Source organism: Kitasatospora sp. NPDC114501 (genome assembly GCF_055633695.1).
In genome coordinates this window covers 433882-547958 of record NZ_JBVKDS010000003.1, presented here as the reverse complement: position 1 = coordinate 547958, position 114077 = coordinate 433882, and the positions used below count along the sequence as shown (strand labels likewise).

101 protein-coding genes and 1 tRNA gene (2 of these 102 only partly in view) are annotated in these 114077 nt (G+C 74.9%); 65 read left to right on the top strand and 37 right to left on the bottom strand.

Annotation, left to right across the window (positions count from 1 at the left end; translation table 11 throughout):
* On the top strand, positions 1-118 hold the end of the coding sequence (locus tag ACZ7RU_RS08950) for an isocitrate lyase/PEP mutase family protein (protein ID WP_470340181.1). The gene continues 716 nt to the left of window position 1, outside the view; only the last 118 of its 834 coding nucleotides appear in the window; the start codon falls outside the window, past its left edge; it ends in the stop codon at positions 116-118.
* Between the two features lie 40 nt (positions 119-158).
* Here ACZ7RU_RS08950 and ACZ7RU_RS08945 read toward each other — a convergent pair whose 3' ends face one another.
* Positions 159-947, bottom strand: coding sequence for an alpha/beta fold hydrolase (locus tag ACZ7RU_RS08945; protein WP_470340180.1), 789 nt, complete (start codon positions 945-947; stop codon positions 159-161).
* 180 nt (positions 948-1127) lie between these two features.
* Here ACZ7RU_RS08945 and ACZ7RU_RS08940 point away from each other — a divergent pair, with 180 nt between their 5' ends.
* From ACZ7RU_RS08940 to ACZ7RU_RS08915, 6 genes are all read left to right on the top strand, one after another.
* Positions 1128-2750, top strand: coding sequence for an FUSC family protein (locus ACZ7RU_RS08940; RefSeq protein WP_470340179.1), 1623 nt, complete (start codon positions 1128-1130; stop codon positions 2748-2750).
* A 41-nt stretch (positions 2751-2791) separates the two neighbouring features.
* Positions 2792-3292: a MarR family winged helix-turn-helix transcriptional regulator gene (locus ACZ7RU_RS08935; RefSeq protein WP_470340178.1), complete on the top strand. Its 501-nt coding sequence runs from the start codon at positions 2792-2794 to the stop codon at positions 3290-3292.
* A gap of 347 nt (positions 3293-3639) precedes the next feature.
* Positions 3640-4518 carry an endonuclease III gene (gene nth, locus ACZ7RU_RS08930; RefSeq protein WP_470340177.1) on the top strand — a complete coding sequence of 293 codons (879 nt, stop codon included), beginning with the start codon at positions 3640-3642 and terminating at the stop codon, positions 4516-4518.
* Positions 4519-4559: 41 nt separating this feature from the next.
* Positions 4560-5288 carry an NUDIX hydrolase gene (locus ACZ7RU_RS08925; RefSeq protein WP_470340176.1) on the top strand — a complete coding sequence of 243 codons (729 nt, stop codon included), beginning with the start codon at positions 4560-4562 and terminating at the stop codon, positions 5286-5288.
* Positions 5289-5334: 46 nt separating this feature from the next.
* Entirely contained in the window at positions 5335-6522 is a 1188-nt protein-coding gene (locus ACZ7RU_RS08920) for a MarP family serine protease (RefSeq protein ID WP_470340175.1), read from the top strand.
* 187 nt (positions 6523-6709) lie between these two features.
* On the top strand, positions 6710-7411 hold the full coding sequence (locus tag ACZ7RU_RS08915; protein WP_470340174.1) for a metal-dependent hydrolase: 702 nt from the start codon (positions 6710-6712) through the stop codon (positions 7409-7411).
* A 33-nt stretch (positions 7412-7444) separates the two neighbouring features.
* Here the strand turns inward: ACZ7RU_RS08915 and ACZ7RU_RS08910 are convergent, their stop codons facing one another.
* The 7 genes from ACZ7RU_RS08910 to ACZ7RU_RS08880 form a co-directional block, all read right to left on the bottom strand.
* Complete coding sequence (locus tag ACZ7RU_RS08910) at positions 7445-7654, bottom strand: hypothetical protein (RefSeq protein WP_470340173.1); 210 nt, start codon at positions 7652-7654, stop codon at positions 7445-7447.
* A 155-nt stretch (positions 7655-7809) separates the two neighbouring features.
* A complete protein-coding gene (locus ACZ7RU_RS08905; RefSeq protein WP_470340172.1) occupies positions 7810-8904 on the bottom strand; it encodes an alpha/beta fold hydrolase in 1095 nt (364 codons plus the stop codon).
* A gap of 149 nt (positions 8905-9053) precedes the next feature.
* Positions 9054-9530, bottom strand: coding sequence for a phage holin family protein (locus ACZ7RU_RS08900; RefSeq protein WP_359902000.1), 477 nt, complete (start codon positions 9528-9530; stop codon positions 9054-9056).
* 359 nt (positions 9531-9889) lie between these two features.
* Positions 9890-11332 carry a Na+/H+ antiporter NhaA gene (gene nhaA, locus ACZ7RU_RS08895; RefSeq protein ID WP_470340171.1) on the bottom strand — a complete coding sequence of 481 codons (1443 nt, stop codon included), beginning with the start codon at positions 11330-11332 and terminating at the stop codon, positions 9890-9892.
* 413 nt (positions 11333-11745) lie between these two features.
* Positions 11746-13716, bottom strand: a complete 1971-nt coding sequence (gene acs, locus ACZ7RU_RS08890; protein ID WP_470340170.1) for an acetate--CoA ligase — start codon at positions 13714-13716, stop codon at positions 11746-11748.
* A gap of 241 nt (positions 13717-13957) precedes the next feature.
* Positions 13958-16396 carry a SulP family inorganic anion transporter gene (locus ACZ7RU_RS08885; RefSeq protein WP_470340169.1) on the bottom strand — a complete coding sequence of 813 codons (2439 nt, stop codon included), beginning with the start codon at positions 16394-16396 and terminating at the stop codon, positions 13958-13960.
* A 439-nt stretch (positions 16397-16835) separates the two neighbouring features.
* Positions 16836-17843 carry an ATP-binding protein gene (locus ACZ7RU_RS08880; protein ID WP_470340168.1) on the bottom strand — a complete coding sequence of 336 codons (1008 nt, stop codon included), beginning with the start codon at positions 17841-17843 and terminating at the stop codon, positions 16836-16838.
* A 219-nt stretch (positions 17844-18062) separates the two neighbouring features.
* Between ACZ7RU_RS08880 and ACZ7RU_RS08875 the strand changes: the two genes are divergently transcribed.
* Positions 18063-18953, top strand: coding sequence for a Fic family protein (locus ACZ7RU_RS08875; protein ID WP_470340167.1), 891 nt, complete (start codon positions 18063-18065; stop codon positions 18951-18953).
* Positions 18954-19331: 378 nt separating this feature from the next.
* On the opposite strand, the gene ACZ7RU_RS08870 is transcribed toward ACZ7RU_RS08875, so the two are convergent.
* Positions 19332-20231 (bottom strand): HAD family hydrolase, encoded by a 900-nt coding sequence (locus ACZ7RU_RS08870; RefSeq protein ID WP_470340166.1) that lies wholly within the window; start codon positions 20229-20231, stop codon positions 19332-19334.
* A 727-nt stretch (positions 20232-20958) separates the two neighbouring features.
* On the opposite strand from ACZ7RU_RS08870, the gene ssd reads away from it, so the two are divergent.
* The 7 genes from ssd to ACZ7RU_RS08835 all read left to right on the top strand — a co-directional run bounded on the left by ssd (position 20959) and on the right by ACZ7RU_RS08835 (position 26874).
* Positions 20959-22083: a septum site-determining protein Ssd gene (gene ssd, locus ACZ7RU_RS08865; RefSeq protein WP_470340165.1), complete on the top strand. Its 1125-nt coding sequence runs from the start codon at positions 20959-20961 to the stop codon at positions 22081-22083.
* Positions 22084-22193: 110 nt separating this feature from the next.
* Positions 22194-23441, top strand: a complete 1248-nt coding sequence (locus ACZ7RU_RS08860; protein ID WP_470340164.1) for a TadA family conjugal transfer-associated ATPase — start codon at positions 22194-22196, stop codon at positions 23439-23441.
* Between the two features lie 139 nt (positions 23442-23580).
* Positions 23581-24657, top strand: a complete 1077-nt coding sequence (locus ACZ7RU_RS08855) for a type II secretion system F family protein (RefSeq protein ID WP_470340163.1) — start codon at positions 23581-23583, stop codon at positions 24655-24657.
* 173 nt (positions 24658-24830) lie between these two features.
* Complete coding sequence (locus tag ACZ7RU_RS08850; protein ID WP_470340162.1) at positions 24831-25427, top strand: type II secretion system F family protein; 597 nt, start codon at positions 24831-24833, stop codon at positions 25425-25427.
* A 148-nt stretch (positions 25428-25575) separates the two neighbouring features.
* On the top strand, positions 25576-25752 hold the full coding sequence (locus ACZ7RU_RS08845; protein ID WP_470340161.1) for a DUF4244 domain-containing protein: 177 nt from the start codon (positions 25576-25578) through the stop codon (positions 25750-25752).
* Positions 25753-25987: 235 nt separating this feature from the next.
* On the top strand, positions 25988-26350 hold the full coding sequence (locus ACZ7RU_RS08840) for a TadE family type IV pilus minor pilin (RefSeq protein ID WP_470340160.1): 363 nt from the start codon (positions 25988-25990) through the stop codon (positions 26348-26350).
* A complete protein-coding gene (locus ACZ7RU_RS08835) occupies positions 26338-26874 on the top strand; it encodes an Rv3654c family TadE-like protein (protein WP_470340159.1) in 537 nt (178 codons plus the stop codon). The genes ACZ7RU_RS08840 and ACZ7RU_RS08835 overlap by 13 nt, the downstream gene beginning before the upstream one ends.
* Here the strand turns inward: ACZ7RU_RS08835 and ACZ7RU_RS08830 are convergent.
* Entirely contained in the window at positions 26869-29331 is a 2463-nt protein-coding gene (locus tag ACZ7RU_RS08830) for a DEAD/DEAH box helicase (protein ID WP_470340158.1), read from the bottom strand. The genes ACZ7RU_RS08835 and ACZ7RU_RS08830 overlap by 6 nt on opposite strands.
* Before the next feature lie 222 nt (positions 29332-29553).
* Here ACZ7RU_RS08830 and bldG point away from each other — a divergent pair, with 222 nt between their 5' ends.
* From bldG to ACZ7RU_RS08755, 15 genes are all read left to right on the top strand, one after another.
* Positions 29554-29895, top strand: a complete 342-nt coding sequence (gene bldG / locus ACZ7RU_RS08825; protein WP_030240921.1) for an anti-sigma factor antagonist BldG — start codon at positions 29554-29556, stop codon at positions 29893-29895.
* A 157-nt stretch (positions 29896-30052) separates the two neighbouring features.
* Entirely contained in the window at positions 30053-30472 is a 420-nt protein-coding gene (locus ACZ7RU_RS08820) for an ATP-binding protein (RefSeq protein WP_470340157.1), read from the top strand.
* 455 nt (positions 30473-30927) lie between these two features.
* Positions 30928-31713 (top strand): hypothetical protein, encoded by a 786-nt coding sequence (locus tag ACZ7RU_RS08815; RefSeq protein WP_470340156.1) that lies wholly within the window; start codon positions 30928-30930, stop codon positions 31711-31713.
* 347 nt (positions 31714-32060) lie between these two features.
* A complete protein-coding gene (locus ACZ7RU_RS08810; RefSeq protein WP_470340155.1) occupies positions 32061-33593 on the top strand; it encodes a DUF7059 domain-containing protein in 1533 nt (510 codons plus the stop codon).
* Positions 33594-33836: 243 nt separating this feature from the next.
* Complete coding sequence (locus ACZ7RU_RS08805) at positions 33837-34295, top strand: hypothetical protein (RefSeq protein ID WP_470340154.1); 459 nt, start codon at positions 33837-33839, stop codon at positions 34293-34295.
* A 414-nt stretch (positions 34296-34709) separates the two neighbouring features.
* Entirely contained in the window at positions 34710-37580 is a 2871-nt protein-coding gene (gene topA / locus ACZ7RU_RS08800; protein ID WP_470340153.1) for a type I DNA topoisomerase, read from the top strand.
* Positions 37581-37813: 233 nt separating this feature from the next.
* A complete protein-coding gene (gene tmk / locus ACZ7RU_RS08795; RefSeq protein ID WP_470340152.1) occupies positions 37814-41347 on the top strand; it encodes a dTMP kinase in 3534 nt (1177 codons plus the stop codon).
* Positions 41348-41596: 249 nt separating this feature from the next.
* On the top strand, positions 41597-42808 hold the full coding sequence (locus ACZ7RU_RS08790) for a DNA polymerase III subunit delta' (protein WP_470340235.1): 1212 nt from the start codon (positions 41597-41599) through the stop codon (positions 42806-42808).
* A gap of 304 nt (positions 42809-43112) precedes the next feature.
* Complete coding sequence (locus ACZ7RU_RS08785) at positions 43113-44303, top strand: alpha/beta hydrolase (RefSeq protein ID WP_470340151.1); 1191 nt, start codon at positions 43113-43115, stop codon at positions 44301-44303.
* Positions 44304-44483: 180 nt separating this feature from the next.
* On the top strand, positions 44484-46175 hold the full coding sequence (locus ACZ7RU_RS08780; protein WP_470340150.1) for an alpha/beta hydrolase: 1692 nt from the start codon (positions 44484-44486) through the stop codon (positions 46173-46175).
* Positions 46176-46284: 109 nt separating this feature from the next.
* Positions 46285-46935, top strand: coding sequence for a leucine efflux protein LeuE (gene leuE, locus ACZ7RU_RS08775; protein ID WP_470340149.1), 651 nt, complete (start codon positions 46285-46287; stop codon positions 46933-46935).
* 81 nt (positions 46936-47016) lie between these two features.
* A tRNA-Thr gene (locus ACZ7RU_RS08770) sits at positions 47017-47090 on the top strand.
* Between the two features lie 228 nt (positions 47091-47318).
* On the top strand, positions 47319-47585 hold the full coding sequence (locus tag ACZ7RU_RS08765; protein WP_470340148.1) for a hypothetical protein: 267 nt from the start codon (positions 47319-47321) through the stop codon (positions 47583-47585).
* A gap of 32 nt (positions 47586-47617) precedes the next feature.
* Positions 47618-48520, top strand: a complete 903-nt coding sequence (locus tag ACZ7RU_RS08760) for an ABC transporter ATP-binding protein (RefSeq protein WP_470340147.1) — start codon at positions 47618-47620, stop codon at positions 48518-48520.
* Entirely contained in the window at positions 48517-50103 is a 1587-nt protein-coding gene (locus tag ACZ7RU_RS08755) for a hypothetical protein (protein WP_470340146.1), read from the top strand. Before ACZ7RU_RS08760 ends, ACZ7RU_RS08755 begins: the two co-directional genes overlap by 4 nt.
* A 107-nt stretch (positions 50104-50210) precedes the next feature.
* On the opposite strand, the gene ACZ7RU_RS08750 is transcribed toward ACZ7RU_RS08755, so the two are convergent.
* From ACZ7RU_RS08750 to ACZ7RU_RS08740, 3 genes are all read right to left on the bottom strand, one after another.
* Entirely contained in the window at positions 50211-50783 is a 573-nt protein-coding gene (locus tag ACZ7RU_RS08750) for a TrmH family RNA methyltransferase (protein WP_359902085.1), read from the bottom strand.
* Complete coding sequence (locus ACZ7RU_RS08745; protein WP_470340145.1) at positions 50780-51424, bottom strand: class I SAM-dependent methyltransferase; 645 nt, start codon at positions 51422-51424, stop codon at positions 50780-50782. Before ACZ7RU_RS08745 ends, ACZ7RU_RS08750 begins: the two co-directional genes overlap by 4 nt.
* Positions 51425-51575: 151 nt before the next feature.
* Positions 51576-52097, bottom strand: coding sequence for a carboxymuconolactone decarboxylase family protein (locus ACZ7RU_RS08740; protein WP_470340144.1), 522 nt, complete (start codon positions 52095-52097; stop codon positions 51576-51578).
* Between the two features lie 224 nt (positions 52098-52321).
* Here ACZ7RU_RS08740 and ACZ7RU_RS08735 point away from each other — a divergent pair, with 224 nt between their 5' ends.
* Entirely contained in the window at positions 52322-52522 is a 201-nt protein-coding gene (locus tag ACZ7RU_RS08735; RefSeq protein WP_470340143.1) for a hypothetical protein, read from the top strand.
* An 86-nt stretch (positions 52523-52608) separates the two neighbouring features.
* On the opposite strand, the gene ACZ7RU_RS08730 is transcribed toward ACZ7RU_RS08735, so the two are convergent.
* Both ACZ7RU_RS08730 and ACZ7RU_RS08725 read right to left on the bottom strand, forming a co-directional pair.
* Positions 52609-55470, bottom strand: a complete 2862-nt coding sequence (locus ACZ7RU_RS08730) for a lysylphosphatidylglycerol synthase transmembrane domain-containing protein (protein ID WP_470340142.1) — start codon at positions 55468-55470, stop codon at positions 52609-52611.
* 75 nt (positions 55471-55545) lie between these two features.
* Positions 55546-56307, bottom strand: a complete 762-nt coding sequence (locus ACZ7RU_RS08725; RefSeq protein ID WP_470340141.1) for an SDR family oxidoreductase — start codon at positions 56305-56307, stop codon at positions 55546-55548.
* A 210-nt stretch (positions 56308-56517) separates the two neighbouring features.
* Here ACZ7RU_RS08725 and ACZ7RU_RS08720 point away from each other — a divergent pair, with 210 nt between their 5' ends.
* The 5 genes from ACZ7RU_RS08720 to ACZ7RU_RS08700 all read left to right on the top strand — a co-directional run bounded on the left by ACZ7RU_RS08720 (position 56518) and on the right by ACZ7RU_RS08700 (position 60815).
* Positions 56518-57462, top strand: coding sequence for a helix-turn-helix transcriptional regulator (locus ACZ7RU_RS08720; RefSeq protein WP_470340140.1), 945 nt, complete (start codon positions 56518-56520; stop codon positions 57460-57462).
* A 38-nt stretch (positions 57463-57500) separates the two neighbouring features.
* Complete coding sequence (locus ACZ7RU_RS08715) at positions 57501-57767, top strand: UBP-type zinc finger domain-containing protein (RefSeq protein WP_387752657.1); 267 nt, start codon at positions 57501-57503, stop codon at positions 57765-57767.
* Positions 57768-57994: 227 nt separating this feature from the next.
* Positions 57995-58267: a hypothetical protein gene (locus ACZ7RU_RS08710; protein WP_470340139.1), complete on the top strand. Its 273-nt coding sequence runs from the start codon at positions 57995-57997 to the stop codon at positions 58265-58267.
* A gap of 603 nt (positions 58268-58870) precedes the next feature.
* On the top strand, positions 58871-59938 hold the full coding sequence (locus ACZ7RU_RS08705) for a sigma-70 family RNA polymerase sigma factor (RefSeq protein WP_470340234.1): 1068 nt from the start codon (positions 58871-58873) through the stop codon (positions 59936-59938).
* Positions 59939-60305: 367 nt separating this feature from the next.
* Positions 60306-60815 carry an NUDIX domain-containing protein gene (locus ACZ7RU_RS08700; RefSeq protein ID WP_470340138.1) on the top strand — a complete coding sequence of 170 codons (510 nt, stop codon included), beginning with the start codon at positions 60306-60308 and terminating at the stop codon, positions 60813-60815.
* 88 nt (positions 60816-60903) lie between these two features.
* Here the strand turns inward: ACZ7RU_RS08700 and ACZ7RU_RS08695 are convergent, their stop codons facing one another.
* The 4 genes from ACZ7RU_RS08695 to ACZ7RU_RS08680 form a co-directional block, all read right to left on the bottom strand.
* On the bottom strand, positions 60904-61665 hold the full coding sequence (locus ACZ7RU_RS08695; protein WP_470340137.1) for a Clp protease N-terminal domain-containing protein: 762 nt from the start codon (positions 61663-61665) through the stop codon (positions 60904-60906).
* Positions 61666-61743: 78 nt separating this feature from the next.
* The gene (locus ACZ7RU_RS08690) at positions 61744-62487 is read right to left on the bottom strand and encodes a tyrosine-protein phosphatase (RefSeq protein ID WP_470340136.1); all 744 of its coding nucleotides are present in this window, start codon (positions 62485-62487) and stop codon (positions 61744-61746) included.
* A gap of 173 nt (positions 62488-62660) precedes the next feature.
* Positions 62661-63386: a VC0807 family protein gene (locus ACZ7RU_RS08685; protein ID WP_470340135.1), complete on the bottom strand. Its 726-nt coding sequence runs from the start codon at positions 63384-63386 to the stop codon at positions 62661-62663.
* A gap of 180 nt (positions 63387-63566) precedes the next feature.
* Positions 63567-64262, bottom strand: a complete 696-nt coding sequence (locus ACZ7RU_RS08680; protein WP_470340134.1) for a hypothetical protein — start codon at positions 64260-64262, stop codon at positions 63567-63569.
* Positions 64263-64819: 557 nt separating this feature from the next.
* Between ACZ7RU_RS08680 and ACZ7RU_RS08675 the strand changes: the two genes are divergently transcribed.
* From ACZ7RU_RS08675 to ACZ7RU_RS08660, 4 genes are all read left to right on the top strand, one after another.
* On the top strand, positions 64820-65578 hold the full coding sequence (locus ACZ7RU_RS08675; protein ID WP_470340233.1) for an RNA polymerase sigma factor: 759 nt from the start codon (positions 64820-64822) through the stop codon (positions 65576-65578).
* Positions 65575-66633 carry a hypothetical protein gene (locus ACZ7RU_RS08670; RefSeq protein ID WP_470340133.1) on the top strand — a complete coding sequence of 353 codons (1059 nt, stop codon included), beginning with the start codon at positions 65575-65577 and terminating at the stop codon, positions 66631-66633. The genes ACZ7RU_RS08675 and ACZ7RU_RS08670 overlap by 4 nt, the downstream gene beginning before the upstream one ends.
* A 411-nt stretch (positions 66634-67044) precedes the next feature.
* A complete protein-coding gene (locus tag ACZ7RU_RS08665) occupies positions 67045-68619 on the top strand; it encodes a protein kinase domain-containing protein (RefSeq protein ID WP_470340132.1) in 1575 nt (524 codons plus the stop codon).
* Between the two features lie 62 nt (positions 68620-68681).
* Positions 68682-69056, top strand: coding sequence for a VOC family protein (locus ACZ7RU_RS08660; protein ID WP_470340131.1), 375 nt, complete (start codon positions 68682-68684; stop codon positions 69054-69056).
* Between the two features lie 207 nt (positions 69057-69263).
* Here ACZ7RU_RS08660 and ACZ7RU_RS08655 read toward each other — a convergent pair whose 3' ends face one another.
* The 7 genes from ACZ7RU_RS08655 to ACZ7RU_RS08625 all read right to left on the bottom strand — a co-directional run bounded on the left by ACZ7RU_RS08655 (position 69264) and on the right by ACZ7RU_RS08625 (position 75862).
* The gene (locus ACZ7RU_RS08655; protein WP_470340130.1) at positions 69264-69974 is read right to left on the bottom strand and encodes a class I SAM-dependent methyltransferase; all 711 of its coding nucleotides are present in this window, start codon (positions 69972-69974) and stop codon (positions 69264-69266) included.
* A gap of 275 nt (positions 69975-70249) precedes the next feature.
* Positions 70250-70771: an ion channel gene (locus ACZ7RU_RS08650; protein WP_470340129.1), complete on the bottom strand. Its 522-nt coding sequence runs from the start codon at positions 70769-70771 to the stop codon at positions 70250-70252.
* A gap of 51 nt (positions 70772-70822) precedes the next feature.
* Positions 70823-71464: a response regulator gene (locus tag ACZ7RU_RS08645; protein ID WP_470340128.1), complete on the bottom strand. Its 642-nt coding sequence runs from the start codon at positions 71462-71464 to the stop codon at positions 70823-70825.
* Positions 71461-72594 (bottom strand): sensor histidine kinase, encoded by a 1134-nt coding sequence (locus ACZ7RU_RS08640; RefSeq protein WP_470340127.1) that lies wholly within the window; start codon positions 72592-72594, stop codon positions 71461-71463. Before ACZ7RU_RS08640 ends, ACZ7RU_RS08645 begins: the two co-directional genes overlap by 4 nt.
* Positions 72595-72882: 288 nt before the next feature.
* Positions 72883-73170, bottom strand: a complete 288-nt coding sequence (tatA, locus tag ACZ7RU_RS08635; protein ID WP_470340126.1) for a Sec-independent protein translocase subunit TatA — start codon at positions 73168-73170, stop codon at positions 72883-72885.
* A 261-nt stretch (positions 73171-73431) separates the two neighbouring features.
* Positions 73432-74067 (bottom strand): class I SAM-dependent methyltransferase, encoded by a 636-nt coding sequence (locus ACZ7RU_RS08630; protein WP_470340125.1) that lies wholly within the window; start codon positions 74065-74067, stop codon positions 73432-73434.
* Between the two features lie 211 nt (positions 74068-74278).
* A complete protein-coding gene (locus ACZ7RU_RS08625) occupies positions 74279-75862 on the bottom strand; it encodes an MFS transporter (protein ID WP_470340124.1) in 1584 nt (527 codons plus the stop codon).
* Positions 75863-75984: 122 nt separating this feature from the next.
* Here ACZ7RU_RS08625 and ACZ7RU_RS08620 point away from each other — a divergent pair, with 122 nt between their 5' ends.
* Positions 75985-76590 (top strand): TetR/AcrR family transcriptional regulator, encoded by a 606-nt coding sequence (locus tag ACZ7RU_RS08620; protein ID WP_470340123.1) that lies wholly within the window; start codon positions 75985-75987, stop codon positions 76588-76590.
* On the opposite strand, the gene ACZ7RU_RS08615 is transcribed toward ACZ7RU_RS08620, so the two are convergent.
* Positions 76580-76897, bottom strand: a complete 318-nt coding sequence (locus tag ACZ7RU_RS08615; RefSeq protein ID WP_387752703.1) for a cupin domain-containing protein — start codon at positions 76895-76897, stop codon at positions 76580-76582. The genes ACZ7RU_RS08620 and ACZ7RU_RS08615 overlap by 11 nt on opposite strands.
* A gap of 163 nt (positions 76898-77060) precedes the next feature.
* Between ACZ7RU_RS08615 and ACZ7RU_RS08610 the strand changes: the two genes are divergently transcribed.
* On the top strand, positions 77061-77327 hold the full coding sequence (locus tag ACZ7RU_RS08610) for a hypothetical protein (protein ID WP_470340122.1): 267 nt from the start codon (positions 77061-77063) through the stop codon (positions 77325-77327).
* A gap of 69 nt (positions 77328-77396) precedes the next feature.
* On the opposite strand, the gene ACZ7RU_RS08605 is transcribed toward ACZ7RU_RS08610, so the two are convergent.
* Positions 77397-78554: an acyl-CoA dehydrogenase family protein gene (locus ACZ7RU_RS08605; RefSeq protein ID WP_470340121.1), complete on the bottom strand. Its 1158-nt coding sequence runs from the start codon at positions 78552-78554 to the stop codon at positions 77397-77399.
* 273 nt (positions 78555-78827) lie between these two features.
* Between ACZ7RU_RS08605 and ACZ7RU_RS08600 the strand changes: the two genes are divergently transcribed.
* Positions 78828-79991, top strand: a complete 1164-nt coding sequence (locus tag ACZ7RU_RS08600) for a TetR/AcrR family transcriptional regulator (RefSeq protein WP_470340120.1) — start codon at positions 78828-78830, stop codon at positions 79989-79991.
* Here the strand turns inward: ACZ7RU_RS08600 and ACZ7RU_RS08595 are convergent.
* On the bottom strand, positions 79988-80326 hold the full coding sequence (locus tag ACZ7RU_RS08595; RefSeq protein WP_470340119.1) for a hypothetical protein: 339 nt from the start codon (positions 80324-80326) through the stop codon (positions 79988-79990). The genes ACZ7RU_RS08600 and ACZ7RU_RS08595 overlap by 4 nt on opposite strands.
* A 289-nt stretch (positions 80327-80615) precedes the next feature.
* Between ACZ7RU_RS08595 and ACZ7RU_RS08590 the strand changes: the two genes are divergently transcribed.
* From ACZ7RU_RS08590 to ACZ7RU_RS08565, 6 genes are all read left to right on the top strand, one after another.
* Positions 80616-82562 carry an ATP-binding protein gene (locus ACZ7RU_RS08590; RefSeq protein WP_470340118.1) on the top strand — a complete coding sequence of 649 codons (1947 nt, stop codon included), beginning with the start codon at positions 80616-80618 and terminating at the stop codon, positions 82560-82562.
* A 61-nt stretch (positions 82563-82623) separates the two neighbouring features.
* Entirely contained in the window at positions 82624-84996 is a 2373-nt protein-coding gene (locus tag ACZ7RU_RS08585) for a hypothetical protein (RefSeq protein ID WP_470340117.1), read from the top strand.
* Between the two features lie 207 nt (positions 84997-85203).
* Positions 85204-85857 carry a DedA family protein gene (locus tag ACZ7RU_RS08580; protein ID WP_470340116.1) on the top strand — a complete coding sequence of 218 codons (654 nt, stop codon included), beginning with the start codon at positions 85204-85206 and terminating at the stop codon, positions 85855-85857.
* Between the two features lie 206 nt (positions 85858-86063).
* Positions 86064-87830: a threonine/serine exporter family protein gene (locus ACZ7RU_RS08575; RefSeq protein ID WP_470340115.1), complete on the top strand. Its 1767-nt coding sequence runs from the start codon at positions 86064-86066 to the stop codon at positions 87828-87830.
* Positions 87831-87919: 89 nt separating this feature from the next.
* A complete protein-coding gene (locus ACZ7RU_RS08570) occupies positions 87920-89011 on the top strand; it encodes a hypothetical protein (protein ID WP_470340114.1) in 1092 nt (363 codons plus the stop codon).
* A 298-nt stretch (positions 89012-89309) separates the two neighbouring features.
* Entirely contained in the window at positions 89310-90593 is a 1284-nt protein-coding gene (locus tag ACZ7RU_RS08565; protein WP_470340113.1) for a C40 family peptidase, read from the top strand.
* A gap of 43 nt (positions 90594-90636) precedes the next feature.
* On the opposite strand, the gene ACZ7RU_RS08560 is transcribed toward ACZ7RU_RS08565, so the two are convergent.
* Positions 90637-90960 carry a hypothetical protein gene (locus ACZ7RU_RS08560; RefSeq protein ID WP_470340112.1) on the bottom strand — a complete coding sequence of 108 codons (324 nt, stop codon included), beginning with the start codon at positions 90958-90960 and terminating at the stop codon, positions 90637-90639.
* A 122-nt stretch (positions 90961-91082) separates the two neighbouring features.
* Between ACZ7RU_RS08560 and ACZ7RU_RS08555 the strand changes: the two genes are divergently transcribed.
* Both ACZ7RU_RS08555 and ACZ7RU_RS08550 read left to right on the top strand, forming a co-directional pair.
* Positions 91083-91604, top strand: coding sequence for a GNAT family N-acetyltransferase (locus ACZ7RU_RS08555; RefSeq protein WP_470340111.1), 522 nt, complete (start codon positions 91083-91085; stop codon positions 91602-91604).
* 41 nt (positions 91605-91645) lie between these two features.
* Positions 91646-92926, top strand: a complete 1281-nt coding sequence (locus ACZ7RU_RS08550) for a GNAT family N-acetyltransferase (protein WP_470340110.1) — start codon at positions 91646-91648, stop codon at positions 92924-92926.
* A gap of 67 nt (positions 92927-92993) precedes the next feature.
* On the opposite strand, the gene ACZ7RU_RS08545 is transcribed toward ACZ7RU_RS08550, so the two are convergent.
* Positions 92994-93812: a TetR/AcrR family transcriptional regulator gene (locus tag ACZ7RU_RS08545; RefSeq protein ID WP_470340109.1), complete on the bottom strand. Its 819-nt coding sequence runs from the start codon at positions 93810-93812 to the stop codon at positions 92994-92996.
* 182 nt (positions 93813-93994) lie between these two features.
* On the opposite strand from ACZ7RU_RS08545, the gene ACZ7RU_RS08540 reads away from it, so the two are divergent.
* A complete protein-coding gene (locus ACZ7RU_RS08540) occupies positions 93995-94567 on the top strand; it encodes a GNAT family N-acetyltransferase (protein WP_470340108.1) in 573 nt (190 codons plus the stop codon).
* Between the two features lie 91 nt (positions 94568-94658).
* Here the strand turns inward: ACZ7RU_RS08540 and ACZ7RU_RS08535 are convergent, their stop codons facing one another.
* Both ACZ7RU_RS08535 and ACZ7RU_RS08530 read right to left on the bottom strand, forming a co-directional pair.
* The gene (locus ACZ7RU_RS08535) at positions 94659-95138 is read right to left on the bottom strand and encodes a macro domain-containing protein (RefSeq protein WP_470340107.1); all 480 of its coding nucleotides are present in this window, start codon (positions 95136-95138) and stop codon (positions 94659-94661) included.
* Between the two features lie 9 nt (positions 95139-95147).
* The gene (locus tag ACZ7RU_RS08530) at positions 95148-96461 is read right to left on the bottom strand and encodes an MFS transporter (RefSeq protein WP_470340106.1); all 1314 of its coding nucleotides are present in this window, start codon (positions 96459-96461) and stop codon (positions 95148-95150) included.
* A gap of 113 nt (positions 96462-96574) precedes the next feature.
* Here ACZ7RU_RS08530 and ACZ7RU_RS08525 point away from each other — a divergent pair, with 113 nt between their 5' ends.
* Positions 96575-97549 carry a LysR family transcriptional regulator gene (locus ACZ7RU_RS08525; protein WP_470340105.1) on the top strand — a complete coding sequence of 325 codons (975 nt, stop codon included), beginning with the start codon at positions 96575-96577 and terminating at the stop codon, positions 97547-97549.
* Between the two features lie 78 nt (positions 97550-97627).
* Here the strand turns inward: ACZ7RU_RS08525 and ACZ7RU_RS08520 are convergent, their stop codons facing one another.
* Positions 97628-98242, bottom strand: coding sequence for a YceI family protein (locus ACZ7RU_RS08520; protein ID WP_470340104.1), 615 nt, complete (start codon positions 98240-98242; stop codon positions 97628-97630).
* Positions 98243-98424: 182 nt separating this feature from the next.
* Here ACZ7RU_RS08520 and ACZ7RU_RS08515 point away from each other — a divergent pair, with 182 nt between their 5' ends.
* The 8 genes from ACZ7RU_RS08515 (at position 98425) to ACZ7RU_RS08480 (ending at position 106477) form a co-directional block, all read left to right on the top strand.
* Entirely contained in the window at positions 98425-101670 is a 3246-nt protein-coding gene (locus ACZ7RU_RS08515; protein WP_470340103.1) for a DEAD/DEAH box helicase, read from the top strand.
* Positions 101667-101867 carry a hypothetical protein gene (locus tag ACZ7RU_RS08510; RefSeq protein ID WP_470340102.1) on the top strand — a complete coding sequence of 67 codons (201 nt, stop codon included), beginning with the start codon at positions 101667-101669 and terminating at the stop codon, positions 101865-101867. The genes ACZ7RU_RS08515 and ACZ7RU_RS08510 overlap by 4 nt, the downstream gene beginning before the upstream one ends.
* Before the next feature lie 153 nt (positions 101868-102020).
* Positions 102021-102908: an RNA polymerase sigma factor SigJ gene (gene sigJ, locus ACZ7RU_RS08505; RefSeq protein WP_470340232.1), complete on the top strand. Its 888-nt coding sequence runs from the start codon at positions 102021-102023 to the stop codon at positions 102906-102908.
* A gap of 34 nt (positions 102909-102942) precedes the next feature.
* A complete protein-coding gene (locus ACZ7RU_RS08500; RefSeq protein WP_470340101.1) occupies positions 102943-104040 on the top strand; it encodes a DNA polymerase III subunit beta family protein in 1098 nt (365 codons plus the stop codon).
* A 124-nt stretch (positions 104041-104164) separates the two neighbouring features.
* Complete coding sequence (locus ACZ7RU_RS08495) at positions 104165-104968, top strand: alpha/beta fold hydrolase (RefSeq protein WP_470340100.1); 804 nt, start codon at positions 104165-104167, stop codon at positions 104966-104968.
* A 112-nt stretch (positions 104969-105080) separates the two neighbouring features.
* Entirely contained in the window at positions 105081-105488 is a 408-nt protein-coding gene (locus ACZ7RU_RS08490; protein ID WP_470340099.1) for a helix-turn-helix domain-containing protein, read from the top strand.
* Positions 105489-105490: 2 nt separating this feature from the next.
* Positions 105491-106006 (top strand): hypothetical protein, encoded by a 516-nt coding sequence (locus ACZ7RU_RS08485; protein ID WP_470340098.1) that lies wholly within the window; start codon positions 105491-105493, stop codon positions 106004-106006.
* Positions 106007-106123: 117 nt separating this feature from the next.
* Complete coding sequence (locus tag ACZ7RU_RS08480) at positions 106124-106477, top strand: DUF2516 family protein (protein WP_470340097.1); 354 nt, start codon at positions 106124-106126, stop codon at positions 106475-106477.
* Positions 106478-106593: 116 nt separating this feature from the next.
* Here the strand turns inward: ACZ7RU_RS08480 and ACZ7RU_RS08475 are convergent, their stop codons facing one another.
* Entirely contained in the window at positions 106594-108090 is a 1497-nt protein-coding gene (locus ACZ7RU_RS08475) for a PP2C family protein-serine/threonine phosphatase (protein ID WP_470340096.1), read from the bottom strand.
* Between the two features lie 237 nt (positions 108091-108327).
* On the opposite strand from ACZ7RU_RS08475, the gene ACZ7RU_RS08470 reads away from it, so the two are divergent.
* The gene (locus tag ACZ7RU_RS08470) at positions 108328-108888 is read left to right on the top strand and encodes an O-acetyl-ADP-ribose deacetylase (RefSeq protein ID WP_470340231.1); all 561 of its coding nucleotides are present in this window, start codon (positions 108328-108330) and stop codon (positions 108886-108888) included.
* A 214-nt stretch (positions 108889-109102) separates the two neighbouring features.
* Here ACZ7RU_RS08470 and ACZ7RU_RS08465 read toward each other — a convergent pair whose 3' ends face one another.
* Positions 109103-109936 (bottom strand): methyltransferase domain-containing protein, encoded by an 834-nt coding sequence (locus ACZ7RU_RS08465; protein WP_470340095.1) that lies wholly within the window; start codon positions 109934-109936, stop codon positions 109103-109105.
* Between the two features lie 214 nt (positions 109937-110150).
* Here ACZ7RU_RS08465 and mshA point away from each other — a divergent pair, with 214 nt between their 5' ends.
* The gene (gene mshA, locus ACZ7RU_RS08460) at positions 110151-111521 is read left to right on the top strand and encodes a D-inositol-3-phosphate glycosyltransferase (RefSeq protein WP_470340230.1); all 1371 of its coding nucleotides are present in this window, start codon (positions 110151-110153) and stop codon (positions 111519-111521) included.
* Between the two features lie 53 nt (positions 111522-111574).
* A complete protein-coding gene (locus ACZ7RU_RS08455) occupies positions 111575-112129 on the top strand; it encodes a type III secretion system chaperone family protein (protein WP_470340094.1) in 555 nt (184 codons plus the stop codon).
* 9 nt (positions 112130-112138) lie between these two features.
* Here ACZ7RU_RS08455 and ACZ7RU_RS08450 read toward each other — a convergent pair whose 3' ends face one another.
* Complete coding sequence (locus ACZ7RU_RS08450; RefSeq protein ID WP_470340093.1) at positions 112139-113440, bottom strand: MDR family MFS transporter; 1302 nt, start codon at positions 113438-113440, stop codon at positions 112139-112141.
* 176 nt (positions 113441-113616) lie between these two features.
* Here ACZ7RU_RS08450 and ACZ7RU_RS08445 point away from each other — a divergent pair, with 176 nt between their 5' ends.
* Positions 113617-114077: the 5' portion of a phosphoglyceromutase gene (locus tag ACZ7RU_RS08445; RefSeq protein WP_470340092.1), read on the top strand. It continues 298 nt past the right edge of the window; the window shows 461 of its 759 coding nt (coding positions 1-461); the start codon lies at positions 113617-113619; its stop codon lies beyond the right edge, outside the window.

Sequence of the window (114077 nt, the reverse complement as noted above, 5' to 3'; positions counted from 1 at the left end):
CCAGCTCGCGTACACCGCGGCCCGCCGAGCGGCCGCCGAACTGCTCGGCGCCGGAACGCTGACGGAGCTCGACGGGTCGCTCGGCTTCGGGGAGCTGAACGGCCTGTACCGAGGCTGACGGGCCGTCCCGAACGGGCGCCCGCGGGGTGACGCGGGCGTCAGGCGTAGAACTTCAGCAGCTCCGGCGCCAGCACCTCGGCCGCCACCTCGTGGGTCTGGCCCTCCAGCGTCCGGTACTCGGCGCCCGGCAGGGCCGCCGCCACCGCGCGGGCCGGGGCCCGCAGCGACTCCGGGCTGTCGCCGCCGTCCAGGACCAGGACCGGCACGTCGAGCGTGGCCAGCAGGCCGACCGGGACGGCCGCGCCGGTCTCGACCGCGAGCGCCGCCGCGTCGTACGCCAGGGTCGGCGCGACCGCCTCGCACAGCGGCCACACCGGCGTGCCGCGCATGCCGTCCACCATCTCCGCCGGCATCCCGGCGTAGCCCATGAAGGCCGCGACGGCGTCTCCGCGGCGACCCTCGGCGAGCGTCGCCGTCAGTTCGGCGACGTACCGGCCGAAGCGCTCGCGCTGCTCCTCCTCGGTGCTGAACGGCGGCTCGTAGACGGCGAGTCGGGCGATGCCGATGTCCGCGGCGGCGGCCCGCAGGGCGAGCGCGGCGCCCGAGGAGAGCGCGAGGACGCGGGCCGAGCCGCCCGCCGCCGCGATGACGGCGGCCAGGTCCTCGATCTCGCGCTCCACCGCGAAGGGGGCGGTGTCCCCGCTGGCGCCGCGCCCGCGCCGGTCGTACGTCCACACGGTGTGGTGCCCCGCCAGCTGCTCGGCGATCGCGGCGCCCGGCCCGAAGTCGCGGTGGCACACCGCGCCGTCGACCAGGACGACCGCCGGGCCGGAGCCGGTGACGGAGCAGGCGAGGACGGTGCCGTCGGTGGAGACCACGGTGCTCATGGGTGTTCCTTCTGTTCTGTCGTACGGGTCGGTCATGGAGGTAGACCGGGGTGCGCCGCGGAACTCATCGGTCCGGCCGGGACTTTTTCCGGGGCCCGCGTCGGGACGTGACTCCGGGCCCGCGCCGGGCTGGGATCCGAACAGATATTTCACGGGTAAATTATCTGCTAACCTTTTCCCATGGTCACAACCGCCCAGTTCCGTCAGGCACTTCGGGTCGGTCCGGCCGGAGACGGCTGGCACAAGCCCGCGGTCAGCGCCGTGGTCACCCTCGGCGCGCTCAACCTCACCCTGCTCGGCCTCGGCCGGCTCGACCTCGCTCTCTACACCTCGGCCGGCGGCCTCGGCGCGCTGTACGGGCACGGCCTGCCGTACCGGGCCCGGGCCCGGACGCTGGTCGGCGTGCTGCTCGGCACCGTGCTCAGCACCGGCGCCGCCCTCACCGCCGCCGCGCTGACCCGCGACGCCGCCGTCCTGGTCGCGGTGGCGGCGGTGCTCGCCGCCCTGCACAAACTGCTCTGCGACGCGGCCCGGGTCGGCCCGCCCGGCAGCCTGATCATCACCTTCACCTCCGCCAGCTGCGCCTTCGTCCCGCAGCGGACGGCCGAGGTCCCCCCGCACCTGGCGCTCACCGCGCTCGGCGCCGCACTGGCCTGGCTGGTCTGCATGGCCCCGGCCCTGGTGCGCCCGTACGGGCCGGAGCGGATCGCCACCGCCCGCGCCCTGGAGGCCGCCGCCCGGCTGCTGCGGACCGGACCCGGCCGGCCGGACGCCGCGGCCCGCACTACCCTGGTCGGCGCGGTCGAGGCCGCCTGGCAGAGCCTCGCGCTCTCCACCCCGGCCCGGCGGCGCGCCCTCGGCGACGCGCCCGAGCGGCTGCTGGTGCGGGCGGAGGCCGCGCTGGCCGACTCCGCCCGGCCCGAGGACGCCGCGCGGTACCTCGGCTGGGCCCGCGACCTGCGGCGCGGCCGCCGGCTGCCGTCGCTCGACCTCACCGAGGCGGAGGCGGCCGAACCTGCCGCCCGCCGCCCCGGCCGCCGGCCACCGCTGCGGCGGGCGCTGCGGCCCGGCTCGGCGCTGCTGCCGATCGCCCTGCGGGTCGCGGTCGGCTGCGCCGCCGCCGGGTGGCTCTCGCTGGCGCTCGGCGTCGGTCGGCCGTACTGGGCGGTGGTCACCGCCGCCTCGGTGTTCCAGGCCAACAGCACGCTGTCCTGGCAGCGCGCGTTGCAGCGGGTGCTGGGCAACCTGCTCGGCCTGCTGCTGTTCACCGCCGCGCTGCCGGTCGCGCACGCGGGCCCGGTGGCACTGATCGGGCTCGGGCTGGTCTGCCAGTTCGGCGCGGAGGCGACGATCGCCCGCAGCTACTGGCTCGCGACGGTCTTCGTCACCCCGCTGGCGCTGCTGATGACGGAGTTCGCCGGCCCGCAGCCGGCCGGGGTACTGATCGGCGACCGCTGGCTGGACACCTGCGTCGGCGCGCTCACCGGCCTCGCGGCCTGCCTGCTGGTCACCAACCGCCGCACCGCCGCCCGGCTGACCCGCGCCCTGACCGGAGCCGAGGCCGCCGGCCACCGGGCACTGGCCGCCGTCTCCGCCGCGAGCGCGCCGGAGGCCCACGCCGCCCGCACCGGCCTCGCCGCCGCCCTGCTGGAGCTGCGCGAGGCCACCGACACCGCCGCCGGGGAGTGGCGCCGCCCCGCCCTCCCGCACCAGCGCGCCACCGCCACCGAGCAGCACGCCCACCAGCTGCTGGCCGCCCTGCTGGAACGCCGCACCCACGGTGCCCTGCCGGACACGTCCTAGGATTCAGACGACCGGCAGGCCGCAGAACGGGAGCAGCACACGTGGAGGACGTCGTCGCAGGTGTGCTGCGCCAGTGGGAGCGGGCCTACCCGGGGCTGGACACCGGTCCGATCGCCGTCCTCGGCCGGATCAACCGCTGCGCCGCACTGCTCCAGCAGACCCCCGACCCGCTCACCCGGGCCGGCCTCACCCGTGCCGAGTTCGACATCCTCGGCGCCCTGCGCCGCCTCGACCGCGAACTGACCCCCACCCAGCTGGCCCGGGAGAGCTTCGCCTCCGGCGCCGCCGTCACCAAGCGACTGCGGCTGCTGGAGGAGCGCGGCCTGGTCAGCCGGCGCACCGACGACCGGGACCGCCGGGTCGCCCACCTCGCGCTCACCGAGGAGGGCCGGACGCTGGTGGACGGCCTGGTCCAGGATCTCGTCGCCCACGACCGGGCCCTGCTGGCCGGCCTCACCCCCGCCGAGCAGGACCGGCTCGCCGAGTCCCTCAGCGGCCTGCTGAACAGCCTCGAGGGAACGATCGGCCGCACCCTGGGCTGAGCCGCCGGCCGGTGGCGCCGCGCCGGGAGCGCCGCTGCGGCCGGATCGGCCGGACTTCCGTTCGTCGACGAAGGATGGCCCCGGTGGGCCCCGTCACGGGCCGTCCGCGGACGGATCCGTGCGTAACGCGCGGTCCGTCAACCCGATGGCGCCGGGTCACCGGAAAGGGGCGGGGCTACGGCAGCCGGCCCAGCTCCTCGGCGATCCGGACCGCGTCGACCCGGCCGCGTCAGCCCCCGGTCAGGTGACGGCCACGGGCGGAGTCCCTCGGACAACAGCCCTTGCCAGGGCGGGTTTCCGTGCTTGATCGGCCCCAAGCGGTCCGCCGGTCGGCGTAGCCTTCGTGCATGGCAGAGAGCAAGGTCCGGAAGGCCGCGGCGCAGAGGCCGGTGGCGAAGAAGGCGGCGGCGAGGCCGAGGAAACCGGAATCGCGCCTGGCGATGGTGCGGCGGGCCCGGCGGATCAACCGCGAGCTGGCGGAGCTGTACCCGTACGCGCACCCGGAGCTGGACTTCGAGAACCCCTTCCAACTGCTGGTGGCCACCGTGCTGTCGGCGCAGACCACCGACCTGCGGGTGAACCAGACCACCCCGGCGCTGTTCGCGAAGTACCCGACGCCGGAGGACATGGCGGCGGCGAACCCGCAGGAGCTGGAGGAGATCATCCGCCCGACCGGCTTCTTCCGGAACAAGGCGAAGTCGCTCCTCGGCCTCTCGGCAGCGCTGCGCGACGAGTTCGGCGGCGAGGTCCCCGGCCGGCTGGCCGACCTGGTGACCCTGCCCGGCGTCGGCCGCAAGACCGCCAACGTCGTCCTCGGCAACGCCTTCGGGGTCCCCGGCATCACCGTGGACACCCACTTCGGGCGGCTGGCCCGGCGGTTCGGCTGGACCACCGAGGAGGACCCGGTGAAGGTCGAGGCGGCCGTCGCCGAGATCTTCCCGAAGTCGGAGTGGACGATGCTCTCGCACCGGGTGGTCTTCCACGGCCGCCGGATCTGCCACTCCCAGCGGCCCGCCTGCGGCGCCTGCCCGATCGCGCCGCTCTGCCCCTCGTACGGCGAGGGGGAGACCGACCCGGAGAAGGCGCGCAAGCTGTTGAAGTACGAGATGGGCGGCCACCCCGGGCAGCGGCTGCGGCCGCCGGCCGACTTCCCCGGTGAGGCGGCCGCCCGTGCGGACGCCGCCGTCCACCACGGCCGGGTCGCGGACCTGGCGGTGGACGCGTGAGCGGGCGGTGGGGGCACCCCGGACCGGACGCCGGGGGAGTCGTGCGGGGCATCGAGCCGGACGGGCTGCCGGCCTGGCTGGAGCCGGTCCGGGAGGCGGCCGAGCGGGTGCTGCCGGAGCAGCTGAGCCGCTTCCTGCCGCCGGTCGAGGGCGGTCGGCCGGCGGCCGTGCTGATGCTCTTCGGCGAGGGGCCGCAGGGGCCGGACCTGCTGCTGATCGAGCGGGCCCGCTCGCTGCGCTCGCACGCCGGGCAGCCGTCCTTCCCGGGCGGTGTGCTGGACCCGGAGGACGGCGATCCGAACGGCCCGGGTCCGATCGCGGCGGCGCTGCGCGAGGCCTGGGAGGAGACCGGCCTGGACCCGGCCGGGGTGCAGGTGTTCGCGGAACTGCCCCGGCTGTTCATCCCGGTGAGCAGCTTCGTGGTGACCCCGGTGCTCGGCTGGTGGCGCGAGGAGACGCCGGTGCGCCCGGTGGACACGGCCGAGACCGGCGCGGTGTTCCGGGTCACCATCGCGGAGCTGGCCGACCCGGCGAACCGGGTGCGGCTGCGCCACCCGTCCGGGCACATCGGGCCGGCCTTCGCGGTCGCCGGACGGCTGGTCTGGGGCTTCACCGCCGGGGTGATCGACCGGGTGCTGCACCACAGCGGCCTGGAGCTGCCCTGGGACCCGTCCCGGATCGTCGACCTCTCGGACGAGGCGCTGGCACTGGTCCAGGGGGACCTCGAACACTCCCGGGTGCTGCCGGGCGGCGACGCCGACGCTTCGTGACCGGTCGTCGGCGCGTCCGGCGCGCGGCCCGTGGGAGGGTGTCCGAGTGAACGTCCTGGATGTGCTGTTGATCGCCGCGGCCGTGGCATTCGCCGTGTCGGGCTACCGGCAGGGCTTCGTGGTCGGCGTGCTCTCGCTGATCGGTTTCCTCGGCGGCGGCCTGATCGCCGTCGAGCTGCTGCCGCTGCTGCTGCTCGACCACATCGGCCCCGGCACCACGGCCTCGGTGGTGGCCGTCGTGGTGGTGATCGTCCTCGCCGCGATCGGCCAGGCGATCACCGCGCACTTCGGCTGGAAGCTGCGCGGGCACATCGGTCGCCGCCCGGCCCGGGTGCTGGACGCGAGCGGCGGCGCGGTGGTGAACGTCGTCTCGATGCTGCTGGTGGCCTGGCTGATCGGTTCGGCGCTGGCCGGGGCGTCGCTCCCGACGGTCTCCAAGCAGGTCCGCTCCTCGGCGGTCCTCGGCGGGGTGCAGAACGCGCTGCCCAGCGACGCGCCGAACTGGTTCTCGGACTTCTCCAAGGTCCTCGCCCGCAACGGCTTCCCGCAGGTCTTCAACCCCTTCGAGCACGAGCCGATCACCCAGGTCGACAGCCCCGACCCCGCGCTGGCCGCCAGCCCCGCCGTGGCACGGGCCCGGCAGAGCCTGGTCAAGGTGGTCGGCACGGCGACCTCCTGCGGCAAGACCCTGGAGGGCAGCGGCTTCGTCTTCGCCCCGCACCGGGTGATGACCAACGCCCACGTCGTCGGCGGGGTCAACGAACCGACCGTGCAGATCGGCGGCGTCGGCCAGCTGTACGACGCGACGGTGGTCCGCTACGACTGGCAGCGCGACATCGCCGTCCTGGACGTGCCCAAGCTGAACGCGCCCGCGCTGACCTTCGCGGGCGAGGCGAAGACCAACGACAGCGCGATCGTGGCCGGCTTCCCGGAGAACGGCGCCTTCAACGTCCAGCCCGCCCGCATCCGCGGCCGGATCCAGGCCAACGGCCCGGACATCTACCACCGCGGCCAGGTGGTCCGGGACGTCTACTCGGTGCGCTCGGTGGTCCGCCAGGGCAACAGCGGCGGCCCGCTGCTCACCCCGGACGGCGAGGTGTACGGCGTGGTCTTCGCCAAGTCCCTGGACAGCGCGGACACCGGCTACGTGCTGACCGCGGCCGAGGTGCGCCAGGACGCCGAGCAGGGCGGCGCCGCGACCGCCCGGGTGGACACCCAGGGCTGCGCGCTCTGACCCGGGGCGGGCGGCCGGGGCGCGCCGCTCGGGGATGTCGGCCGAAGGCGGTCCGGGGCGCGCCGGGCCGGGGCGTCCGATATCCGTCGCCCCGTCAGGTGCCGCTGGTAGCGTCGGCCGCGCTCACCCGTTCGGCTCAACCGGGCGCCGTCCCGGCGTGGGCCCGACGGGAGGTCGTGGCAGTCCGATGATGGGTCACTCGCACGCGGTGAGCGGGGCGATGCTGTACGCGGCCTCGGCCCCCTTCCTGCCCCCGCTGCTGCTGCACTCCACCTTGCAGCCGGCGGACATACTGATGGGCACGGTGCTGTGCGCGGGCGCGGCGCTGCTGCCGGACCTCGACCACCACGACGGCTCGATCGCCAACTTCCTCGGCCCGGTCTCCAAGGTGCTCTGCCGCCTCGTGGCCTGGATCTCCGGCGGCCACCGGCACGCCACCCACTCGCTGCTGTTCGTCGCGCTGACGGGCGGCGGCACCTGGGCCGGGGTCACCTTCCTGGGCCGCAACTTCACCCTCGGGCTGACCTTCGTCCTGCTGGCGCTCGCGATCCGGGCCCTGCGGCTCTGCCCGCCGGGCGACGGCCCGGAGGCGTGGATCACCGTCATCGGCCTGGCCGCGCTCGGCACCTTCGGGATGAACACCTGGATGCCCGACTCGCCTGGCTGGCTGCCGTACGCGGTGGCCCTGGGCACGCTGGCGCACCTGCTCGGCGACTGCCTGACCAAGAAGGGCGCGCCGCTGCTCTGGCCGCACAAGGAGCGCTACGAGGTCGTGCTGATCAAGCGCAGCGGCAACAGCGTCGAGACCAAGGTGCTGGTGCCGATCATGTCGGTGGCGACCTTCGTCCTGCTCTGGTTCACCGCGCTGTCGCCGACGATCGTGAACTGAGCGGAGCGCCGGGAACGGGAGCGGCGCGAGGCCTCAGATCTCGCGCCGCAGCCGTGCGCCCACCCAGCGGGCGCGCCGACCGAGGATGCGGGGGATGCCGAGCTGCCGCCGCTCCGTGCGCTGACGGCCGTCCGGGCCGTCGAAACCGAGGTCGTCCGCCCGGTCGGGCCGGTGGGCGGAGCGCTGGGGGCTGTTGTGACGTCGGCCGCGCGGGGCGCCGCCGCTTTCGGGCATCCAACTCATACCGGAAGGGATGCCCCTGGGCCGGTGGAGGTAACCGCCCGGGCCTCGCCGAAATTGGCCTATGCGATTGTCATATGAGCATCAAAACAAGGGAGTTGGGCCCGAAGGCCCTTCCGGTCGACCGCACGTACGGCCGTGTCCGGCACCGCCTTCGATCACTCCTTGTGGCGGCCGATCCAGTCCAGCAGCTCGGCGGTGAACTCCTCCGGCGCCTCCTCGTGCGGGAAGTGCCCGACCCCGGGCATCAGCCGCCAGCGGTACGGCGCCGCCACGTACTCGCCGCCGCCGAGCGCTGTGTGCGACAGCAGCACCGGGTCCGCCGCGCCCTGGACGTGCAGGGTCGGCGCGGTGATCGGCTTCTTCATCCGCCGGGCGAACTGGATGCCGTCCGGCCGGGCCATCGAGCGCAGCAGCCAGCGGTACGGCTCGATCGAGCAGTGCGCCGTGCTGGGGATCTGGATCGCCTGCCGGTACGCCTGCACGGCGGCCTCGTCCAGGCCGTTCGGACCGGTCCAGGAGTTCAGGTACCGGCCGACCAGCTCGGCGTCGTCGGCCACCAGACGGCGTTCCGGTATCCACGGCCGCTGGAAGCCCAGGACGTGCTCGAAGGCGGCGAACTGCCGGCGGTCGGTCAGCAGCGCCCGGCGCAGGTCCCTCGGGTGCGCGGCGGAGACCGCCGTCAGGCTCTGGATGACGGACGGTCGCATCACGGCCGCCACCCAGGCCAGGGTGCCGCCGGAGGCGTGCCCGACCAGGTGTGCCCGGCGCTCGCCGAGCGAGCGGATCACCCCGGTGATGTCCAGGGCGAGGTTGCCCGGGTCGTACCCGCGCGGGGTGCGGTCACTGCCGCCGATGCCGCGCAGGTCGAGCGCCACCGCCCGGTAGCCGGCCTCGGCGAGCGCGGTCAGCTGGTGGCGCCAGGCCCACCAGTACTCGGGCCAGCCGTGGACCAGCAGCACCAGCGGGCCGGAGCCCAGCTCGGCGATGTGGAAGCGGGCGCCGTTGGCCGCGAGGTCGCGGTGCTTCCACGGGCCGGGCTGCCGGATGCTCCAGACCTCGTCGCCCGCCGCCCGGGCCGCGGTGGAGTCCGTTTCGCGGGGCTCCTCCTCGGGCTCCCGCGCGGGTGCCAGGCCGGTGCCCTCTGGGGCGGTGCCGGGGCCTTCGGGGCCTTCGCGGGTGAGTCCGGCGCCGGAGTCGGGGCCGGAGTCGGCGGACGGCTGCGCGGGCACGGGCTTCTGGTCAAGCGGCATACCGAGAGCGTGTCACATCCGCGCGCCGGACACGTGCCCGGCACTCGTTGTCGGCGGGTCCGGCGCCCGCCGACGCTTGTCGCGGGACGCCGGTTGCGGGGTTCCGGTTACGGGGTGCCGATCACGTGAGCCTGGTGGTGGGACGCCGGTTACGGGATGCGGCCGAAGGCCCGGTCGATCTCCTCCTGGGTGGCCGGGCGCGGCCGGGCGTTCTTCAGCACGTCGGCGGTCTTCTGGGCGCCCTCGATGGTGCGGACCGGCTTCTCGATCTTCTTGAACGAGCGCCAGGCCAGCATCCCGAGCAGCACCGCGAGCAGCAGGTAGGCGCCCGCCACGACCAGGAAGGACCAGCCCAGCGACAGGCCCAGGGCGTGGATGCCGAAGGCCGCCGCGGCGCTCAGCATCGGGATGGAGAACAGGGCCACCACGCCGGCGACGATCAGCGAGACGCCGCCGGAGACGCCGCGCTTGACGTCCGCCCGGATCTCGGCCTTGGCGAGCGCGATCTCGTCGTGGACCAGCGCGGACAGGTCGGCGGTGGCCGCCGCGAACAGCTGCCCCACCGAACGCTCGCCCTCGTAGGGCACCCGGCCGTTGCTGGACGGGTCTGCGGCTCCTGCGGGCATCAGCGGTTCTCCTCTGCGGCTGTGCGGCGTGACGCCGCCGCGGGTCTGCGGTTCCGGGGCCGGTGGGGGGTCCGGAGGCGTCAGTGGGTTGTCGACAGCTCAGAATCATGCCCCTACCGGTCAGTCGGACACCACTCCGGGGCCCCGCCGGAGGGACGTGTCCCGGTGGCCGGGGAGCTCCTGGCGCCTCCGCCGGGGCCGCCGGTCGCTGCTGCCGGGGTGTGCCGGACGTTCCTGCCGGTGCCCTCCGGGTGCCTCCCGGAGGGCCGCTCCGAGGTCTTCGGCCGAGCCACCTCGGCCGGGTCGCTCGCTTGGCCGCCTCGGGGGCCGGGCCGTGGCGGCCCGGCCGCCTCACCGCCTCAGCCGGACTGTCCGGGCCGGCCCTGGTGACCGGAGCCGGAGCCGGAGCCGTGGTCGAGGCCGAGGTCAGGGCCGTGGTCGGCGGCCCCGCCGGCCGCCGGGCGGGCCGACCCGCCGACCCTCGCCCGCCAGGCCGGGTCGTCCTCCTGGTACACGTCCGGGATGCCGTCCCCGTCCACGTCCCGCTCCTCCTCCTCGCACAGCGCGCGGTAGTGCCGGTTGCGCAGCTTCAGCAGCACCGTGGCGACCACCGCGGAGATCACCGAGCCGACCAGCACGGCCGTCTTGGCCCGGGCGGCGAGCGCCAGGTCGTCCGGGAAGGCGAGTTCGCTGATCAGCAGCGAGACGGTGAAACCTATGCCCGCGAGCACCGAGACGGCGACCATGTCGGCCCACTTGAGTCGCGGGTTCAGCTCGGCCCTGGTGAACCGGGCGGTCAGCCAGGCGCCGCCGAACACGCCCACCGACTTGCCGACCAGCAGACCGATCACGATGCCGATCGGGGCGGCCTGGGTGAACACCTCGCGCAGCTTCGGACCGGAGACGGCCACCCCGGCCGAGAACAGTGCGAACACCGGGACGGCCAGGCCAGCCGAGAGCGGACGGACCAGGTGCTCGATGTGCTCGCCGGGGGAGTGCTTTTCGTCGCCCTCCCGGTGGCAGCGCAGCATCAGGCCCATCGCGACGCCCGCCACCGTGGCGTGGACGCCGCTCTCGTGCATCAGCGCCCAGGTCACGACGGCCAGCGGTACGAAGAGGTACCAGCCGTGGACGCCGCGCCGGTGCAGGAACCAGAACAGCACCAGCCCGGCGAAGGCCAGGCCGAGCGCCCAGAACTCGATGCCGTGGCTGTAGAAGATCGCGATGATCAGGATCGCGATCAGGTCGTCGACCACCGCCAGGGTGAGCAGGAAGGCGCGCAGTGCGGACGGCAGGTGGCTGCCGACCACGGCCAGCACCCCGAGTGCGAAGGCGATGTCGGTGGCGGTCGGGATCGCCCAGCCGCCGGGGTGTCCGCCGCTGCCGGAGTTCACCAGGGCGAAGAGGATCGCGGGCAGCGCCACCCCGCAGACGGCGGCGGCCACGGGCAGCAGCGCCGCACTGGGCGTGCGCAGCTCACCCGCGACGAACTCGCGCTTGAGTTCGATCCCGGCCACGAAGAAGAAGATCGTCAGCAGGCCGTCCTTGGCCCAGGTGGCCAGGGAGAGGTCGAGGTGGAGCGGGGCGGAGGGGCCGACGGTGTAGTCGAGCACGCTCTGGTAGGAGTGTGGCCAGGCGTTGGCCCAGATCAGCGCGATGACGGCGGCGCCCAGCAGCAGCATGCCGCCGACCGTCTCGGTACGCAGGGCGTCGGCGACGAAGGTGCGCTCGGGCAGTGAGAGCCGACCGAGGAATTGCCGGCGGCGGGTCGTCGGCTCGTGGACGGGCGGCTGGTCGGTCACAGGGGACCTCCTGGGGGCTGGGAGCGGCAACGGATGCACGGGTGGTGCAGTTGCCGACCAGACTTCCCGGCGCGCCCTGTGACGCCCGCGATGCCCGTCAAGGGATCTTGATGCGTCCTTAATAGTCTAGCGGGACGTTCAGGTGACATCCGGATTGTCCTATTCAAGGACTTAAGGCCTGCGGGCCGGTTCGGCACTCCGGAGGAGCAGTGGCCCGTCCGATCAGTAGCCCGTCCGAGCGGTGCCCCGGGGCCCGAGTGGTGGCCCCTCCGAGCCGGTGACCCGGTGACCCGGTGACCCGGCGCCCTGGTGCCCGCGGGTGCTGACGAGACGGCTGTGCCCCGGGCGGTGGTCACCGCTCGGGGCACAGCCGTTGTCTCAGGGGCGCTCGGGTGTTACCGGCCCGGTCGGGTTCAGCCGGTGCCGGTGCCGGTGCCGTTGTCCGAGGCCGGGAGCTGGGCCTGGATCTGGCTCATCACCGTGCTGTCGGCCAGGGTGGTGGTGTCGCCGACCTCGCGGCCCTCGGCGATGTCGCGCAGCAGACGGCGCATGATCTTGCCGGAGCGGGTCTTCGGCAGCTCGCCGACCACCTTGATCTGCTTCGGCTTGGCGATCGGGCCGAGCGTGCGGCCGACGTGCGCCCGCAGCTCCTCGACCAGCTCGGCGCTCTCGGTGGCGCCGCCGCGCAGGATCACGAAGGCGACGATGGCCTGACCGGTGGTGGCGTCGGTCGCGCCGACCACGGCGGACTCGGCCACGGACGGGTGGCCGACCAGGGCCGACTCGACCTCGGTGGTGGAGATGTTGTGGCCCGATACGAGCATGACGTCGTCCACCCGGCCGAGCAGCCAGATGTCCCCGTCCTCGTCCTTCTTGGCGCCGTCACCGGCGAAGTAGCGGCCCTCGAAGCGCGACCAGTAGGTGTCGATGTAGCGCTGGTCGTCGCCCCAGATGGTGCGGAGCATGGACGGCCACGGCTCGGTGAGCACCAGGTAGCCGCCGGAGCCGTTCGGCACCTCGGCGGCGTTGTCGTCCACCACGGTGGCCGCGATGCCCGGCAGGGCGCGCTGGGCCGAGCCCGGCTTGGTCTCGGTGACGCCCGGCAGCGGGCTGATCATGATGGCGCCGGTCTCGGTCTGCCACCAGGTGTCCACGATCGGGCACCTGCCGCCGCCGATGTGCTCGCGGTACCAGACCCAGGCCTCGGGGTTGATCGGCTCGCCGACGCTGCCCAGCACCCGCAGCGAGGACAGGTCGAACTTCGCGGGGATGTCGTCGCCCCACTTCATGAAGGTGCGGATCGCGGTCGGCGCGGTGTAGAGGATGGTCACGCCGTACTTCTGGACGATCTCCCAGAACCGGCCCTGGTGCGGGGTGTCCGGGGTGCCCTCGTAGATGACCTGGGTGGCTCCGTTGGAGAGCGGGCCGTAGACGATGTACGAGTGGCCGGTGACCCAGCCGATGTCGGCGGTGCACCAGTAGACGTCGGTCTCCGGCTTGAGGTCGAAGACGGCGTGGTGGGTGTAGCTGGCCTGGGTGAGGTAGCCGCCCGAGGTGTGCAGGATGCCCTTGGGCTTACCGGTGGTGCCCGAGGTGTAGAGGATGAACAGCGGGTGCTCGGCGTCGTGCGCCTCGGGGGCGTGCTCGGTGGACTGGCGCGCGGTGATCTCGTGCCACCAGACGTCGCGGCCCTCGGTCCACGGGATGTCCTGCCCGGTGCGGCGGACCACCAGGACGTGCTCCACGCCCTCGGCCTTGGTGAGCGCCTCGTCGATGGCAGGCTTCAGGGCGGAGGGCTTGCCGCGGCGGTAGCCGCCGTCGGCGGTGATCACCAGCTTGGCCTGGGCGTCCTGGATGCGGGAGGCGACGGCGTCGGAGGAGAAGCCGCCGAAGACCACCGAGTGGGTGGCGCCGATCCGGGCGCAGGCGAGCATCGCGACGACCGCCTCGGCGATCATCGGCAGGTAGACGGCGACCCGGTCGCCCTTGCGGACACCGAGCTCCAGCAGGGCGTTGGCCGCCTGCGAGACCTCGTCCTTGAGCTGGGCGTAGGTGATCGAACGGCCGTCGCCGGGCTCGCCCTCGAAGTGGATGGCGACCCGGTCGCCCAGGCCGTTCTCCACGTGGCGGTCCACGCAGTTGTACGCGACATTGAGCTTGCCGTCGGCGAACCACTTGGCGAAGGGAGGGTTGGACCAGTCGAGGGTCTCGGTCGGCTCGACGGCCCAGGTGAGGCGGCGGGCCTGCTCGGCCCAGAAGCCCAGACGGTCCTCGGAGGCCTGCGCGTACGCGGCCGCGGTGACGTTGGCGGCTGCGGCGAGCTCTGCCGGCGGGGCGAATCGCCGCTCCTCCTTGAGCAGGTTGGCCAGGCTCTCGTTGCTCAACGCGCACTCCTCATCGAGTCATGATCGGGGCGTTCCCGTGCGTGGGGATTGTCCCGTGTGTCCCAGCGCACAGCTCACCAGGCGAACGGGGCAGTTGACAAGAGGCTCCTGTGAATTGGTGTAGACCTTTGACCGGCGGCCGGTCGACCTACCGCCCGGGTCGCCGCGGCGGACCGGACGACCGTACGGGGGTGGGTGGGCCCGTGCCCCGGCCCGCCCGGCGGGGACACGGGCCCGGCTCTCAGGCGGCCAGTCGAGGGTCCTCCTCACCGCCCCCGACCGGAACCCGATCGTCCGCATTCACCCGTTCGGCCGATGCTGTGTTCGGCCGGATGCCGGGGTCGGCCCCGATCAGGCCCTCGGCGTGGTGTTCGATTTCGTTCGACCGCTTCCCCGCGCGGGCCTCCACCGGGCTGAACGTCCCGGTGGCCAGGTCCAGGACGTAGGCCTGGGCCGTCGCGAAGTCGAAGTACATCCCGACCAGCCGCAGGGTGCCTTCCTCGACCCGGCGTTCCACCGCCGGGTTCGCCATCAGCTGGTCCAGCTGCTGGACCACGTTGGTGATGCAGAGCCGCTCCGCGACGTCCACCGCGGGTCGGGCGGTGAACTCCGCCGGGGCCCGGCGGAGCCGGTCCAGCGAGCCGCGGCCGTTGCGCAACCAGCGGGCCAGCGGGGTGGGCGGCCCGGGGCGCTCGTGCACACCGTCCAGCAGGGCCTGCATCGCGCCGCAGCCGGAGTGGCCGCAGACCGTGATCGAGCGCACCTCCAGCACCTCGACCGCGTACTGCACCGCGGCGGCCACCGAGTCGTCCGCCGCTCCGGGTTCGTGCGGGGCCGGCACCAGATTGCCCACGTTGCGTACGGTGAACAGGTCCCCCGGACCGCTGTTGGTGATCATGCTGGTGACCATCCGGGAGTCCGCGCAGGTCAGGAAGAGTTGGGAGGGCGTCTGGCCCTCGCGGGCCAGCCGGGCTAGTTCCGGCCGGACCAGCGGGGCGGTGTGCAGCTGGAACACCCGGACGCCGTCCAGCAGCCGGCCGTGCGGGTCCTCCTGCTGCTCGATGCAGTGGTGGCCGACCCAGGGCGTCCAGGCCCGGCAGCGGTGCGGGCTCGGGGAGCTGCCCGCGCGCACGGTGCCGTCCGGATCGAGCACCTCGTCGTCCTGGCGCCGCGTCACCATCGAGACCCGGCCGCCCGCGTCCTGGTGCCCGGCCCGCCAGGTGTGCAGCGTCTCGTAGGCGGCGTGGTCCAGGAAGGATCCGTCGTGGACCACAGTGACCCCGGCCCCGGCCGGAATGCCGCCCAGCACCCGGCTGAGCCGGGGCACGGTGGTGAAGGTGAGCGGGCCGTGCGTCCGGACGGTGACCGTGCCGTCGGGGCCGGTCTCGACGTCCACGTGGGCGCGGGTCAGCCGGTAGAGGGCGAGCAGCATGGCGGTGCCGGCGCCGATCGCGACGCCCCACAGCACGCCGGCGGCGACCACACTGAGCACGGTGACCAGGTAGACGGGGAACTCGCGGTGCCGGTGCACCTTGCGGATGTGCGCGAAGCTCACCATCTGAAGCCCGACCACCAGAACCAGCGCGGCGAGCGCGGCCAGCGGGATCCGGCGCAGCCCGCCGGCCAGTGCCAGTGCGGCGGCCAGCGCCCAGACGCCGTGCAGCACCGAGGCCCACCTGGTCTGGCCGCCGGCCCGCACGTTGGCGGTGCTGCGGACCGCGCCCCCGGCGACCGGCAGACCGCCGACCAGCCCGCTCACCAGGTTGGCGAGGCCCTGGCCGCGCAGTTCGCGGTCGAGGTCGCCGGTGCGGCGGGACATCCGGTCGATGGCGACGGCGGACAGCAGCGACTCCACGCTGGCCACCGCGGTGACGGTGAGGACGGCGGCGAGCAGGCCGAGCACCGGGCCGTGCGGCAGGGCGGGCAGGAGCGTCTGCGGCCGCCAGGCGGGCAGCTCGATGTGGGCGAGCCGCAGGTCCAGGGCGAACACCAGGGCGGTGGCCAGCGCGACACCGGCCAGCGGCCCGGGCACCTTGGCCAGCCGGGCGCCGAACTCCCCCGCGCGGCCGGGGAGTCGGCCGAGCCGGGGCCAGCCGATCAGGACGGCCGCGGTCACCGCGCCGGCCAGCAGCGCGGGCGGGTGCGGGCCGGCCAACTGGCCGGGAAGGGCCAGGATGTCGGCGATCGCGGAGCTCTGCGGTGAGCCGCCGAGGACGACGTGCAGCTGTGCGATGGCGATGGTGATGCCGACCCCGGCCAGCATGCCGTGCACGATCGCGGGTGAGACGGCGAGCGCGGTCCGGGCCACCCGGCGTGCGCCGAGCAGGAGTTGGAGAAGGCCGGCGGCGACGGTGATGGCGCAGGTGGCCCGCCAGCCGTACTGGGTGATCAGCCCGGCGGTGACCACCGTCAGTGCCGCCGAGGGGCCGCTGACCTGGAGTGGTGTGCCGCCGAACAGCCCGACCACGATCCCGCCCACGGCGGCGGCGGCCAGACCGGCGGTGAGCGGGGCGCCGGTGGCGAGCGCGATGCCGAGGGAGAACGGGACGGCGATCAGGAAGACCACGAGGGACGCGGAGAGGTCGTGGGTCCAGCGGGCGCGCGGGCCCGGGCCCGGGCCCGGCGGCGCGTGGTCGGTGGTGTCGGAGGCGATGGGGGCACTGGAGATGTCGAGGGTCATGGTCTTCCCGTCTGTCCGGGGGAGCGAACGCAGTCAGGTCCGGTGGTGGGTCCGGCGTGGGGCTCCGGGGCGGATCGGCTGTCGTGGGCGCGACGGTGTGGCGGGATGGCGTGGGCGCGGCGGGGGAGTGCGGGTGTCACCGGCCGGCGTCGACCATCAGGCCCGCCAGGGCTCCGGGCGAGGTGCGGGACGTCTCACCGGGGACCGCCGGGCGAACCATCAAGACTCGGTAAACCGAGGGTAATGAAAGCTTTGCACAGCGTGGTTCCGGGAGGGAAGCGGAAAACCCCCTGATTCACCCCAATGGGTGGTGGCCGAACGGTCGGGAATCTGCTGGTGGCGGCGGTCGTGGCGGCCGTCCGGCCGGGCGGGGCACGGCGAACGGGCCGTGGCCTCCCCGTTCCGGGAGGCCACGGCCCGTTGGTCGCGGTGGTGCGGGTCAGGCGTGGACGCCCGCCGGGGCCGTGCACTCGCCGTCGTCCGCGAACTCGCCCAGGACGAAGTCCCCGTCCACCTGGCTCGCGAGGTCGATGCCGACCTTGGCGTTGGCCCAACTCTCCGCGTTGCGGCGGTGGAAGAGCACCGCCTGCTCGGTGTAGCGGCGCGCGTCCCGCCGCCCGTACGCCGTGTCGGTCTCGACCCGCAGTTCCTCCAGTACGGCCCGGTTGGCCGGTTCCAGGGCCCTCAGCGGCGGCTGCGCCCCCTGCTCCATGCGGCGCACCCAGTCGGACTGTCCGAAGGTGGTGAGCAGGTCGTCGCCGACCTCGCGGCGCAGGAAGGCCAGGTCGTCCGGTCCCTGCACCTTGTTGCCGACCACTCGCAGCTGGACGCCGAAGTCTCGGGCGTAGTCCTTGTACTGGCGGTAGACGGAGACGCCCTTGCGGGTCGGCTCGGCGACCAGGAAGGTCAGGTCGAAGCGGGTGAACAGGCCGGAGGCGAAGGAGTCCGAGCCCGCGGTCATGTCGGTCACCAGGTACTCGCCCGGCCCGTCCAGCAGGTGGTTGAGCAGCAGTTCCACCGCACCGACCTTGGAGTGGTAGCAGGCCACCCCGAGGTCCTCCTCGGTGAACGCGCCGGTCGCCAGCAGCCGGACCGAGCCCTCGTCCAGGGCGATCGGGCGGGCGCAGGCGGCGTAGACCGGGTTCTCCTCGACGATCCGCAGCAGTCGCGAACCGCGGCCGGGCGGCGTGGTTTTGATCATCTCGTCGGAGGAGCGGATCAGCGGGTTGCTGCCGCGCAGGTACTCCTTGATCTCCGGCAGGTGCCCGCCCAGCGGGGGCAGCGCAGCGGCCTGATCATCCGTCAGTCCCAGGGCAGGGCCCAGGTGCTGGTTGATGTCGGCGTCCACGGCGATGACCGGCCGGCCCATGGCTGCCAGGTGGCGGATGAACAGGGCGGACAGCGTGGTCTTCCCGCTGCCGCCCTTGCCGACGAAGGCGATCTTCATCTGGGGACTCCGGCTCTCGCTCAGGGCCCTCGCTACGGGCCGCTTGCCCAGGGGTCGCGTGGGGGCGGATCCCCTAGTTGGAAATCGTTATCGTCTCCGATAGTCGCCATGCTAGCCGGGGTTTCGGGTTCGCCGGGGGCGGGAAGTGAGGATTGCCTCTAACGGGTGATGCGGGGTTGCTGTTCCGGGAGGGGCGGCCCGTTCATTACTCTCGGGTAGGTGAGCACTGGAACTGATCCCCTCGCCCCGCTGGCCCAGCTCCCCGGGGTGCCCGACGCGGTGGCCGAGGTGCGCAAGGCCGTCGACCGGCTCTACGGCCACCGGGTGATGCGCCGCCGAGCGGCCGAGGTCACCTCGGAGTCCGCGCTGCGCGGCGCCCGCGCGTCGGCTGCCCTGGCCGGGGCCGACTGGCCGCTGGAGGAGGTCCGCCGCCGCAGCGACTTCGGCGCGGACCCCGAAGCCCGGGCGGTCGGCGCGGCCCTGCGGATCGCCGCCGAGGCCGGCCAGCTGCTCAGCATCTGGCGGCACTCGCCGCTCCAGGTGCTGGCCCGGCTGCACCTGCTCGCGGTCGGCGACGCCGATCCGGCCGCCGGCCGCCCGCGGCGGGCCGGGGAGGGCGCCGAGGAGCTGTTCCCGCTGGAGCTGAAGCCGGTGGAGAGCGTCGAGGTCGACGCTGCGGACGGGCCGCTGCCGGTGCTGCCGCCCGCCCCGGGAGCGGAGGAGGTCGCGGCCCGGCTCGACCAGCTCTCCCGGCTGCTGGTGGCCCGCGCGGAGGGCCAGGGCGTGGGCACGCCGGCCCTGGTCGTGGCCTCGGTGGTGCACGGCGAACTGCTCGCGCTGCGGCCGTTCGGCACCCACAACGGGGTGATCGCGCGGGCCGCCCAGCGGATCGTGCTGATCGCCGAGGGCCTCGACCCGAAGTCGATCTGCCCGGCCGAGGTCGGTCTGGCGGAACTCGGCACCGCCGCCTACCGCCGGGCGCTGGCCGGCTACCTGGCGGGCACTCCCGAGGGGATGGCGGCCTGGATCGCGCACTGCGGCCGGGCGCTGCGGCTCGGCGTCCGGGAGAGCACGGCGGTCTGCGAGGCGATGCAGCGCGGGATGGTCTGAGCGGCCGGACCGGAACGGCGCACGCGCCCCCGAGGGGGCGCGCGGAGAAAGAGATGCGGCGGCACCCGATCCTGCTGGGTGCCGCCGCTGGTGCAGATACCGGGTGACCATGCATGCACCGGAAGTGCCGATCAGACGGGGATCCTGCCCGTTCGTCTGGTCCGGCGGCCCGACAGCGGGTCGGCTGCATGTGGGTGCCCGGATATCTGTACGTGCGGTCCGTGGGCCTGAACTGCGTTGTCGGTTTGACCTCTTAGGTCCTGACCGGGTCTCGCGGGCCGTGCTTCATTTGTATCGCGTTTCGGGCGAAAGGGGAACCCGAAACGAGAAGTCTGTCCCGATTGCCCGTTTTGGCCAAAGAGCGGGGGCGGCGCGGCCTCAGGCCGTGGGACGCCGCCTACGGGCCAGGTACCAGATCACCCCGGCCGTCACCACGGCCGTGCCGACCGCCACGGCGGTCAGCACCGAGCCGCTCGGGGCGGAGAACTCGGGCAGCCGGCGCCGTAGTTCCACCGGCTTGTCGAAGACCAGCACCGGCCACTCCCGGGCCTGCGCCTCCTTCCGCAGCGCGCGGTCGGGGTTGACCGCCGACGGGTGGCCGACCGCCTCCAGCAGCGGCAGGTCGGTGGAGGAGTCGCTGTAGGCGTAGGACGCGGCCAGGTCGTACCCCTCGGTCTCGGCCAACTCCCGGATGGCGGCGGCCTTGTTCTCGGCGTAGGCGTAGTACTCGATCTCGCCGGTGTAGCAGCCGTCCTCGACCTTGAGCCGGGTGGCGATCACGTGGTCCGCGCCGAGCAGCCGGCCGATCGGCTCGACCACCTCGGAGCCGGAGCTGCTGACGATCACCACGTCCCGTCCGGCCGCGTGGTGCTGCTCGATCAGCGAGGCCGCCTCGTCGTAGATGATCGGGTCGATCAGGTTGTGCAGGGTCTCGGCGACGATCTCGCGGACCTGCTGGACGTTCCAGCCCCGGGTGAGCGCGGAGAGGTACTCGCGCATCTTCTCCATCTGGTCGTGGTCCGCGCCCCCGACCAGGAAGACGAACTGCGCGTACGCACTGCGCAGTACGGCCCGACGGTTGATCAGGCCGCCCTGGTAGAAGGGGCGGCTGAAGGCCAGCGCGCTCGACTTGGCGATGATGGTCTTGTCGAGGTCGAAGAAGGCCGCCGTGCGCGGTCCGCCGGGTCGGGGGCGAACGGGCGGGCGGAGCTCTTCGGGCCCGGTGGTGTCGTCCGGGGACTCGTCGGCGTGGTCGTCGGCGTTCTCGGTGGTGTCCACGGGAACCGAGGATAGAGGGAGCCGCAAAACACCCCGCCATTCGGCGTACTCGCGGGCGTGCGGGTTTGTGTTTCTGGCCGGTCGGGTACACCATGGAAGTCACGGATCGTTCGCGACCGTGCTAACCCGGTCCGGCTCCTCCCCCCCGAGCCGGGCTGTGGATAGACGACCCCCGCTCTCCCCCCCGGCGGGGGTCGTCGCACGTCCGGGGCCATTTTCAGGGCTTGAACGCCTCTCGCGGCGCATTCGCCGCCGCCGTGTCGACGGCCTACAGGGGGTGTCGCCATCTCGACCCGCCGACCGGCTTTCGTCACTCTGCGTCGCCAGTTCCTCATGTCCGTCGAGGATCGAACGGCCGGTTCCGACCGGTCGTGCGAGTCCGTTCGGAAGCGGTGTCCGGAAGGCGACGGGGAGCGGTCCGGAGAACGGCCGAACGGGATGCGGCGGGCCGCCGGTTCATCTCGGTGACCCCCTTTCGTCAATTCTTCGCCGATTAGCCCCCCGCCCGGGTGAACGTTTTCCTCCACAGCCCAGGAGTTATCCACAGGCAATCGGAACCCGGATGACGGAATCCGGATCTCCCCCCACCGTGATGACCGGCGGCGGTCGCCGGGCAGGGCCTCACCCCTTCCTCCCAGAGGGTCTGTCGGGCGGCCGTCCGCCGGAACCGTCCGACGTGCGCCGCCGGCCACCACCCCGGTGGTCGGCGGCGCGGAGGGGAGACACCATGTCGACGCCGATCGCCGACCACATCACCGCCGAGGGCCCCGCGGTCGCCGGGCCGCTCGTCGTCACCGAGGACGAGGGCCTGGCCGAGCACCTGCTGCGGATCTGCGCGGCCGCGGGCACCGAGCCGAGGCTGGTCCGGGGCGCCCCGCCGACGCGTGAGCTCTGGGAAGGCGCCTCGCTGGTCCTGGTCGGGGACGACCAGGCCGTCCGCTGCTCCGGGCTGGGGCGGCGCGCGGGGGTGCTGTTGCTTGGGCTGGACCTGGACGATCCCGGGGTGTGGGTCCGGGCCGTCCAACTCGGGGCCGAGCACGTGCTGTTCCTGCCCGACGCCGAGGCCTGGCTGCTCGACCGGGTGGCCGACGCGGCCGAGGGGGTCGGCTGTCCGGCGGTCACCGTCGCGGTGCTCGGCGGGTCCGGCGGAGCCGGGGCCTCGACCCTGGCCTGCGCGCTGGCGGTCACCGCCGCGCGGGCCGGCCGGCGGACGATGCTCCTGGACGGCGATCCGCTGGGCGGGGGTCTCGACATCCTGCTCGGCGGCGAGCGGGTCAGCGGATTGCGCTGGCCCGACCTGGCGGGCTCCCGCGGCCGGGTCAGCGGGGCCGAGCTGGCCAGGGCGCTGCCCGCGCTCAAACGGCTCTCCGCGCTGTCCTGCCTGTCCTGGGACCGCGGCGACACGCTGACCGTCCCGCCGGAGGCCATGCGCAGCGTGCTGGCCGCCTCCCGGCGGCGCGGCGGGCTGGTGGTGGTCGACGTGCCCCGTCACCTCGACGCGGCCGCCGGGCAGGCGCTGGAGCAGTCCGACCTGGCCCTTCTGGTGGTGTCGGCCGAACTGCGCGCGGTGGCCGCCGCCGACCGGGTCGCGGCGGCGGCCCGGATGCGGCTCGGGGACGTCCGGGCCGTGGTGCGGCCGGTGCGGGCCGGCGGGCTCCCGTCCCGGCAGATCGTCCGCGGGCTGCGGTTGCCGCTGGCGGGGGAGCTGGAACCGGAGCCGGGCCTGGCCCAGGACGTCGTGAAGGGCGTCCCGCCCGGGAGCCGGGAGAACGGTCCGCTCGCGCGCTTCTGCGCGGGCTTCCTGAACGAGGTGCTGCCGCCGGTGCCGGCGGTCGGAGGAGGTGTGTACTGATGGTCCGTCTGCGGAGAACAGTCCTTCGGAGTGGCGCGCCCGGCCCGGGCGGCGGAGGTGCGCGGGAGCACCGGCCGCTGCGGAGCGTGCCGCCGGCCGGCGGACCGCCCGTGCCCGAGCCCGAGACCGGGCCCGGGCACGGTCCCTGCCCGTACGGGCGGACGGCCCGCGAGCAGCGGACGGCGGCCCTGGTGGACGCGGTGCGGCTGCGGCTGGCCGAGTCGGGCGCCGCCCCGACGGCGGGCTCGGTCGCGGCCGCGCTGCGGGCCACCCGCCCGTCGCTCGGCGGGGACGAGGTCCTGGACACCGTGCGCTCGCTGCGCGCCGAACTGGTGGGTGCGGGCCCGCTGGACGGGCTGCTGGCGGCGCCCGACGTCACGGACGTCCTGGTGAACGGTCCGGACGAGGTGTGGGTCGACCGTGGCGGCGGCCTGCAGCGAGCCACCGGAGTCCGGTTCGCCGACGCCGAGGCGGTGCGGCGGCTGGCCCACCGGCTGGCCACCGCGGCCGGCCGGCGGTTGGACGACGCCCGCCCCTGGGTGGACGCCCGGCTGCCGGACGGCACCCGGCTGCACGCCGTGCTGCCGCCGATCGCGGCCGGCTGCACGCACATCTCGCTACGGGTCTGCCGCCCCCGGCCGTTCACGCTCGACGAGTTGGTGGCGGGCGGGTCGCTGCCACCGGCGGGCGCGGAACTGCTCGCGGGCATCGTGCGGGCCCGGCTCTCGCTGCTCGTGTCCGGCGGGACGGGCTCGGGGAAGACCACGCTCCTGTCGGCCCTGCTCGGCCTGGTCGGGCCGGACGAGCGGATCGTGGTCGTCGAGGACTCCGCCGAGCTTCAACCGGCCCACCCGCACGTCGTCCGGTTGCAGAGCAGGCCGCCCAACCAGGAGGGGCTGGGCGAGCTCACCCTGCGGGACCTCGTCCGCCAGGCGCTGCGGATGCGCCCGGACCGGCTGGTGATCGGCGAGGTGCGCGGGGCCGAGGTGTCGGACCTGCTGGCCGCGCTGAACACCGGGCACGAGGGCGGCTGCGGCACCGTCCACGCCAACACGGCGGCGGACGTGCCGGTCCGGCTGGAGGCCCTGGGCTCGCTCGCCGGTCTCGACCGGCCGGCGCTGCACAGCCAACTGCGGGCCGCGCTCTCCGTGGTGGTGCACCTGGTCCGCGATCCGGGCTCGGGGCTGCGCCGGGTGGCGGAGATCCACACGCTGGTCGGATCCGGCGACGGATCGGCCGTGACCACACCCGCGGTGGCCTTCCCGGCGCCCGGCGGCCTGCGTCCCGGTGCGGGCTGGGAGCGGCTGGTCGGGCTGCTGGCGGCGCGCGGGGTGTCGCTCGGATCGGGGCGGTCGTGATCGCGGTGACGGTGGCCGGGCCGGGAGGCGCGGACGTACGGATGGTGGAACTCGCCTTCGCCCTGCTGTTGAGCGGGTGCGCAGCGGGCGCCCTGCTGCTGCTCGGCGGCGCGGGTCGGAAGGACGAAGGACGACGGAGGTGAACGACGTGACGCAAGGTCAGATCGCGGTCTGCTGGACGGTGGTGCTGTGTCTGGTGGCCGTCGCCGCGTGGCGCGCGGTGCAGGAGCAGTTGCCGGGCGGGCGGCGCTCCAGGCTGGTGCTGGCGGGTAGCGGGCCCCCGGTGCCGGTGCCGGTGCCGGTGCCGGTGCCGGTGGCGGGGCTGGGGCCGGGCGCGGAGACCGTGGCGCGGGCCCGGGATCGGCTGCCGGAGTTCCTGACGCCCGAACTGCTGTTCCTGCCGGTCGGATTGGCTGCCGGGCGGGCCGTCGCCTCGCCCGTGCCGGTGCTCGTGGCCGCCTTGGCCGTGCTGCCGCTGCGCAGGTGGCGGCTGCGGCGGCGTCTGGCGACGGAGGCCCGGCACCGGGCGGCGGCCGTGGTGGAGCTCTGCGCCGGCCTGGCGGGGGAGTTGCGCGGTGGGGCGACGCCGGAGCAGGCGCTGCACCTGGTCACCGCGCGGCTCGCCGCCGACCCGGAGGGGCTGCGCAGGCTCGGTGAGGAGCCGGTGGCGCGACTGGCGGCGGGCCGTTACGGCGGGGACGTGCCCGCCGCGCTGCACCTGTTGGCCGCACTGCCGGGTGGCAGCGGAGCCGCGGCCGTCGCGGCCTGTTGGCGGGTGGCCGCGGACAGCGGGTCGGGGCTGGCCGACGCGTTGGAGCGGGCCGCGGAGGCGCTGCGCGGCGAGCGGGCGCTCGCGGAGGAGATCGCCGGGGAACTGGCAGGTCCGCGCGCGACCATCGCCGTCCTGGCCGCGCTGCCGGCCGTCGGACTGCTCCTCGGCACGGCGCTCGGCGCACGTCCGTTGGAGGTCCTGCTGCACACCCCGGCCGGGCTGGGTTGCCTCGTGGCGGGGGCGGTCCTGGAGGGGCTGGGCGTGCTCTGGACGGCGCGCATCGTGCGAGCGGCGGCCCACGGCGCACTGGACGCGCCTTCGGGGCGGGGCGAGCCGCATCGCGCCCTCGGCCGTGCGGTGCCCGCTCCTCGGGCGAGCGAGCAGAACTGCGGGCTGTCGCGGGTGCGCGCACGGGTGCTCGGGGCGGGAGCGGGGGCGAGGTGATGCGAGGCGCCGAGTGGCTGGCGGTCGCCCTACCGGCGGCGGCCGCCGTGGGGTGGACGTCGGTGCAAGGCCGGGCGAGGCGTCGGAGGGCGTTCGCCCGGGCCCGAGGGCGGGAGGAGCGGGGGCGAAGAACCCGGCTGACGGCCTTGGGGGTTGGGCGCCGACGGCGGGCGGTGGCGGCGGTTGTGGCCGGGCTGGCGGCGATGGTGCTGCTCGGCGGTGGTACCGGACTGGTCGCCGGGGCTCTGCTGGCGGTGGGCGTCCACCGCTGGTCGGCCCGGGCGCGGCAGCCGGCGGACCGCCGGGCGGCCCGCGAGGACGAGCTGCTGACCAGGCAACTGCCGCTGGGCGCCGAGCTCCTGGCGGCCTGCCTCGCCTCCGCGGCGCTGCCCTCGGAGGCCGTGTCGGCGGTGGGCCGGAGCGTGGGGGCGCCGCTGGGGCCCCGGCTGGTGGCGATCGGGGCCGAACTGGCCCTGGGCGCACCGCCGGAGGTGTGCTGGAGCCGACTGGGCGAGCAGCATCCGCCGCTGGCGGCGCTGGCGCGCTGCCTGGAGCGCAGCAGCCTCGGCGGTGTCCCGGCCGCCGGCCCGCTGCTCGGCCTGGCCCAGGGGCAACGCACGGCGGCCGCCCGCGCGGCCCACGCCCGGGTCCGCCGGGCCGCGGTGCTCGCCACCGCGCCGCTGGGGCTCTGCTTCCTCCCGGCCTTCGTCCTGATCGGCGTGGTGCCGGTGGTGATCGGCCTCACCAGCCGGTTCGCCCAGGCGATGTGAACAAGGGCCGGGTGTACGGACATCAACGGAAGACAAGCGACAGGAGAGTTTCATGACCGCAGTGATCGCGATCGGGTCCGGTGCCGGGCGTTCGCTCCGTCCGTCGGCCGGGGCATGGCGGCGGAGGAGCCGCCGAGCAGCCTGCCGGGTGCGCAGGGTGGCCCGGCTCCGGGGCCGCTCGGACGCCGGGATGACCACGGCCGAGTACGCCGTCGGGACGCTGGGCGCGTGCGCCCTCGCGGCAGGGCTGTACAAGGTGGTGACCAGCGAGGCCATCACGGGCGCGCTGACCGACATGCTGGTGCGGGCGCTCCATGCGACCTAGCGCCGGTCTTCGAACTCGCGTCTGCGGGGCGGCGAACGACGGGCGCTCGAAGACAGACCCCAGCGCCGGTCGACGAACTCGCTTCTGCGAGGCGCCGCGCTCCCAGCCTTCGGCCGGGAGGCACGCCCGGCGGCCGCCCGGCCAGGGCCCGGGGGCAGCCCCTGGCCGGGTGGGGGAGCGCGGTGCCGGCCGGTCCTGGTCGCTGCGGCCGGGGCGACGCGGCGACGCGGGATTCGTGACGGCGGAGACGGCGGTGGCGCTGCCGGCGCTGGTCCTGCTCGCGGCGATGCTGATCTGGGGCGTACTCGCGGCGGCCGCGCAGATCCGCTGCGTGGACGCCGCCCGGGTCGGAGCCAGGGCGGCCGCGCGGGGGGACGCGGACGCCGCAGAACTCGCCCGTGCGGCGGCCCCGCCGGGCGCGCAGGTCCGGGTGGCCTTGGCGGCCGACACGGTGCGGGTCGACGTGGAGGCGCCGTGCGCGGGGCCGGGCAGGCTCGGTGGGCTGCTCGCCGTCCGGCTCACTGCGGCGGCCGTGGCGGCGCGGGAGGACGCCCTGGTGGCGGTCACGGAGGGAGGCGGTGGCCCGTGGCCGTCCTGAGCGGGTTGCGGGAGTCGGCGGACCGGGTGGCTCGCGCCCGTGCCGCCCGAGCGGTCGCGGCGGGCGGGCGGGGGCCGGACGCCGGCTCGGCGACGGTCTGGCTGCTCACCCTGGCGATGCTGGGCACGGCGGTGTTCGCCGCGACGATCGCGGTCGGCTCGGTGGTCGCCGCCCGGCACCGGGCCGAGTCCGCCGCCGACCTCGCGGCCCTGGCCGCGGCGGACCGACTGCTGCTGGACCCGGACGGCGGCTGCACCCGGGCCGCCGCACTCGCCGCCGCACAGGGCGCCGGGCTGGTGTCCTGTGCGGTCGACCGGTCGGCGGACGCCGTCGAGGTGGTGGCCGAGGTGGGGGTCCGCGGGCTCCCGGCCCGACTGCCGGTCGGCCCGGCGCGGGCGAGGGCCCGAGCAGGGCCGGTCCGGGCCCCGGTCACCGTCCCCGAGGACGTACCGGGCGACGGGCCGAGCGGGGTTCCGGGCGACGGGCCGGGTGGCGCTCCGAGCACTGCGGCGGCGGCCTCATGAACCGGCCGATGCTCCACCGGTCGGCGCTCCGCCGTCCGGCGCCGAGGCCGCCTCCTGCCCGCCCTGCCCGTCCACCCTGCCCTGCCCGTCCGCCCCGCCCTGTTCGTCCGGCTCCTCCTGCTTGTCGGCCCCCTCCGCGCCTTCGGGCGCCCCGGCCAGCAGCACGTCCAGGAGCCGGACGGCGGCGGCCTTGTCCAGCGGGTCGTTCCCGTTCCCGCACTTGGGCGACTGGACGCAGGACGGGCAGCCGCGCTCGCACTCGCAGGAGGCGATCGCCGTCCGGGTGGCCGTCAGCCACTGGACCGCCCGCTGGAAGCCGCGTTCGGCGAAGCCGGCCCCGCCCGGGTGGCCGTCGTAGACGAACACGGTCGGCAGCCCGGTGTCCGGGTGCAGCGGGACGGAGACGCCGCCGATGTCCCACCGGTCGCAGGTGGCGAACAGCGGCAGTAGGCCGATCGAGGCGTGCTCGGCGGCGTGGGCGGCACCGGGCAGCTGGTCGGGCGGGATGTCCGCGTCGAGCAGCTGGTCCTCGGTGACGGTCCACCAGACCGCGCGGGTGCGCAGTGTGCGGGGCGGCAGGTCGAGCTTGGTCTCGCCCATGATCTCCCCGGTGGAGATCCGCTTCCGGAGGTAGCCGACCACCTGGTTGACCACCTCCACCGAGCCGAAGCTGAGCCGGCCCTCGCCCCACTCCACGGTGGTGTCGGTGTCGAGGACGGAGACGGAGGTGATGTCGCGGGCGGCCGTGGTGTACGGCGGGTCGGCCGGCTCGACCAGGGCCACGGAGTTCTCCAGGTCGAACTCCCGGACCAGGTAGGTGCGGCCCTGGTGCAGGTGGACGGCCCCGGTGTGGACGGTGGTGTGCGCGGCGGCGGCGTCCACCGTGCCGAGCAGTCGGCCGGTGTCGGCCTCGACGATCTGTACCGGGCTGCCGCCGCTGCCGCGCAGGTCCACCGCGTCGGCCGCGCGCTCGCGACGGGTCCAGTACCAGGAGCCGTCACTGCGCCGGCGCAGCAGGCCGCGCCGCTCCAGCACCGGCAGCAGCGGGGCGGTGGACGGCCCGAAGAGCTCCAGGTCGGCATCGGTGAGCGGGAGTTCGGCGGCGGCCGCGCACAGGTGCGGGGCGAGCACGTGCGGGTTGTCGGGGTCGAGCACGGTGGCCTCGACGGGGGCCGCGAACAGCGCCTCCGGGTGGTGCACCAGGTAGGTGTCCAGCGGGTCGTCCCGGGCGATCAGGACGGCCAGCGCGCCCTGGGCCTCCCGGCCGGCCCGGCCCGCCTGCTGCCAGAGCGAGGCCCGGGTGCCGGGGTAGCCGGCCATCAGGACGGCGTCGAGGCCGGAGATGTCGACGCCGAGTTCGAGAGCGGAGGTGGAGGCGAGTCCGAGCAGTCGGCCGGTGTGCAAGTCGCGCTCCAGGGCGCGGCGTTCGTCGGCGAGGTAGCCGCCGCGGTAGGCGGCGACCCGCCCGGCGAGCGCGCGGTCGAGCTGGTCCTGGGTCTGGAGCGCGACGAGTTCGGCGGCGCGCCGGGAGCGGACGAAGACGACGGTGCGGGTCTCCCGCTCGACCAGGTCGGTCAGCAGGTACGCGGCCTCGGCGGTCGCGGTGCGGCGCACGGGCGCGCCGTGCTCGCCGACGTTCTCGGTCAGCGGCGGCTCCCAGAGGCCGAAGACCATCGGCCCGCGCGGCGAGGCGTCCTCGGTGACGGCCGCGGCGGGCAGGCCGGTCAGCCGCCGGGCGGTCGCGGCCGGGTCGGCGGTGGTGGCGGAGGCCAGCAGGAAGGTGGGTGACGAACCGTAACGGGCGCAGATGCGGCGCAGCCGCCGCAGTACCTGGGCGACGTGCGAGCCGAACACGCCCCGGTAGCTGTGGCACTCGTCGACGACCACGTAGCGCAGCGCCTTGAGGAAGGAGGACCAGCGGACGTGGCCGGGCAGGATGCCCCGGTGCAGCATGTCCGGGTTGGTGAGCACGTAGGAGGCGTACTGGCGGACCCACTCGCGTTCCTCGGGCGGGGTGTCGCCGTCGTAGAGGGCGGCACGGACCCTCGGCGGGGCGAGTTCGGCGGCCCGGCGGCGCTGGTCGGCGGCGAGCGCCTTGGTCGGGGCCAGGTAGAGCGCGGTGGCACCACGGCCGTTGCGCGCCTCGGTGCCGTCCAGCAGGTCACTGAGCACCGGGGCCAGGTAGCCCAGCGACTTGCCCGAGGCGGTGCCTGTGGCGATCACCACAGTCTGGCCGCTTTTGGCCAGATTCATCGCTTCTGCCTGGTGCGCCCACGGCTGTTCCACCCCGACGGCGCGCGCCGCGGCCACGACCTCCGGACGGATCGAGTCGGGCCACGGTGAATAACGCGCAGGTCGGGCGGGAAGGTGCTCCGTATGGGTGAGCCGGTCGGACCGCCCCCGGACGGTGGCCAGGGTCGTGAGCAGTGCCTCGGGCGGGCTGTGTCGGGGCGGCATGAGGACCCAGTGTGTCACCGGCGTGACGGAGAATCGTCGTAAGCCATCGTGCGGGCATGGTCACAGGTGGTTGAATGTGGCCGTGACGGCCGTATGGCCGTGGGTCGCAGCGCTGAGGCTTGCCACGTGTTGGCTGGGCGCGCCCGGGCTCGCGACCATGCGGTTGCGGCCGTCCGGCCGAGGATCGCACATGACGTAGCAAGGCAAGGTGCTGGAGGTTCCGTGGACCTGTCCCTGTCGACCCGTTCAGTCGGCGATCGTACGGTCGTCGAGGTTGGCGGCGAGATCGATGTGTACACCGCCCCGAAGCTGCGGGAGCAGCTGGTCGAGCTCGTCAACGACGGCAAGTACCACCTCGTCGTCGACATGGAAGGCGTTGACTTCCTCGACTCGACCGGCCTCGGTGTGCTGGTGGGCGGTCTGAAGCGGGTGCGCGCTCACGAGGGCTCGCTGCGCCTCGTCTGCAACCAGGAGCGCATCCTGAAGATCTTCCGCATCACCGGCCTGACCAAGGTCTTCCCGATCCACACCTCGGTGGACGACGCGGTCAGCGCGACCGACTGACGCGACCGGGCCGGCCCGTGCGGCCGGCCCGCTCGTTCCTCGCGTCCGGGTGCCGGGCCCGTGTGGCCCGGCGCGTTCCCGGGCGCCTCTGGGCCGGTTCCGCCGGCCCGCAGGGGCCGGACCTCCGGCCCCGGTCGGAGCACCCCGAGGGGGAGAGATGGCAACCGTCGAACTTCGATTCAGCGCGCTTCCCGAGCACGTGCGGACGGCCCGACTGGTCGCCGCGGCCGTCGCCAGACGGGCCGGGGTCGACGAGTCGGTGCTCGACGAGGTACGGCTCGCGGTCGGCGAGGCGTGCTCCCGCGCGGTCGGACTGCACCAGCGCGGCGGCATCGGCGGCACCGTCCGGGTCGCGCTGACCGATCAGGAGAAGCGTTTCCTCATCGAGGTCGAGGACGAGGCCGGCCCCGCCGCCGTCCCGGCCTCCGGCGCCGCCGAGGGCGGCGAGCCGGACGAGGACACCCTGGGCCTCGCCGTGATCACCGGCCTGGTCGAGGACCTGGAGGTCACCAACGGTGCGGACGGTGGCCTGATCCGGATGAGCTGGCCGGTTTCGGTCCCCTCCGTCGCGGTCTGAGGCACCGCCTCCCCGCTTCTTGTGCGAGCTCCGGGCCTTCCCACGCGCCTGCGCCCGAAGCCGGAGTCCGGCACCTGGTCATGCGACCGGGCGGATCATTTCCGCACCGGCGGCCACCGCGTCATCGGCACCCTTCGACCTGCCCTGCCGCGGGATCCTCCGGCCGGCGCCCGGGTGAGGGCGCCGGCTCCGCCACGGCGGTCAACCGGCCGACCAGCCAGCCGCCCCCGTCAGCATGCCGTGCGAGGCCCGGGCCCGGCCGGTCCTGGAGCCGGCGTGCGGCCGCCTTCCGGAGCGACGGACGGGGCCTCCCGGGTGCCGGGAACGGGTCGGTCGGGGTGCCGAGACAGGCGGCCTGCGGGTGAGTGGGCAGCGGGGACCGGGGAACCGGGGGACGGGCATCGGCCGTGTAGGTTCGACGACCGATGACGACCGCAACCGAAAGGCTTCTCCCGGTGAACAAGCGACTGCTGGCCGTACCCGCCCTCGGCATGCTGCTCGCGTTCGGTGCCGTCGGCTGCGGCGACGACGGCAAGCAGAACAGCAAGCAGCTGGACTCCTGGGCGTCGACCGTCTGCGGCGCGGCCAAGTCCCCGATCGCTCAGGCGCAGACCGCGCTCGCCGACACCGGTCAGGTGAAGACCGGCGAGGCTCCGGCCGACCTCCAGAAGCGGCTCTCCACGGACATCGGCCGGCTGGCCAAGACGAACCAGGACATAGCCGCCGCCATCGACGCGGCCGGGGCGCCCCAGGTGAAGGACGGCGCGACCCTCCAGAAGGACACCGTCGACGAGCTGAAGAAGGCGGCCGACGGCTACGTGGAGGTCCAGAAGAAGCTGGACGCGCTGCCCAACAACGACCAGGCCAAGTTCGCCGACGGGCTGCGCAGCGTGGCCGACCAGGTGCAGCAGCTGGCCTCGCTCTCCACCCAGGCGCAGAGCAAGCTCCAGCGCGGCGAGCTCGGCGCGGCGATGGCCAAGCAGGAGGGCTGCAAGCCGTCCCCGACCACGGCCCCGACCAGCGGCGCGACCGGTGGCGCGGGTGCCGGTGCCAGCGGCACCCCGGCTCCGGGCGGCGCGGGCACGACGCCGGCCCCCGGCGCCACCGACACTCCGGGTGCCCCGGCGGCCACCCCGGCGCCCGGCGCGACCGACGGCGCGAGCCCGGCCGCTGCCGGAGCGACCACCGCTCCGGCCGCCCCGCCCACCACCCCGGAGACCCCCGCCCCCAGCGCGAGCTGAGCCCGGCGGACCGGACGATCCGACGCGCCCGCCCCTGACACCGGCCCCGGAAGCCGTCAGTGGCGGGCGGCGCGTCGCCCGACATCCGACCCCTGCGGACCTGCGCGGCCCCACTGAGCCGCCGTCTCCGCTGAGCCGCCGTCTCCGCTGAGCCACCGCTCCTGGGGACCGCTGGGCCCCCCGGAGCCGGCGCCCTCGGAAGCCCGCCGAACGACTCGGCGCCCCCGGCAGGGCGGCGCACGGCGGCTTCCGGGGGCGCGCGGTGCGGTGCGGGCTTCCGTCCGACGGGTGCGGGGCGCATGGCGGCCGCGGCGGCCGCGGGGTGGTCGGCGGGGGACAATGGCGGGGTGATCAGTAGCCCCGTTCTCGACCCCACTCGCCTCGCCAAGTTCCGCGAGGCGCTGCTCGCCGCCTCGTTCACCGCCGACGGGTGCCTGGACCTGCTCGGGCCCACCGGCTATTCGGCGTTGGCTCGCAGCGAGGCGGTCCCGGCGCTGCGGGCGACCCGCGGTGGCAGTCCGCTGGAGACGCTGGTGCGGCTGTTCCTGCTGCAGCAGCCGGTCCCGTACCGGGCGGCCGCCGCCGCGCTGCCGGTGGAGGACTGCCTGGCGGACGGCTGGCTGCGCCCCGACGGCGATCTGGTGCGTGCCACCGTCGACGTCCGGCCGTACGCCAACGAGGTCGCCGGGATGCCCGGTTCGGACGCCTGGGTGGTCTCCGACCTGGGCTGCGCGGTGGGCGGCGCGGGCGGCATCGGCTCCGGTGAGACCGCGCACGGCGTGGCCCGCAAGGACCTGGTGCTGGGTGTCGGCGGCGCCTCCACCACCCTGGCCAACATCACCGTTCGCCGCCCCGTCCGGGCTGCGCTGGACCTCGGTTCGGGCTCCGGCGTGCAGGCGCTGCACGCGGCCCGGCACTCCGGGACCGTCACCGCCACCGATCTCAACCCGCGCGCGCTGCGCTTCACCGAGCTGACCCTGGCGCTGTCCGGTTTCGACAACACCGAGGTGGCCGCCGGAAGCCTCTTCGAGCCGGTCGGGGAGCGGAAGTTCGACCTGATCGTCTCCAACCCGCCGTTCGTCATCTCGCCGGGTGGCCGGTTCACGTACCGCGACGGCGGCATGGCCGGCGACGACCTGTGCCGCAGCCTGGTCCGCTCGGCCGCCGACCACCTGGAGCCCGGCGGCTACTGCCAGCTGCTCGCCAACTGGCAGCACGTCAAGGGCGAGGACTGGCACGAGCGGCTGGCCGGCTGGGTCGCGGGCACCGGCCTGGACGCCTGGATCGTCCAGCGCGAGGTCCAGGACGTGGCCCAGTACGCCGAGTTGTGGCTGCGCGACGGGGGCGACCACCGCGGCCCCGGCGGCGACTACCAGGCCCGGTACGGCGAGTGGCTGGACGCCTTCGAGGCGGGCCGGGTCGAGGGCATCGGCATGGGCTGGATCACCCTGCGGGCGGGCGGCGCCGAGCGTCCGACCGTCCGGGTGGAGGAGTGGCCGCACCCGGTGGAGCAGCCGCTCGGCCCGCACATCGAGACCTGGTTCGACCGGCAGGACTTCCTCCGCGCGCACGACGACGCGGGCCTGCTCGCGGCCCGCTACGTGCTGGCCGACGAGGTGGTCCAGGAGCAGGTCGGCGCGCCGGGCGCGGAGGACCCTGAGCACGTGATCCTGCGTCACAACCGCGGCATGCGGCGGGCCACCAAGGTGGACACCGTGGGCGCCGGCTTCGTCGGGGTCTGCGACGGGACGCTGTCGGCGGGCGAGATCGTGGACGCCATCGCGCAGCTGCTCGGCGAGGACCGGGTGGTCCTGCGGGACCGGGTGCCGGAGTCGCTGCGCCTGCTGACCGAGCAGGGCTTCATCGACCCGGTCCGCTGAGACCGGTTCGCCGAACCCTGTCCGCTGAGACCGGTCCGCCGTGACCAGCCTGGCGGGACCGGTCTGTCGAAACCGGCCGGGCCCGGGCCCGGCCGACCGGACCACGTCGGGGCCCGGGCCCGGTTCACCCGCCCGTACCCCCTGGTTCGTCCGGCCGCCGCCGGACGGCTGTCTCCCGTTGGCCCTCCGCTGTGAAGCTCTGTCCACAGGCTGTGGACAGAGCTGGGGAGCCGGGGGCCAGGGGTGGACACGACGACGGCGATGGTGGGCGGGTCGGTGCTCGCCCTCTTCGGTGGCGTGCTGCTGATCTGGTGCGCCGCGGAAGTGAGCCTGCGCCTGCGGGTGCGCCACCGGGGGGTGCCGACGGTGGCCACCGTGGTGGCCGAGGACGACGTGCACGGCCAACTGGACAGTGCGCCGTTGCTCTCCTTCTCGGTGCCGCCCTCGGTCGGCGGCCCCGGCGCGTGCGGGATGGCGGGGCTCGTGATCGCCCGCCCGCGCGGGCACACCCCGTTGCGCCGACCCGACCGTTTCGCGCCAGGTGCCCCGGTGCGGATCTGTTACGACCCGCGGCATCCGAGCCGGGTGGTGCTGGCGGCCGGGGAGGTCGGCCGGGCGGCCGTCGTCGACGTGCTGTGGAGCGTCCTGGGCGTGGGCTGCCTGGCGGCGGGCGCAGGCCTGCTGGCCGTGTCCGGCGCCTGAGCCTCCACCACCGGCGAGCGACCGCGGAGCGCCGACGAGCGCGCACCGAGCGAGCACCGAGCGACCCGCCGGCAAACGCGCCCCCGGGCGAATTCGCGCCACCCCGCTCCCGCCCGTCGATTTTTCGTTGACAGATCTTGAAATCCGTCATTCCATCCTCCGGAACCTGCCGAAGGCCCCCCTCCGTGGGGCACGAACCTCCGTCATCGGGTTACCGTTCGAGTGGCGTCGGTGAGTCCGGCAAGTGAAAAAGCGGGATCCGTCCGTTTGACAAGGGTGGCCGGGGTACGGTCACACTCCGCTGGTGGGGGTGTCGTGCCGCGGCAGCCCTGGGACGGTGGAGGGGTCGGGCGGAGCGCAGCCCGTGCTGCCGCCGCCGACCAGCCCCATAAGGACCGGGAGAGAAGAGCGAAGGTGTCCCCGAGCAGCGAGACCGCGCACGGACAGCGACTCGTCATTGTCGAGTCGCCGGCCAAGGCGAAGACGATCAAGGGCTACCTGGGCCCCGGCTACATCGTCGAGGCGAGCGTCGGGCACATCCGCGACCTCCCCAGCACCGCAGCCGAGGTGCCGGACAAGTACACCGGCGAGGTGCGCCGGCTCGGGGTGGACGTCGATCACGACTTCGCGCCGATCTACGTGGTCAACGCGGACAAGAAGTCCCAGGTCAGCAAGTTGAAGTCGCTGCTCGCGGAGTCCGACGAGCTCTTCCTCGCGACCGATGAGGACCGCGAGGGCGAGGCCATCGCGTGGCACCTCCAGCAGGTGCTCAAGCCCAAGGTGCCGGTGCACCGCATGGTGTTCCACGAGATCACCAAGTCGGCGATCCAGGAGGCCGTGGCCAACCCGCGCGAGCTCAACCAGCGCCTGGTCGACGCCCAGGAGACCCGCCGCATCCTCGACCGGCTGTACGGCTTCGAGGTCTCGCCGGTGCTGTGGAAGAAGGTCATGCCGAAGCTGTCGGCGGGCCGCGTGCAGTCCGTCGCGACCCGGCTGGTGGTCGAGCGCGAGCGCGAGCGGATGGCCTTCCGCACCGCCTCGTACTGGGACCTGGTCGGCACCTTCGGCACCGGCCGCACCCCGGCCGACGCCGCGAACCCGGAGACCTTCGGCGCCCGGCTGGCCGCCGTCGACGGCAAGCGGATCGCCAGCGGCCGCGACTTCGGCCAGGACGGCCGGCTGAAGGCCGCCAGCGCGAACACCCTGCACCTGGACGAGCAGGCGGCCCGTCAGCTGGCCGCCGCCCTGGAGCAGACGGCGTTCGCGGTCCGCAGCGTCGAGTCCAAGCCGTACCGCCGCTCGCCGTACGCGCCGTTCCGCACCACCACGCTCCAGCAGGAGGCCAGCCGCAAGCTGGGCTTCGGCGCCAAGCGGACCATGCAGGTGGCCCAGAAGCTGTACGAGAACGGCTTCATCACCTATATGCGTACCGACTCCACCACGCTGTCGGACACCGCGGTCTCCGCCGCCCGGGCCCAGGTCACCCAGCTGTACGGCGCCGACTACCTGCCGGACGCGCCGCGCACCTACGCCAGCAAGGTCAAGAACGCGCAGGAGGCGCACGAGGCCGTCCGCCCGTCCGGCGACCGCTTCCGCACCCCTGCCGAGACCGGTCTGAGCGGTGACGACTTCCGGCTGTACGAGCTGATCTGGATGCGCACCGTCGCCTCCCAGATGAAGGACGCGGTCGGCCAGTCCGTCACCGTCCGGGTCGGCGGCACCTCCGCCGACGGCCGGGACGTCGAGTTCTCCGCCTCCGGCAAGATCATCACCTTCCACGGCTTCCTCAAGGCCTACGTCGAGGGCGCCGACGACCCGAACGCCGAGCTCGACGACCGCGAGCGCCGGCTGCCGCAGGTCGCCCAGGGCGACCCGCTGGCCGCCGAGCGGATCACCCCGGAGGGCCACGCCACCAAGCCGCCGGCCCGCTACACCGAGGCCTCGCTGGTCAAGGAGCTGGAGGACCGGGAGATCGGCCGCCCCTCCACCTACGCGTCGATCATCGACACGATCATCCAGCGCCGGTACGTCTTCAAGAAGGGGACGGCGCTCGTTCCGTCGTTCCTCTCCTTCGCCGTGGTCAACCTGCTGGAGAAGCACTTCGGCCGGCTGGTCGACTACGACTTCACCGCGAAGATGGAGGACGACCTCGACCGGATCGCCGCCGGTGAGGCGAAGTCCGTGCCGTGGCTGAAGCGCTTCTACTTCGGCGAGGGCGAGGGCCACGCCGCGGGCGGCGCCGCCGAGGCCGGCAACGGCGACGGCGACCACCTGGGCGGCCTGAAGGAACTGGTCACCGACCTCGGCGCGATCGACGCCCGGGAGATCAGCTCGTTCCGGGTCAGCGACGACATCACCCTGCGGGTCGGCCGTTACGGCCCGTACGTCGAGCGCGCCTCGGCGGTCGAGGGCGAGCCCGGCCAGCGCGCCGACATCCCGGACGAGCTGCCGCCGGACGAGCTCACCGTCGAGCTGGCCGAGGAGCTGCTGGCCAAGCCCAGCGGCGACTTCGAGCTCGGCCCGGACCCGGTCAGCGGCAACATGCTGGTCGCCAAGGACGGCCGCTACGGCCCGTACGTGACCGAGATCCTGCCCGAGGGCACGCCGAAGACCGGCAAGAACGCGGTCAAGCCGCGCACCGCCTCGCTGTTCAAGACGATGTCGCTGGACACCGTCACGCTGGAGGACGCGCTGCGGCTGCTCTCGCTGCCGCGGGTGGTCGGCACCGACGCCGAGGGCGCGGAGATCACCGCGCAGAACGGCCGCTACGGCCCGTACCTCAAGCGCGGCACCGACTCCCGTTCGCTCACCAGTGAGGACCAGCTCTTCACGATCACCCTCGACGAGGCGCTGGCGATCTACGCCCAGCCCAAGCAGCGCGGCCGGGCCGCTGCCGCCCCGCCGCTCAAGGAGCTGGGCAACGACCCGGTCAGCGAGCGTCCGGTGGTGGTCAAGGACGGCCGCTTCGGCCCGTACGTGACCGACGGCGAGACCAACGCCACGCTCCGCAAGGACGACGACGTCGAGACCATCACCCCGGAGCGCGGGTACGAGCTGCTCGCCGAGAAGCGGGCGCGCGGGCCGGTGAAGAAGGCCGCGAAGAAGGCCCCGGCGAAGAAGGCCGCGGCCAAGAAGACCACCACGGCCAAGAGCGCGGCGACCAAGACCGCGGCCGCGAAGAAGACCGCCGCCAAGAAGACCACCACCACCAAGACGGCGGCGGCGAAGAAGACGGCGGCCAAGAAGACGGCCACGAGCAAGACCACGGCCACCGACGAGGGCTGATCCCCGGCGGTGGCAGCGGGCCCGCATCCCCCGTCCCGGGGAGGTGCGGGCCCGAGCTCTGTCCGGCGCGGGGGTCGGTCGGGGCCGGTCGGGGACTGTGGGGGGTCTGTGCGGGGATCCGTACGGGGATCTGTCAGGGGATCTGTGCGGGGAACGTCACAACCCGGTGATGAGCGGGATCCGGAAGCCCGTTCGCCACAATCCGGCCAAGCCCCGACCGCTACGCTGACCGTATGACGAGCGAGGAGCAGCCCACCCCCAGCGCCGCCCCGGCCGCCAGAGCCTGGGCGTCCGACCTGCCCGAGGTCGCGCCCGCCGGAACTCCGATGGACCGGGCCCGGGCGCTGCTGCGGACACGTGCCTACCGGCGCCTGTGGACCACCCAGCTGATCGGCGGCACCGCCGACCGGCTCGGCCTGCTGGTGCTGCTCGCGCTCACCGTGATCGCCGCCGCCGAGGGCGGCCGGTTCGGCACCCCGCCGCGCAGCCTCGCCTTCGCCCTCGCCGCGGTCCTCGCCGTCCGGGTGCTGGCCACCGGGCTGGTCGGCGTGGCGCTGCTCGGACCGGTGCACCGACTGGTCGCCGGCAAGCTGGACCGGCGCTGGACGCTGTTCGGCGCCGACGTGCTGCGCGCCGTGCTGATCGGCCTCGCGCCCTGGTGGAGCGTCTGGCTGGGCTCCTCCGCCAAGCCCTCCGGGGCCGCCACCTACGTTCTGCTCGCCACCGTGTTCCTGACCGGTGCCGCCGAGCGGGTCTGGGGGATCGCCAAGGCCGCCGCCGTCCCGGGCCTGCTGCCGCCGGCCAACCCGTACGCCCCGGCCGCCGAGCAGCGCCCGGCCGCGGCCAACCTGGAGAGCGTCCGGGGCATCGACCGCTTCACCGGCTGGGTGACCGTGCCGCTCGGCGCCGCCGGCCTGGTGGCCTTCACCCTGCTCAACAACATCGCCGCGGCCCTCGGCTCCGACTGGCTCCGCGCCCACCAGCTCACCTTCGCGGCGCTCGGCGCGGCCGGGCTGTTCGCCGCCTCGGCGGTCCGCGGCTACCTCCAGCAGCTGCCCGGCGGGCCGGTGTCCGTCGCCCCGGTCTCCCCGTTCCAGGGCCTGCGCGCCCCGACCGACGCCGCCCCCGGCCCCGCGCTGAGCAAGGGCCGCACCGGCAGCGCCCCGTACTTCACCTTCGCCGTCGCGGCCGGCTACGCCGCGATGGCGGGCGTCGCCGCGCTCGCGCTGCTCACCGCCGCCGAGCACCGCGCCGGGCCGATCGGCTACGGCCTGCTGGTGCTCGCCGCCGCCGGGACGCCCGCCCTGGGCGCCCGGCTCACCCGGGCCACGCTGCCCTCGCTGTCCCGCCGCCGGCTGCTCGCGCTGGCGCTGCTCACCCAGGGCGTCGCGCTGATCCTGGCCGGGCTGGTGCTGGACTTCGTGCTGGTCCTGCTGCTCACCGTGCTGGCCGGCCTCGCCGCCGGGATCGTGGTCTCGGCCGGTCGCACCCTGCTCGCCCAGGAGGTCGAGGAGGCCCGGCTGCCGAAGGTCACCGAGCACCTGTTCGCGGTGCTCCGGGCCGTGGTCGCCGCCGCGCTGGTCGCCGTCCCGCTGATCGCCGCCGGCTACGGGGACGTCGAGTACGGCACCGTCGAGCCCGGCTCCTTCACCTTCATCCACGGCGGCGCGGCCCTGGCCGTCGCCACCTCCGGACTGCTCACGCTGGTGCTCGCCGCGGTCGTGCTGCTGCGCACCGACGACCGGCGCGGCACCGCGCCGTTCGTCCGGGACCTGGTGGACTCGGTGCGCGGCCCGGGCGGCCCGGTGCCGCACCGGGGCGCGGGCACCGGCTTCTTCATCGCCCTGGAGGGCGGCGACGGCGCCGGCAAGTCCACCCAGGCCCAGGCGCTCGCCGAGTGGATCCGCGGCAAGGGGCACGAGGTCGTGCTCACCCGCGAGCCCGGCGGCAGCCCGGTCGGCCAGCGGCTGCGCGGCCTCGTCCTGGACGTCGGCAACACCGGCCTGTCGCACCGCGCCGAGGCGCTGATCTACGCCGCCGACCGCGCCGAGCACGTCGAGAACGTCATCCGCCCGGCCCTCGCCCGCGGCGCCGTGGTGATCACCGACCGGTACATGGACTCCTCCATCGCCTACCAGGGCGCCGGGCGCGACCTGGCCGCGACCGAGGTCGCCCGGATCTCCCGCTGGGCCACCGGCGGGCTGCTGCCCGACCTGACCGTCGTCCTGGACGTCGACCCGACCAGGGCCCGCGAGCGCTTCACCGAGGCGCTGGACCGGCTGGAGTCCGAGCCCACCGAGTTCCACCAGCGGGTCCGGGCCGGCTTCCTCGCCCTCGCCGCCGCCGACCCGGCGCGCTACCTGGTGGTGGACGGCAGCCAGGCCCCCGGCTCCGTCACCACCGCCATCCGGCACCGGCTCGACCGCGAGCTGCCGCTCTCCGAGCAGGAGAGGGCCGCCCGCGCCGAGCAGGAGCGGCTGGCCAAGGAGGAGGCCGAGCGCCGCGCCGCCGAGGAGGCCCGCAGGAAGGCCGAGGAGGAGGCCGCCGAGCGCAAGCGGCAGGAGCTGCTGGCGCAGCTGCGGGCCGAGCAGGAGGAGAAGGAGCGGCTGGCCAAGGAGGAGGCCGAGCGGGCCGCCGCCGAGGCCCGGCGCAAGGCCGAGGAGGAAGCCCGCCGCCGGGCGGAGGAGGAGGCGAAGCGCCGCGCCGAGCAGGAGGCCGAGCGCCGCGCCGCCGAGGAGGCCCGGCTGGCCGCGGAGGCCGCCGAGCGCAAGCGGATCGCCGACGAGGCGGCCGCCCAGGCCGAGCTCCAGCGGCAGCGCGAGCTCGCCCGCGAGGAGCAGCGCCGCCGGGCGGAGGAGGCGCTCCAGCGGGCCGAGGAGGCGCGGCTGGCGCAGGCCGCCGCGCTCGCGGCCGCGGCTGCGGCGGCGGAGTCGGCGGAGGATCGGGCCGAGGGGCGGCCGGGTTCTGCTGCGGGTGCGGGTTCGGGCCCGGCGGCCGGGGATGCCGTGACCACGGAGCTCCGGGCGGTCCGGGACACTCCTTCGACGGACGCTCCGACGGGCGCTCCGCGGGATGTGTCGCAGGCGCCGTCGCGGCCGTCGGAGCAGATGCCGGGGCGGGCTGCTGCGGGCGGGCTCGGGGACGAGGCGACGCGCGAGCTGTCGCCGCGGGACCGGCAGGCGGCCGTCCGGGCGGCGGAGGCCGTCGAGGCGCGCAAGGCCGCTGAGGCGCGCCGGGCCGCCGGCGGGGCCGCCGGAGCGGTCGACGAGACCGCCAAGCTGCCGGTGGTGCCGGCCTCGGCGGTGGACGAGACGGCCGTGCTGCCGAAGGTCCCGGTGGAGACCGACCGGACCGAGGTGCTGCCGCGGGTCGAGCCGGGTCGTACCGAGGGCAGTGCCGTCGGCCGTGCCGAGGGCCGGCCGGCCCAGGGGCCGCGGCGCGCGGAGCCGGTGGACAGCACCCGCGAGCTGCCGGTGGTCGGCGCGGAGCCTGCTGCCGAGCCGCAGCCCCAGGCGCAGTCGGGTGCCGAGCGGCCGCGGCCGGAGTGGGCCGAGGAGACGCCGCTGGACGACCTGCCGAGCCTCACCGACACCCTGCTCGGCTCGCACGACGAGTGGACGCACTGGGAGCACGGCGGCCAGGGCCAGTCGGGTCCTTACGGCGGCCCGCAGGCCGGCGCGGAGCGTCCCGAGGGGCGCGGGGACGCCCAGGGCAAGGGTGACGGCAAGGGCAAGGGCAAGGGCCGTCGCTGGGGCCGCCGGGGCTGACCGGACCAGCGTGGGCGGCGCCGCCGGGGCAGGTCCCCGGCGGCGCCGCCGCGTTTCGTCGGGCGCGCCCGTCTGTCGGTGGAGGCCCGTTGCCTCAGGGCGAGAGCCTCGGGGCCGGGGGCCTCGCGACCGGGTCAGCCCCGTCCGCCGTGACCCGGACGGAGCAGTGGGTTGTCGGAGCGGCGACGTATGCTCGACGGCGGGGAAGAGGCGCCAGGAGCGCTGCCGTACGGAGCTTGGGAGCAGCAGTTGGCCGTCTGGGACGACCTGGTGGGCCAGGAGCGGGTGGTCGAGCAGCTGACCGCCGCCGCCCGGGCGGCCGGGGCGGCGGTCGAGGCCGGTCGCGGGGCCGCCCCGGTCGAGGGCGCGAACGCCTCCCTGATGACGCACGCCTGGCTGTTCACCGGCCCGCCCGGCGCCGGGCAGGTCACCGCCGCGCGCGCCTTCGCCGCCGCCCTCCAGTGCACCAGCCCCGACCTCGCGCTCGGCGGCACGCCCGGCTGCGGGTTCTGCGACGGCTGCCACACCGTGCTGGCCGGCAGCCACGCCGACGTGAAGTACGTCCGGACCGACGGCCTCTCCATCGGCGTCGGCGACATGCGCGACCTGGTGTTGCGCGCCTCCAGCTACCCGACCGGCGGCCGCTGGTCGGTGATCCTGGTGGACGCCGCCCACCGGCTCACCGAGGCCGCCGCGAACGCGCTGCTCAAGGGCGTGGAGGAGCCCTCCCCGCGCACCGTCTGGCTGCTCTGCGCCCCCTCCGTCCAGGACGTGCTGCCGACCATCCGCTCGCGCTGCCGCCTGCTGGTGCTGCGCACCCCGGCGGCCGAGGCGGTCGCCGACACCCTGGTCCGCCGGGACGGCGTCGACCCGGAGACCGCCCGGCTCGCCGCGCTCGCCGGGCAGGGCGACATCGAGCGCTCGCGCCGCCTCGCCGTCGACGAGCAGGCCCGGACGCGCCGGACGGAGGTGCTGCGCATCCCCCTGGAGGTCGGCGACATCGGCGGCTGCCTGACCGCCGCCCAGCGACTGGTCGACACCGCCAAGGCCGACGCCGAGGCGCTCGCCGAGACCCAGGACGCCAAGGAGACCGACGACCTCAAGGCCGCCTACGGTGCCGCCGAGGGCAGCAAGGCGCCGCGCGGCATGGCCGGCGCGGTCAAGGAGCTGGAGAAGCGGCAGAAGAGCCGCGCCACCCGCACCCGTCGGGAGACCCTCGGCGTCGCCCTGCTCGACCTGCTGGGCTTCTACCGGGACGTGCTCGCCATCCAGCTCGGCTCCACCGGTGCGCTCGCCAACGAGGACCAGCGGCAGGCGCTGAACCGGGTGGCCCAGGCCGGTCCGGCGGAGAGCACGCTGCGCCGGATCGAGGCGGTGCTGGCCTGCCGCCAGGCGCTGGACCGCAACGTGGACCCGCTGCTGGCGGTCGAGGCCATGACGGTGGCGCTGCGCGCGGGCTGAGTGCCGAGCGTCCTGGGCGTCGGCCGGGCGTCGGTCCGAGGGCCGTCCCGCCGTTCCGGGCGCGGCTCCACCGGGCGGTGCGCTCCAGTGGGCGGTGCCCCTCCAGCGGGCGATGCCCGTAGGCCTACCGGAGCGAGGGACGTCCCACCTTCGAGTGAACGGGCGACACTCGCCGGGCACACCGTCGTGTGACGGTCCGCCCGGTGTGCACGCTGGGGGCCGACTGCGCCCGCTACCGGGGCGGTCGCCTCCCGCACGCGCCGGTTCCGGTTCGGCGCGGCCCCCTCCAGAGGTGGTGCGTCCCGTGGTTCGTTCGCTCCTCGTCATTCCCCTGCTGGCCGCCGCCCTCGGCGGGGTCTGGCTGGCCCGGGGTGCCCGACAGCGCTGGCGCGACCTGCGCGCCGCCGAGACCTACGAGCTGGCCGGCGACCGCTGGCCGATGCTGCTGAGGGCGGGCGGCGCGATGGTCTGCGGGGTGTGCGTCACCGCGCTGACGGTGCTCACCGCGCTCGGCGCCTTCGGCGGCCTCGGCCGGGGTGCCCAGGAGTCGGACCGGGCGGAGCCGGTGGTGGACGCGGCGGGCTCGGGTTCGGGCACGGCGGCGGGTACCGGGACCGGTTCGGGGGAGGCGGTCCGCCAGCAGCAGGCGGTGCCGCCCGCAGGCGCCGAGCCGGCCGCCACGGCCGCCGCCGCTCCCGCCGCCGTTTCCGCTCCCGCCGCCGCTCCGGCCGTGGTCAGCCGCTTCGACAGCGTCGGCCACCCCGGCGGTGGCGAGCTGCTCCAGTCCGCCGTGCTCGGCCCCGACGGCCACCCCCGCAACATCCGGGTCTGGCTCCCACCGCAGTACGCCAAGGAGCCGAACGCCCGCTTCCCGGTCGTCGTGATGCAGGCGGCCACGCCCCAGAAGACCGCCGACGCCGAGGTCCCGGACGTCTTCGAGGGCATCGGTTCGGCCCTCCAGACCGGCAAGACCCGTCCGTTCATCCTGGTCGCCCCCGAGGCGCCGAACGGCACCGCGCACCCCTGCGAGCTGGTCGCCGCCGCCCCGGCTGCCATCGCCGACGACGCGACGCTGCGCACCACCATCGCGGCCTCGTTCCGCGCCCTGCCGCCCGGCCCGGCCTCCTGGGGCACCCTCGGCGTGGAGGGCGGCGCGCCCTGCGCGGCGGCCGCCGGACTGTCCCGGCCCGACCTGTACGGCGCGGCCGCGGCGGTCTCCGGCCGGTACGACGCCACCGCGCTCACCCAGACCGGTGCCGAGGCCCCGGCCGGCAGCGCGGCCAAGCTGCTGCTGGCCGCCGCACGGTCGGACTCCGCCGGGCTGGACGCGGCCCGCAAGCTCCAGTCCGCGCTGAAGGCCGGGCCCGGAGCGGCGGCCAAGGCCGACGTGCGGATCTCGGACAACGTGCAGGACTTCACCCCCGACCGGGAGCGGCTGCGGCTGCTCCGGCAGGCGGCGCAGTACCTGGCCGAGGCGCTGGCCAGGGCGTCCTGAGCGCCGCTCCGGCGGCGCTACGCTGCCCGGTACCCCGGGACGGGTGCCGGGCAGCGGCGTTTCCTCCGGGCACTTTCACGAGTTGATCCACCGGTTGTTCCGCTGGTCGTCTCTCTGGCCGTTTCCCTGGTTTGTTTCCCCTGGTTGTTCACGCGCTGGTCGATTGCGGAGAGGTGGCGGATGAGGGCCGTCGAGCGGGCACAGGCACGGACGCGGGCACGGGCGCTCGCTGCGGCGCTGGTCGCCGCAGGGCTGCTGGCGGGCGGTTGCAGCGCCGCTCCGTCCGGGGCGCCGACGGCGTCCTCCCCGGCCTCGGCCGCTTCCGCCACGCCCGCCGCCCCGGCGGCCGGGGCGGCGGGAGCGACCCCGTTGGAGCCGCTGCCCGCCGCCGTCCCGGCCGCCGTCGCGCCGTACTACGCGCAACGCCTCGCCTGGCAGCCGTGCGACGGCGGGTTCGAGTGCACGACGTTCCGGGTGCCGCTGGACTACGACCACCCGGGGGACGGCGACCTCACCCTGGCGGCCGCCCGCGCGGCGGCGGAGCCGTCGGGTCCGGCCGCCTCCGCCTCCGCCTCTCCTCCCACCTCTGCCTCCTCTCCCGCCTCCCCTCCCACCTCCCCGGGTACGCGGCTCGGCTCCCTGCTGCTCAACCCGGGCGGGCCCGGCGGCTCGGCGATCGAGTACCTGGAGGCTGCCGCCCGGACGTACGACCGCGGGGTACGGGCGGCGTACGACCTGGTCGGCCTGGACCCGCGCGGAGTGGGTCGCAGCAACCCCGTCAACTGCCTGACCGGCGACCGGATGGACGCCTACACCACCGTCGACCTGACCCCCGGCGACCAGCGCGGGATCGACGCGCTGATCGCGGCCGACAAGGAGTTCGCCGAGGGCTGCCGGAAGCAGGCCGGGGCCGCGCTGGGCCACGTCAGCACCGTCGAGGGCGCCCGCGACATGGACGTGCTGCGGGCCCTGCTCGGCGACGAGAAGCTGAACTACGTCGGCAAGTCCTACGGCACCTTCCTCGGCGCCACCTACGCCGGGCTGTTCCCCGGCCGGGTCGGGCGACTGGTGCTGGACGGCGCGATGGACCCGGCGCTCGACTCCGTCACCGGCAACCGCACCCAGGCGGGCGGCTTCGAGACCGCCTGGACCGCCTTCGCCCAGGACTGCGCCACACGTGAGGACTGCCCGCTCGGCCGCACCGAGCAGCAGGTCGGCGAGCAGCTCACCGCCCTGTTCGCGGGCGTCCGCACCGCTTCGCTGCCCACCACCGACGGCGGCCGCCGGCTCACCGAGTCCCAGGCGACCACCGGCGTCATCCAGGCCATGTACGCCGACTTCCTCTGGCCCAAGCTGCGCACCGCGCTCGCCGACGCCAAGGCCGGCGACGGCACCGGCCTGCTGAAGCTCTCCGACGACTACTATGGGCGCGAGGCGGACGGCTCGTACCCCAACCTGATGTTCGCCAACACCGCGGTGAACTGCCTCGACCTGCCCGCCCCGTTCCGCGGGCCGGAGGACGTCCAGCGGGCGGTGCCGGAGTTCGAGCGGGTCTCGCCGCACTTCGGGCGCGACATGGCCTGGATGGCCCTGACCTGCACCTACTGGCCGGTCCGGGCCACCGGCGCGGCGCACACCATCCGGGCCGCCGGGGCCGCCCCGATCGTCGTCATCGGCACCACCCGCGATCCGGCCACCCCGTACGCCTGGGCCCGGTCGCTGGCCGGTCAGCTGGAGTCCGGCCGTCTGCTCACCTTCGACGGCGACGGCCACACCGCGTACGGCCGGCACAGCGCCTGCGTGGACGGCGCGGTGAACCGCTTCCTGCTGACCGGTGAGGCACCGGAGCAGGGCAAGCGCTGCGAGCGGTAGGTCGGGGCCGGGAGCCGGATGTCCGACAGGTGGTTTTCACTTCAACCGATTACCGGTGCGACGTTACGATGAGCGCCCCCTGCCACCCTCTCCTGCACCGGAGCTCATCGTGCTCGGAGTCAACGACCTGGCGACGTACGTCCTCGGCGCCCTCGTCATCATCCTGCTGCCCGGCCCCAACTCCCTGTACGTCCTGTCCGTCGCGGCCCGCAAGGGCATCCGCACCGGCTACCGGGCCGCGGCCGGCGTCTTCATCGGCGACCTCACCCTGATCAGCCTCACCTCGCTGGGCGCGGCCTCCCTGCTCAAGGCCAACCCGGCCGTCTTCGCGGTGGTCAAGTTCGGCGGCGCCGCCTACCTGCTCTGGATCGGCTACGGCATGCTCCGCGCCGCCCGCCAGCTCTGGCGCGAACGCCGCGCCGCCGCCGACCCCACCGTCGAAGCGGCCGCCGAATCCACCGAGAACCCCTTCCGCCGCGCCCTGGTGATCAGCCTCCTCAACCCGAAGGCCATCCTCTTCCTGCTCTCCTTCTTCACCCAGTTCGTCGACCCCTCCTACGGCCGGCCCGCCCTCTCCTTCGCCCTCCTCGGCGGCATCCTCCAGACCTTCAGCTTCCTCTACCTCTCCCTCCTGATCTTCGCGGGCACCACCCTCGCCACCGCCTTCCGCCGCCGCAAGCGCCTCTCCGCCACCCTCACCAGCGGCGTCGCCGTCCTCTTCGCCGGCTTCGCCGCCAAACTCGCCGTCTCCTCCGCCTGACCGCGGCCCCCGGCATCCCGTTACGGATCACCCGCGAACCTGTGTAGACTGGCCCGCGTTGCCACCACACACGGCAACGGCGCCGCCTTAGCTCAGTTGGCCAGAGCAACGCACTCGTAATGCGTAGGTCGCGGGTTCGAATCCCGCAGGCGGCTCTCTTTCGAGGCCCAGGTCATGCATCCATGACCTGGGCCTTTTGCGTTGGCGGGGTTGCTGGTCGAGGTAGGTCGGGCCGGCTGTTCCGGGGGCGGGTGGTGGCGAAACTCTCTCTTTGGTCCAACGGGATATCTGCCGAACGGCAGATGGCAGGGGGCCGGGGATCGGTGAGGCTACCGGTGGGCCCGAGGGGCGGGTCCGGTTGCAGCCTTCCGGAGGATGCGGTGGTGCGGTGTTCGAAGTCCGCGCACGGCCTGATCGGGCTTGCGGGGAAGAGCCCGGACGTCAAGGCGCACGGGCATCGGCCGGATCTGGTCGTGGCCGATCGGGCGGACGTGAAGGTCGCCAGGTGGTTCGACACGAGCGGCAGCGGGGTGCTCGAGCTCAGGGCGGTGTGCTCCGGGCTCGCCGGCTGTGATGCCAGGTTCCGGGGCGAGGTGCCCGAGGGCGTCGCCGTGTCGAGGGACGGGCGCGAGACGGAGCTCGAGGGGTGAGGGCGATGAATCGGGGCGGGGAGGCGGGGAACATGCTCGAACTGGTGGGTGTCACCAAGGTCTACAAGGGGGGCAAGCGGGCCGTCGACGGCGTCACGATGCGGCTCGGGCCGGGGATGGTGGGGCTGTTGGGGCCGAACGGGGCGGGGAAGTCGTCGTTGATGCGGATCGTGGCCACGGTCACCCGGCCCACGGGCGGGCAGGTCCGGTACGAGGGTGTCGACGTGGTGGCGGAGCCGGACCGGTTGCGTCGGGAACTCGGGTACCTGCCGCAGGACTTCGGGGTCTACCCGAACCTGACCTCGCGGGAGTTCCTGTCCTACCTGGCGGCGGCCAAGGGGATCGGCGCCCGGCCCGCGAAGGCCCGGATCGACGAGCTGATCGAGTTGGTCAACCTGACCGAGGCGGTCAAGCGTCCGCTCGGCACGTACTCGGGCGGCATGCTCCGGCGGGTCGGCATCGCGCAGGCGCTGCTGGCCGACCCCAGGGTGATCGTGGTCGACGAGCCGACCGCCGGCCTGGACCCGGAGGAGCGGGTGCGCTTCCGCAACCTGCTCAGCGAGCTCGCGGCCGAGCGGGTCGTGCTGTTGTCGACCCACATCGTCTCCGACGTGGAGTCGGTCGCCTCCGACATCGCGGTGGTCGCCCAGGGGCGGCTGCTGCGCCGGGGCGCGCCGGACGAGCTGCTCGGGGAGATCGACGGGCAGGTGTGGGAGGCCGTGGTCGATCCGGGCGAGGTGCAGGCCGTGCAGGCCCGCCACGTGGTCAGCCGGATGGTGCGGACGGGCAGCGGCGTACGGCTGCGGGTGATCGCCGCCGGGCGGCCGTGGGTGGACGCCGTCCCGGTGACGCCCGATCTGGAGGATGCCTATCTGGGCGCCATCCGGGGTTCGGGGGAGCTGGGCCGGGCCGGGCAGCGGGCGGTGAACCGGTGATCGGGGGACTGGTGGTCGGGGACTTCCGGGACCGGGTGCGCCGGCCGGTGTACGCGGTGACGCTGCTCGCCGCGGTCGGGCTCGGCTACCTGGCCGTGCCGGACGCGGGGGGCCACTGGACGATCATGGACGTAAGCGGAAACCGGGGCGTCTACAACAGCGCCTACGTCGGCGCGGTCACCGCGCTGGCCGGTGCGCTCTGGCTCACCTTCGGCGGCTTCTACGTGGTGCGCAGCGGCATCGCGCGGGACGTGACGACCGGCGTCGGGCAGATCCTCGCCGCCACCCCGCTGTCCACCTCCCGCTACCTGGCGGGCAAGTTCCTGAGCAACCTGCTGGTGCTCGCCTCGATGGTCGGCGCGCTGGCCGTCACGGCGCTGCTGATGCAGCTGGCCCGCGGCGAGGACCGCGCGGTCGATCCGGTCGCCCTGGTGGAGCCGTTCCTGCTGCTCTCGTTGCCCGTGATGGCGCTCGTCGCCGCGGCGGCGCTTCTGTTCGAGACGGTGCCGTCGCTGCGGGGCGGCTTCGGGAACGTCGTGTGGTTCGTGGTGGCCATGGTGTTCGCGATCGGCGGGCAGTCGGCCTCCGCGCCGCTGGACGGCCTCGGGGTGCACCAGGTCGCGCGGTCGATGGGCGCGGCGCTGGAGGCCCAGCGCGGGACGGCAGACCTGGGGGAGTTCAGCCTCGGCCTGACGAAGGTCGACAGTCCGCTGGGGACCTTCCGGTGGGACGGTTTCGAGGCGTCCTCCGGGTTCGTCCTCGCCCGGCTGGCGCTGCTCCTGGCGGCGTTCGCGGTGGCGTTGCTCCCGGCCCTGTGGTTCGGCCGGTTCGACCCCGCGCGTGGTTCCGGTACCGAGGCGGCGGCCGGAGCGGCGTACGTGTCGGACGGGACCGAGCCCGCCGGGGCGCGCTGGGCGACCGCGCCGGGCGCACTGCCGCAGACCGTACTGCCACGGACCGTGCCGCGGCGGGCCGGGGCGTTCGGCCGGCTGCTGATGGGCGAGATCCGGATCCTGGTGCAGGGAGTCTCCCGCTGGTGGTGGTCGGCCGCGGCCGGGCTGACGGTGGCCGGGTTCGTGCTGCCGATGAACACCGTCACCGGACTGCTGCTGCCCCTGGCCTGGCTGTGGCCGGTCCTGGTCTGGTCCCGGCTCGGCAGCCAGCAGGTCGAGAACGGACTGGAGGTACTGCTCGGCGCCTACCCGTCGGCCCGGCGCCGGCTGCTCGCCGAGTGGACGTCCGGGCTGGTGCTCACGGCGGTGACGGGCGTCGCCCCGCTGATACGCATGCTGGTGGCGGGGGACGGCGCGGGGACGGCCAGTTGGGTCGGCGGCGCGCTGTTCGTCCCCTCGCTGGCCATGGCGCTCGGCGTGGTGAGCCGGAGCCACCGGCTCTTCCAGGCGGTCTACCTGCCGCTCTGGTGGGTGCTCGTCAACAACGTCGCCGCCGCCGACTTCATGGGGGCGGTGCGCGTGGACGGCAGCCCGGCCGGTCCGGGGCCGCTGCTGGTCGGGGCGCTGTCCGCGGCGATGCTCGCGGTGGTGTTCCTGGTCGGCGCCGCCCGACGGAACGTCAAGGACTGAGTGAGGGAGGGATCGAGGGCGGAGCCACGAGCTGAGCCGCGGGCCGACCGAAGCCGGGAGCCCGGGTCATCGGCGGACGACCCGGGCTCCCAGGGAGAATCGAGGTGCTACTCGTCGTCGCCGAGGTCGCCCGCGAGGTCGCCGTCCGGGGTGCCGCTGATCGCGTAGCCCTGTCGGCGTGCCTCGTAGCAGGCCACCGTCGCGGCTGCCGAGACGTTCAGCGAGCCGACCCGGCCCAGCTGCGGCACGAACACCACCTGGTCGCACAGGGCCAGCGCCTCGGGCGTGATCCCGCGGTCCTCGTGGCCGAGCACGAAGGCCACCGCCGGGGTCAGTTCGGCGGCGAACATCGGCACCGCCTCGTCCGCCAGCTCCAGGCCGACGACCTTGAAGCCGTCCGCCTTGGCCGCCGCGACGGCCTCGGCGACGGTCGGGAAGTGCTCCACCTTCAGGTACTTGTCGGTGCCCATCGCGGCCTTCTGTGCGCCGGACGAGCGCACCGACGGGGTGTCCCCGGCCAGGTACAGCTTCTCCGCGCCCATCGCCGCGCCGGTGCGGACCACCGAGCCGACGTTGAACGGCGACTGGAGGTTCTCCAGGATCATCGCGAGCCGGAACTCGTTGCTGCGCCGCCACGAGCGGTGCAGACGCTTCAGTTCGGTCCCGCGCAGCTGCTTCACGTCGTCGTACCTCGTCCACTCTCGGAGCCCTCGCCCACCTCGGGACGGGGCCGCGCTTCCAGAATCCGCACCCCGTTGACCGATGTGACCCGGGTGGTCGGGTAGCCCTGCTCGTTCAGCCACTTCTGGAGCGAGTCCGAACCCAGGTGCTTCTGCACCACCAGGAACGCCGAGCCGTCCGGGGTCAGCCGGTCGAGCCAGTGCGTGAGCAGGCGGCGCAGCGCGGCCTTGCCGATCCGGATCGGCGGGTTGGAGTAGATGGTGGCGAAGCGGACGTCCTCGGGGACGTCGTCGGGCAGGGCGGCCTGGACGTTGCCGAGCCCCAGCGCCTCGGCGTTCAGCCGGACCAGCTCCAGGGCGCGCTCGTTGACGTCCACCGCCCAGACCGGGAGGCGCTTGCGACGGCTCGCCCAGGTCAGCGCGATCGGACCGTAGCCGCAGCCGATGTCCAGGATGGGGCCGCGCACCCGCGGCTGCGGGGCGTGCTCCAGCAGGATCCGGGTGCACGGGTCGAGTCGGCTGCGGGAGAACACCCCGGTGTCGGTGGTCAGTTCCAGGGCGAGGTCCGGCAGGGAGACCGTGATCGGCCGGCGGTCGCTGGTGACCTCGGGTGCACCGGTGAAGTAGTGCGAGCCGGACATGATTTCCCCGTCGTTCGTATGGGCCTCGGGGCCACCGGGTGGGTGTGGGTTAGCCCTTCGTACGGCACCGATCGTACCCCCGGTGGCCTGGACGGCGGTCCGGGCGCCGATCCGGTCGGTGGGCCGGTCGGCGGTCCAGAAGGGGGCGTGGTCAGGCGGTGCCGGGGGTCTTGCGGGTGGCCACGTTGATCCGGTTCCAGGCGTTGATGGTGAAGCAGACCGAGATCAGCTGCGCCAGCTCGGCCTCCGCGAAGTGCGCGGCGGCCCGGGCGTACACCGCGTCCGAGACGCCGCCGCCGATCCGGGTGATCTCCTCGGCCAGCGCCAGGGCGGCCCGCTCCCGCTCGGTGTACACCCCGGCCGGAGCCTCCGGCCACACCGGCAGCAGGTAGATCCGCTCGTCGGTCTCGCCGGCCTTGCGGGCGTCCTTGGCGTGCATGTCCAGGCAGTACGCGCAGCCGTTCAGCTGCGAGGTGCGCATCTGGACCAGCTCGACCAGGGCCGGGTCCAGGCCCTCGCGGGCGGCGGCGTCCAGGGCGATCATCGCGCGGAACACCTTGGGGACGGTGCGGGCGTAGTCGAGGCGGACGGGGGCTCCGCCGGCCTCGGCGGTCTGGGTGGCCTCGGTGGTCTCGGTGGCCTCGGTGGTCCGGGTGTTCTCGTTCGTCGTCATGGCTATGACCCTAGGTGCGGAATGAACCCCGCTCGTGGGTCATTGGGGGCGCTGTTTCATGGGTCAATCGAGCGGCCATCCGACGTCCCGGCCAGGGGGATCCGCAGGAGTTCCGGCAACACGCCGGAGCGGTGTCGGCACTTCGCGTCCCGGCGCCGGGCGGCGGATACTGCCAGTACGCCAGCCGGGCCCGTGAAGGCCTCCGAACAGTGAGGACGGATGCCATGCCGCAGGAACAGCACGAGGAATACCTGATCGAGGAGACCGCCGAGACCGTCGAGCCCGACGAGAAGGCGTCCGAGGGCGACACGTACGACGAGGTGGCCGAACGCCGGGCCGTCGGTGCGGATCCGGCGACCGACGTCGCGGACGTCGTCGAGCAGACCCGGGCGGTCCGCCACGACGAGGAGGAGTACCGGGAGTAGCCGGCGGGTGTCGGGGTCCGCACTCCGGGCCCCGACGCCCGGGCCTCGACCCCCGGGCCCTGTAGCCGGGGCACGTCCCGCCCCGGCTACAGGGCCCGGCGGCGTTGCAGCCAGACGAAGGCCGCCCAGCCCGGCAGCACCGGCAGGATCAGCGTCAGCAGACGGTACAGCGCCACCGCGGCCAGCGCGCCGCCCCGCTCCATCGACGCGGTCTGCTGGAGCAGCGTGATCAGCATCCCGTCCACCGCGCCGGCCCCGCCCGGGGTCGGCGCCGCGCTGCCCACCGCGTTGCCCACCAGGAACACCACCGCGACCGAGGCGAAGGACGGCTCCCGGCCGATCGCCCGGGCACAGCAGTACAGGCAGCCGATCAGGCAGATCGACACCAGCAGCTGCCCGGTCACGCCCACCGCCAGCCGGGTCGGGCTGCGCAGCAGGTCCAGCAGCCGCGGCAGCACCTCGGCCGTCAGCGGCCGCAGCCGCGTGGCCAGCCACCGCCGGGCCACCGGGATCGCCGACACCACCGCCAGCAGCGCCGCCGCCCCCGCCAGCCCGCCGACCACCGCGGGCAGTGCGTCCAGCTCGGAGCCGCCGGGCTCGAAGCCCAGCAGGTAGACGAAGGCCCCCAGTTGCAGCAGGTGCAGCACCAGGCCGATCAGCGTCCCCACGCCGACGCTGGACAGCGCCTGCGCGGTGGGGATGCCGGCCCGCTGCAACAGGCGGGTGTTCAGCGCGACGCCGCCGACACCGCCGGGCGACACCAGCTTCACGAACGACCCGGCCACCTGGGCCAGCACCGCGTTGCGGAAGTTCAGCCGCTCCGGCACGAAGCCGACGAAGCCCATCGCCGCCGCGACGTGGCTCGTCGCCGCCGCGGCCAGTGCCAGCAGCAGCCACCACGGATCGGCGTCCGCCAGCGCGGAGACCGGGTTGTCCTCCGCCGCGAACAGCTGCGGGATCAGCAGCCACCCGGCCACCACCCCGCCCACGACGACCAGCAGGGTCCGCGGCCGCAGCCGCTCCAGCCGCACCGGCCGGCTCACCGCCTGCGGGCGGGCGCGCAGGACCTCCGCGCGGATCTCGTCGAGCAGCCCGCCGGGGGTGGGGGCGTCGTGCCCGGGGTCCGGGTCGGTGGTGGGCCCGGGGTCCGGGTCGATGGCGGGCCCGTTGCCGCTGCCGGGCGCGCCCGGGTCGACGGCGGACCGGGAGTCTGCCGCGGGGCGAGCACCCCCGGCGCCGCCCCTGCCCCCGCCGAAGTCGCCGGCCCCACCCCCGCCCGCCGGTTCGGCAGCCCGCGGGGCGGCCCGCGGGTCGGTGCGCTTCGCGTGCTGCTTGAGGGCGCGGCGGGTGGTGTGGGTGAGGGCGATGGGCTGGAGCAGCGGGAGGGCGGCGTCGATGGGGTCGGGGCCGAGGACGGCGGTGGCCGTGCGGACGGAGCGGGCGGCCCCGGCACGGAGGGCGAGGGTGGTGAGGAGCTGGGCGAGGTCGCAGCAGAGGACGAGCTCGGTGGCGGCGATGTCGCCGTCGGCGAAGTCGACCAGGTGCACCGCGCCCGAGTCGTCGATCAGCAGGGAGGACGGGACGAGGGCGCGGTGGGCGATCTCGCGGCGCTGGAGCAGGGCGAACTGCCGCCAGGCGTCGGTGAGCAGCTCGTCGGTGATCTCCCCGTCGGCGAGTTCGTCCAGGGTGCGCCCGGCGAGCCGTTCGTACGCGATGAGGGCGGTGTCCTGGCCGATACCGGCAGTGGCGGCGATGCGGCGGGTGCGGACGCCGGCCGCCAGGGCCGCGTAGGTGACCAGGGCCTCGTGCTCCAGCCCGGTGCGCGGGGAGCGCAGGACGCGCGGGTCGGGGGCGGTGCGCAGGCGCAGCCGGCGCCAGGCGCGCTGGACGGCGGCGGCGGTGACGGCCTGCCGGTCGAGGAGCTGGACGTCGAGGTCGGGGTGGCCGTCGGCCTGTCGGACCCGGTAGCGGTCGGGGCCGGCCGGCTGGGCCTCGACCGGGCGCAGGCCGCTGTCGCGCAGGGCGCGCAGGACCTCGCCAGGCCGGGGGCAGGGGTCGGGGGTGCCGACGGCGTACAGGGTGCCGTGGGCGCCGGTCCAGCCGATCAGCAGCCCGAGCAGGAGCGCGGTGGGCGTGGCGTACCCGCCGGTCAGTCCGGCGAGGCCGGAGAGGGCGAGGACGGCCCAGGACAGGCGGCCGTCCCGGCTGCCGGAGGCGGTCATGAAGGCGAGGACCGGGGCGAGGTAGCCGTAGACGGGTTCGGTGTGCCTGAGCCCGCCGCCGGGCAGCGGCTGGGTGAGCGCGGTGAGCAGCGAGAGCGGGGCCAGGCCGTCGGCCCACAGGTCCAGTCCGAGGGTGGCGCCGTACGCGAGGACGGCGGCGAGCAGCCCGTCGGAGACCTGCTGGAGGGCGCGCCGCCGGTCGGGGCCCAGCAGCCGGCGGACGGCGAGGCCGACCGGGAGCAGCAGGACGGCGGCGGTGGTGAGCCCGCCGGCCAGGCCGCCCAGCGGGCGCGGCACCAGCGCGGCGGCCTCGGCGACGTCGGCGGCGATGCCGCCGACGGTGGCCCGGGCGTAGTCGGCGAGCAGCAGGGTGAGGGCGATGGCGAACAGTCCGCCGAGCAGCCGGATCAGGGCGACGGGCTGCCGGACCCGGTCGGTGGCGGGCAGCGGGCGGGCCCGGAACCGGCCGGGGCCGGCCTGCCCGGGTATCCGGGCGGTGGCCCTCACCGCGCCGCGGTGGGCCGGTGCCCCGCTGTCGGTGCCGCTGCTGCCGGCGGCGCCGCTGCCGGTGTCGCTGCCGGTGTCGCTGCCTCTGCCTCTGCCGCCTTCACCGCCGTTTCCGCCGTCACTGTCCCGCGTCCCCGCACCGCGTTCCCGCTGCGCGGGCGCACCGCCGGGATCGCCCCCGTCGGTGTCGCCGTTCGTTCTCCCCGTCACGATCGCCACGGGTGGCATGCTCCCATGCCGCCCGTGGGCGCGGAGCGGGGATTCGGCTGTGCCGGTACGACGTGGCGAAAGGCCCTACGCCTGCCGGGTGGGCAGGACGACCTGGTGGCGCAGGTTGACGTGCCGGGGGCGGCTGACGGTGTACGCGATGAGGTCGGCGACGTCCTCCGCCCCGAGTGCCGGGATGGCGTCGAACATGCCGCCGAGCTGTTCGCGCAGCACCGGGTTGTCGATGTGCCCGCCGAGTTCGGTGTCGGTCAGGCCGGGCTCGATCGCGCTGACCCGGACGTCGCGCGGGCCCAACTCGCTGCGCAGGGCGGCGGACAGCTGGGTGAGCGCGGCCTTGGTGGCCCCGTACACCGCGTAGTCGGGGAAGACCACGTGCGAGGCGATCGAGGAGACGTTGACCAGGTCGGCGGTGCGGCCCTCGGCGGCGGCCGCGGTGAGGTCGGAGCCGAAGGCACGGACGATCCGCAGCGCGCCGGTGAGGTTGGTGTCCACCATGCGGGTCCACTCGTCGATCCGGCCGTCGGCGAGCGGGTTGGGCAGCATCACCCCGGCGTTGTTGACCACCAGGTCGACCTGGCCGTACGCCTCGTGGACGGTCTTCGCGGCGGCGTCCACCGAGGCCTGGTCGGTGACGTCGGCGGTGACGGCGAGGGCCTGTCCGCCCGCGGCGGCGATCTCGGCGGCGAGGGCGTCCAGCCGCTCGGCGCGGCGGGCGAGCAGGGCGACCCGGGCGCCGGAGGCGGCCAGCAGCCGGGCGGTGGCGGCGCCCATGCCGCTGGCGGCTCCGGTGACGACGGCGGTGCGGGCGGCGAGGGACGGGTAGCTCATCGGGGGCTCCAGACGGTGCGGTCGGGCTGACGTCGACCACTCTGCGCGGGCCGCGGGCGGCTACCCAGGGCTGCGCGTTTCCCGGGAACCCCGTTCCTGGGACGGCACTTCCTGGGAGCGCACGTCCCGGGACGGTCCTTCCCGGGACGGCGGAGCCTGGGAACGGCAGTACCACCCTCGGGGCGCCCGCCCGGGGCTAACCTGCCGGGCATGGAGAACACCCTGGGGGACTTCCTCCGTTCGCGCCGGGCCCGGATCCTGCCGGAGGAGGTGGGCCTGCCCTCGCACGGCCGCCGCCGGGTGCAGGGACTGCGCCGGGAGGAGGTGGCGCAGCTCGCGGGCGTCAGCGTCGACTACTACGTCCGGCTGGAGCAGGGCCGGGGCGGCAGCGCCTCGGACGCCGTGCTGGAAGCCGTGGCCCGGGTGCTTCGGCTCGACGGGGTGGAGGCCGCGCACCTGCGCTCGCTGGTCCGTCCGCCCAAGGCCCCGGCGGCCCCGGCGGCCTCCACCGCCAGGGGGCGGGGGCGGCAGCCGGTCCGCCCGGGGACGCGGCTGCTGCTCGACCTGATGACCGAGGTGCCGGCCTTCGTGTTGGGCCGCCGGATGGACGTGCTCGCCTGGAACGCGCTGGGCGACGCGGTGAACGGTTTCTCCACGCGCTCCGACGCCGGTCCGGACAGCCTGCCCAACCAGGCCCGGCACGCCTTCCTCGACCCGTCCGCCCGGGAGTACTACCGGCAGTGGGACGCGGTCGCCGCCGAGACCGTCTCCTTTCTGCGCCGGGACGCCGGACTGCACCCGGAGGATCCGGCGCTGGGCGCGCTGGTGGGAGAACTGTCACTGCGCAGCGTCGAGTTCGGCCGGCTCTGGGCGGACCACCTGGTGCGGGAGAAGACCCACGGGGTCAAGCTGGTGAACCACCCGCTGGTCGGCGAACTCGACTTCGGCTACGAGACCCTGGCCGTCAACGGCTCGCCGGACCAGCTGCTGGTCGCCTACACCGCTCCGGCGGGCTCGCCCACCGCCCAGAAGCTGGCCCTGCTGGCGAGTTGGACGGCGCCGGGGGCGGTGGCACAGGAGGAGGCGACAGGCGGGGCGACGGCAGGCGGGGTGGCGGCCGGAGGGACGGCCGCCGAGGGGTCGGAAGCGTCCTGAGCGGGCGCTCCGCGCCGGGGCGGCATAGCCTTTCAGTCATGAGCGCCTGCGAAGACCTCGCTCTGGCTCCTCAGGAGATCGAGCCCCGACCGCCCGCCGACGGTTGCGCCGACTGCCTGGCGCAGGGCCGCCGGGACTGGGTGCACCTTCGGATCTGCCTGGACTGCGGCCACATCGGCTGCTGCGACTTCTCCCCGCAGCGGCACGCCACCGCGCACTTCCACAACACGTCCCACCCTGTGATCCGCTCGTACGAGCCGGGGGAGGACTGGCGCTGGTGCTTCGTCCACGAGGTCATGGGCTGAGGCGGTCACCCGGGGAGCCCGTCCGCGGAGGCGACCTGCGGAGGCGACCTGCGGAGGCGACCCGAGGTGGCCTTCCGCGAACGCCTTCCGTGATGCTCCCGCCCGCGCAGGGGCGGCCTTCCCGCAGTGGCACGGGCCCGCAACCCGGATAAAATCCGGACATAACGCCCGTGTGGCCCCTCCGGCCGGCATCCGTCCGGCCGGCGGCCGACGAAGGGAGGCCGACGATGACCAACCGAACCCCCGGCAGCACCGCCAAGCTCCGCCAGGGCACCCAGGAACTGCTCGAGCGCCGCGGCATGGCGAGCCCGCCCACCCGGCTCGCGCCGATGCCGAGCGCCGGTGCGATGTCCAAGGGCTCCGCCGGGCACGGAGCCGGCGAGGCCTTCCGGCACGGTGGGCGGGACGCGCCGGGCACCGCGATGCACGCGGCCCCGGCGATGCACGCCGAACTCAAGGGGCACCGGCACCGCGGCGCGGAGAAGCACTCCGCCCACTGAGCCGCGGTGCCCGTCGGGGGCGGGCGGCCGCGATCCGGCCGGCCGCCCCTGACGTGCGGTCAGGGCTGTTCTCGGGACGGTTCAAGGGGCGCTCCCGGATGCCTCGGCGTGGTGCGGCCCCGAAGGCTCTCTCCTGTCAGAGCCGCCGACCCGGCGGGCCGCCGACCAGGGCGGCCCGACTGCCGCCGGGCGGGCGGACGTTGGATGGGCTTCGCAGGAACACCCGTACCCGCAAAGGTCGTTGGTCCGACCTCGCGGAGGCCGGCGCGCTGCTCGCCACCTACCTCCCGGCACATGATCTCCTCCGTGGCGGATCCGGAGCGCTTCTTCGGCGCGCTCTACCGCGGCCGGCTGCTGCTGCCCGCCCGGCAGGCAGGGGTGTTCGCCGTCCCGGACCTGCCGAACGGCACCGGGGTGTACGAGGTGTGGGGCAAGAACGGCTCCCGGCCCGGATACACCACCGGCGTCTTCGCCACCCGGGACATCTCCCGCAGCATGGTCGTGGGGGCTCAACCCGACCGCTCCCGGGAGATTGTCAGTGGTGTGCGCTACGTTCATGCCGTTCACCAGGGCATTCGGCAGGACGACGGGGGCGGGCGCAGCATGGCCGACGTGATCACGGAGGAGCCGGTCGAGCTCCAGCTGGAGCGGTACCGCACCGAGCTGACGGGTTACTGCTACCGCATGCTCGGCTCGGTCTTCGAGGCCGAGGACGCGGTGCAGGAGACGATGGTCCGCGCCTGGCGCGGGCACAAGGGCTTCGAGGGGCGGGCCGCGCTGCGCTCCTGGCTGTACCGCATAGCCACCAACGTCTGCCTGGACGCGCTGAACGGCCGCAACGGCCGGGCCCGGCCGATGGACCTGGCGGGCCCGGTGACGGTGGCCGCCGCGTACGACACCCAGCTGCCCGAGGTGACGTGGATCGGTCCGGCGCCGGACGGCCGGGTGCTCCCCGAGACGGCGGACCCGGCCGAGGTGGCCGCGCAGCGCGAGTCGGTGAAGCTGGCGTTCGTCGCCGTGCTCCAGCGCCTCGCGCCCCGGCAGCGGGCGGTGCTGATCCTGCGCGAGGTGCTCGGCTGGAAGGCCGCCGAGGTGGCCGAACTGCTCGGTGCCACGGTGGCCTCGGTCAACAGCGCGCTCCAGCGCGCCCGCGCGGTGCTCGCCGCCGACACCCGGGCCACCGCCCCGGACGCCGGGCCGGCCCCCGAGCTGGACGAGGACCACCGCGCACTGCTGGACCGCTACGTCCGCGCCTTCGAGGCGTACGACATGGCGGGCCTCGCCGCACTGCTGCACGAGGACGTCACGCTCAACATGCCGCCGTTCGCGATGTGGCTGCGCGGGCGGGACGAGATCCGCGAGTGGATGCTGGGCCCCGGGCACGGCTGCCGCGGTTCCCGGCTGGTCCCGGTGACGGCCAACGGCGGCCCGGCCTTCGGGCAGTACCGGCCGAGCCCGGCCGGCGGGCACGAGCCGTGGGCGCTGATCGTGCCGGAGGTGTCAGCGGGCCGGATCACCGGCTTCACCAACTTCCTGGACACCGACGTGCTCTTCCCGCTCTTCGGTCTCCCGCCCCGGCTGGAGGCCCGGGCCCAGGTCCACATCCAGGCCGAGTCCGGGACCGAGCCCGACGCCGCGCCGGTCGCGGGATCGGTCTGCCCCGCCGAGTAGCCCGGCGAGGTCCAGGGGGTCGGTCGCGCCCGGCAGCAGCGCCGAGAGGCCGCTGAACGCCAGCAGTTCGCGCAGCGGACCGCCGGCGTTCAGCAGCACCACGGCCACCCCGTGCCGGGCGGCGGCCAGCCGCAGCCGGGCGAGCGCGTCGACGACGGCCAGGTCGGGGGCGGTGAGCGCGCCCAGGTCGCAGGTCAGTACGGGGCCGCCCGGTGTGGTCTCCACGGTGTCCATACGGATAGGACCGCCGGGGCGGCTTCGACTCATCGGTCGGGTGGCTGGGCGGGCGGCTGGGCGGCCGGGCGGATGGCCGGGCGGGCGGGTGGCAGAGTGGGGGCACCGAACCCACCTGCCCAGGAGGAGCGCTGTGACGGCTGAGCCCTTGAAGTCCCGCGAGGAGTGGCTGGCCTCCCTGCCCCGGATCTACGCGGCGGCGGGCTGCCTGCTGCGGGACGAGTCGGGCCGGATCCTGATCGTGAAGGCCGGGTACCGCGAGCACTGGCAGTTCCCGGGCGGCACGATCGACCTCGGGGAGGGCCCGGTCGAGTGCGCCGAGCGGGAGCTGACGGAGGAGACCGGCATCGTCCAGGCGGCCGGTGCGCTGCTGGCGATCTCCTGGACCCACGCCTCGGCCGAACTCGACCACCCCGCCCAGCACTTCCTGTTCGACTTCGGCACCGTCCCGGACGGCACCCCCGTGACCGTCCCGGCCGGTGAACTGGACGACTACCGCTGGGCGTCGGTCGAGGACGCCGTGGAACTGCTCGGCCCGGCCCGTTCGGCCCGGCTGCGGGCGGCACTGGAGGCGCTGGAGGCGCTGGAGACGACCGGGGGCGGTCGGGTCCGGATCGTCACCACCCACGTCTCCGGATTCTGAGCGGAAGCGATCGGCCGCGCGCGGAAGTGCCCTGCCCCGGACGGGGGTTCCGTCCGGGGCGGGGCGCCGGGGCCTCACTGCTGCGGCCTCACTGCCGGGGCTCGGACTCCGGGTCCCGGGCGGCGATGATGGCGGCGATCGTCTCGGCGACGAAGGTCTCCGTCTCGGCCTTGTCCACGTTCAGCCCGGCCAGCACGCCCTGGCCGTTCTCCAGTTCCAGCAGCGCGAGCAGGATGTGCTCGGTGCCGACGTAGTTGTGCCCGAGCTTGAGCGCCTCCCGGAAGGACAGCTCCACCACCTTCTTGCCCTGGGCGTCGTACGGGATCAGGGCGGGCACCGTCTGCTCGACGGCGGTCGGCAGCGCGGCGGTGGCCGCCGCGCGGACGGCCTGCGGGGTGATGCCCTGGGCGGCGAGCGCCTTGACCGCGATGCCCTCCGGCTCGGCGAGCAGGCCGAGCAGCAGGTGTTCCGCGGTGATCTCGGCGTTGTTCGCCTTCCTGGCCTCCTCCTGCGAGGCCACCACGACCTTGCGGGCCCGGGGCGTGAACCGGCTGAAGCCCTGGCTGGGGTCGAGGTCGTTCGGGGTGCCCGGGTCCTTGGGGACGAAGCGCTTCTGGGCGGCCTGCTTGCTGACGCCCATGCTGCGGCCGATGTCGGTCCAGGACGCGCCGGAGCGGCGGGCCTGGTCGACGAAGTGGCCGATGAGGTGGTCGGCGAGGTCGCCGAGGTGGTCGGCGGCGATGACCGCGTCGGAGAGCTGGTCGAGCGCGTCGACGTGGACCTTCTTGATCGCGGCGATCAGGTCGTCGAGGCGCAACGGAGTGGTGTTGGGAACAACGGGATTCTCCATGCGTCAACCGTAGGTTGTCGACCCGGAAGTCGTCAACCATCGGTTGACGATGATCGTGGATGGAGTCGGCGGCCCGCGCTACGCGGCGGGCAGCAGCCGCTCCCGGACGGCGGCGACCGACTCGGGCGCCACACCCGCCGCGAGCAGGTAGTCGACCGGGTCGAACCCGTCGAGCGCGGACGCCAGGGCGGCCTCGGCGGTGGTCCCGGCCTCGGCGAGCACCGCGTCGATCCGGCGGTACGGGTCCGGCAGGCCCAGCATCCCGTACAGCGGACGGATGTTGGGGCCGCTCAGCAGGTAGTCCTCGGTGATCGAGGCCCGGTCGACCCCGGCCAGGGCGAGCAGCAGGACGGCGGCCAGGCCGGTGCGGTCACGGCCGGCGCCGCAGTGCACGACCACGCCGCCGGGGCGGGCTCCGGCGATCGCGGAGACCAGCGCGGCGGCGGCGTGCGGGCAGTGGTCCAGGTACGGGCGGAGCGCGAGCGGGGTGCCGTCCAGTCGGCCGTGGGCCTCCCACCAGTCGGGGCCGGCCAGTTCGTCCAGCGGGACGCGGATCAGCTCGACGTCCTCGGGGAGCGGGAGGAGCGGCCGGTGCTCCTCGGCGTTGCGCAGGTCGACCACGGTGCGGACGCCGTGGTCGAGGAGGGCGTCCCAGCCCTCGGCGGTGAGGCGGTCCAGGTTGTCCGCCCGGACTATCGCGCCGCGGGCGGTGGGGCGACCGGAGACGGTGGGCAATCCGCCCAGGTCGCGGACGTTCAGGCAGCCGTCCCAGACGAGCGTGCGGTCCTCGGTCCTGCTCGGCGCGTGCGTCGTCCGGTTCATGGGGCTCCCCGTTTCCTCGTCAGGGGTCCCGTTACCCCGTCGTTATGTAACGACTCCCGGGAGATCCGGATGGTTCCTCGCTGTTCGGGTCCTCGGAACCGGCTGTTCAGGGAGTGGCGGACCAGGTGGTCGGGGAGTGGCGGACCGGATGGTCGGCGGGCCGGACCGGGTGGTCAGGCGGCGGTCGGGGCCTCGGCCTCGGCGCGGACCAGCCGCTCCATCGGCTCGGTCGCGATCCGGCCGAACACCGAGCCGGTCACGATCGCCCCGATCAGCAGGACGGTGGACAGCCACGCCATGGTCGACACCGGCAGGGTGAAGGCGCCGACCACCCGGGCCGCGCATTCGGCCAGCAGCGCGGTGCCCCAGATGCCCGCGAACAGGCGCTCGTGGCGGCGGAAGGCCCGCGAGCCGGCCGCCCGGCCCTCGACCAGCCGCTGCCAGGCGGCGGTGCGCTCCCGCCGGCCCTTGGTGAGGAAGGGCATCACCATCGGGGTCATCACCGATCGGCCGAGCAGACCGGAGACCAGGATCGCCAGCGCCACGGTGCCGCTCAGGCCGCCGTCCTTGGCGATCATCAGCCGGGCGTCGCCGGTGACGAAGGTCAGCGCCAGACCCGCCAGGTTGACGGTCAGCATCAGGGCGGCCCACAGGTTGAGCCTGCGCTCGCGCAGCAGGCCGAGGACCGTCCGGGCGGCCGGGAAGGCGCTGCTCCAGGCCAGCGCGGCGACCTCGCTCAGGCCGAAGGCCGAGTGCAGCAGGTAGTAGCCGGCCAGCGGGGCGGCGACGTCGAGGGCGAGCGGGCGGAGACCGGAGGCCAGCGGGTTGGGCGCCGCGGCGTGGGCGGCGTCCGCGGTGGCGGTGCTGGGGACGGCGGCGGCGCTGACGGTCTGGCTCACGGTGGGTTCCTCCCCGACTGGTGGCCGCGGGCCGCTGCCCGCGTCGTGCCTCCAGTCTTTCGGTCCGATCCCCCGTCAGAGCAGTGCCGTCCGTTGCCTCCTCCGCGTGACAGTTGTCATGGCGCGTGCCGTGACGCCGGCTCCGACCTGCGGATTTGTGCACCCTCGGCGGGGAGCGGCCTACTCCTCGTCGGGGAAGGTCCACAGCTCGCGGCCCAGGGTGTCCAGGCAGCGGACGGTGCCGAAGCGCTCGTCGTCGGCGGACAGGAAGCCCCGGGCCACGCCGTCCAGGACGGTCCGGGCGACGCGGTCGCCGCGGGTCCAGGCACTGGTCAGCACCAGCGCCTTGTCGGTCGGCTCGGCGCGCCGCACCCGGGCCACCGCGGCGGTCGGCAGCGCGGCGTTGACCGCCTCCAGTTCGGCGGGGAGGAGGTAGGCCTCCCCGGTGGGGGCGCGGTCCCCCTCGGCCCGGCGCCGCAGTTCCGGCAGGCCGTAGTGGCGGACGGCGGCGACGGCGTCGTCCAGCGGGAGCCACCGGCGCGGCCCGGGCAGCACCTCCCACCAGACGTCCTCCCCGACCGGCAGCACCTCGCCGGTCCGGGCCCGCCAGGTCTCGATGCCGTAGCGGGTGCGCGGGTCGGGCCGGTGGCCGGGGAGGTCCATGAGGGTCCAGTCGGTGCGGCGGACCGCGCTGAGTTCGAAGGTGAAGGGCACCCGGTCGGCGGCGGGGCGCTCGACCAGGCCGAGCGGCAGCCAGTGGGTCTCGTCCGGCAGGCTGAAGGTCCGGCGCCACCCGGTGAGGCCCAGGGCGCGCAGCGCGGGCGCGAGGTGCTCGCGCAGGCCCTCCGCGTGGAGCTCGTGGGCGGCCGTCATCATGTTCTCTCCCTGCCGATCGGTCGTGCCGGCCGGTGCCGGTCGTGCGCGCCGGTCGGACGTGTCGGGCGTGCCGCTCGTCCGTGCCGCTCGTCCCGCTGATCGGGCCGCCCGGGGCGGCCCCGTCGCCGACGGCCCCCGGTCGGTGCTGGTCCCCGGCGGGACGGCTCAAACCATGCGGGCTCGTGCGCCCGGGGCCGACAAGGGTCGTGCGTGCACAATCGGTCGCGGCGGGGGCGCGGTGGCGGACCGGGCACGTCGGCGGACCGGCGTCCGGGGCGGGGTGGCTGCCCGGACTGCTTCGCCCACCGACAACGTAGGCGGGGCGGGCCCCTCCGGGCCGCGGGCGAACGGCAGCGGTCCTCGGGACCTCGGCCCCGGTCGGCTCGGTCTTTCGGCCGGCGCCGAAGTCGTCGCCCGAATGGCGCATCATGTGGGGGGTGCAGAGTGCAGAGCGCCCCGGAGCGGGCACCGACAGCCCCGTCGGCCGGTCCGGACGAGTACCACCCGCCGACCCGCCACCGCCACCGCCGCCGGGCCCGGCCCCCGGTCCCCCCGACCTGACCGAGGCGGTCCGGGCCGCGCAGGACGGGGACGAGGAGGCGTTCCGGCTGCTGTTCCGGACCGTCCAGCCGGCTCTCCTGCGCTACCTGCGGGTGCTGGTCGGCGGCCGGCCGGAGGACGTGCAGGACGCCGAGGACATCGCCTCCGAGACCTGGCTGCAGATCGCCCGCGACCTGCGCGGCTTCTCCGGCGACGGGGACGGTTTCCGCGGCTGGGCCGCCACCATCGCCCGGCACCGCGCCCTCGACCACCTGCGCGCCCGCCGCCGCCGTCCGGTCACCGACCTGCCCTTCGAGCAGCTGGTCGAGCTGGCGGCGGGCGACGACACCGCGCGGGCGGCGCTGGCCACGGTCGGCACCGCGGACGCGCTGGCCCTGATCTCCCGGCTGCCGCGCGACCAGGCCGAGGCCGTGCTGCTCCGGGTGGTCATGGAACTGGACGCGGAGAGCGCCGCCCAGGTGCTCGGCAAGCGGGCCGGCACCGTCCGGATGGCCGCCCACCGAGGGTTGCGGCGGCTGGCCAAGCTGGTCGAGCCGCTCGGCTCCGGGGTCGGCATCCCGGCCGCCCGGGGCGCCGGAGCGGCGGCCGGAACCGGTGGCGGAACCGGTGCCGGACCGGGCCCTGAGGACTCCGGGAAGGCCGCCGGAGTGAGCGTGGGCGAGGCCGCCGGGCGACCCCCGGGGAAACGCGCGAAAAAAAGTTCTCCGCAGGGTGTGACAGAACACCGGGCCGCGACGCTGAAGGACATGAGATGAGCACCAACCGATCCCGTCGGATCGACCGTGACGCCGCCGAGCAGCTGCTCGGTGGTGCCGTGGGCGGCCCGTCGGCCGGGCAGGACGCCTCGCTCACCGGACCGGACGGCGGTCCCGGGCAGCTCGCCCGGGTGCTCGCCGCGGCCGCCGCCCCCGCGACGGCCGAGGAACTGGCCGGGGAGGAGGCCGCCCTGGCCGCGTTCCGGAAGGCGCGTCTCACGCCCGCACCGACACCGACCCCCGTCCGGAGACGATCGATGGCAACCGCCGCGCTGGCCAGGGCCTTCAGCACGAAGGCCACTGCCGTCGTGCTCGGCACCACCGCGCTGTGCGGTGTGGCCGTCGCCGCCGGCACCGGCAACCTGCCGTCCCCGCTGGGCGGCGGCCCGTCCGCGCCGGAGCGCGGGCTCACGGGCCAGGGCGCGGCCACCGGCTCCGCGTCGGGCCCGGCGGCCGCCGGCTCGTCCGTCGGCGTGGCCCCGTTCGGTGCCGTGGCGTCCGGCTCCGCCGATCCGTCCGGCACCGCCTCCGCCGGACCGCAGGCGGTCGTCCCGTCCGACGCCGCGACGCCCGGCACCCCGACGGCCGAGGGGCGCGGCGGCCGTTCGGCCGTCCCGCCCGCGCTGCTCGGCCTCTGCACCGCCTTCGCCGACCGTACGGCCAAGGGCGAGCGCCCGGGCCGGCTGGCCGGCGAGGCGCTGTACGGACCGCTGGTCGCGGCGGCCGGCGGCGCGGACCGGGTGGCGGACTACTGCGCGGCCGCGATCGGCGACAGGGACGGCGACCACCAGGGCGCCACCAACCCGAGCCGCGATCCCGCCCGCACCGGCACCGCTCCCGGGGCCGGTGGCGGTTCCGGAGCCAGCGCCGGAGCCGGCAAGGGGGGCACCGACGGCGGCCGGACCGGCGGCGCCGGCAACGGCGGCACCGGTGCCAGGCCGGGGGGTAAGGCCGGCGTGACCGTCGCGCCCGTACCGACCGGCCCGGCCACCACCCAGGACGTCCGTCCGAGCAGGACCGACCGGCCCGACGACGAACAGTCGGCCGCGAGGTAGCCCCAGATCTCCGGGTGGGCGGCGAGCGACTCCCCCCGGGCTCGCCGCCCATCCGGAACAGCACCACCCGCGGTACCAGCACCACCCGCACCACCAGCGGGTAGCAGTACCACCCGAAGACCCCGGGTGGCCGGTCGGCTCCCCCGTGCCGGCCGACCACCCGGCCGGCCCCGGCCGGACCGCTGGGCGCACCCCGGACGCGCCCGCCGGTCCGGCCGGCCCGGAAAAGTGCGGCCCGCCCTCCCGCAGTCAGGGCGGGCCGCACCCCCGTGCCGGCGGCCGGGGGACCGCTGCCCGGTCCCCCGACCGCCACCCTCCGCCCCCGGTCGGCCCGTTCGGCAGTGCGGCTATCGTGCACAGGTGCACGAGGCGGCCCGGGACCCCGGGCAGGGCACGTGAGGGGAGCTCCAGGTGATCGGACGGGCGCTGAACGGGCGTTACGAACTCGTCGGCATGCTGGGCGTCGGCGGCATGGCCACCGTCTGGCGCGGGGTGGACCGGGTACTGGGACGCCAGGTGGCCGTCAAGGTCCTGAACGGCGGCCTCGCCGACGACCCCCGCTTCTCCGAGCGCTTCAGCCGCGAGGCCCAGCACGCGGCCATGCTGGCGCACCCGAGGATCGTCATGGTCTTCGACTCGGGTGTGGACCAGGGCACCCCGTTCATCGTCATGGAGCTGGTCAGCGGCCGTTCGCTGGCCGCGCTGCTGGCGGAGCAGCGGACGCTGCCGGTGGAGCGCGCCGTCGGCATCGCGGCGGCGGTCTGCGAAGCGCTGTCGGTCGCGCACGCGGCCGGGCTGGTGCACCGGGACATCAAGCCCGGGAACATCATGATCACCGACGACGGGGGGGTGAAGGTCGTCGACTTCGGCATCGCCCGGGCCGGCTCCTCCGGCAACCTGACCCAGACCGCGAGCGTGCTCGGTACGGCCGCCTACCTCTCGCCCGAACAGGCCACCGCCTCGGAGCTGGACGGGCGGACGGACCTGTACGCGGTCGGCTGCGTGCTGACCGAGATGCTCACCGGCGCGACCCCGTTCACCGCCGAGACCCCGGTGGCGATCGCCTTCAAGCACGTCAGCGAGCAGCCGCTGCCGCCGTCCGTCCGCCGCCCGGGCCTGCCGTCCGCGCTGGACGCGGCGGTGCTGCGGCTGCTGGCCAAGAACCCGGCCGACCGCCCGGCCGACGCGGCCGCCGCCCGGGCCGAACTTCTCGGCACCGTACCTGGATTGATGGTCGGCGATCCGACGGCGGAGCTGCTCGCGAGCGCGGCCGGGGCGGCGACCCGGCTGCTGCCGCCGGTGCCCCACTCACCGGCGCCGAACCAGCAGCACACCACCGTGCTGCCACCCCGACCGCCGGCCGCCACCTCGATGATGGCGCCGGTCCCCGTTTCGGCACCGGCTCCCGGCTCCGCGCCGGCTCCCGCCTCGACCGCCGCCCGCGGCCGCCGAAAGCCGCTGGTGCTGGGGGCGTTGGGCGTGGCGGGCCTGGCCGGCGTCGCCGCGCTGGCGCTCACCGCCTTCGACGAACCGGCCGGCAGGACGGCCGCCGCCAAGCCGGCCGCGGCCACCGCCCCGGCTTCCAGGCCGGCCACCACCCCGGCGCCGACCGCGACCGCGACCTCCACCGCGACCTCCGCGGCGCCCACCCCTCCGTCGGCGGCCCCGGCGTCGACCCCGCCCGTCCCGCGCAACCAGCCCGCCGCGCTCCAGATCCAGTCCTTCCGCCAGGCGGTGGCCCAGGCCCGTGTCGGCAAGGAGCGGGACAAGCAGACGGACCTGCTGAAGATCCTCGACACCGCTGCGGCACGCCTCAACGAGGGCAGTCCGGACGACGCCGCCCAGGAGCTCAGGAACGCCCAGAAGGTGGTCAAGGACCTGGGCAAGAAGCACGCCGTCGACGTCGCGACGTACGCCAACTGGAACGCCAGGCTGTCGGCCCTGTTCGCCACCCTGCACACCGCCGCCGACCTCCAGGACGACTGACGGAGGGCCCCGCCCCGGGCGTTCCCGGCCCGTGCGCGCCGCTCGAAGGCCACAATGGCGCCATGCTGACGATCGGTTCCCTCGTCCTCGGTGTCTCCGACATGCGCCGCGCCGTCGCCTTCTGGACGGCCGCCCTCGACTGCGTCCCGCGCGGCGGCCTGGTCGAGGACGACTGGACGGTCCTCGTTCCCGCCGGGGGCCGCGGCGGTGTGCAACTCGCCCTGGGGCTCAGCGAGTCGCCCGTCCAGGAGCACCCGCGCGTCCACCTCGACCTCTACGCGGGGGATGCCGCCGACCAGGCAGCCGAGGTCGAGCGCCTGCTCGCCCTCGGCGCGGAGCGGGTCGACTGGGACCGCTACCCCGAGGACCCGGACTTCGTGGTCCTCGCCGACACCGAGGGCAACCGCTTCTGCGTCATCGACACCAGCCGCTCCTGAACGCACGGCGTTGTCCACAGCCTGTGGACAGAGCTGTGGGGTGACCCCCGGCGTCCGAACGACGCCCCGGGGGCAGAACGGTGCGGGCGAACGCCAGTCGGCCCCTCGCGGGGCGAGGGGCCGACGGAAGCGCGACGGGGGCGGCGCGGGCGGGCGCCGTGGGTCCGCGGCTGACGGCCCCCGACGAGGCTCCCCGCGCGGTGGCGCCTACTTGGCGGCGGTGAGGGGCTTGCGGGCCCGGGTCAGCAGGGAGACGCCCGGCAGCTTCTTGACCGGCAGGTAGCGTTCGGCGGCGATCACCGTGCTGAGCGCCTTGTTGACGAGGGGCGGCACGTCGTCCAGGTCGCTGCCGGTGCTCTTCTTCCGGCGCCAGGCGGCGGCCGGGCGCAGCAGCACGTTCCAGCTGTCCAGGGTCTCCATGGTGAAGCCGCTGTCGACCACCACCTCGCGCAGGGTGCTGCGGGTGTAGCGGCGGACGTGGCCGACCGCGACGTCGTGCGCCGACCAGAGCTTCATGTCGCTCGGCACCGCGATGAGCGCGACCCCGCCCGGGCGCAGCACCCGGTGGATCTCGGCCATCGCCGCGTCGTCCTCCTCGATGTGCTCCAGCACGTCGAAGGCGACCACCAGGTCGATCGCGCCGTCGGCGACGGGGAGCCTGCGGGCGTCGGCCCGCATCACGGCGAGCCCGCGGTCGCGGGCCACCTCGGCGCCCTCCGCCCCGTACTCGACCGCGATCGGCTTCCAGCCGTGCGCCCGCAGGACCCGGGTGTTGCCCCCGCCCGCGGCGCCGATGTCCAGGGCGGTGCCCGCCTTGCTGAACTTGGCGAGTTCCCGCGCCAGCAGTATCCGCCGCTCCTTGTACCACCAGTGCCGGTCTTCGAGCTCGGCGAGCTTGCGCACCTCGTGGCCTTCCACGGATCCTCCCGGACTTCTTGGTCCCCTGGCCGCCGCGGAACGCATCGTCCGATCGACCGAGCACATGAGAATTTCGTGAGGCCACTCTACGGGTACCGCGTCGCCGCAGATCAAGGCAGCCCGGTCGGCCGGACCGCGGTGCGGGCCGGGTGTCGGCGGGCGGCCCGGCGTCCTCGGTCGTGCGCCGGGAGTCCGGCCAAGTTCGCCTCGGATGAGATTTTTTGACAGTGGATCGGAAGATCGGGTCGGGCTGGCGCGGTGGGCGGGGACGGCGCTCAGTCCTGCTCGCGGATCCTCCGCTCGACGTTCCCGCGGATCGCCTGGGACGCCGTCCCGGCGGCCGCCGCGAGGAACACGAAGTTGTACCCGATCTGGAGCGTCACCACGAGCCGCGCCGTCTGCCCCTCCGGCGTGATGTCCCCGTACCCCACCGTGGCCATCGTCACGACCGTGAAGTACAGCGCGTCCAGCCGGGTCTCCAGCCCGGCGAACTCCGCCCTGCGCGCGCCCAGCACGAAGTACGTGCCCGCGAAGACGGTCAGCGCCAGGAAGATCAGGAAGACCAGCCAGACCACCGGCCGTCTGGCGGTGCCCCGCAGCACCCCGACGATCTTGACCAGCATCAGCCAGCTCATCCCGACCAGTGCCCCCGCGAACACCAGCCAGCTCACCAGCGGCCGGCGCTCGCCCAGCCACTCCAGCGGCAGCGTGAAGTACCCGGCCATCAGCAGCGCGGACGCGCCGATCAGCCAGAACCAGGCCTTCAGATCGGCCGGCGGCAGCGGTCTCCCGGACATCCCGCCCAGCCTGCCCGCCGCTGCCGCCGCCCGCCCGTCGGACTGCTCCGCTCAGGCCAGCCCCCGCTGGATGGCCAGCACCGCCAGCCGTACCCGGTTCGGGCTGCCCGTCTTGGTCATCAGGTTGGACACGTGGGTCTTCACGGTCGTCACCCCCAGGTGCATCCGCCCGGCGATCTCCGCGTTGGACAGCCCGTCCGCGAGGTGCCGCAGCACCTCGCCCTCCCGCTCGGTGAAGTGCACGGGCGATGCCCGCCGCTCCGCCCCCGCCCAGCCCTCCGCCGCCCGCGCCACCACCCGCCGCAGCACCGCCGGGCTGTACGGGCTCTCGCCGGCCGCCGCCCGTCGGACCGCGTCCAGCACGGCGGCCGGTTCGACGTCCTTGGCGAGGAAGCCGCAGGCGCCGGCGGCCAGGGCGGGGTAGAGCCGGTCGTCGTCGTCGAAGGTGGTCAGCACCACCACCCGGGCCGAGGGAAGCCGGGACAGCAGCAGAGCGGTGGCCGCGATGCCGTCCGTCCCCGGCATGTGGAGGTCCATCAGCACCACGTCCGGCCGCAGCCGCACCGCGAGCTCCACGGCCTGCGCGCCGTCCGCCGCCTCTCCGGCCACCGTCAGGTCGTCGGTGGACTCGACCAGCATCCGCACCCCGGCCCGGACCAGTTGCTGGTCGTCGACGATCAGCACGCCGGTCATGCCGCCGCCCCCAGCGGCCAGCAGGCGGCCAGCCGCCAGCCGTCCGGGACCGGCCCGGCCTCGATGGTGCCGCCGACCAGGGCCACCCGCTCCCGCATGCCGAGCAGCCCGTGCCCGCCGCCGCCCACGGAGGCCGGGCCCGCGTCCCCGCCGGTGTTCTCCATCTCCAGCTCCACGTTCCCGTCCTCCGTCGTCGCCCGCAGCCGGACCCGCGCCCCCGGGCCGGCGTGCTTCACCACGTTGGCCAGCCCCTCCTGGACGAGCCGCAGCACCGTCAGCCCGCCGACGGCGTCCAGTTCGGCGAGCCGGCCGCCGATCACCGCGTCGACCCGCAGTCCGGCCGCCCGGGACCGCTCCACCACCCCGGCGACGGCGGCGGGCAGGTCGGCGGTCTCGGCGAGCAGCGGGGCCAGCTGCCCGGCGTCGGGCTCGCGCAGGGCGGTGAGCAGCCGGCGCAGGTCGGCGAGGGCGGCGGTGGCCCCGGCGTGCACGTCGTCCAGGACGGCGGTGAGCCGGGGGTCGGCGTCCGGCAGGACGTGCCGGGCGACCCCGACCCGCAGCACGGTGGAGGCCAGGTGGTGGGCGACCATGTCGTGCAGCTCGCGGGCGATCGCGGCGCGCTCGCCCATCCGGGCGCCCCACTCGGCGAGGTCCCGGCTGCGTTCGGCCTCCCGGGCCCGCTCCTCGGCCGCCCGCCGCACCCGTTCGGCGGCACGGAGGTACCCGGCCAGCAGCACCGGCACGCCGCCGAACAGCGCCGTCCGGTAGAGCGCGGCGGGCACGGACGGCCAGGCGTGCGCCAGCTCCGCGCAGAGCAGCACGGCCCCCAGCCACACCACCGGCCGGCCCCACCGCCGTAGGGCCAGGTCGAGGAAGGCCGCCGCCACGCCGACCTTCACCTCCACCTGCACGGCGTGCGCCACGGCCGGGACGGTCAGCGCGCACTGCCCGAGCGCCACCGCGAGCGGCAGGCGCCCGCCGAGCGCCGCGAGCAGCAGCGCGCCGGCGGCGACCGCCCAGTCGGTCGCCGTCAGCGTCTCCGGACGGCCCGCCAGCAGCAGGTACCCCAGCCCGGAGGCGATCAGCGCGGGCCGCGGTAGCCGCGCGCCCCTCCACGTCGTTCCCCACACCCTGTCGAGCGTAGAAGGGGTGGCGCCCCGGGTGATCGTCCCTCAGGCCGAGACCGGGGCTCCTCCTTCAGGCCGCCCTGCGGCCGCTCGGCCCGCCGCGGCTCGTCCAGCGGCTCCAGCACCGCCAGCACGGCGACCGGCCCGCGGGGCAGACGGAGCGTCACCAGCACCGGTCCGGGTAGATCGGACGGCCAGTCGACGGTCAGGCTGACCGAGCGGTCCGGAAGGGCCCGGAACGCCGGAAAGCCCCTGGTGGCTCACCAGGGGCTTTCCGGAGGAGAAGGGGGATCAGGCGGTCGTCTCGGGCCGCTTGGTCTCGGTGGCCTTGGTCACGTTGGTCGGTGTGACGGCCGGTCGGTCGGCGCTCTGCTGGGGAGCGGCGGTGCTCTGCGCGGTGCCGGCGGCGGCGTCCGCCGGGGCGTCGTCCTCGCGCATGGCCTTCGTCTCGGCCTTCAGGATGCGCATGGACTTGCCCAGACCACGGGCCATCTCGGGCAGCTTCTTCGATCCGAACAGCAGGATGACGACCGCCAGCACCACGAGAATGTGCCAGGGCTCAAGACCGTTACGCAGCATCCCTGGCCACCGGTCCCTTCTTGTCTCTAGGGTCATGGCGGGCGTTAGTGCCCGTGCTGGCCAGTATGCCTGGCACTTACGGCGAACGGATACACCAGCCGGGAAACGCTGGCCAAAAACCAGGTGCCGTTCGAACGGATCGCGAGTACCGCGACGTCCGGTCGGCCGAATCCGGGTGCCGAAGCTCACATCCGCCGACCATGCTCGGTGCGCCCCGTGCGTTCGGTGCCCTCGGTGGACGAACGGCGCGGGCCCCGACGCTCAGCGGGGCCGACGCGCCAGCAGGTAGCCGCGGCGGGTGGCGGCCTCCTCGGGCAGGCTCTCCCGCTCCAGCCGGGCCTCGACGGTGAACCCGGCCCCGGTGAGGTGTGCGGCGACGGTGTCGGTCTCCAGGAAGTGGAAGTCGACGTCGACCGGGTGGCCCCACCACTCCTCCATCCGCCGCACCTCGGAACCCAGGTGGAAGGAGACCAGCAGCACCCCGCCGGGCCGCAGCACCCGGCGCATCTCGGCGAAGGCGGGGGTCAGTTCCGCCGGCTCCAGGTGGATCACCGAGTACAGGGCCACGGCGGCGGCGAACTCCCCGTCGGCGGCGGGCAGCGCCAGCAGGTCCCCGGCACGGAAGACGGCCCCCGGCTGCTCGCGCCGGGCCAGCTCGACCATCCGGGGCGAGAGGTCGATCCCGACGACCTGCGCACCCTGCCCGGCCAGCCACCCGGCCACGTGCCCGGGGCCGCACCCCAGGTCCGCCACCGGCCCGCCGGCCGCCTCCTCGACGACCGCCCGCAGCAGTGCCCGGTCGACCGGCTTGTGCGCCAGCTCGTCCCCGATCCGCCCCAGGTACTCCTCGGCCACCGTGTCGTAACTCCCGCGCACCCGCGCGTGGTCAGTACCCATGCCGCCACCCTGGCACGCCGGGCCGTCCCGGCGCCCGCCGTTCCGGGCCCGCACACCGCATGTGCGCCAGGCCCACCCACTCCCGCCGCGCTGCCACCCGCTGCACGGCCCGCCCGCCCGTCCGCTCCCCGCCCGGTCCGGGACGGCGGAGAGCCCCCGCCCGGGGTGGGCGGGGGCTCTCGATGACTCGCGTGGATCGGGCCGGGACGGATCAGGCGGCGACGGCCTCCGGCGCGGGGGCGGCCACGGGGGCGGCGGCCGGGAGGTGGCGCATCAGGCGGTAGGCCAGGACCGCCGCGCCCAGGGCGGCGACCAGGCCGACCACGGCCGCGACGTGCAGGCCGTCGGTGAAGGCGGTGCGGGCGGTCTCCAGCAGGTCGGTGCCGAGCCGGCCGGGCAGGTGGGCGGCGACGGTGACCGCGCCGCCGAGGGTGTCCTGGGCGGCCGTGGCGGCCTCGCCGTCGCCCCCGGCCGGCAGGGCGCCGTCCAGCCGGTGGCGGTAGACCGCGGCGCCGGCCGCGCCGAGCAGGGCGATGCCGAGCGAGCTGCCGAGCTCGACGGCGGTCTCGGAGGTGGCGGAGGCGGCGCCGGCCTGCTCGACCGGGGCGGCGGAGACGACCATCTCGGCGGTCATCGTCATGGTGCCGACCGTCCCGGCGGCCAGCACGCCGGCCGCGGTGAGGACGAGCGGCAGCGGGGAGTGCGCGCCGACCTGGGTCATCATCGCGAAGCCCGCCGAGCCGACCAGGAAGCCGCCGCCCATCAGTACCGCCGGGCGGACCTTCCCGGCCAGCGCCGAGCTGATCCCGACCGCCGCGCCGACGCCCACGCTCGGCACCAGTGACCAGAGCGAGGCGGTCAGCGGGCTCATGCCCTTGACCAGCTGGAGGTACTGCGAGGTGAAGAGGGAGAAGCCCATCATCGCGAACATCGCGACGGTGTTGACGCTGATCGCGCCGCTGAAGGTGCGGATCCGGAACAGGCTCAGGTCGAGCAGCGGGTTCGCGGCGGTGCGCTGGCGCCACACGAAGGCACCGGCCAGCAGCAGTCCGGCGGCCACGGCGAGTGCGGGCAGCGGGCTCCAGCCCTCGACGGAGATCGTCTTGACGCCGTAGACCAGCGGCAGGATCGCGGCCAGCGAGAGCGCGGCGCCGAGCAGGTCGAAGCGGCCGCTGGGGGTCCCCCCGGCCGAAGGCCGGGAGAGGACGGTGGAGCGGTACTCGGGGAGCAGGACGGGCGCGGTCAGCAGGACCAGGGCCATCACCGGGACGGCGAGCAGGAAGGCGGAGCCCCACCAGTAGTGCTCCAGCAGCAGGCCACCGGCGACCGGGCCGAGGGTGGCCCCGGCGGTGAGGATGCCGCCCCAGGCGCCGAGTGCGATCTGCCGCTGCTTGGGGTCGTGGAACATGTTGCGGATCAGCGCGAGGGTCGAGGGCATCACGGTGGCCCCGGCGGCGCCGAGGGCCGCCCGCGCCGCGATCAGCTGGCCGGCGTCGTGCGACCAGGCGGCCAGCAGCGAGGCGCCCGCGAAGCCGGCGGCGCCGATCATCAGCAGTCGGCGGCGGCCGATCCGGTCGCCCAGCGCGCCCATCGTGATGAGCAGCCCGGCCAGCACGAACGAGTACATGTCCATGATCCACAGCTGCTGGGTGCCGCTCGGCGCCAGCGTGGTGGAGATGTACGGGACGGCGAAGAAGAGCACGCCCATGTCCATGGTGAGGACGAGCGTCGGGAGCAGGAGGACGGCCAGGCCGATCCATTCGCGACGGCCTGCGCGGCCGGTGGTTGCGGTCATGGGGAAGACCGTACGGATGAGTCAGACGATTGTCTAGTACGTATGTGTAAATCGCTCGTACAAGACGACCGAGTGAGACGCCTGTGCGAGACATCCGTCCAGAACTTCCGTAGGATCGGGGCATGGGAAACCGCGAAGACCTGATGGCCGGCGCCAAGCGCTGCCTGTACGAGAAGGGCTACGGGCGCACCACCGCCCGTGACGTCGCGACCGCCTCCGGCGTCAGCCTGGCCGCGATCGGCTACCACTTCGGCTCGAAGGAGACGCTGCTCAACGCGGCGATGATCGAGGCGATCGGGGAGATGGGGGAGGCTCTGGGCGCGGTGGTGATCGCCGCCAACCAGGTGTCGGACGACCCGGAGGTGCGCTTCGCGGCCGTCTGGGACGGCCTGCGGGACGTCTTCGTCACGCACCGCGGGCTCTGGGCGGCCCAGTTCGAGGCGCTCGCCCAGGCCGGGCACGCCCCCGACCTGGCCCAGGCCTTCGCGGCGGCCCAGAAGGAGGGCCGGCTCGGGCTGGCCGCGCTGTTCCAGGGGCTGCCCGAGGTTCCGGACACCGCGGAGGAGGTCGCCCGCGGGTCCTTCTACCAGACCCTGCTGGCCGGCTACTGCGCCCAGTGGCTGGCCGCGCCCGAACTCGCGCCCAGCGGGCAGGAGTTCCTGCGCGGACTGCGGCTGGTCTGCGACAGCGTCTTCAACCCCGGGGAGGCCGGGCCCGCTACGCGGTGACGGCGGTCAGCAGCACCACCGAGTCGACGTGCGCCAGCAGCCCGTGCCGCTCCTGCGGGACGGGCTCCAGGCGGCCGGCCGCCAGCTCCAGCCGCCGGCCGGCGATGGTCAGCGAGACCCGGCCGCGCAGCACCTGGACGCTGCCCGCGGTGGGCGGGTTGTGCTCGTCCAGCGCGGTGCCCGCGGTCAGCGCGATCACGGTCTGCCGCAGGATCCCGTCGTGCAGGACCAGATGGGCGCTGCGCCCGTGCGGGCTCTCGGCCGCCAGGGCGGCGTGCTCCACGGCGAGCTGTTCGAGATCGGGCATCGCGCCTCCTCCTCGCTCCGCGCACGCCCCCGTGAGCCCAGGGTCGCGGACGCCCGGGTGCCCCGCACCCGGAGGCGCCGGAGCCGTCCGCTGCGGGAGGGGGAAGCGTCCGGTGCGAGCAGCCCGAGGTGCAGCCCCCGCCGACTGCCCGCATCGTGGAGGCATGGCGACCAACCAGAGAATCTTCAGCGGGTTCCAGGTCAACCGCTCGCTGCTGGCCGGCGGCGCGGTGCTCACCGCGATCGGCACGGCGCTCAGTGCGGCCGGGGCGACGATGGTCTGCGTGGCGCTGGTCACCGCGGGCCGGAGCTGGCTGCGCGGCCTCGAGACCCCGCCGACCGCCCTCGCCCAACGGGCCCTGCACGAGGCGCGGGTGGCGTCCACGGCCGGCTGGGAGGCCTGGCGCACCGAGCACGGCTCGCCCAACTAGGCCGGCCCGAGCCGGGCGGGCCCGACTGCGCGGGCCCGCCCGGCCGTCCTCCCCGGGGCCCGAACGGCCCTACAGCCCGAGCGACTTGGCGATGATGCTGCGCATGACCTCGCTGGTGCCGCCGTAGATCCGGAACACCCGGTTGTCGGTGTAGAGCCGGGCGATCGGGTACTCCAGGATGTAGCCGTAACCACCGTGCAGCTGGAGGCACTTGTCGATCACGGTGGACGCCGACTCGGTGCAGAACAGCTTCGCCGCGGCGGCGTCCGCGACGGTCAGCTCGCCGTCCTGGTACAGCTCCAGCGCCCGGTCCACCATCGACTGCTGCGCCACCACCTGGGCCTCGCAGTCGGCCAGGGTGAACTTGGTGTTCTGGAACTCGGCCACCGCCTTGCCGAACACCTTGCGGTCCTTGACGTACTGCACCGCGAACCGCACCGCCGCCGCGGACGCCGCGTACGCGCCGACGGCGATCGCCAGCCGCTCCTGCACCAGGTTGTGGGTCAGGTAGGAGAAGGCCCGGCCCTCCTCGCCGAGCAGGTTCTCCACCGGCACCCGGACGTCGCTGAACGCCAGCTCGGCGGTGTCCGAGGTGCGCAGGCCGATCTTCTGGAGCTTGCGGCCGACGGTGTAGCCCTCGGAGGCGGTGTCCACGCAGAGGATGGACAGCCCGGCCCGGCGGTTCTCCGGGTCGTACGGGGCGGTGCGGCAGACCACCAGGACCAGGTCGGCCAGCACGCCGCCGGTGATGAAGGTCTTGGCGCCGTTCAGGACGTAGTGGGTGCCGTCCTCGGAAAGCCGCGCGGTGGTGGTGATGCCCGCGAGGTCGGAGCCGGCGCCCGGCTCGGTCATCGCGATCGCGGTCATGATGTCGCCGGAGACGAAGCCGGGCAGCCAGCGCCGCTTCTGCTCCTCGTTCGCGTACTCCAGCAGGTACGGCAGCACCAGGCCGGTGTGCACGCCGGAGGACCCGAAGCTCACGCCCGCCCGGGCGGTCTCCTCGGCGATCACCGCCTGGTACTTGAAGCCGCTCTCGCCCGCGCCGCCGTACTCCTCCGGCACCTCGATGCCGTAGACGCCGAGCGCGCCGAGCTGCCGGTAGAAGTCGCGCGGCGGGTGGCCGTCGGCCTCCCAGCTCTCGTAGACCGGGACGACCTCGTTGGCGATGAAGTCCCGGATGGTCTCCCGGAAGGCCTCGTGGTCCTCGTTGAACACGGTGCGGCGCACGGCGGCGCTCCCTTCGACGGCACCGGCCGGGGCTGCCGACCGGGGCGGAACCTGCCTGGTGATGGCCCCACAAGTTAATCCGGGGTAGCTTCGGCTGTCCAGAGTCGGCCGGGGGTGAAGAGGCCGTGCGGAGGACGGCCGGCGGGGTACGAAGTGAATCCTTGCTAGCCTTCCGTCGACGCCGGCCCAGGCCGGTCCCGGCGTCGCTCCGGCGCCGCTCCGGTACCGGGCCGATGCCGGCCACTACCCGGCCGAACGGGAGGGAGGCTCGCCATGGTGGTCCGACGGCCGCCCGGGCGGCGCGCCCAGATCCTGGCCGTGGCCGCCGACCGCTTCCACCGCAGCGGCTACCACCAGGTCTCGATGACCGAGGTCGCCGCCGGCGTCGGCATCACCGCGCCCGCGCTCTACCGGCACTTCCGGGGCAAGCCCGAACTGCTCGACCGGGCCGTCCGGTTGGGCCTGGACGCGCTCGCCGAAGGCCTGCGATCGGCCCGCGGCACCGCCGACCTCGGTGCCGCGCTGGCCGCCGTCGCGGTCGGCCACCGCCCGCTCGGGACCCTGGTTCAGCGCGACGCCCGACTGCTGCCGCCGGCCCGGCGGGCGGCGCTGCGCCGGGAACTGCGCGCCGTCGTCGCCCTGATGGTCGCGGTGCTGCGCGCGGAGCGGCCGGAACTCCCGGCCGGGGACGCCGAGTTGCTCTGCTGGTCGGCGCTGTCGGCCTGCGCCGGGCTCTCCTACCAGTCGGCGGCGCCGCAGCCCCGACGGGCCGAGGCGCTGCTGCGCGAGCTGGTCGCGGCCGTCCTCGCGGTCTCCCTGGACGGTACGGCCGCGGGGCCCGGCGCCGCACCGGCGCCGGAGGCCAGGCCGCGGGCGCGCCGGGAGGAACTGCTCGCGGCGGCCGTGCGGCTGTTCCACCAGCGCGGTTTCGACAACGTCAGCACCGACCAACTCGGCGCCGCCGTCGGCATCTCCGGCCCCAGCGTGTACCGGCACTTCGACAGCAAGGCCGAGCTGCTCGCCGCCTCGCTGGTGCGCAGCCGGGAGCGGCTCTGGCACGAGGTGGACGGCGCGATCGCGGCCGCCGCCGGGCCCGGGGCGGCGCTCGGGGCCGGGCTGGGCGCGTACGTCGGCTTCGCGCTGCGCAACGGGGACTACCTGGGCGCGATGCTCAGCGAGACGGAGCGGCTGGCCCCGCCCGACCGCCGGGCCGCGGTGGACTTCCGGCGGGACTTCCTGCGCACCTGGGTCGGGCTGCTGCGGCAGGTGCGCCCCGACTGCGACCCGGCGGCCGCCCGGATCCGGGTGCACGCGCTGTTCGCGCTGGTCAACGACGGGGTGCGGAACCGCCCGCACAGCGCCCGGCCGGACCTGGGGGACTGCCTGCTGCGGCTCGGCCGGGCGGTGCTGGGGATCCCGGGGGACGGGCCCGGTTAGCGGACGCGCGGGCGGGGGGCCTGGGCGTCGGTGCCGCCGTTGCCGCTGCCGTTGCCGTTGCCCTGGAGGGCGCCGACGGTCCCGCTGTTGCCCGTCACCGCGACGCCGTTGGTCTGGTTGCTCGCACCCGAACCGGTGGCCGTCTGCTGGGTGTTGACCACGTTGCCGTGCACATCGCCGATGATGTTGCCGGAGCCGGCGTTGTTCACCACGCTGCCGTTGAAGTGGTCGATCGCACCGGCGCCGTCGTCGGCGTGCGCGGTGGCGGCACCGAGACCGGCGAGGAGGAACGCCCCGAGGGCGGTGACGGCGGCGGCTGCGCGAATACGGGACACGCTGGTCTCCCTGAACTGGACGTGCGAATGGTGGCGTCGTCCGGAGTGGCCGCTCCGGGGCGCCATGGCCCTGACGTCGCGGATTCAGCATTCACCAGTGAGGTGGGCGAACTCCACCGGACGGGTGGCAATTCCCTCGATGGTGGAGGGTTGGTCAATTGGAAGTTGACCGCATTCCGTCATTCCCCGTCATGCCCCGCCATGCGCCGTCATTCCCCGTCATGCGCCGGGACGACGTCCGGAAGAAAGAAATGGTCGCCGGATAGTCGCACTGGCACACTGGGGCCCCATGTCTGACGGTGCCCTGCCCGAGCCCATTCCCGCCGAGGAACTGCGCACGACCGAGGTCGATCTCGGCGGCCTGGTGAACGTTCTCGCCACCCACCTCTACTCCACCCCGCTGGTCGCCCTGCGCGAACTCGTCCAGAACGCGCACGACTCGCACACCCGCCGGCTCCTGGAGGACCCGGACGGCGACCACCACCCGCTGATCCGGGTGCGCGCCGACGCCGCCCGGCGGACCGTCGCCATCGAGGACACCGGCGCCGGCCTGACCGAGCCCGAGATCCACTCCTACCTCGCCACCGTCGGCACCGGCTACACCCGGATGCTGCGCGAACTGACCGGCAACCAGGAGCTGATCGGCGCCTTCGGCCTGGGCTTCCTCTCCGCCTTCTCGGTCGCCGACGAGGTCACCGTCACCACCACCTCGCACCGCGAACCGCGGCTCGGCCACCGCTACCGCAGCCGCGGCGGCGAGCAGTACTGGGTCGAGCCGGTGCCCGCCCGGCCCCGCCCGGGCACGGTGGTCGAGCTGGCGCTCAAGGCCGAGCACGGCCACCTCGCCGACGAGGACGTCCTGCGCGAGGTGCTCGGCCGCTACTGCGTGCTGCTGCCGATCCCGGTCTACGTCGGCGAGGACGACCAGCCGGTCAACTCCGTCGAGGTGCCCTGGCGGCAGACCGTGGAGGGGGACCGGTACGCCGCCCGGATGCGCTTCGCCACCGCCTTCGGCCGCCGCTTCGAGCCGCTCACCGCCTTCCCGGTGCTGCCCGTCGAGGGGAAGGCCGGGGGGAAGGACGACGGGGAAGGGGCCGTCGCGGGCGGCACCGACGCGGTCGGCCTGCTCTGGGTCCAGGACGGCGGCACCTACGGCAGCAGCGACAACCGCGACCTCGCCGTCTACCTGCGCGGCATGCTGCTCGCCGAGGACGCCCGCGACCTGCTGCCCCGCTGGGCCGGGTTCATCGGCGGCGTGGTCGAGTCCAACCGGCTCACCCCCACCGCCAGCCGCGAGGACCTCCAGCGCGACGAGCACTACCACGCACTCCGGCAGGCCCTCGCCGACGCCATCGTGGACGGCCTGTACGAGACCGCCCGGCTGCGGCCCGCGGCCTGGCGCCGCATCCTCACCCGGCACGGGAACGACCTGCTCGGCGCCGCGCTCTGCGACGAGCGGCTGTTCACCCTGCTGGCCGACGACGTCCCGGTGCCCACCTCGCAGGGCGACCTCACGGCCGGTGCGCTGCGGGCGGCGGGCGGCGGCGCGGTGCACGTCGCGCTCGGCAGCGGCGGCGGCTTCGAGGAGATGCTGTACCGGGCGATGCGGGTGCCGATCGCCCGTGGCGACCGCTACGCCGTCCTGCCGTTCCTGCGCCGCTACGCCCAGCTGCGCGGCTGCCGGGTGGTCGAGCTGGGCAGCGAGCAAGGCGACCGCGAGCTGTTCCGCGACCCGGAGCACCCGCTGCCGGAGCACGAGGCGGCCTGGCTGGCCGGCGCCCTCGCCGACCCGGGCGAGCAGCTCGTCCCGGCCCGCTTCGACCCGCCCGGCCTGCCGCTGGTGCTGGTGCCGGACCGCGAGGCCGAGCTGAAGGCCCGGATCGAGGACGACCAGGCGGACGCCCGGATACCGTCCGCCGCCCTGCGGCTGGCCCGCGCCTTCACCGCCCGCACCGACGGCGGGGTCCGGGCCCGGCTCTACCTCAACCTGGCCAGTCCGGCGGTGCGGGACCTGCTGGCCGCCTACCGCGCCGGGCACACCGGCAGCGCGACCGCGGCCGGGCTGCTCCGCTCGATCAAGGTGATCATGGCCGCGGCCTCGTCCGGTCCGTCCGAGGGCGACCTCACCGCCGCGCTGGCCGGCATCGGCACCGCGGTCTCCGCCCTGACCGCCGCCGTCCCGGCCGGCCTGCCGGAGGTCCCGGACAGCCCCGGCGCCCTCTCGGAGGAGCCGTGACCGACGGATTGTCAGTGGGGTGCGGTAGACAACTCATCAGCACGACGCAGGGGGAACGGGAATGACCACCGACATCTGGGCCTGGGTGCGCGACACCCACCGGCAGCTGGCCGAGGCCGGCCAGCACCGGCTGGCCGACGCCATCGTCGAGCTGCCCGAGCACGCCACCGCGGGGCGCAACGAGCAGCTGGACGCGCTCTACCCGGAGGCGGTGGCCGCCGCCCGGGCGCTCGGCCTGCCCTGGGTCGAGGTCTACCTGCGGCACTGGCGGATGCAGAACCTGCTGAACAAGCGCCAGCAGGGCGAGGCGGTGCTGCCGGAGGCGGTCGACCTGCTGGACTTCGCGCACCGGGAGGAGACGGCTGGCTGCCCGCAGTCCGTCTGCGTGGTGCAGGACTTCGCGATCTGCCACGCCCGGGTCGACGGGCCGGGGTACGTGGCCGAGCGGCTCGCCGTGGTCGGCGAGACGCTGGACCGGATCGAGCCCGCCCGGGCCTGCTACGACTGCCTCTCCCGCGAGTACTCCGACGCCCTGGAGGACGACGGCCGGGCGGCCGAGGCGCTGGACTACCTGGACTCCGCGGCCAACCGGATGCGGGCGGCCGGCCAGCAGGTCTCGCTCCGCTTCCACCACGCCCGGGCCGGCACCCTGCACCTGCTGGGCCGGCACGAGGAGGTGCTGGAGCTGCTGGCGACGGCCGAGCGGGCCGAGCAGGCGCAGGGGCGCCGGCTGGACGAGCGCGACGAGCGCTGGGGCGCCCTGCTGCGGGCCCGCGCGCTCGCCTCGCTCGGCCGCTCCGAGGAGGCGCTCGCCCTGCTGCCCGAGCGGGCCGAGGCCGACCGGCACGCCGACCTGCGCGGCGCCTGGACGCAGACGGTCGAGCTGCTGGTCGCGGCCGGCGTCCAGGAGAACGACGCCGAGCTGGGCGCCGTCCTGGCCGGCTGGGTCGGCTACCTGGACGGCGTCGGCGCGCACCGGCCGTGCGTGGACCTGCTGCTGGCGGCGGGTCGGCTCGCGCTCGCCCGCGGCGCCCGCACGGTGGCGCTGACCCTCGCCGCGACCGGGGAGCGCAAGCTCACCCGGCTGCGGCGCACCGACGGCGTCTCCGAGCAGGTCGCGGCCCTGCGCGCGGCCGCCGAGGCACTGCCGGAGCCCGAGCTGCCCGTCCCGCCGGGCGAGCTGACGGCACACCTGGCCGAGGCCCGGGTGCCCTACGAGACCGGCGCCGACCTGCTCTCCGTCGCCCTGGACCGGTACCGGGGCGTGCAGGCCGGCGCCACCGGACTGGCGGTGCTCCTGGCCACCGTGCTGGGCGGCCTCGGCCACGCCCGCGCCGCGGCCGACGTGCTGTGGCGGTACCTGGAGGACGACCCGGAGGACCGCGAGCTGACCGGCGCGCTCGGCGAGATGCTGATCGACGCCCGGGACGCCGAGGGCATCCGCCGCCTCGCCGACCGGGTGGCCGCCTCCGCCCCGGCCGACGGGCACTGGATACGTGCCCGCTGGGCCGCCGCCGAGGGCCGCTGGGCCGAGGCGCTGGAGCAGTGCCGGGCGATTCTGGCGCTGGACGACGAGGTGCTCAACACCCGCCGCCTCGCCGCGCACGCCGCCACCGAGCTGGGCGACCACGCCACCGCGCAGCGGATGTACCAGAAACTGCTGGAGCGCGCGGCCCCGGCCGACGGCGTCGAGGGGGAGGGCGCCGAGGAGGAGGACGGCCACCGGACGGTCCAGGAGCCGGACCTGTGGCACCTGATCACCGCGGCCACCGCCAACCGGGACTGGGCCGTGGTCCGCTCCACCGGCGCGCTGCTCGGCATCGAGTTCGACGAGCCGCAGGGCCCGGTCGACGAGGAGTGGCAGCTGGTCACCGTCCGCGCCACCCGCACCAACGGCGCGACGTCCGACCTGCCCGCCCTGCGGACCGGTCCGGCCACCGCGCGCATCCTGCCGGTGCTCGGCGACGACCTGACGCTCAACCACGGCGACGTGGTGGTCTTCGCCCCGGCCCTGCTGGAGCGCCCGCCGGCCGAGGACGCCCCCGAGGAGGAGCGGCACCGCTGGCGCCCGGTGTTCGAGCTGCTCACCCTGCTCGACCCGGCCGGGTACACCACGTACTGGATCGACGGCGGCCGGCCCGGCGACGAGGCGTGGTCGGCGCTGCGCGAGGAGCTGCACGACGCGGGGTACGCGGTCTGGGTGTACAGCGGGGACGAGTACCGGATCACCGACCCGGCGGACGGCGGCGACACCCTGCCCGGCGTCTACGCGGCACTCGGCGTCCCGCCGACCGCCTCGGCCGCCGAGGCCGACGCCCTGCTGCGGCGGCTGACCGACGGCTGGGCGCACCCGCTCGCCTGGCCGGAACTGGCCAAGGCGGCCGGCGCCGACCTCGCCCGGCACGAGGAGACCGTCGAGCGCTACGGGCTCTGACCGCCTCCGACCGCACGGCCCCGGCGGGCTCCCGGGCCTCCGCCGGGGCCGTGCGCGCGGACGCGGCCCGGCACCGTCCAGTCCGGGCCGCCCGTACCTGTCCGGGCCGGCCGCAGCTCCGGCCGGGAACCATCCAGCCCCGCGCCGAGTCTTTGTCAATGCTTTACTGTTCCATTGCCAAGACTCGACCTCCGGAGTGCCCGCACCGTGACCAGCCTCGCCCTCGGCCCGTCCTGGCTCGATCCGACCACCCTGATCTCCACCTTCGGCCCGATCGGCATCCTGGCCATCGTCTTCGCCGAGTCCGGCCTGCTGATCGGCTTCTTCCTGCCGGGCGACTCGCTGCTGTTCACCACCGGCCTGCTGGTGGCCGGCGGCACCTACCTGCACCAGCCGCTCTGGCTGATCTGCGTGCTGATCGTGGCCGCCGCGGTGGCCGGGGACCAGGTCGGCTACCTCTTCGGCCGCAAGGTCGGCCCGAGCCTCTTCCGCCGCCCCGACTCCCGGGTCTTCAAGCAGGAGAACGTCGAGAAGGCCGCCGCCTTCTTCGACCGGCACGGCCCCAAGGCGATCGTGCTGGCCCGCTTCGTGCCGATCGTCCGCACCTTCACCCCGATCGTCGCCGGGGTGAGCAGGATGAACTACCGCACCTTCGTGGTGTTCAACGTGATCGGCGGCGTGCTCTGGGGCGGCGGCGTCACCGTGCTCGGCTACTTCCTGGGGCAGATCCCGTTCGTCCGGGACAACATCGAGGCCATCCTGGTCGGCATCGTGCTGGTCTCGGTGATCCCGGTGGCGATCGAGCTGCTGCGGGCCCGCCGTTCCGGCGCGGCCGACACCGCCCGCCACCGCGCCGGGTAGGCGTCCGCCGCTCCGGCCACGTGACGCCGCGTACATGTGCGTCAGGCTGTTCGATCAGGCAAGGTGTAACCCGAGATCGAGCGGTGGCCGGCGGCCACCAGGGGCGGCAAGGAGCGGAAGTGCCTAAGCGGGGCCGACCGGGTGCGGGCAAGCGGGCGAGGGGAGGCCGGTCGGTCCGACCGTCGCGGCAGGCACCCCCGAAGCCGGTGCACCCCGCCGACGCCCCGCCCACCGAGGGCCTGCTCGGCCACCCCGCCCCACCGGTCGAGCCCACCATCGTCATCCCGCTCGCCCCGCCCGCCCCGGAGACCAGGGGCCTGCTGGCGCCCGAGCCGGAGCCGACGCCCGAGCCGGTGCCCGCGTCGTCGGCCCGGCTCGACACCGGACGGGGCGAGGCCGCACGGTCCGACACCGGGCGGCCCGAGGCCGAGCGCCCGGCCCGCCGCCGCTCGGTCGCCGAGGACACCCTCACCCCCGAGGAGTGGCGGGCGGCCGGCTACACCCCGCCCACCGGCATCCCGGTCCCGGACCTGACCGCCGGCGCCCCCGGCGAGGTGCCCTGGCCGGACCGGATGCGCACCCTGCTGCGCACCCCGATGTCCGAGCGGCCCGCCTTCGAGCGCACCGCCCGGGAGATGCACCCCTCCGCGTCCGTCACCCGCAACGTCCCGCGCATCCTCGACCTGACGCTGCGCATCGGCGAGCTGCTGCTGGCCAGTGGCGAGGCTGCCGAGGACGTCGAGGCGGCGATGCTCGGCATCGCCCACGCCTACCGGCTGGACCGCTGCGAGCCGCAGGTCACCTTCACCCTGATCGGCATCTCGTACCAGCCGTCGCTGGTCGAGCCGCCGGTCACCGCCGACCGCGTGGTGCGCCGCCGCACCTCCGACTACACCCGGCTCGACGCGGTGTTCGAGCTGGTCGCGGACATCACCGCGGAGAAGGTGACGGTCAACGACGCCTACCGCCGGCTCGCGGTGATCCGCCGCAACCGGCACCCGTACCCGGCCTGGTTCCTCGCCCTGACCACCGGCCTGCTGGCCGGCGCGGCGACCTTCCTGGTCGGCGGGCGGATGGACGACAAGGCCTGGCTGGTGTTCGCGAGCGCCTTCGTCGCGGCCGTCCTCGGCGACCGGCTGGCCTCGACGCTGGCGCGGCGCCGGCTGCCGGAGTTCTACCAGTTCGTGGCGGCGGCGATGCCGGCCGCCGCGTCCGGCATCATCCTGTCGCTCAACGACTGGGGCCTGCGCGGCTCGGTCGTGATCACCGGCGGGCTGTTCGCCCTGCTGCCCGGGCGCGCCCTGGTCGCCGCCGTGCAGGACGGTCTGACCGGCTTCTACATCACCGCCGCGGCCCGTCTGCTGGAGGTGATCTACCTGGTCGCGGGCATCGTGATCGGGGTGATGGTGATCCTCTACCTGGGGGTCGGCTTCGAGGCGAACCTGCGCCCGGACGAGAGCCTGGCGGGCGTCAGCTACCCGCCGGTCCAGATGGTCGCCGCGATGCTGCTGACCCTGGCCTTCGCGACGCTGCTGCAGACCGACCGCCGCACGCTGGCCCTGGTCACCGTCAACAGCGGCATCGGCTGGGCCAGCTACGGCGCGCTGGTGTACAACGCGGGCGTCAACCCGATCGCGGCGACCGGCGTGGCGGCCGGGCTGGTCGGCCTCTTCGGCCAGCTGATGGCGCGCTACCGCAACGGTTCGGCGCTGCCGTACGTGACGGCGGCGATCGGCCCGCTGATGCCCGGTTCGGCGCTCTACCTCGGGATGCTCGCCTTCGCCCAGGGGCACTCCAGCGCCGGCCTGGTGTCGGTCTTCCGGGCGGCGGCCATCGCCATGGCGCTGGCGGTCGGGGTGAACCTGGGCGGCGAGATCGCCCGGCTGTTCCTGAAGCTGCCGGTCGGCGCCGAGCGCCCGTCGCTCTACCCGGTGGTGCCGCGCCGGGCGGCCAAGCGCACCCGGGGCTTCTGACCGGCCGTCGGCCCGGCGCCGGGGGGTGATCCGGGCCCGGGCCACGTCACGGCAGGCAGCACGCAGGACCAGGAACGAAGGTAAGACCCATGACGACACTGCTGGACGGCTACCGCGACCACATCGTCGCCGCCCACAAGCAACCGCTGTTCCTGCTGCTGGTCGGATTCATCACGTCCTTCGTCTTCATCCGGTTCAGCGTCCGGATGATCCGCGCCCAGGTGCGCTGGTGGCCGGGCAACGTGACCCCGGGCGGCCTGCACATCCACCACATGGTGTTCGGCCTGGGCTTCCTGCTGCTCGGCGGCATCGGGGTGTTCGCCACCTACGGCGGGCACCCGTGGATCGACTGGTTCGGGCTGGCCTTCGGCATCGGCTGCGGCCTGGTGCTGGACGAGTTCGCGCTGATCCTGCACCTGGACGACGTGTACTGGAGCGAACAGGGCCGCAAGTCGGTGGACGCGGTGATCTTCGGCATCCTGTTCACCTCCCTGCTGCTGGTCGGGTACGTGCCGCTCGGCGTGGTGCCGGGCGAGGAGACCAGGTGGGGCCTGGTCACGATCATCTCGGTGAACGCGCTGGCGTCGGTGATCACCCTGCTCAAGGGCAAGGTGTGGACCGGCCTGCTCGGGATCATGGTCCCCGGCCTGTCCTGGATCGGGGCGATCCGGCTGGGCCGCCCGAGCAGCCCGTGGGCCCGCTGGCGGTACGCCGCGCGCCCCCGCCGCCGGGCGCGCGCGCTGCGGCGCGAGCGTCTGCTGCACCGGCGCGCGGACCGGGCCCGCACCTGGCTGTTCGACCTGATCGCCGGGGCGCCCGACAAGGTCCCGGCCAACCACCCGGCCGCGCACCGGGTGGCCGAGCGGATGGCCGCCCGGGCCACCGCCCACCTCGACGCGCACGCCGCCCGGGCGCTGGCCCGCCGTCAGGCCCGGCTGGCCGACCGCCGCTCGGCCGCCGCGGCGGGGGCGGCGGGGGCGGCGGGGAGGGCCCGGGGCGTGGCGGACCCGGCGTCCGGGGCGGTCGAGGCCGCTCCGGTCCGCTCCGGGCTGGCGCAGCAGCGCCGCCGTACCGTACGGGCCGGGCGCAGCCGGGCCTTCGCCGTCGGTCCGACCGGGCTGGAGAGCCGGCCCGCGCGGCACCCCCGGTTGCGGACGCACACCCGCCGGATAGGGCGGTAGCCCGCCGCTCCGCGCCCGCTCCGGCGTCCGGCCCGGCTCCCGACCTTGGGCGCGGCCGCAGCCGAAGCTAGGTCGGATCATCCGATGGTCACCCGACCGGCGGAGCGCTTTCCAGGTACGGAGCCCGCCGGAATTGAGAACATGACCGTCATGTGACCGTTCTGTCACGTGATGGGATGATTCATCGGACCCCGCCGACCCCCGGCCCGGGCCGCCGTCCACCCGGACGCCGCGCACCGCCCGGACGCCGCGCACCGTCCGACGCCGTCCCCTCCGGACCCGTCAGAAGGGATGTCGCGTGGCGCACAGGCTCCTGCCGACCGTCCTGTTGTCCCTCACCGTCCTGCTCGGGCTGCTCCCGGCCGCCCAGGCCGCGCCGGTGGCCGGCGAACCGGTGGCCGGCGACCCGGCGGCCGACCGGGCCGGGGGAGAGGAGCCGTACCCGACCACCGAGGAGATCGACCGGGCCCGGGCCGAGGCCGAGGGCAAAGCCTCCTCCGCCGCCGCTCTGGAGGACGCGCTCACCGCCGCCCGGACCGAGCTGGACCGGGCCGCGCGCACCACCGAACAGGCCGTCGAGGCCTACAACGGCGCCCAGCTCGCCCTCGCCCGGGCCCGCGCCGAGGAGGACGCCGCCGCGCGGCGCGCCGCCGTCGCCGAGGCCGAGCGGGCGTCCGCCGCCGACGACGCGGCCCGGCTCGCGGCCGAGACGTACCGGCAGGGCGCGGGCGCCGAACTGTCCGCCCTCAACGCGCTGCTCGGCGCCCACGGCCCGCGCGAGGCGGGCGACCGCGCCGCCGCGGTCGGCCAGGTCAGCGAGCGCACCCGGCAGGTCCTGGACGCCGCCACCTCCACGGCCGCCGCCGCCCGCAGCGCCTCCGCCGCCGCCCGGGCCGCCGCCGAGGCCGCCGGGAAGGCCGCCGCCGAGGTCGGCGAGGCCAGGTCCCGGGCGGAACAGCGGCTGGCCGCCCAGCAGGTGGAGGTGGCCGCCGCCGGGCGCCGCCGCGAGCAGCTGCTCGTCGAACTGGCCGCCGCCCGGAACACCACCGTCGAGCTGGAGCGGCGACGCCGCGAGGCGCTGGAGGCGATCGCCGCCCGCGAGGCCGAGGCCGCCGCCCGGGCCGCCGCCGAGGCAGCGGCAACAGAGGCGGAGGCAGCCGAGGCGGCGAGAACCGCGCGGGCCCAGGCCGCGCCGCCCCACACCCGCCCGTGGTCGGCCGAGGGCGCGGCCGCCGCCGTCGCCTTCGCCAAGTCCAAGATCGGCCTGCCCTACGTCTGGGGCGGCGAGGGCCCGGACGGTTACGACTGCTCCGGGCTGACCATGATGGCCTGGCGCGAGGGCGGCCGGCAGCTCAACCACTTCGCCGCCGACCAGTACGCCCGGAGCACCCCGATCGACTACCGCCGACTGCGCCCAGGCGACCTGGTCTTCTGGACCACCACCGGTCGCGCCGCCGACATCCACCACGTCGGGCTCTACATCGGCGACGACCAGATGATCGAGGCCCCGCGGGCCGGCATGCCGGTCAAGCAGGCCAGCCTCTGGATCATGGGTACCCCGGACTTCTACGCCAGGCCGTAGCCGGCACCGGTCTCCGCCGTGTCCCGACGGCGGGCGGCACCGGCTACCGGCCGGACAGCGCGGCCACCTCCTGGCGGCTGCCGCGCAGCCGCACGACGGTCCAGACCCAGAGCGCGGCGAGCGGGAGCGACACCAGGAAGACGGCGAACGCGCGGCCGACCCGGCCGATCATCTCGGAGTCACAGGCCTCCGCCATGTGGAAGCCGGTCGGCTCGTAGAAGGCCGGCGCGCCGCAGAGCCCGTTGCCCGGGAGGAGGACCAGCCAGAGCGCCCAGAGCCAGCCCGCGACGGTCAGCCCGCCGACGAGCTTCGCCGCCAGCGCCCGGCCCTCGTGCTTCTTCGGCTCGCGGACGTACTCGTCCTCCATGGTGCCCCCGGCGTCGATCGTCCGTACCGAACCGGCACGAGGATGCCAGCCCGGGCCGCCCGGGCGCCACTGTCGGTGGGCCGCGTTAACGTGGCCGTCCGGACCGGCACTGAGGAGGCGTCATGCGACTGCGGGATGTTCGGGCGGAGGACGTCGAGGCGTACGTCCGGATGCGCTGCGATCCGGTGATGATGGCCGAACTGGGCGGCCCGCTGCCCCGGGAGCAGGTGGAGGCGCGGCTGCGCAAGGACCTCGCCCTGACGGCCGCCGACGGCCCCTGGATCAGGATGATCGTGCCGGACGGCGCCGAGGACGACGAGGCGGCGGGCACCGTCACGCTCTGGTCGGACGAGGAGGACGGCGTGACGGTCTCCGAGATCGGCTGGATGGTGCTGCCCGAGTACCAGGGCCGCGGACTCGCCAAGGCGGCCGTCCGCCAGGTGCTGGACGCCGCCGCCGCGAGCGGTCACTGGGGCGAGGTCCACGCCAACCCGGGGGTCGCCAACGGGCCGTCCAACGGGATCTGCCGGGCGCTCGGCTTCCGCCTGCTCGGCGAGCGGGACATCGACTTCGCGGGCCGTGTCCTGCGCACCAACCACTGGGTGGTGGTGCCGGGCGAGCACGTCGGGTCGGGCACGGAATAAATCGGGTGCCGCCGCCCGGAGGGCCGCCGTACGGTGGCCCCATGGGCAGCAGCATCGATCACACGACCGTCGACACCGTGAACGGGCTCCAGGTCCGGGCGGTCTCCGAGGACGAGGTGGAGGCCTGGAGCCGCGCGCTCACCCTCGGCTTCCTGTGCCCGCACGTGGGCAGCGCGCCGGACCTGCGCCGTCGGCAGTGGGAGCCGGGCCGGATGCTGGCCGGCTTCGACGGCGACCGCCAGGTCGCCACCTTCCGCAGCTTCGACGCCGAGTTGACCGTGCCGGGCGGTGCCGTCGTGCACGCCGACGCCGTCACCAACGTCACGGTCAGCTCCACCCACCGCCGCCGGGGCCTGCTCAGCGCGATGATGCGCAGGGACCTCGCGGCGGCCGCCGAGCGCGGCAGCGCGGTCGCGATCCTGGTCGCCGCCGAGTACAACATCTACGGCCGGTTCGGCTTCGGCCCGGCCACCCGTGGCGGCGGCTGGAACGTCGAGCTGCGCCGCACCCGGGGCCTGCGCGAGGGGCTGCCGGGCGTCCCCGGCGGCCGGATCGACTTCGTGACCATGCCGGAGCTGCGCGAGCTGGGCGCAGAACTGCACGAGCGCTGGCGGCGCACCCAGCCGGGCGCGATCGACCGCGACGCGCTCTGGTGGGAGCGCACCGTCGGAGAGGTCCGGACGCCGGGCGACGAGTTCAAGGAGCCGTTCGCCGCCGTCCACCGGGACGCCGACGGCGTGGTCACCGGTCTGGTGGTCTACCGGATCGGCAACAAGTGGGACGGCGCCTACCCCGACTGCAAGCTCACCGTGGAGGAGTTCCTCGCCCTCGATCTGCCCACCTCCGTCGAGCTGTGGCGCCTGGTGCTGTCGGTCGACTGGGTGGCCCGGGTCGAGGCGGGCAGGCTCGGGCCGGACGACCCGCTGCCGCTGCTGCTCCAGGACCCGCGCGCGGCCACCCCGCACGAGGGCAACGCGGACCTGATGTGGCTGCGGGTGCTGGACGTCGAGTCGGCGTTCGGCGCCCGGAGGTACGGCGCCCCGGGCCGGGTGGTGCTGGAGGTGGACGACAAGTTGGGCTACGCCTCGGGCCGTTGGGCGCTGGAGGCGGCCGAGGACGGCTCCGGTCGTTGCACCCGCACCACGGACGACGCCGACCTCGCGCTCGGCGCCTCGGAGTTGGGCTCGCTCTACCTGGGCGCCGAGACGGCGTCGAGGCTGGCCTCGGCCGCCCTGGTCACCGAGCTGCGCCCGGGCGCGGCGTTCGCCGCCGACCTGCTGCTGCGCACCCCGGTGCGGGCCTGGACGCCGACCGAGTTCTGAGGCCGTCCACGGGGAGGAGGCCGGCCCGCGGTCGTCGCGGGCCGGCCTCCTCTGTCGTCGGCGGGTGCTACTTGACCGCCGTCTTGCCGATGGTGGGGAGGATGAAGTCCTGGATCAGGCCCTTGGCGTCACGGACGATCGGCCGGAAGACCCGGTAGCGGGACAGGTTGATCACCCGGGCCGCGAGCGGCGTCGAGCGGCGGACGAACTCCCTGGTCCGCTCGGTGTCCGGGGTGCGGTCGAAGACCCAGTAGAGCACCACGATCATCAGGTACAGCCAGAGCACGTCCGGCAGCAGTTCGACCAGTTCGGCGTCCAGCTTGGGCGCCAGCTCGGAGCCCTGGAGCACGTCGCGGAACAGCTCCACGGCGGTCGCCCGGGCCGGGTGGGACTCGTTGGAGAACGGGCTCAGCGAGCTGGTCGGGTCGGCGGCGGTGCGGAAGAACTGCGCGGAGAACTCGTGGTACGGCGCGGCCGTGTCGAGCCAGGAGACCAGCGCGATCCGCAACCGCTCGGAGAAGTCCCGGGTGTGGGCCATGCGGCGCTTGGCGTCGGCCGCGTGCTCGTAGGTCATCCGGTCGTAGAACCCCTGGATCAGGAATTCCTTCGCCGAGAAGTAGTAGTACGCGTTGCCCACCGAGACACCGGCCTCGGTGGCGATCGCGCGCATGGTGGTCTTCTCGTAGCCCCGCTCCTGGAACAGCCGCATGGCCGTCTCCAGGATCAGCGCCCGGGTCGCCTCACTCTTGTCGGTCTTCGGCTGTGCCCGGCCGCCGGGCAGGGGCCCGGTCTCCGGTCCGGGCCCGCCCTCCGGTCCGGGCACGGCCGGAGCCCCGGCCGTGCCGTTCTCGCCGTCCGTTCGGTTCGTCGCTGCCAGGTCGTCCACGAGCACGAGCCTAGCCGGAGACGACGTTCCACCCGGTGTCGGTGTTCGTGGTACCGGATGCCCCCTCCGCATCCGGTACCACGACGGCCCCCTTGATTTCGAACGCGTTCAAAAGCCCAGCAGAACTGTAGACGTATCGGTTGAACATGTTCAACTCCATCTCTCTGTGGGAGGCTGGTCACATGATCAGTTCAGGTCAGACCCTCATCCGGCACGGCGGAGTGCAGGACGCCGAGTCCATCGCCGAGTTGCACGCCCAGAGCTGGCGCACCGCCTACCAGGGGATCGTCCCGGAGGAGGGACTGGGCGACGGAATGGCCGCCCAGCGGCGCGAGCTGTGGAGACTGCGCCTGGAAGCCGACTACGGGGAGCCGGAGAACACCCCCGAGCTCCTGGTGGCCGAACGGGCCGGCGCGACGGTCGGGTTCATCTACCTCGTCCCGCAGCCGGACGGCGCGGTGCTGATCGACAACCTGCACGTGCGCCCCGGCCTGAACGGCGGCGGCATCGGCCGCGAGCTGCTGACCGCGGCCCGCGCCCATGTCGCCGAGCGGCACCCCGGGGCCGGACTCTTCCTGGAGGTGCTGCGGGACAACACCCGCGCGATCGCCTTCTACGAGCGCGAGGGCGCCGAGCGGGTGCGGGAGCAGGAGGGCGAGTTCCCCGGCGGATTCCTGCTGCCCGAGTACGTGTACGCCTGGCCGGCCGCGCGCGTGGCGGTCGGGGCCGACCGGCCGGAGCCGACGGACCGGTAGGAGCCAGGCCGGTGGAGACGACCGGTGGGAACGGATCGGTGGAGTCGACCGGTGGAAAGGGATCGGTGGAGGAACTGCCGGAGCGGTCCGGTCAGTCGAAGTCGTAGACGGTCACCGGGACGCCCCGGTCCGTCAGCCGGGCGGTGACCAGCGGTTCTACCCGCTCCCACCGCCCGCCCGCCAGGCCGCAGCCGATCCGCGGCATGTGGACGGAGGCGCCGAGCCGGAGCGCGTGCCCGCCGAGCGCGGCCAGCCCGGTGTCGATCGCCTCGTAGCGCACCGGCACCCCGGTGGAGCGCCCCGTCCGGATGCCGCGCTGGCCGACCAGGTTGGCCACCCAGACGTACGGACCGACCGGCACCAACTGGACGGCGCCCAGCCCGAAGTCGTTCTTCGCCCGCTCCCGGTGCCAGCGTCGGTACGCCGCCTCGGGCTCGGGCCAGCGTCTGGAAAGCGCGAGCACGAAGCCCTTGCCCCAGCCGCCGAGGTCGTTGCAGACGTGTGCGATCACCTTCACGCCCTTGCCCTGGGGCGTGGTGGCATCGCCTTGGACGTAGGTGATTTCCCCCATGCCTCGACGTTAGAGGGTGGCACTGACAATCGGCTCGGCATTTTCCGCCGTCCCGTCCGGGCCCTCTCCCGGGGCCCCGTCCGCGGCCCGTCCGCCGTGCCCCGCCAGGTGCCGCCGCCCCGCCAGCGCGATCAGCAGTGCGATCCCGGCGGCCACGGCGGGCAGGGCGTAGCCGGTGCCCGGGGCGGCCTGCTCGGCGACCGCCCCGGCGAGCGCCGCCCCGGCCGAGATGCCGACCACGATGCCGGACACCGCCATCGCCATCCCCTCGTTGAACTGCCGCTGCGGCAGCAGCTCCTGGACCAGCGTCATCCCGGTCACCATGGTCGGTGCGGTGGCGGTGCCGGCCGCGAACAGGGTCACGCCGAGCAGTCCGAGCCCGGCCCCGCCGAGCCCGGCGGCGAGCGGCAGCAGCAGCACCGCGGTCATCGCCGAGGCGCCGAGCAGGAAGCGCGCGCCCGGTGCCCGGCGCGGGGTCAGCAGCCCGAACAGCAGGCCCGCCACGCAGGAACCGGCCGCGACCAGGGCCAGCAGCAGGCCGGCCGACGCCTTGTGGCCGAGCGCGTCGGCGTACGCCACGGTGGTGATCTCGGTGGCGCCGAAGACCATGCCGGTCGCCAGGAAGGTCAGCACCAGCACCCGCAGCCCGGGCACCCGCAGTGGGGAGCCGTGCCGCCGGCCGGCCGGCTCCCGCCCCTCCGCCGGGGCGGCGGGCAGCGGGGGTTCGGTGCGCCGCTGGGCGGCGAACAGCAGGGCGCCGGCGGTGCCGAGGGTGCCGGCGGTGACCAGTCCCGCCTCCGGGGCGAGCGTGGTGCAGAGCAGCATCGCGAGCACCGGCCCGGCCATGAAGCAGAGTTCGTCCAGCGCCTGTTCGAAGGAGTTGGCCAGGTGCCGGGCGGCCGGGTCGTCCCGGTACAGGTGGGCCCAGCGGGAGCGGGCCATGCCGCCGAGGTTGGGGGCCGCCGAGCAGGCCGCGGAGCAGAGCAGGAGCGTCCAGTCGGGTGCGCCGAGCCGGACGCAGAGCAGCAGTCCGGTCAGTGGAACGGCGTTGTACAGCGCGGCCGGTACCGTCACCCGCGCCTGCCCGTACCGGTCCACCAGCCGTCCGATCAGCGGCATCCCGACCGCGCCGGCGACCAGCCCGGCCGCCGAGACCGCGCCGGCCAGCCCGTAGGAGCCGCGCCGCTCGGAGAGCAGCACCACCAGCGCGACGCCGTTCATCGACAGTGCCAGTCGGCCGAGCAGCCCGGCCAAGGTGAAGGCGGCGGCGCCGGGGGCCGCGAACAGCCGCCGGTAGGAGGTGAGGAGGGCGCGCGAGGGCATCGGGTTCCTGTGGGCAGGGGGAGGGGAGTGCCCCCAGCCTGGCGCCGGCGGCGGGCGGCCGTCCAACACCTGTTTCGCCGCACTCACAACACGCTGTTGTTAATCTGCCGCCCATGCCCCGTGACCTGCACCCCCGTCTGCTCCGCGGCTTCGTCGCGACCGCCGAGACCCTGCACTTCGGCCGGGCCGCCGAGCGGCTGCACCTCGCCCAGCAGGCGCTCAGCCGGGACATCCGGACCCTGGAGGGGCTGCTCGGCGAGGCGCTGTTCACCCGCACCACCCGCAGCGTCGAACTCACCCCGGCCGGGCGGCGATTGCTGCCCAGGGCGCGCCGCTTCCTCGCCCTGCACGACGAGATCCTCGCCGGGGCGCTGACCGGGGCCGCCGCCCGGCCGCTGCTGCTCGACCTCAACAGCGACGTCACCGGCCCGGACCTCACCGCCGACCGGGTGCTCGAACGGGCCCGCGCCGCCTGGCCGGAGGGCGAACTGCTGGCCCGGTTCCACGGCGGACTGGCCGCGGCCGCGGCCGAACTGCTGGCCCACCGGCTGGACGCGTCCTTCGGCCGCTACGCCGGGCTGCCGGCCCCGGTGCGGGACCGACTCGCCCAGCTGCCGGTGCGGTTGGAGCGGATCTCGGTGATGATGGCGGACACCCACCCGCTGGCCGGCCGCCCGGTGCTGCGGGTGGCCGAGCTGGCCGGGCACCCCGTGGACGTCTGCGCCGGCAACCCGGCCACCACCGAGTGGACCGACCTGGGCGTCCGGCTGCTGCGCGAGCACGGCCTGACGGCGGCCGCGCCGTACGTGCCGCCGGTGGGCGTGGACGAGACCGCCCGCTACCTCGCCCGGCACGGCGATCCGATGCTGACCACGGTCGGCGGCCCGCGGATGCCGGGGACGGTGAACGTGCCGCTGGTGGAGCCGGTGCCGCTGAGCCTGGTCAGCCTGGTGCACCGGCCCGGCGAGCGTCACCCGGGGCTGCGGGCGCTGGCCGCCGCGGCGGGTGCGCTCGGCGCGGCCGAGGGCTGGCTGCGCCGCCCGCCGGGCAGCTGGCTGCCCGCGGCCGACGCGGCGCTGCTGTCGTAGCCGCCCCCTCCAGGGAGGGAGCGAAACCGCCCCTGCCCCGGGGGGAAGGGCAGGGGCGGCGCTCAGGGGGAGGTCGGCTCAGGCCGCCTTGACGGCGGAGATGTCGAAGCTGAGCTTGACCTTCTCGCCGATCAGGACGCCGCCGGTCTCCAGGGCCGCGTTGTAGGTCAGCCCGAACTCGGTGCGGTCGACGACGGCCTTGCCCTCGAAGCCGACCCGGTCGGCGCCGTACGCGTCGGTGGCGCTGCCGGTGTACTCCAGGTCCAGCACGACCGGGCGGGTGGTGCCCTTGATGGTGAGGTCGCCGGTCATCCGGTACGAGTCGCCGCCGAGCAGCTGGGCGGAGGTGCTGCGGAAGCGGATCTCCGGGTGGGTCTCGACGGCGAAGAAGTCGCCGGTCCGCAGGTGCTCGTCGCGCTGGGCCTGGTTGGTGTCGACGCTGCCGACCTTGATCACCAGCTCGGCCGAGGAGTTGCCGGGGTGGGTCCCGTCCAGGTGCAGCTTGCCGTCGTACTCGGTGAAGCGGCCCTTGACGTTGGTGACCATCGCGTGGCGGACCGAGAAGCCGATCTCGCTGTGCGTGCTGTCGATCGTCCAGTCGCCGGTCAGGTGGGCGAGGTCCGGGCCGGCCGGGGCCTGGACGGTGGTCGCGGCGGGGGCGGTGACGGTCTTGGTGCGGTTGAACAGGCCCATGGCTTCCTCCTTGGTCCGAAGCCAGTTGTTTAGGCTTCAACGTGTTGGCTCCAGCGTAGGACACTTTCGTTCAACTTTCAACCATGCGTCGGGGCATCCCCCGAACGGCTCAGCGGACCGGCCCTGTCAGCCCTCCCGGTTAGGCTGCGAGGAACGGATCCACCCCGCCCGGAAGGCCTCCGATGTTCGTCCTGCACGCGCTCTGGCGGGCGGACGGGCAGCTGGCGCTCTGGGCCGAGGACGCCCGCGCCCACCCCGGCGCCACCGAGCCGCACCCCGACCGGCCCGCCCCGCGCGCCCACCCCTACGCCTGCCCGGCCGGCGAGCTGGCCGCCGTGCTCGGCGGCATCGGCCCGGGCCTCGGCTGGCTCGCCGGGCAGGCCCCCGAGCGCTGGGCCACCCTGCTGCTGCCCACCGTCGGCACCGTCCCCGTCCCCTCTCCCGACCTGCCGGTCACCCCGCCGCGCGGCGGCGCCGTCCTCACCCCCTGGCGGGTGCCGGCGCTGCTCTTCGGCACCGGGGCCGCCGCCCAGCTGCTCGGCGAGGTCTTCGACCCGCTCTGGGCCGTCACCGGCACCGACCTGCCCGGTGCCGGGCGGGTGGAGGTGGTCCACGGCCCCTCGCTGCGCTGGCTCACCGGGGTGCACGACCTCGCCTGGCGGACGGTCGGCCGCGGCCGGGTGCTGCCGCTGCCGGTCGAGGGCGCCGACGGCCGCCCGCGGGCCCGGTGGCGGCCCGACCCCACCCCGGCCGGGCGCCGCGAGGCCGCCGCCCTGGCCACGGGCTGCCCGCCCGTCCTGCTGGGGGAGTGGCCGCACGGGCCCGGCAGCGGCGACGCGCTGCTGGGCGCCGCCCTGGGCGCCCTGGTGGACGCCGAGGCCCGCGCCGCACTGGCGGACACGCCCTTCCCGCCGCCCGGCGAGGCCGGGGCCGTCGCCGAGCGCTGGCTGCACGCCCTCGCCACCCCCGACGGCGGGTTCGACGGCGCCCCGGCCGGGGAGGTCGCCGAACTGCGCCGCCGGCTCGGCGCCTGGTACGCCGCCGCCGAGCCGGTCGACCCTGCGGTGCGGCTCTGCTTCCGCCTGGTCGAGCCGCTCGGCCCCGACCAGGACGACCCCGAGGGCCGCCCCTCCGACGACGCCTGGCAGCTGGAGTTCCTGCTCCAGGCCGTGGACGAGCCCTCCCTGCTGGTCCGCGCCGCCGACCTGCACGAGGGCGGCGCCGCCCACGCCGCGCTGGCCCGCAGGACGGCCGACCCGGTCGACGTCCTGGTGGCCGAACTCGCCCGCGCCGCCCACCGCTGGCCCGCCCTGGACGGGCTGCGCCACCGCACCCGCCCGTCCGCCCTGCCGCTCGACCGGGCCGGTGCGCTGGACTTCCTGCGCACCGCCGCGCCCGCCCTCGCCGAAGGCGGCTTCGGGGTGCTGCTGCCCGCCTGGTGGCGCCGCCGCCCCCGGCTCGGGCTCGCCCTGCGCGCCACCACCCCGCCCGCGCCCGGCTCGCTCGCGGTCAGCAGCCAGGTGGACCGGGACGCCGTGGTCGCGTTCCGCTGGCAGGCCGCGCTCGGCCCGGACGGGGATCCGCTCAGCGAGCGGGAACTGGCCGAACTCGCCGCCGCCAAACAGGGGTTGGTGCGAGTGCGCGGCACCTGGCTGGAGGCCGACCCGGCCCAGATCGCCGCCGCGCTCGCCTTCCTGGCCGACCGGCGCGACGGCGTGCTCGCCGCCCCCGAGCTGCTGCGGCTCGCCCTCGACCCGGACGCGACGGTCGCGGGGCTGCCGGTCACCTCGGTGCGCGCGGACGGCCCGCTCGGCGAACTGCTCGCCGGGCGGGCCGGCGCCGCCCCGGCACCGGAGCTGCCGCCGGACTTCCGGGCCGTGCTGCGCCCGTACCAGGAGCGCGGCCTGGCCTGGCTGCGGACCATGTCCGGGCTCGGCCTCGGCGCCGTACTGGCGGACGACATGGGCCTCGGCAAGACCGTCCAGACCCTCGCCCTGCTCGCCTCGGAGAAGGCCGCCGAGCAGGCCGCCGACCAGGCCTCCGAGCAGGCCGCCACGAAGGCGTCCGCGAAGACCGCGAAGAAGGCCGGCGGGAAGGCCTCCGAAAAAGCCGCCGAGCAGCCCGAGGGTGCCCCCGGCCCCACCCTGCTGGTCTGCCCGATGTCCCTGGTCGGCAACTGGCAGCGCGAGGCCGAGCGCTTCGCCCCCGGCCTGCGGCGGTACGTCCACCACGGCGCCGACCGCCTCGGCGCGGAGCAACTCGCCACGGCCGTACGGGGCGTGGACCTGGTCATCACCACCTACGGGCTGGTCCAGCGCGACCTCGCCGCCCTGCGCGCGATCCGCTGGCGCCGGGTGGTCGCCGACGAGGCCCAGCACATCAAGAACACCGGCACCGCGCAGTCCCGGGCGATCCGCGCGCTGCCCGTCACCCGGCACCGGATCGCGCTGACCGGCACCCCGGTGGAGAACCGGCTCGCCGAACTGCACGCCGTCCTGGACTTCGCCAACCCCGGCCTGCTCGGCCCGGCCGAGCGCTTCAAGGAGCGCTACGCGATCCCGGTCGAACTGCACCGCAGCCCCGAGCGCACCGCCGAACTCCGGTGCCGCACCGCCCCGTTCGTGCTGCGCCGGGTCAAGTCCGACCCGGCGGTGGCGGCCGAGCTGCCCGCCAAGCAGGAGATGACCGTCTGGTGCAACCTCACCGCCGAGCAGGCCGGCCTCTACCAGGCCGTGGTCGCCGACCTGCTGCGGCGGGTCGAGGGCATCCGGGGCGTGGAGCGGCGCGGCACGGTGCTGGCCGCGATCGGCAAGCTCAAGCAGGTCTGCAACCACCCGGCCCAACTGCTGCACGACGGCTCGGCGGTGGGCGGGCGCTCGGGCAAGGTCGCCCGGCTGGCGGAGCTGCTGGAGGAGGCGCTGGCCGAGGGCGACCGGACGCTGGTCTTCACCCAGTACGCCGAGTTCGGCACGATGCTCCGCCCGTACCTGGAGCGCCGGCTCGGCGAGGAGGTGCTCCACCTGCACGGCGGGGTGCCCCGGGCGCGCCGCGAGGAGCTGGTCGAGCGCTTCCAGTCCCCGGACGGGCCCCGGGTGTTCCTGCTCTCGCTGCGGGCCGGCGGCACCGGCCTCAACCTGACCGCCGCCAACCAGGTGATCCACCTGGACCGCTGGTGGAACCCTGCGGTCGAACAGCAGGCCACCGACCGCGCCTTCCGGATCGGCCAGCGCCGGGACGTCCAGGTCCGCCGGCTGGTCTGCGTCGGCACCGTGGAGGAGCGGATCGACGAACTCCTCGCCGCCAAGAGGTCGTTGGCCGAGGCGGTGGTGGGGGAGGGGGAGCGCTGGCTCACCGACCTGTCGGCCGACGCACTGCGCGAACTGGTCGTCCTCACCCGGGAGGACGCCGTGGCCGAGGAGGACGCGTGACCGAAGACCCCCGACCGCCCGTGGTCAACGTCGCCGCCTACTGGCGCGGCGACTTCACCCTGCGGCCCGCCCCCGCGGAGGAGGAGGACGGCCCCGACGAGCCCTCGCTGCGCCGCCTCGGCCGCTCCGGCATCACCGTGCACGGCCGCGACCTCGCCGTCCTGCTCGCCCCCGCCTACGAGGCCTTCCGGGGCTGAGCGCGGAGGCTACCGTGCGGTAGCGTCGCGCGGGTGACCGACACCCACGACACCGGGCCGGCCCGCGGGACCGGGCCGACAGGAGACCCCGGACCGGCCGACGGAGCCCGGTCGGCCGACCCCCGGCTGGCAGCCTTCGAGCAGCACCGGCGGATGGTCTTCGGCATCGCCTACCGGATGCTCGGCAGCGTCGCCGACGCCGAGGACCTGGTCCAGGACACCTGGCTGCGCTGGAGCGGCGTCACCGGCCCGGTCGCCGCCCCCGGCGGCTTCCTGGCCCGTACGGTCACCAACCTCGTGCTCAACAAGCTGGACTCGGCCGCCGTCCGCCGCGAGTCCTACGTCGGCCCCTGGCTGCCCGAACCGCTGGTCACCGAGGCGGACGCGACCGACGGCGTCGAGCGGGCCGAGACCGTCTCGGTGGCCCTGCTGGTGGTGCTGGAGAGCCTGTCCCCGCTGGAGCGGGCGGTGTTCGTGCTCAAGGAGGCCTTCGGCTTCTCCTACCGGGAGATCGCCGAGGCCCTGGACCGCACCGAGGCCGCCTGCCGCCAGGTCGGCAGCCGGGCCCGGGCGCACGTGCGCGCCCGCCGGCCGCGCTACGACGCCCCGCCCGAGCTGCGCCGCCGGGCCACCGACGAGTTCCTGGCGGCCTGCGTCGGCGGCGACCTCAACCGGATGCTCGACCTGCTCGCCCCGGACGTCGTCAGCTGGACGGACGGCGGCGGGGTGATCCGGGCCGCGCTGCGCCCGGTCACCGGCGCCGAGAACGTCGCCCGCTTCATCCTCGGGGTGCTCCACCGGCTCGGCGAGGGGGCCGACGCCCGTCCGGTCCTGGTCAACGGCGAGCCCGGCCTGCTGGTCACCGTGGACGGAGCGGTCGACTCCGTCTCGGTGTTCGAGTTCGCCCAGCCGGGTGCCGACGGCGCCGTGCGGATCTCCGAGATCCGCGGCGTCCGCAACCCGCACAAGCTGGCCCACCTGGCCGGCCTGGGCTCCGCTCCCGCCCCCGGTGACGGCGCCGGCCGGCCCGGCCCGGCTTGACCCTCGACCAGGTCGAGCCCGCAGAGTCACCGGCATGGAGAGCGAGCTGCACAGCATCGGCGAACTGGCCCGCGCCAGCGGACTGGGCGTCGGTACCCTGCGCTACTACGACGGCGCCGACGTGCTCACGCCCGCCTGGGTCGATCCGCAGACCGGCTACCGCTGGTACCGGCCCGGCCAGCTCGCCGACGCCCGGCTGCTGGCCCGGCTGCGCCGGGTCGGCCTGCCGCTGTCCGGCATCCGCGCCGTGCTCGGCGCCGAACCCGGCGGCGGCGAGGCCCGGCAGGTGCTCGACGCGCACCTTCGCCGGCTGGAGGACGGCCTCGCCGACGCCCGCCGCGAGCTCTCCCTGATCCACGCGATGATCGACCAGAGGGAGCAGCCGATGACCACCACCCCCGCCGGACTCCGACTCACCGTCCCGGCCGCCGGCCTCGCCGCCGCCCTGGACGCGGTCCGCTTCGCGGTCTGCGGGGACCCTGAGCTGCCCTCGCTCGCCGGCGTGCTCTTCGAACCGGACGGTCCGGTGCTGCGCCTGGTCGCCACCGACCGCTACCGGATGGCCTTCGCCGAGGTGCCCGCCACGGGCGACTCGCCCGAGGGGCCGGTGGCCGGTACGGTCGTCCCCACCGCGCTGGTGGACGCGCTGCGCGCGCTGCTCGGCGCGGGGGCGGCCGAGGTGGCGCTCACCCTCGGCGGCGGACTGGTCCGGGCCGAGGCCGGGGAGCACCGGATCGAGGGCGCCGCACCCGACCTCGACTACCCCGACCACCGGGCCGTCACCCGACTGGAGCCCGAGCACCGGATCGCCCAGTCCGCCGCCGAACTGCGCGCCGCCGTGGAGAGCGGCGCCACCCGCACCCTGCCCTCCGGCCCGGACGGCGCCGACTGCGAGGTCACCGTCCTGACCCTGAGCGGGGACGGCCGGCTGACGGTCGCCGAGGACCCGGCCCCCGAGGGCTACCGACTGGCCGTCAACCGGGACTTCCTGCTCGACGCCCTCGACGCCGGGCGGCCCGAACAGCTGCTCCTCGAACTCGGCGGCCCGATCGCCCCGCTGGCCGTCCGCAGCCCGGGCCGGGCGGGCACCTTCTCCGTCCTGATGCCGATCCGGCTGCCCGAGTCCGGCTGACGGGCTGCGCCGGCACCGCTCGACCGCCGGCACCGCCCGACTGCCTGCGCCGCCCGACCGGCCGGGCCGGCGGGACCCCGGAAGGGCCTGGAAGGGTCCGGAAGGGCTCTGGAAGGATCACCGCATGAGTCCGCACCCCGATCCCCCCGCCGCCGAGCTCCACGTCCCCGCCCCCGGCGGCGGCCGGCTGTGGGCGGAGCGCCGCGGCACCGGCAGCCCGGTGGTGCTGCTGCACGGTTCCGGCATGGACTCGCGGCTGTGGGACGCCGTCGCCCCGGCGCTCTCCCGGCACCACGAGGTGATCCGCTACGACGCCCGCGGCCTCGGCCGCTCCAGCGCCCCGGAGCGGGCCTTCGACGACGTCGCGGACCTGGGCGCCGTGCTGGACCACGCCGGTCTGCGCAGCGCCGCGCTGGTCGGTCTGAGCATGGGCGGGGAGACCGCGCTGGACTTCGCCCTCGCCCACCCCGACCGGGTGACCGCGCTCGGCCTGGTGGGTGCCTCGGTCAGCGGCCACGACTGGCCGCCGTCCCCGGAGACCACCGCCTACGCCGAGGCCCGGCGGCGCGGCGACGCGGCCGCGCTGGCCGAGCTGGAGCTCTCGGTCTGGGCCGCGATGGGCCGCGGCGCGCCGGGCGGCGAGCTGGTCGCGGCGATGGTCGAGGAGAACGCGGCCCGCCGGATCGTCAGCGAGCAGCACCTCGCGGGCGCCCCGGCCCGGGCGGCCGAGCCGCTCCTCGGCACCGTCACCGCGCCCACCCTGGTCGTCCACGGCGACCGCGACCACCCGGAGATCGCGGCGATCGCCGAGCGGCTCGCCGCCGACATCCCCGGCGCCCACGGCCACCTCGTCCCGGACGCCGACCACTACCTCCCGCTGCGCACCCCCGAACGGCTCACCGGACTGCTCCTCGCCCACCTGGCCTGACCGGCCCGCCCCCGCCCTTCGGTGCCCGCCCGGGCCGTCCCCGGCTCCCGGCGCGTTTGCTGCCGCTAGCACCCTGCTTGCATTTGCAAGCAGGGTGCTGCAGGCTGTCCGCATGGCCTCACTGAACGTCGGCTCGCTGGGCGAGTACATCCGCGAGCAGCGCCGCAACGCCCAGTACTCGCTGCGGCAGCTGGCGGAGGCCGCCGGCGTGTCCAACCCGTACCTCAGCCAGATCGAGCGCGGGCTGCGCAAGCCGAGCGCGGAGATCCTCCAGCAGATCGCCAAGGCGCTGCGGATCTCGGCGGAGACGCTGTACGTCCAGGCCGGGATCCTGGAGGAGCGGCGGGGCGAGGGCCTGGAACTGCGGGCCTCGATCCTGGCCGATCCGCTGATCAACGAGCAGCAGAAGCAGGCGCTGCTCGCGGTCTACGACGCCTTCCTCAAGGAGAACGCCGCGTCGGCCCCCACCGCGCCGACCGGCGGCCCAGCCACCCAGAACACCCACCGGGAGGACCGGTAACCATGCCCATCACCGACGAGATCAAGAAGACCCTCAGCGACCCGACCCCGCTGTACGCCCTGGCCGGCGCCGGGGACCTCGCGTACGAGAAGCTGCGCGAGGTGCCGGGCCGGGTCGAGGCGCTGGCGGCGGACCGCAAGGGCGCGCAGGAGAAGGCCACGGCCACGCTCCACGAGGCGCAGTCGCTGCTGACCGGGGCACAGGCCAAGGTGGCCGAGACCGTCACCACCCTGCCGACCGACTTCAAGGCCCTGCAGGAGCGGGCCCAGGGCTTCGCCCTGCAGCAGGTGGCCCGCGCGGTCGAGCTGGCGGTGAAGGCCAAGGAGACGTACGACGAGCTGGCCGAGCGCGGCAAGGTCGTGGTGGACAAGGCCCGACCGGCGGCGTCGGAGGAGCCCGGGCAGCCCGAGGTGATCGTGGAGCGGGTCGAGGCCGAGCCGGTGGCGGACGGCGGTGCCGGGCCCGCGCCGAAGAAGTCCGCCCGGGCCCGGAAGAACGCCGCCGACGGCGCGGAGTGACCTCGCGCCCCCCGGGGCACGTCAGGTGACCGTGGGACGTTCACCCCGTCGCGGACGGTTGTCGTGCCAGGATGGGCGGCGGTCGCAGCGCCGGAGTCGAGAGCAGAGGAGATCGAAATGGTCGGAGTGTTTCAGATTCTGGCCTTTTCCTACCTGAACCCGGTCTGGTGGGCGACCGTCGCCATCCTCGCCTACAAGCTGTTCGCCCTGGTCGACGCGGCCACCCGCCGGGAGGACGCCTACCGGGCGGCCGACAAGAAGACCAAGGGCTTCTGGGTGGCGATCCTGGCGATCTCCTTCGGCTGGGACCTCCTGTTCGGGGTGAACTTCTTCACCGGCATCGGCACCCTGGCCGGCCTGGTCGCCTCGATCGTCTACGTGGTGGACGTCCGCCCGGCGATCCGGGCGCTGACCGGCGGCGGTGGCGGTCAGGGCGGTCGGAGCAACACCGGGCCGTACGGCCCCTGGTAGCCGAGACCTCGGACAGCGCGACGGCCCGGGCGGGGAGTTCACCCGCCCGGGCCGTCGCCTGTCCCGCCGTCGCCTGGCCGCGTGGCGGCCCGTCCGGCCGTCCGGCTGCCGGGCCGTCAGCCGAGGATCAGCTGCACCGGGTTGCGCTCCAGCAGCAGCACCGCGACGTCGTCGGTCAGCGCGCCGCCGTTCAGCTCCTCGACCTCGGCGATGGCGCTGTCGACCAGCCGCCCCCGGGTCAGCCCGGCGGCCTGGTGGTCGCCGACAAGGTCCGCGAGCCCGTCCTGGCCCAGTCGGCGGGACCCGGCCCCGACCCGGCCCTCGATCAGCCCGTCGGTGTAGAGCATCAGCCGCCATCCGGGCCGCAGTTCGACCTCGTGGGCGGGCCAGGCGGCCTGCCCGTCGTGGCACGGCAGCAGGCCGAGCGCGGGCCCGGCGAGGTCGGCGGGCAGGCTGATCGGCTCGTGGTCCCGGCCGAGCAGCAGCGGCGCCGGGTGCCCGGCGAGGTAGAGCCGGGCCCGCTCGCCGGCGCCGAGCGAGTCGAGGCCGCCGCCGGCGCCGCCGGGCTCGATGACCAGCATGCAGAGCGTCGCGAAGATCTCGTCGCTGCGCCGCTCGTGCTCCAGCACGTGCTGGAGGGTGGTGAGCAGGGCCTCGCCGGTGAGGCCGGCGAAGACCAGGGTGCGCCACGCTATCCGGAGTGCCACGCCGAGCGCGGCCTCGTCCGGGCCGTGGCCGCAGACGTCGCCGATCACCACGTGGACGGTGCCGTCGTCGGTGCGCACGGCGTCGTAGAAGTCGCCGCCGAGCAGCGCTCGTCGGCGGCCGGGGCGGTAGCGCCGGGTGAAGGAGAGCCCGGCGCCGTCGAGCAGCGGGGTGGGCAGCAGGTGGCGCTGGAGACGGGCGTTCTCCTGGCCGCGCAACTCGGCCTCGACCAGGCGCCGCTGGGACTCGTCGGCGCGCTTGCGCTCGACGGCGTAGCGCAGGGCGCGGGCGAGCAGCGGGCCGTCCGTCTCGTGCTTGAGCAGGAAGTCCTGGGCGCCGGCCGCGACGGCGGCCGCGCCGAGTTCGGCCCCGGCGGCGTCGGTGAGCACCACGACCGGGGTGTGCGGGGCGCGGCGGAGCAGCTCGTGCAGGCCCTCCAGCCCGTCCGAGGCGTCGGAGGGGTGCGGCAGGTCGGCGGGCGCGGCGAGGTCGAGCAGCACGCAGCCGAACTCGGGGGTGCGGGAGCGCCCGCGCCGGGCCCAGGGGGCGGGCGGGGCGAGCAGTTCGGTCGCCTGGTCCAGGCCGCGGGCCCAGTGGATCTCGATCGAGGCGCCGCTGTCGGCCACCGCGGCCTTGATCAGCTGGGCGTCCGAGGCGTCGTCCTCGATGACCAGCAGCCGCAGCGGCGCGCCGTCGGCCGGCGCGTCCGCCGCCGGAGGGCCGGCCGGGTCGGGGACGTGGGACGGGTGGGAGGCGTGCGCGGCCCGTGAGCGGGGGTGGGGTATCGGGGGAGCCGCCGTGGCCGGTCCGGTCGTGGCGTGGCTGCGGGCATGGCCGACGGGGGCGCCGTCATGGGCGCCCGGCAGGTCCGCGGCACCAGGTGCCCGCCCGTCTCCCGTTGCGGGCATCGATCGTTCCTCCCTTTCCCCGACTGCGTAACGGTCGACGTCGGTCCGCAGTGCCCGCCTGGCACCGCGCGTCGGGGAACTTCTCGCGACCATAACGTGATCTCCGGGAATTTCTCTGGCCGACCGGCGCCGTTGTGGCTATTGCCACGCCGGTGGCGGTGTGGTGACTGGACTCGGACGACGACTCGGCTCCCGTCCCGGCGGCGGCCGGGCGGCCCGGGGGAGGAACAGGCGATGGTGGCACGCATCACCCTGGTGGAGGGTGACATCACGGAACAGGCGGTGGACGCGGTGGTGAACGCCGCCAACTCGTCCCTGCTGGGCGGTGGCGGGGTGGACGGCGCGATCCACCGCAAGGGCGGGCCGCGGATCCTGGAGGAGTGCCGCCGACTGCGCGCCTCGCACTGGGGCAAGGGGCTGCCCACCGGCCGGGCGGTGGCGACGGCGGCCGGACGGCTGCCGGCCCGGTGGGTGGTGCACACCGTCGGGCCGGTGTACCGGGCGGAGGAGTACGAGGAGCGGGCGGAGCTGCTGGCCTCCTGCTATCGCGAGTCGCTGCGCACCGCGGCGGCGCTCGGCGCGCGCACGGTGGCCTTCCCGGCGGTGTCGGCCGGGATCTACGGCTGGCCGCCGGCGGACGCGGCCCGGATCGCGCTCGGCACCGTCGCCGAGGTGCTGGGCGGCGGTGACGCGGAGGCGGGCGCGGAGCTGACGGAGGTGCGGTTCGTGCTGTTCGGGTCGGAGATGTACGAGGTGTTCGAACGGGCCTGGCGGGAGCTGTCCGAGCGGGACGGCTGACGGCGGGGCGGGGGCGTGGGTGCCGACCGGGCGGGGTGTGGTGTCGCCGCTCGGTCGGGTCCATGGTGGCGTGCCGAGGCGTCAACACGCCACAGATATTCGATAACTCGTTCGAGTGAATGTACCGGGTCGTTCACCAGCTCCGGCGCGCACCGGCCCCCGAGCGCCCGCCGCCGTACGCCCGCACCGGCGCACCGGCCCACCGCGCGCCGGGCTATGGCGCGAGCGACGACCAGGGCACCGTGACCTCTCCCTGCCGCCACCGCCCGCGCGCGTCCACCAGCGGCCAGCTGCCCGCCAGTGCCGTGCAGGCCGCCACCCAGCGCTGCCGCGCCCCGAACGCCCCGTACGGCGCGGCCGCCGCCCAGGCCCGGTCGAAGTCGGCCAGGAAGGCGTGCACCGGCCGCCCCGGCACGTTGTGGTGGATCAGCGCCTTCGGCAGCCGCTCGGCCAGGTCGGAGGGCTGGCCCAGGCCGCCCAGCCGGGCCGCGAAAGTCACCGTCCGGGGCCCCTCCGGGCCGAGCGCGACCCAGACGTGCCGCCGCCCGATCTCGTCGCAGGTGCCCTCGACCAGCAGCCCGTCCGGGGCGAGCCGCGCGCACAGCCGCTCCCACACCCCGGCCACCGCCGACTCGTCGTACTGCCGCAGCACGTTGGCCGCCCGGATCAGCTGGGCCGGCGCGCCGCCGTCCAGCGGCACCTCGAAGCCCCCGCGCCGGAACGTGAGCAGCGGCGGCTCGGCGTACGGCAGCGCGGCGGCGACCCGCTCCGGCTCGATCTCGATCCCGACCACCCGGACGTCCGGCCGCACCGTGCGCAGCCGTCCGGCCAACTCGACGGCGGTCCACGGCGCGGCGCCGTAGCCGAGGTCCACCGCCACCGGCGGGCGCTCGGCGGCGCGCAGCACGCCGCCGAGGGCGTGGGCGATCCAGCGGTCCATCCGGCGCAGCCGGTTGGTGTTGGTGGTGCCCCGGGTGACCGTCCCCACCGGGCGCCCGGTCCGTCCGCGGGCGGGCGCGGCGGGGGCGGGGTCGAAGGAGGCAGCCATGCCCAGAAGGGTAGTCGGACCGTCGGCGCCGCCGCGCTGACCTGGGGCGATGGCGGCCGTTCGGGCCGGGGGACGGGGCGGGAATGCCGGACACGGTCCGTGTGGTTGGCACACTGGTGGTGATGTGTGCCCGGACGGGGCAGCGCACACCGGACAGCGGGCGGCCCGGACGGACCGCCTCGACGGGCCGCTCAGAGGAGGCTTCAGCCAGGTGATCCAGCACCCCGTCCGTTCGGTACGCCGTGTCCAGCCCGCCGCCCCCGCGCGCGGCCGGCTCCAGTCGCTCGTTCCCGGCCGCCGTCGCCCGCGCCGGATCGCGATGCTGAGCGTCCACACCTCGCCGCTGCACCAGCCCGGCACCGGGGACGCCGGCGGGATGAACGTGTACATCGTCGAGCTGGCCAAGCGCCTGGCCGACCTCAACATCGAGGTCGAGGTGTTCACCCGGTCGATCAGCTCGGACGACGCGCCGACGGTCGAGCTGGCCCCGGGCGTGCTGGTCCGCCACGTCACCGCCGGGCCGTACGAGGGCCTGGTGAAGGAGGACCTGCCGGCCCAGCTGTGCGCCTTCACCCACGCGGTTCTGCGGACGGAGGCGGGCCACCGCCCCGGCCACTACGACCTGGTGCACTCGCACTACTGGCTCTCCGGGCAGGTCGGCTGGCTGGCCGCGCAGCGCTGGGGGGTGCCGCTGGTGCACACCATGCACACCATGGCGAAGGTCAAGAACGCCGCGCTGGCCGAGGGCGACACGCCCGAGCCCGCGGCCCGGGTGATCGGGGAGACCCAGGTGGTGGAGGCGGCCGACCGGCTGATCGCCAACACCACCGAGGAGGCCGCCGAGCTGGCGCTGCACTACGCCGCCCGGCCGGACCAGCTGGCCGTCGTCCACCCCGGGGTCAACCTGGACGTCTTCCGCCCCGGCGGGCCGCGGACGTCGGCCGCCGCACGGGCCCGGCTGGGCCTGCCGCAGGACGCCGCGGTGCTGCTGTTCGCCGGCCGGATCCAGCCGCTGAAGGCCCCGGACGTGCTGCTGCGGGCGGTCGCCGCGCTGCTGGACCGCCGCCCGGAGCTGCGCGAGAACCTGGTGGTGCCGGTGGTCGGCGGACCGTCCGGCACCGGGCTGGCCCGGCCGGAGAGCCTGCACAAGCTGGCCGCCCAGCTGGGCATCTGCGACGTGGTGCGGTTCCACCCGCCGGTCGGCCAGTCGCAGCTCGCGGACTGGTACCGGGCGGCGACGGCGCTGGTGATGCCCTCGTACAGCGAGTCCTTCGGGCTGGTCGCGCTGGAGGCGCAGGCCTGCGGCACCCCGGTGGTGGCGGCCGCGGTCGGCGGCCTGCCGGTCGCGGTGCGGGACGGCGAGACCGGCACCCTGGTGCAGGGCCACGACCCGGTGGACTGGTCGTACGCGCTGGAGTCCTACGTCACCGACCGGGCCCTGGTGGCCCGGCGCGGCGACGCGGCGGCCCGGCACGCGGCCCGCTTCGGCTGGGACACCGCCGCGGCGACCACCGCCGAGGTGTACGCCGGCAGCATGGCCCGCCCGGCCGGCCGACTGGCCGCGGCCCGCCGCCGACTGGCCTGAGTGCCGGCGGTCCGGGCTGCGCCCGCCCGGTACCGACGAGTAACGTCACCCCCATGGCAATCCGCACCAAGGACGAGGCCCTGACCCTCCTGCGCGCCGCCCTGGACGACGCCGGGGTGGCCTGGGAGCCGGCCGCCGCCGACCCGTACACGCTGGTGGCGGCCCTCCCGGGCACCCGGAAGCTGAGCACCGCCTGCGCCCTGCGGGTCGGCGACCACACCCTGTCGGTGAACGCCTTCGTGATCCGCCGTCCGGACGAGAACCACGAGGCCGTCTACCGCTGGCTGCTGGAGCGCAACACCCGGATGTACGGCGTCGGGTACGCGGTCGACGCGCTCGGCGACGTCTACCTGGCCGGCCGGCTGCCGCTGGAGGCGCTCACCCCGCAGTCCGTGGACCGGCTGCTCGGGACGGTGCTGGAGAACGCGGACGAGCCGTTCAACACCCTGCTGGAGCTGGGCTTCGCCACGGCGATCCGGCGCGAGTGGGAGTGGCGGACCAAGCGCGGGGAGTCCACCCGCAACCTGGCCGCCTTCGCCCACCTGGCCGCGCCGGCGGCCCCGTCGGAGGGCGCCCCGGACGCCCGGGACGCCCGGGATGCCGGCTGACCCGTCCGGTCAGGCGCCCGCCGGCGCCTCCGCGGGCCGTGCGACCGGCTCCACGACGGCCTTCGGCTCCGCCGGCGCCTCCGCCGCGGGCGCCGGTGCCGCCACGACCTCGCCGGACCCGGTGCCCTTCGCGGCGCCGGTCCGCCCGCCCAGCAGCACGTAGCCGACCGCGGCGACCGTGCCGCAGACCCCGCACGCGCCCCACAGCGCCACGCTGCCCGCCCGCTCCAGCAGCACGCCGCCCACGGCCGGGCCGAGGAACGAGGCGAGCGACCAGGAGAGCGAGTAGACGCCCTGGTAGCGCCCGCGGGCGTGGGTCGGCGACAGCTCGGCGATCAGGCCCATCAGGGTCGGGGTGTAGAGGATCTCCCCGACCGTCCAGACCGCCACGGTGAACGCGTAGAACCACGCGGCCGATCCGGCCAGGGCCGTCATCCCGAACCCCCAGCCGATGAACAGCGCGGCCGTCGCCAGCATGGCCGAGCGGCTGCGGTTCTCGACCCACCGGGTGAGCGGGATCTGGAGCAGCACGATCAGCAGCCCGTTCAGGCCGATGACCAGGCCGTACTCGGAGGACGTGATCCCCCGGCGGCCCATGTCGACCGCGAGGGTGGTGGCACCCTGCTGCAGCACCAGGGCGAGCAGCAGGGTGAGGCCGACCACGGCCATGAAGCGGCTGTCCCGGAACACGGTGCCGAGACCGACCGCCGGCTCGTCGGCCTTCGCGCCCGCCGGGGCGTCGGGCTTGGTCTCCGGGATCCTGACGAAGATCACCACCGCGCAGAGCACGGTGGAGAGGGCGTCCAGCAGGAAGAGCGTCAGGTAGCCGTGGGTGGCGATCAGACCGGCGACCGCGGAGGAGAGGCCGAAGCCCAGGTTGATCGCCCAGAAGTTCAGCGAGTAGGCGCGGACCCGGTCGGCGGCCGGGACGATGTCCGCGATGATCGCCGAGATGGCCGGCCGGGTGGCGTTGTTGCAGAACCCCACCAGGAAGGCGACCACGGCGATCGCCACCCGGCCGTCCGTGAAGCCGAGCACGGCGGTGAACAGCGCGGTGCCGAGCTGGGCGGCCAGCAGGGTCGGACGGCGCCCGACCCGGTCGGTGAGCACCCCGGCGATGATCGAGGAGACCGCCGAACCGAGGCCGAACAGGGCGGCGACCAGGCCCGCGTAGGTGGCCGAGTACCCGCGGCTGCTGGTCAGGTAGAGCGCCAGGAAGGTGACCACGAAGGCGCCGAGCCGGTTGACCAGGGTCGAGACCCAGAGCCACCAGAACTGGCGCGGCAGCCCGCCCGCCGTCTCCTGGACCATTCTTCGGAACCGGGCGGTGACGAGCATGTGGGGGCTCCCGAGGGCAGGCGTCCGCTGAGCGGTACGGCAGGCCCGGTCAGCCGACGCATGTAAGTGGCAGATGCGCGGCGGACAGATTACCCACCGCCCGAAGGTCCCCACCAGGGGTTTTCCGGGCCCCCACTAAGCTGGGGGCCATGGCTGACACGACGTACCGACTCATCCTGCTCCGCCACGGCGAGAGCCAGTGGAACCAGAAGAACCTGTTCACCGGTTGGGTCGATGTCGACCTCAACGAGAAGGGCGAGAAGGAGGCCGCCCGCGGTGGCGAGCTCCTGGCCGCCGAGGGTCTGCTCCCCGACGTCCTGCACACCTCGCTGCTGCGCCGCGCCATCCGCACCTCGCAGATCGCCCTGGACAAGGCCGACCGGCACTGGATCCCGGTCAGCCGCAGCTGGCGGCTGAACGAGCGCCACTACGGCGCGCTCCAGGGCAAGGACAAGGCCCAGACCCTGGCCGAGTTCGGCGAGGAGCAGTTCCAGCTGTGGCGCCGCTCGTACGACACCCCGCCGCCGGTGCTGGCCGACGACTCCGAGTACTCGCAGGCCGGCGACGCCCGCTACGCCGACATCCCGAGCGAGCTGCGTCCGCGCACCGA

Bases quoted from the DNA above. Each gene is read 5' to 3' on its own strand.
- ACZ7RU_RS08590 (WP_470340118.1), top strand. From the start codon at position 80,616: ATGTCTGACGGTGCCCTGCCCGAGCCCATTCCCGCCGAGGAACTGCGC.
- ACZ7RU_RS08905 (WP_470340172.1), bottom strand. From the start codon at position 8,904: ATGCCGCTTGACCAGAAGCCCGTGCCCGCGCAGCCGTCCGCCGACTCC.
- ssd (WP_470340165.1), top strand. From the start codon at position 20,959: ATGTCGACGCCGATCGCCGACCACATCACCGCCGAGGGCCCCGCGGTC.
- ACZ7RU_RS08500 (WP_470340101.1), top strand. From the start codon at position 102,943: ATGGAGAGCGAGCTGCACAGCATCGGCGAACTGGCCCGCGCCAGCGGA.
- ACZ7RU_RS08710 (WP_470340139.1), top strand. From the start codon at position 57,995: ATGACCAACCGAACCCCCGGCAGCACCGCCAAGCTCCGCCAGGGCACC.
- sigJ (WP_470340232.1), top strand. From the start codon at position 102,021: ATGGTCTTCGGCATCGCCTACCGGATGCTCGGCAGCGTCGCCGACGCC.
- ACZ7RU_RS08830 (WP_470340158.1), bottom strand. From the start codon at position 29,331: ATGCCGCCCCGACACAGCCCGCCCGAGGCACTGCTCACGACCCTGGCC.
- ACZ7RU_RS08480 (WP_470340097.1), top strand. From the start codon at position 106,124: ATGGTCGGAGTGTTTCAGATTCTGGCCTTTTCCTACCTGAACCCGGTC.
- ACZ7RU_RS08540 (WP_470340108.1), top strand. From the start codon at position 93,995: ATGATCAGTTCAGGTCAGACCCTCATCCGGCACGGCGGAGTGCAGGAC.
- ACZ7RU_RS08945 (WP_470340180.1), bottom strand. From the start codon at position 947: ATGAGCACCGTGGTCTCCACCGACGGCACCGTCCTCGCCTGCTCCGTC.
- ACZ7RU_RS08465 (WP_470340095.1), bottom strand. From the start codon at position 109,936: ATGGCTGCCTCCTTCGACCCCGCCCCCGCCGCGCCCGCCCGCGGACGG.
- ACZ7RU_RS08680 (WP_470340134.1), bottom strand. From the start codon at position 64,262: ATGATGACGGCCGCCCACGAGCTCCACGCGGAGGGCCTGCGCGAGCAC.
- ACZ7RU_RS08455 (WP_470340094.1), top strand. From the start codon at position 111,575: ATGGCAATCCGCACCAAGGACGAGGCCCTGACCCTCCTGCGCGCCGCC.
- ACZ7RU_RS08720 (WP_470340140.1), top strand. From the start codon at position 56,518: ATGGAGAACACCCTGGGGGACTTCCTCCGTTCGCGCCGGGCCCGGATC.
- nth (WP_470340177.1), top strand. From the start codon at position 3,640: ATGGCAGAGAGCAAGGTCCGGAAGGCCGCGGCGCAGAGGCCGGTGGCG.
- ACZ7RU_RS08645 (WP_470340128.1), bottom strand. From the start codon at position 71,464: ATGACCGGCGTGCTGATCGTCGACGACCAGCAACTGGTCCGGGCCGGG.
- ACZ7RU_RS08620 (WP_470340123.1), top strand. From the start codon at position 75,985: ATGGGAAACCGCGAAGACCTGATGGCCGGCGCCAAGCGCTGCCTGTAC.
- ACZ7RU_RS08555 (WP_470340111.1), top strand. From the start codon at position 91,083: ATGCGACTGCGGGATGTTCGGGCGGAGGACGTCGAGGCGTACGTCCGG.
- ACZ7RU_RS08715 (WP_387752657.1), top strand. From the start codon at position 57,501: ATGAGCGCCTGCGAAGACCTCGCTCTGGCTCCTCAGGAGATCGAGCCC.
- tatA (WP_470340126.1), bottom strand. From the start codon at position 73,170: ATGCTGCGTAACGGTCTTGAGCCCTGGCACATTCTCGTGGTGCTGGCG.
- ACZ7RU_RS08745 (WP_470340145.1), bottom strand. From the start codon at position 51,424: ATGTCCGGCTCGCACTACTTCACCGGTGCACCCGAGGTCACCAGCGAC.
- ACZ7RU_RS08650 (WP_470340129.1), bottom strand. From the start codon at position 70,771: ATGTCCGGGAGACCGCTGCCGCCGGCCGATCTGAAGGCCTGGTTCTGG.
- ACZ7RU_RS08450 (WP_470340093.1), bottom strand. From the start codon at position 113,440: ATGGTCCAGGAGACGGCGGGCGGGCTGCCGCGCCAGTTCTGGTGGCTC.
- ACZ7RU_RS08520 (WP_470340104.1), bottom strand. From the start codon at position 98,242: ATGGGCCTGTTCAACCGCACCAAGACCGTCACCGCCCCCGCCGCGACC.
- ACZ7RU_RS08495 (WP_470340100.1), top strand. From the start codon at position 104,165: ATGAGTCCGCACCCCGATCCCCCCGCCGCCGAGCTCCACGTCCCCGCC.
- ACZ7RU_RS08670 (WP_470340133.1), top strand. From the start codon at position 65,575: ATGAGCACCAACCGATCCCGTCGGATCGACCGTGACGCCGCCGAGCAG.
- ACZ7RU_RS08885 (WP_470340169.1), bottom strand. From the start codon at position 16,396: ATGACCCTCGACATCTCCAGTGCCCCCATCGCCTCCGACACCACCGAC.
- ACZ7RU_RS08485 (WP_470340098.1), top strand. From the start codon at position 105,491: ATGCCCATCACCGACGAGATCAAGAAGACCCTCAGCGACCCGACCCCG.
- ACZ7RU_RS08610 (WP_470340122.1), top strand. From the start codon at position 77,061: ATGGCGACCAACCAGAGAATCTTCAGCGGGTTCCAGGTCAACCGCTCG.
- ACZ7RU_RS08475 (WP_470340096.1), bottom strand. From the start codon at position 108,090: ATGCCCGCAACGGGAGACGGGCGGGCACCTGGTGCCGCGGACCTGCCG.
- ACZ7RU_RS08570 (WP_470340114.1), top strand. From the start codon at position 87,920: ATGACGACACTGCTGGACGGCTACCGCGACCACATCGTCGCCGCCCAC.
- ACZ7RU_RS08705 (WP_470340234.1), top strand. From the start codon at position 58,871: ATGGCCGACGTGATCACGGAGGAGCCGGTCGAGCTCCAGCTGGAGCGG.
- ACZ7RU_RS08515 (WP_470340103.1), top strand. From the start codon at position 98,425: ATGTTCGTCCTGCACGCGCTCTGGCGGGCGGACGGGCAGCTGGCGCTC.
- ACZ7RU_RS08630 (WP_470340125.1), bottom strand. From the start codon at position 74,067: ATGGGTACTGACCACGCGCGGGTGCGCGGGAGTTACGACACGGTGGCC.
- ACZ7RU_RS08535 (WP_470340107.1), bottom strand. From the start codon at position 95,138: ATGGGGGAAATCACCTACGTCCAAGGCGATGCCACCACGCCCCAGGGC.
- ACZ7RU_RS08615 (WP_387752703.1), bottom strand. From the start codon at position 76,897: ATGCCCGATCTCGAACAGCTCGCCGTGGAGCACGCCGCCCTGGCGGCC.
- ACZ7RU_RS08585 (WP_470340117.1), top strand. From the start codon at position 82,624: ATGACCACCGACATCTGGGCCTGGGTGCGCGACACCCACCGGCAGCTG.
- ACZ7RU_RS08740 (WP_470340144.1), bottom strand. From the start codon at position 52,097: ATGACGACGAACGAGAACACCCGGACCACCGAGGCCACCGAGACCACC.
- ACZ7RU_RS08940 (WP_470340179.1), top strand. From the start codon at position 1,128: ATGGTCACAACCGCCCAGTTCCGTCAGGCACTTCGGGTCGGTCCGGCC.
- ACZ7RU_RS08490 (WP_470340099.1), top strand. From the start codon at position 105,081: ATGGCCTCACTGAACGTCGGCTCGCTGGGCGAGTACATCCGCGAGCAG.
- ACZ7RU_RS08525 (WP_470340105.1), top strand. From the start codon at position 96,575: ATGCCCCGTGACCTGCACCCCCGTCTGCTCCGCGGCTTCGTCGCGACC.
- ACZ7RU_RS08880 (WP_470340168.1), bottom strand. From the start codon at position 17,843: ATGAAGATCGCCTTCGTCGGCAAGGGCGGCAGCGGGAAGACCACGCTG.
- ACZ7RU_RS08550 (WP_470340110.1), top strand. From the start codon at position 91,646: ATGGGCAGCAGCATCGATCACACGACCGTCGACACCGTGAACGGGCTC.
- ACZ7RU_RS08910 (WP_470340173.1), bottom strand. From the start codon at position 7,654: ATGAGTTGGATGCCCGAAAGCGGCGGCGCCCCGCGCGGCCGACGTCAC.
- ACZ7RU_RS08690 (WP_470340136.1), bottom strand. From the start codon at position 62,487: ATGAACCGGACGACGCACGCGCCGAGCAGGACCGAGGACCGCACGCTC.
- ACZ7RU_RS08695 (WP_470340137.1), bottom strand. From the start codon at position 61,665: ATGGAGAATCCCGTTGTTCCCAACACCACTCCGTTGCGCCTCGACGAC.
- ACZ7RU_RS08760 (WP_470340147.1), top strand. From the start codon at position 47,618: ATGCTCGAACTGGTGGGTGTCACCAAGGTCTACAAGGGGGGCAAGCGG.
- ACZ7RU_RS08900 (WP_359902000.1), bottom strand. From the start codon at position 9,530: ATGCCCGCAGGAGCCGCAGACCCGTCCAGCAACGGCCGGGTGCCCTAC.
- ACZ7RU_RS08600 (WP_470340120.1), top strand. From the start codon at position 78,828: ATGGTGGTCCGACGGCCGCCCGGGCGGCGCGCCCAGATCCTGGCCGTG.
- ACZ7RU_RS08915 (WP_470340174.1), top strand. From the start codon at position 6,710: ATGATGGGTCACTCGCACGCGGTGAGCGGGGCGATGCTGTACGCGGCC.
- ACZ7RU_RS08780 (WP_470340150.1), top strand. From the start codon at position 44,484: ATGAGGGCCGTCGAGCGGGCACAGGCACGGACGCGGGCACGGGCGCTC.
- ACZ7RU_RS08820 (WP_470340157.1), top strand. From the start codon at position 30,053: ATGGCAACCGTCGAACTTCGATTCAGCGCGCTTCCCGAGCACGTGCGG.
- ACZ7RU_RS08560 (WP_470340112.1), bottom strand. From the start codon at position 90,960: ATGGAGGACGAGTACGTCCGCGAGCCGAAGAAGCACGAGGGCCGGGCG.
- ACZ7RU_RS08530 (WP_470340106.1), bottom strand. From the start codon at position 96,461: ATGCCCTCGCGCGCCCTCCTCACCTCCTACCGGCGGCTGTTCGCGGCC.
- ACZ7RU_RS08660 (WP_470340131.1), top strand. From the start codon at position 68,682: ATGCTGACGATCGGTTCCCTCGTCCTCGGTGTCTCCGACATGCGCCGC.
- ACZ7RU_RS08735 (WP_470340143.1), top strand. From the start codon at position 52,322: ATGCCGCAGGAACAGCACGAGGAATACCTGATCGAGGAGACCGCCGAG.
- tmk (WP_470340152.1), top strand. From the start codon at position 37,814: ATGACGAGCGAGGAGCAGCCCACCCCCAGCGCCGCCCCGGCCGCCAGA.
- ACZ7RU_RS08725 (WP_470340141.1), bottom strand. From the start codon at position 56,307: ATGAGCTACCCGTCCCTCGCCGCCCGCACCGCCGTCGTCACCGGAGCC.
- ACZ7RU_RS08625 (WP_470340124.1), bottom strand. From the start codon at position 75,862: ATGACCGCAACCACCGGCCGCGCAGGCCGTCGCGAATGGATCGGCCTG.